We start from the raw sequence: 94,980 nt of genomic DNA on the forward strand, positions 1-94,980 counted from the left end.
TCCTTGTTCCCGTGCAAAAAGATAATTATGGCTAAAGTAGTTCAATTTATAAAAGAATCATACGAGGAAATGACCCATAAGGTTACCTGGCCTACATGGGGTGAATTGCAAAATTCGGCAGTATTGGTTTTAGTAGCTTCATTAATCATTGCATGTGTAGTATTTGCAATGGATAAGGGATCTACTTTTGTTTTAGATACTTTTTATAAATCACTTTCTAATTAATATAGCTCAATGGAAGATCAGTTGAAATGGTATGTGGTTAGAGCTGTTAGCGGTAAAGAAAAAAAAGTAAAACAGTATATCGATTCAGAAATTAGTCGTTTAGGATTTTCTCATTTGGTACCTCAGGTATTGATACCAATGGAGAAATACTATCAGATGAAGGATGGTAAAAAGATTGCAAAAGAGCGCAATTATTATCCTGGCTACGTTTTGATCGAAGCTACTTTAGATGGAGAATTAGAACACATTATTAAGAATATTAATAGTGTGATTGGTTTTTTAGGGGATAAGGGTGGAAATCCAGTTCCTATGCGTCAAGCAGAAGTTAACCGTATTTTAGGTAAAGTTGATGAGATGAGCCAGCAAGGCGAAACCATGAACGTTGCTTATTATGTAGGCGAGAACGTTAAAGTTATGGATGGACCATTTAATGGTTTCACTGGCGTTATTGAAGAGGTTAACGAAGAGAAAAAGAAATTAAAAGTTATGGTTAAGATTTTCGGAAGAAAAACTCCATTGGAGCTTAACTATATGCAAGTAGAAAAAGAATAGTTTTAAGTGATTAAAACAATATAAGATCTTAATTGTTACATGCTTCCAACATAATAACATTGAGTATTACAAATTAACAAAACAGAAAATGGCAAAAGAAGTCAGTGCGCTTGTTAAGTTACAAATCAAGGGTGGAGCCGCAAATCCATCACCACCAGTAGGACCTGCATTGGGTGCTAAAGGGGTGAACATTATGGAATTTTGCAAGCAATTCAATGCTCGTACCCAAGATAAGCCCGGTAAAGTATTACCAGTCGTAATTACTGTTTATGCTGACAAGTCTTTCGAATTTATCATCAAAACCCCTCCTGTTGCTATCCAGTTAAAGGATGCTACTAAATTAACGAGTGGTTCTGCTGAGCCCAACCGTAAGAAAGTTGGTTCGGTGACTTGGGATCAGGTTAAGTCAATTGCTGAAGATAAAATGACTGATTTAAATGCATTTACTATCGAATCTGCAATGAGTATGGTTGCAGGTACAGCACGCAGTATGGGAATCACCGTTAGCGGTGATGCACCTTGGACAAATTAATTAACAAAAAACAGTTTACAACAGTGGCTAAATTAACAAAAAATCAAAAAAAGGCACATGCTAAACTAGAATCTGGTAAAACGTATTCTTTAAAGGATGCGGCTGCTTTGGTAAAAGAGATTACTACAACTAAATTTGATGCATCGGTTGATATCGACGTATCTTTAGGCGTAGATCCACGTAAGGCCAATCAAATGGTACGTGGTATTGCTACTTTACCACACGGTACAGGTAAAACTGTACGTGTATTAGTTCTTTGTACTCCTGATAAGGAAGAAGAGGCTAAAGCGGCAGGTGCAGATTTTGTAGGTTTAGACGAATATGTAGCCAAGATTGAAGGTGGATGGACTGATGTTGACATTATTATCACTACTCCTGCTTGTATGGCAAAAGTAGGTAAACTGGGCCGCGTTTTAGGTCCACGTAACCTTATGCCAAACCCTAAGTCAGGTACTGTAACTAACGAAGTTGGTAAAGCAGTAACTGATGTAAAAGGCGGTAAGATTGATTTTAAAGTTGACAAAAGTGGTATTATACACGCTTCAATAGGAAAAGTATCATTCCCAGCAGATAAAATATATGAAAATGCTTTAGAAGTTCTACAAGTAATTTCAAAATTAAAACCATCAGCTGCAAAAGGAACTTATTTTAAGAGCATTCATGTTTCTTCAACTATGAGTCCTGGAATCGCAATCGAAGCTAAATCAGTAACGGGTATTTAATATGAACAGAGAAGAAAAACACGAAGTCGTTTCGGCTCTTCAAGTGAAGATGCAGGAATACGGTAATTTTTACATTGCCGATACATCAAGCTTATCTGTTGAGAAAATAAACGGTATCCGTCGTAAATGTTTCGAAAGCGGGATTGAAATGCAAGTTGCTAAAAATACTTTAATCAGAAAAGCGATTGAAGGATTAGAAGGCGATGCATCAGAAATCTTTGTTGCACTTAAAGGTCAATCAGCATTATTATTCTCAACAGTAGGTAATGGTCCAGCTAAGCTGATCAAAGCCTTGAGAAAAGGAACTGATAAACCTCAGCTTAAAGCTGCATATATCGATTCAACAGTATTTGTTGGTGATAACCAATTAGATACTTTAGTAAGCTTGAAATCAAGAGAAGAGCTTATTGGAGACATCATTGGATTATTACAATCACCAGCTAAAAACGTTATTTCGGCATTACAGTCAGGTGGTAACAAAATTGCAGGAATTGTTAAAACTCTTCAAGAGAGAGAAGGTTAAGGACACCTTAAAAGTTCATATTAAACAAATTATTTTTACGTAAAATTTTTAAAATCTATAAAAATGGCAGATTTAAAATCGTTTGCTGAGCAATTGGTAAACTTAACAGTTAAAGAAGTTAACGAATTAGCTCAAATCTTAAAAGACGAGTATGGTATCGAACCAGCTGCTGCTGCAGTTGCTGTTGCAGGTCCTGCTGGTGCTGATGCTCCTGCAGCTGAAGAAAAATCAACTTTTGATGTAATCTTAAAAGAAGCTGGTGGTTCTAAATTAGCAGTAGTTAAATTGGTAAAAGACTTAACTGGTTTAGGTTTGAAAGAAGCTAAAGACTTAGTTGACGGTGCACCAAAAGAATTAAAAGCTGGTGTTTCTAAAGACGAAGCTAATGCTTTGAAAACTCAATTAGAAGAAGCTGGAGCTGTAGTTGAAATTAAGTAATCACTTAATTTTAATATAAATTAAACGTAGACTCCGACTGTATAGTCGGAGTCTATACCTGTTTATAAACATTTCATTTAGTTTGGTTGATGAAATTGTTTAGCGGCAAACCAAACAAATAGTTTATTCTTAAACTAAATTAACTTTAGTCCATTGGCAAATAAAGTCGACCAAAGAGTAAATTTTGCACGTAGTAAGCATATCATAGATTACCCAGATTTTCTTGATGTGCAGTTGCAATCATTCAGAGAATTTTTTCAGATCGAAACTACTTCAGATAACCGTCATACAGAAGGTTTGTTTAAGGTGTTCGCTGAGAATTTCCCAATCACAGATTCGAGAAACATTTTTGTTTTAGAATTCCTGGATTATTTTATTGACCCACCACGTTATGATATACCTGAGTGTATTGACCGTGGGTTAACTTATAGTGTTCCATTGAAAGCTAAATTAAAGCTTTCGTGTAATGATGCAGAACACGAAGATTTTGAAACCATCATTCAAGATGTATATTTAGGAACCATACCTTATATGACTCCTAAAGGTACGTTTGTGATTAATGGTGCAGAACGTGTAATTGTTTCACAACTACACAGGTCTCCTGGAGTGTTCTTCGGCCAAAGCCGTCACACTAACGGAACTAAATTATATTCTGCCCGTGTAATCCCTTTCAAAGGTTCTTGGATTGAATTTGCTACTGACGTGAATAACGTGATGTATGCTTATATCGATCGTAAGAAAAAATTCCCTGTTACCACGTTATTGCGTGCAATTGGTTATGATTCTGATAAAGACATTCTTGAATTGTTTGATCTTGCTGATGAGGTTAAGGTTAGCAAATCAGGCTTGAAGAAATATATCGGCCGTAAGCTTGCTGCAAGAGTATTGAGGAAATGGGTTGAAGATTTTGTGGATGAGGATACTGGCGAGGTAGTTTCTATTGATCGTAATGAAGTAATCTTGGACAGGGATACTGTTTTAGAAGATGACCATATTGATATGATCATTGATGCTGGTGTTAAAACGATCATCTTGTCTAAAGATGATGGTGCAAGCCAGGCTGATTATACCATTATATATAATACTTTACAAAAGGATACTTCGAACTCTGAAAAAGAGGCTGTTGAAAACATCTATCGTGCTTTGCGTAACGCAGAACCACCTGATGAGGAAACTGCAAGAGGTATTATCGAGCGTTTATTCTTCTCGGATAAACGTTATGACTTAGGTGATGTGGGTAGATACCGTATCAACCGTAAGTTGAAGATGGATACTCCTGATCATGTAAAGGTTTTAACAAAAGCAGATATTATTGCGATTGTTAAATATTTGATTAAACTGATCAACTCTAAAGAAGAGGTGGATGATATTGATCACTTGTCGAATCGTCGTGTTCGTACAGTAGGTGAGCAATTATACGCTCAATTTGGTGTTGGTTTAGCGCGTATGGCTCGTACCATTCGTGAGCGTATGAACATTCGTGACAACGAGGTTTTCACCCCAACTGATTTGATTAATGCCCGTACTTTATCGTCGGTAATTAATTCATTCTTTGGAACAAACCAGTTATCACAGTTCATGGACCAGACGAATCCTTTGGCAGAGATTACGCACAAGCGTCGTTTGTCAGCCTTAGGCCCAGGTGGTCTGTCACGTGAGCGTGCAGGTTTCGAGGTTCGTGACGTTCACTATACGCACTACGGTCGTTTGTGTACGATTGAAACTCCAGAGGGACCAAACATTGGTTTGATTTCATCTCTGTGTGTTCATGCGAAGATCAACAGTTTAGGTTTCATTGAAACACCATATAAAAAAGTTGAGAATGGTATTGTAGCCATGGACGAACCGGTTATCTATTTATCTGCTGAAGATGAAGATGGTAAAACGATTGCTCAGGCAAATGCCTCTTACGATGATAAAGGTAATTTCACTACCTCACGTGTAAAAGCGCGTTATGAGGGTGACTTCCCGGTTATTGAGCCTGAGAAATTAGACTTAATGGACGTGGCACCTAATCAGATTACTTCGATCGCTGCATCGTTGATTCCTTTCCTTGAGCATGATGATGCGAACAGGGCTTTGATGGGATCGAACATGCAACGTCAGGCCGTACCTTTGTTGCGTCCTGAGGCTCCGATTGTTGGTACAGGTTTGGAAGGTCGCGTAGCCCGCGATTCAAGAACACTGATCAATGCTGAAGGCGAAGGTGTAGTTGAATATGTAGATGCAAATGAGATCACTATTAAGTATGTAAGAAACGACGGCGATCGTTTAGTTTCTTTCGAAGGTGATAGCAAAACTTATAAATTAATCAAATTCAAGAAAACTAACCAGAATACTTGTATCAACTTGAAACCGATCGTTAAGAAAGGTCAGAAAGTTGTTAAAGGGCAAGTACTTTGTGAAGGTTACGCTACTGAAAATGGTGAATTGGCATTAGGAAGAAACTTAAAAGTTGCTTTCATGCCTTGGCAAGGGTATAACTTTGAGGATGCGATCGTAATTAGCGAGCGTATTGTTCGTGAAGATATCTTTACTTCATTACACATTGAAGAGTTTGAATTGGAAGTGCGTGATACAAAACGTGGGGAAGAGGAATTAACACCAGATATCCCTAACGTTTCTGAAGAAGCTACTAAAGATTTAGATGAGAACGGTATTATCCGTATCGGTGCTGAGGTTAAAGAAGGTGACATCCTTATTGGTAAGATCACTCCTAAAGGAGAATCTGATCCTTCGCCAGAGGAGAAATTATTACGTGCGATATTTGGTGATAAAGCAGGAGATGTGAAAGATGCATCTTTGAAAACTCCACCATCTATCAGAGGTGTAGTAATTGACACTAAGTTATTCTCAAGAGCTAAGAAAACTACTAAAGCTGAAGAGAAATCGGCAATAGAGAAATTAGACAAGAGATATGATCTTGCTGTTTTAAATCTGAAAAATGAATTGGTAGACAAACTATTCCAAATTGTGAATGGTAAAACATCTCAAGGTGTATTCAACGTTTATAAAGAATTGTTGTTCCCTAAAGGTGCTAAGTTTACTCAGAAAAGTTTAACAGATCTAGAATATGCGCACATCAATCCATACAAATGGACTACTGATGATGACAAAAATGATCAAATCAAGTTGTTGCTTCATAACTATGGTATTCGTGTAAACGAAGAGCTAGGTGCTTACAAACGTGATAAATTCGCCATCAGTGTTGGTGATGAATTGCCATCAGGTATTGTACAAATGGCTAAAGTTTATGTAGCTAAAAAACGTAAGTTAAAAGTAGGTGATAAGATGGCTGGTCGTCACGGTAATAAGGGTATTGTAGCCCGTATCGTTCGTGATGAAGATATGCCATTCCTTGAAGATGGAACTCCTGTTGATATCGTGTTGAACCCACTGGGTGTACCTTCACGTATGAACTTGGGCCAGATCTATGAAACTGTATTGGCATGGGCCGGTAAAGAATTGGGTGTTAAATTTGCAACTCCAATCTTTGATGGTGCTAAACATGACGAGGTAGAAGATTGGATCGCTAAAGCGGGTGTACCTGCTTCAGGTAGAACTTACTTACATAACGGTTTAACGGGTGAGAAATTTGACCAACCAACAACTGTAGGTATTATCTACATGTTGAAATTAGGACACATGGTTGATGATAAGATGCACGCTCGTTCAATCGGACCATACTCATTGATTACACAACAACCATTGGGTGGTAAAGCCCAGTTCGGTGGTCAGCGTTTTGGTGAGATGGAGGTTTGGGCATTGGAGGCATTTGGTGCTGCCAATATCCTACAAGAGATATTAACTGTTAAGTCGGATGATGTTATCGGTAGGGCCAAAACTTATGAGGCGATTGTAAAAGGCGAGAACCTTCCTACTCCAGGTGTACCGGAATCGTTTAACGTATTGGTGCATGAGTTACGTGGATTAGGTTTAGATATTACGTTAGACTAATGTTGAAAGTTATTTTGTTGGGATGTATAGGGCTTTTCTGAAAGCATCCCAACTTTTTAAATTTTTCAACTTTCAAACAAAAGAGCTATGTCTTACAAAAAGGATAATAAATTAAAAAGCAATTTCACCTCGATTACCATTAGTTTGGCATCGCCGGAGGCTATTTTAGAGCGCTCTAGTGGTGAGGTGTTAAAACCTGAGACTATCAATTATCGTACTTACAAACCTGAGCGTGATGGTTTGTTTTGCGAGCGTATTTTTGGTCCGGTTAAAGATTACGAATGTCATTGCGGTAAATATAAACGTATCCGTTATAAAGGTATTGTTTGTGACCGTTGTGGTGTTGAGGTAACGGAAAAGAAAGTTCGTAGAGAACGTATGGGACACATTAATTTGGTAGTTCCTGTTGCGCATATCTGGTACTTCCGTTCATTACCAAATAAAATTGGATACTTATTAGGCTTACCAACAAAAAGACTTGACCTGATCATTTACTACGAGCGTTATGTAGTAATTCAGCCAGGTTTTATGGCCGAAGAAGGTATTCAATACATGGATTTCTTAACTGAAGAGGAGTATTTAGATATTCTTGATAAGTTGCCTAAAGAAAACCAATACCTGGATGATAAAGATCCTAACAAATTCATCGCCAAAATGGGTGCTGAAGCATTAGAAGATTTATTAAAACGTATTGATTTAGATACTTTATCTTATAACTTACGCCACCAGGCTGCAAACGAGACTTCACAACAACGTAAAAATGAGGCTTTAAAACGCTTACAAGTTGTTGAGGCTTTCCGTGGTTCGAGATCGCGTATTGAGAATAATCCTGAGTGGATGATCATTAAGATCGTTCCGGTTATTCCACCAGAATTACGTCCTTTAGTACCATTAGAAGGTGGTCGTTTTGCAACTTCAGATCTAAATGATTTGTATCGTCGTGTGATTATCCGTAACAACCGTTTGAAGCGTTTGATCGAGATCAAAGCTCCAGAGGTAATTTTGCGTAACGAAAAACGTATGTTACAGGAAGCTGTAGATTCGTTATTTGATAACTCACGTAAAGTAAATGCTGTAAAAACTGAAGGTAACCGCGCTTTGAAATCCCTTTCTGATATCTTGAAAGGTAAACAAGGTCGTTTCCGTCAGAACTTATTAGGTAAACGTGTGGATTATTCTGCTCGTTCGGTCATTGTTGTAGGTCCAAACCTTAAATTACACGAGTGCGGTTTACCTAAGGATATGGCTGCTGAGCTATTCAAACCATTTATCATCCGTAAGATGATAGAAAGAGGTATTGTTAAAACAGTAAAATCTGCAAAGAAAATTGTAGACAGGAAAGATCCATTAGTTTGGGATATTCTTGAGAATGTTTTAAAAGGACACCCTGTATTACTGAATCGTGCGCCTACGTTGCACAGATTGGGTATCCAGTCGTTCCAGCCTAAATTGGTTGAAGGTAAAGCAATTCAATTACACCCTTTAGTGTGTACAGCTTTTAACGCGGATTTTGACGGTGACCAGATGGCAGTACATTTACCATTAGGGCACGCCGCAATCCTTGAAGCGCAAGTATTAATGCTTGCAGCACACAACATCTTGAACCCTGCAAACGGTACGCCTATTACTGTACCTTCTCAGGATATGGTTTTGGGTCTTTATTACATTACTAAAGGCCGTAGAACAGATGAAGGACGTGTAGTTAAAGGACAAGATTTCTCTTTCTATTCTCCAGAAGAAGTTATCATTGCTTACAATGAGAAAATGATTGATCTTCATGCATTTATCAAGGTTAAGGTAAATGTTAAATTAGAAGATGGTACGATCGTTAATAAATTGATGGAAACTACTGTTGGTCGTGTATTGTTTAACCAAATGGTACCGGTAGAAGTAGGTTATATCAACGAATTGCTAACCAAGAAATCTTTAAGAGATATTATTGGTGAGATTGTTAAAATCACAGGTATGGCACGTGCAGCAAGGTTCCTTGACGACATTAAGGAATTAGGTTTCCAAATGGCCTTCCGCGGTGGTTTATCATTTAACTTGCAGGATGTAAACATCCCTGTTGAGAAGCAAGCGCTATTAGAGCAAGCATCTGCAGAAGTTGATGAGGTAAGAAACAACTATAACATGGGTTTCATTACCAACAACGAGCGTTACAACCAAATTATCGATATCTGGACTCGTATCAATAACAGATTAACATCATTCGTGATGAATCAGTTATCGAGCGATAACCAAGGTTTCAACTCAGTATATATGATGTTGGACTCTGGAGCCCGTGGTTCGAAAGAGCAGATTCGTCAGCTATGCGGTATGCGTGGTTTGATGGCTAAGCCTCAGAAATCAGGTTCAGGTGGTGAGATTATTGAAAACCCGATCTTATCAAACTTTAAAGAAGGTCTGTCGGTATTAGAGTACTTTATCTCTACCCACGGTGCTCGTAAAGGTTTGGCGGATACGGCGTTAAAAACGGCTGATGCTGGTTACTTGACACGTCGTTTACATGATGTGGCACAGGATATGATCGTTAATTCTGCGGATTGCGGTACATTGAGAGGTATGTTTACCACTGCATTGAAAGATAATGAAGACATCGTTGAGCCATTATATGACAGAATTTTGGGTCGTATTTCTCTACATGATGTATTCAATCCTTTAGATGGAAAGCTATTGGTTGGTGCTGGAGAGGATGTAACTGAAGAGATTGCTAAAACAATTGAAGAGTCTCCTTTAGAAGGTATTGAAATTCGTTCGGTATTAACCTGCGAAAATAAAAGAGGCGTTTGTGCACTTTGCTACGGACGTAACTTAGCAACTGGTAAGCGTGTTCAAAAAGGTGAGGCTGTTGGTGTAATTGCTGCACAGTCAATCGGTGAGCCGGGTACACAGTTAACATTACGTACGTTCCACGTTGGGGGTACTGCATCGAACATCGCTGCAGAATCTCAGATCATGGCTAAATTTGATGGTGTCATCGAATTTGAAAACGTTCGTACTGTTGAAACAAAAACTGAAGATGGCTTAACTAATATCGTATTGGGTCGTTCAGGTGAGTTCAAGATCGTTGAAGCTGTAACAGGCAAAGTGATCATGACGAATAACATTCCTTATGGTTCATTCTTATACGTTCAGGATGGTGCTACCATCACTAAAGGTGATAGGATTTGTTCTTGGGATCCGTACAACGCGGTTATTATCTCGGAGTTTGCCGGTAAAATCGAATTTGACGCTATTATTGAGGGTGTAACCTTCCGTGAAGAGTCAGATGAGCAAACTGGTCACCGTGAGAAAGTAATTATCGATACCCGTGATAAAACTAAAAATCCTTCAGTAAGAGTTGTTGATAAGAAAGGTGAATTGATCCGTGGATATAACATCCCTGTTGGTGCACACATCGCAATTGATGAAGGTGATATGGTTCAAACTGGTCAGATTTTAGTTAAGATACCTCGTACGACTGGAAAAACAAGGGATATTACGGGTGGTTTACCACGTGTAACTGAGCTTTTCGAAGCACGTAATCCATCTAACCCTGCTGTAGTAACAGAGATTGATGGTGTGGTAACGCTAGGTGGCGTGAAACGTGGTAATCGTGAGATGACTATCGAATCTAAAGATGGTGAAGTTAAAAAATACCTTGTTCCATTGTCTAAACACATCCTGGTTCAGGATAATGACTTTGTAAAAGCAGGTATGCCTTTATCTGATGGTTCGATCTCTCCTGCAGATATCCTGGCTATTAAAGGCCCGGCAGCTGTACAAGAGTACTTAGTAAATGGTATCCAAGAGGTTTACCGTTTACAAGGTGTGAAAATCAACGATAAGCACTTTGAGGTAATTGTTCACCAAATGATGCAAAAGGTTCATATCGAAGATCCAGGAGATACTACTTTCTTAGAGAACAACTCTGCAGATCGTTGGGACTTCATGATTGAGAATGATGATATCTACGACAAAAAAGTTGTAGTTGAGGCTGGTGATTCAAACACTGTTAAACCTGGTCAGATAATTTCATTACGTAAATTAAGAGATGAAAATTCTCAATTGAGACGTAAAGACTTGAAACAAATTGAAGTTCGTGATGCAAGACCTGCAACTGCAAGCTCAATGCTACAAGGTATTACACGTGCTTCATTAGGTACGAAATCGTTCATCTCGGCGGCATCGTTCCAGGAAACTACAAAAGTGTTAAACGAGGCAGCTATTGCTGGTAAACGTGATAACATGCTTGGATTGAAAGAAAACGTTATTGTTGGACACTTAATCCCTTCAGGTACTGGTGTACGTGGATACGAGCGTATCATTGTAGGTTCTCAGGAAGAATACGATAAATTATTAGCTTCGAAACAAGAAGAAGTAGATGCTTAATATTTAAATACATTTTTCTAAAATCCCCCTTCTTTTAAGTTGGGGGATTTTTTTTTGCCAGTCAATACTAAAAATTATCTAAGTTTGTCTTATGGAAGAACAAAACAACGAGAACCAATTAAATATTGAGCTTTCTGAAGAAATCGCAGAAGGGATATTTTCTAATCTGGCTATTATCACACACTCGAATACGGAGTTTGTATTGGATTTTATCAGGGTTATGCCTGGTGTACCTAAAGCAAGAGTAAAATCAAGGATTATATTGACACCTGAGCATGCTAAAAGATTAGTAGCTGCAATGCAGGATAATATTGAAAAATATGAAGCTGTAAATGGACGTATAAAGACTCAAGAGGAGCCTCCAGGTTTTCCGATGAACTTTGGTGGCCCTACGGCGCAGGCTTAGTCTGCTTTTTGACCGATATAATTGATGACGGCATTATCTTGGCCAGGTTCAAACCAGGCGGTGCTGTCATCTCTTCTAAACCATGTAAGCTGGCGTTTTGCAAAACGTCTGGTGTTCTGCTTAATTTGATCTACGGCGTCTTTCAACGCGATTTCGCCATCTAAATAAGCGAATAATTCTGAATACCCCACTGTATTGAGTGCATTGTATTTTCTGAAGGGTTGTAGACCCTTTACTTCATCTAATAAACCCGCTTCCATCATTTTATCTACACGTTGGTTTATCCGGTTGTAGAGCTCCGAACGGTCCATATTCAGACCTATTTTGATGATATTGAATGGTCTGATTTTTTTGCTGTTGGTAAGATGGGCAGATAGTTTTGTACCTGTAGATAGGTAAAATTCCAGACCTCTGATCATGCGTTGTGGATTGGACTGATCCACTTTGTTATAGTATTCGGGATCATACTCGCTGAGCTGCTTTTTGATAGCTTCCAGGCCCTCGTTTGCTAGCTGTTGATTAAGTTTTTCGCGGATGTTCATATCTGTTTCCGGAAGATCATCTAATCCATTACATACGGCATCTATATACAAACCGGAGCCGCCAACCATGATCAACAGGTTATGCTTTTCAAACAATTGAGTAATTCGATCAATGGCTTGTATTTCGAAATCACCAGTACTAAATAAGTTTTCTATGCTATGGGAGTTGATAAAGTGATGGGGTGCAGCAGCCAGTTCTTCGGCTGAAGGTTTTGCTGTTCCAATTTCCATCTCCTTAAAAAATTGCCTGGAGTCGGCTGATATGATTTCAGTAGAAAAATGCCTGGCCAAAGCAATGGCCAGTGCAGTTTTTCCTATTCCGGTTGGACCAACAATTACAATTAATGTTTTATTTAATGCCATATCTGGCATTAATAGTCCTCTTTACTATTGTATTCTTCGTCTTCGTAGTCATCATTGTCTGCAAATTCATCTGCATCATCAGTTTCTTCTTCATCAGCGTCGTCAGATTTTTCTTCTGCATTGATGCCTCGGCCACCCATCGCTTCGATTTCTTCTGTGTCTTCAGGTACAAAATCCATTTCATTTAAGAAATCAAATTCTGTAGATGCTGGAGCCGCAGATACTGTAACAGCGCCAAAGTTATCCTTTTCGATAATTTTAGGGGCTTCTCCTGTACTTTTTACCAAGAATGGATACTCTATGTTCGGATCTGGATCAAGGATGATCTTGATGAGTTCTACGTGAAAATCAAATGGACGGTCGAAGTTATAGATGTAATAAAATTTCTGGTGTGGGTCTTCGATGAATCTGTTTAATTTAGAAGTTTCCATCAAGGCTACCCCTCTATCTGTTTTACGTTGCGTTGGCAGATAGGCAATTTCATCACCTTTTATCCAGTTGTCAGTACTTACAAAAAATGATGATGATTTCTCCGCAGAGTACCCAGTTGAACGGTGTACTGCTTTATGCAAATCTTCAAATGTTTGGGTGGACTTGATATCTATTTCCCGTACTACTTCATCGAAATCTTCGAAACTTATTCTAAATCTATAAATTGCCATTTTAGCCTCTTTTCTAGGTATAAAATTAAAAAATAAAATATACTTTATATAATTGTGTTAACGCTTTATTGGCTGAAGCCCGAATTCTTTAGCTTTTTCAAGCATAAATTGTAACGCGTTATCGTATGTGTTTGTTATTTCTCCTTCCAGAATTGCTTCTCGGATGGCATTTTTAAGTAGGCCGACTTCTTTTCCAGCACTTAAACCAAAAATCTCCATGATGTCATTACCGGAGATAGGGGGTTGCCAATTTCTGATCTTGTCGCGTTCTTCTACATCTTTGAGTTTTTGTTTTACCAGTTCAAAGTTATTGCGGTATTTTTTTACCTTATACTCATTTTTGGTAGTCACATCGGCATTGCAGAGCAACATTAAGCTCTCTATGTCTTCGCCGGCATCAAATAATAGTCTTCTTACTGCCGAGTCTGTGACCACTTCTTGTGCCAATACAATGGGGCGAAGGTGTAGTTGCACCAGTTTTTGCACAAACTTCATCTTTTCATTTAGGGGAAGTTTAAGCTGAGCAAATATCTTAGGAACCATTCGTGCGCCTTTATCTTCGTGACCGTGAAAGGTCCAGCCATGTCCTTCTTCAAAACGTTTGGTGGCGGGTTTAGCAATGTCATGCAAGATTGCTGCCCAGCGTAGCCAAAGGTCTTTGGTAGTCTCGCAGATGTTATCGAGTACTTGTAGGGTGTGGTAAAAATTATCTTTGTGCCCTTTTCCATTAATGATGTCAACCCCATACAGGCCGGCCATTTGTGGAAATATGAGCTGAAGTAGTCCGGTATCAAATAAGTATTTAAAACCTATTGACGGAACATCCGACATTATAATCTTGTTCAGCTCGTCAGTGATGCGCTCTTTAGAAAGGATGCTAATGCGTTCTTTCTGCTTCTTTATTGCATTTAAAGCTTGTTCGTCGATACTGAAATTAAGCTGCGAAGCAAAACGAATTGCGCGCATCATGCGCAAAGGGTCATCTGAAAAGGTAAGCTCAGGTTCCAGTGGTGTCCGGATCAACTTGTTATTGAGATCGATTATCCCGTTAAAAGGATCAACCAGCTGCCCGTAATTTGCTTTGTTTAAAGATATGGCCAGTGCATTAATGGTAAAATCTCTTCTCAGTTGATCATCTTCAATTGTACCATTCTCTACAATGGGTTTACGTGAATCTGAACGATAGGATTCTTTCCTGGCACCTACAAATTCTATTTCCAGATCCTGGTATTTAAGCATTGCAGTACCGAAGTTTTTAAAAACAGCGACTTTACTTTTCAGGTGTTTACCTGCAAGCTCCGCAAATTCGATTCCGTTGCCTAGTACTACAATATCAATGTCTTTAGAGGGTCTGTTTAGGAAAATATCCCTTACATAACCGCCAATAATATAGGCTTCGATATGGTGTGTGTCAGCTATGCCGGCAAGCGCTTTAAAAATAGGATGTTGTAAATGTTGTTCCATCGATGAGATTGCAAAAGTAGTAAAACTTACCTTCTAATAAAGGAAAATTGACCTCCGGGCGCTAATTTCATTATGGTTGATGGCTTTTTATTGGTTTTGAGTTCTTGCTCCAAGTCAACAATATAGTCTACTGCTTCTTTTATTTCGTCACTAATCTCGTCAAAAAAGAGTGGAGTTGGGGCACCAGATACATTTGCAGATGTTGAGGTAATGGGTTTGCGAAACCTTTGAATAAGTTGTTGGCAGAAATCATGTTTAGCAATCCTTATTCCAATGCTTCCATCGGCATTGATTACATTTTTTGCTAGATTTTTAGCACCGGGAAATACTAAGGTAAGTGGGTTTTCTGCGTATTCTATCAGGTCGTATGCCACATCAGGTACTTCATTTACATAGCTTTGTAGTTTGTTATCGGTATCTAAAAGAATGATGAAGCTTTTGTCGGCTGCACGGCCCTTAATTTCATTGATTTTTGCGACTGCCTGTTCATTGGTGGCATCGCAACCAAGTCCCCACACTGTATCTGTAGGATAAAGGATGACTCCTCCGTCTTTTAAAACAGCAAGGGCTTTTTCAATTTCTGTTCTTAGCATAGGGTAAAATTACAATTTTATCCTTACTGCATCAAAGACGATTTTTATAGATGATTTATTTAAAAGTTTTGATGTACAACTGCATCATCTGATTGCTGATGTGTTCGTTATTAAATTTCTGAACGTAAGCTATGCCTTTTTCTTTCATTTCGGCTTGTAGGTCAGGATTGGCCAATATCTTATTTATGGCATTCGCCAAAGCGGTATGATCAGTAGGATGAACGTAAATGCTGTTGGGGCCGCCGGCCTCTTCAAGGCAAGAACCTGTTGCAGCCACTACAGGAACATGAGTGTACAAGGCCTCAATGATGGGGATTCCGAAACCTTCATATACGGAAGGGTATGCAAAAACAGTGGCCATTTGGTAAATGACTGGGAGATCGGTAAAGGGGACATTTTGAAGAAAAAGAACCCGGTCGATTAAGCCCTGTTCTTGAATCTCTTTTTCTACCAATTTATAATAACCCGTCTTTTTTCCTATTACGACCAGCTTATATGCTTCGTTTACATTTTTCAATGCTTTTATTAAGGTAAGCAGGTTTTTCCTGGTCTCTATGGTACCTACATTTAAAATGTACTGATCCGGTAGGTTGTATTTTTCATGAACAAGCTTTTTTGTTTCGGCTGTTGCTTGCAATTTGAAACTGTCATCGCAACTTTGATAAATGACTTCAATTTTATCGGGAGCAATTTTAAAAAACTGGATAATGTCTTGTTTGGTTTGTTCACTTATGGCAATGATACCATCCGCATGTTTGCAGGCATACCTGGTTTTTAGGTTATAGATAAATCGATCAATGACACCGAAGTTTTTAGGGAACTTAATGAAGATCAGATCATGTATAGTTACTATAGAAGGGATGCCAGTTTTATGGATGCCAATTGGAATTTCATGGCTTAGGCCATGGTAAAGATCTATTCTATCTTTTAACAGTTGTTTTTTTATCCCTAAGCTTCTCCACAATAAACCTTTTGTTTCGGGCAGTTTCAGGTGTATCGCTTTGGTGTTGATAAAAGCGTTAACCTGTGGGATGTCTTTTACTTTGGGGCTGTAAACAAAATATTGGTTTTGAGGGAAATATTTGGCCAGGTGGCCAATTAATGAGCGGCTGTAGTTACCTAAACCTGTAAGATTATTTGCTGCTCTTTTTCCGTCAAAACCAATATTCATTATATTATACTGCTACATTGTTTTCTCTCAATGCATCATTAAGGGAAGTTTTTTTATCTGTTGATTCTTTACGTTTGCCAATGATCAGGGCACATGGTACGTGGTATTCTCCAGCAGGGAATTTCTTAGCGTAGCTACCAGGAATTACAACCGAGCGTGCAGGAACGATACCTTTATACTCAACAGGAGTTGAGCCAGTTATATCAATGATTTTTGTAGATGCGGTTAATACTACGTTTGCACCTAGTACAGCTTCTTTTTCTACGCGTACACCTTCGACAACGATCGCTCTTGATCCAAGGAAACAGTTGTCTTCGATAATTACTGGAGCAGCCTGGATAGGTTCTAAAACACCACCAATACCAACACCACCGCTTAAGTGTACATGTTTTCCAATTTGAGCACATGAGCCAACTGTAGCCCAGGTATCTACCATCGTACCTTCATCAACATAAGCACCTATGTTTACATAAGAAGGCATCATAATTACACCTTTAGCTAAGTATGCGCCATAACGGGCACTTGCACCAGGAACAACTCTTACACCTATCTCTTTGTAATTGGTTTTTAATTTCATTTTATCATGAAAAACAAAAGGGCCCATTTCAATTTCCTTCATTTGTCTGATCGGGAAATAAAGTATTACTGCTTTTTTTATCCATTCATTAATACCCCAAGAGTTAAGGACTGGTTCTGCAACGCGTAATTCGCCTTTGTCTAACTGCATAACTACAGTTTCAATTGCTTCGCAATGTTCGCTATATTCTAATAAAGTTCTGTCTTCCCAAGCGGCTTCTACCAACTTTTTTAATTCTGCTATCATGATCGTTTGTTATTTTTTGACAAAATAAATCAATTTTATGTATTGACGATGTGTTTTCTTAATGTATTTTTGATTTTTATGGCTGAACAAGAGAAATTACGGATAGATAAATACTTATGGGCAATAAGATTATTTAAAACCAGGAGCTTGGCAACTGAAGCTTGCAAGGCTGGGCGTGTGAAGTTTAATGGTCAAAATCTTAAAGCTTCGGCAATTGTAAAGCCCGGAGATGTTTATCAGGTATCTAAAGGAATTGAAAAGAAATTAATTGAGGTGGTAGAGCTTTTGTACAACAGGGTTGAGGCTAAAATTGCTGTTACAAAATATAAAGATATTACTCCTATAGAGGAAACACATGGATTTAAGTCCATGTTTCATGCACCGGCGCTTAAGCGGGATCGAGGTACAGGAAGGCCAACTAAAAAAGACAGACGCGAAACTGACGATTTAATAGGGGGTATGTTTGAAGAGGATTAACTTAACAGTTTTGGATTTTCAATTAATCGTAACCTATAAGCTTGCATAGCTGTTTTTCCTAATTTTTTAATCAATTGGTAATTGGCAACGGCACCCACTGCTGCACCAACAACTGGGAGTAGCTGGGCTAGTTTAGCCAGGTCTATATAATCGCGGTATTCTTGCTGAAAAGTCAACCAGTCAAAATCATTAGGGTCTTCTGGAAGTGTTGACAATTGTTTTTCCCAGTCTTGGATATGCATAAACACTTTTGTTGTGCCCTGTTTGCTCGAAAATGCCAATTGAAATATGTATAAGATGTAAAGTCGCTCCCGGTAATCTTTCACCTCAAAGCCGTATAAAGCCGCGATTTCAAAAAGCAATTTCATTTTAATGGCAATTAGAATTGGGAAATCCGCCATACTTGTTAAAAAACCACCTGCTCCTGTAATCCCACCTTCTGCAGCTCCAGTTTTGCAGTAATTATCTATTTTTTGTAAGATCAGAGATTCGCGGTGTATCATACTCATCTCTTTTGGGGCCATAGCTGATGTTGTATAAGTAGAGCCATAGAGCACTGTTTTTACCATTGCTTTCATTGCTGTGGTAATGGTTTTGTGAACTTTATCTGGAATATAGCTATTGAGTTTTTTCTGGATATTATTGGTCATCCTATTTAGAAAAGATGGTTTGCGCAGCATCTCTCTTTTCCAGAACTCCAGTTCGATGTGTATTTTTTGGTTATAGCTATTCATTGTTTGTGGTGCTTAATAGGCTATTCGTAAAGGACTTTTTTTTCCACAGTTTAAAGGCCTGTTGAGCTTCGTCTCTCATCATTTGTTGGATTGGGAGTTTGCGTTGGTCCATCGGTTTGTTCAATTCGTCATAAATAAATTTATCACTAAAGCCGATGTATTCAGCATCCTGTTTGGTGTTGGCATAATAAATAGTATCAATTTTTGCCCAATAGACTGCGCTTAAACACATAGGACAGGGCTCGCAACTTGTGTAAATTACACAACCACTTAAATCAAACGTTTTTAACTTTTTACAGGCAATTCGTATTGCGGATACCTCCGCGTGGGCCGTTGGGTCGTTTGTTGAGGTTACTTTATTTGCACTTTTGGCGATCATTTTTCCGTCTTTCACTATTACTGCACCAAAAGGTTCGCCCACATTATTCAGGACATTTTCTTCCGAAAGCTGTATGGCCATTTTCATGAATTTTTCGTGTTGGTTCATCTTTGTCATAATTAAAATATTGCACAAAAAAAATGCCCCGATTGGTCGGGGCATTTGAATGTCATTTATTAATGATTATTTTTTGTAAGCATCATTTAAACCAACAATCACTTCGCTGGTTACATCTAAGCTTTCATCAGCAAATAAAATTGTACCGTTTCCTTTTGAGTAACCTAATACCATTTTATAACCTTTTTTCTTTGCGTATTCTTTTAAATAGTCAGCAACTTTATCGTATAATTTTTCGTTTTCAGCAGCTTGCTCATTTTGAATTGCAGCACCAGCGTTTTGACTGTATGCTTGTAATTCTTGTTGTTTACGAGCTAATCTTTCTTCTGTTGAAGCTCTTTGGTCAGCAGGTAGCGTGTTAGCTTGTTGTTGATACTGTGCAACTTCACGTTTAAATGCTTGCTCTTTTGAAGCAAGGTCAGTTTGTGCGGTTTTAGATTTTGCTTCTAATTTCTCTTTCAGATCTTTGAAATAATGATATTTTGTAAGTAGAGAATCAGAGTTTACGTAAACAATTTTCTCATTGTTTGAAACTGTGGTTGAATCAGATTTTTTAACCGTAGCGCCTTTATCATCTTTATTTTGGCATGATGCCATCACAGAAACTAGTGCAACTGCAGTAGCAATACCGCTTAATTTTAATGTTGTCTTCATTTATATTAATTGTTCTTTTTTGTCAAAAATTAGGTTTTTTACCTTGTTTTTTAAGCCTAATGAAGCGTAATTTAAGCTCGTTTGGTTTATTTTTTATGGGTAAATTTCAACAAATATAAAATTTCAAAATCAGTATCCTAAGGAAGTGTGTTTTTTAGAATGTTTTTAGGGCATTATTTGGTCAAATAGTTATCCACATTTGCCTTAAATTGACCATAATTGGTTAAATTTGAATCTTATTGTTTTATAAAAAAATATGAGCGAAGAAAAAGATCCAAAGTCAAATTATTCGGCAGATAATATACAGGTATTAGAAGGATTGGAAGCGGTGCGTAAGCGCCCTTCGATGTATATAGGCGATACTGGAATTAAAGGTTTACATCACCTTGTGTATGAGGTAGTAGACAACTCAATCGATGAGGCATTGGCAGGACATGCTGATACTATTTATGTAAATATTTTAAAAGACAACTCTATCAGGGTTGAGGATAACGGTCGTGGTATTCCTACAGGGATCATGCAAAAGGAGCAAAAATCGGCTCTTGAAATTGTAATGACTGTACTACACGCTGGAGGTAAATTTGATAAGGATACTTATAAAGTTTCTGGTGGTTTACACGGTGTGGGTGTGAGTTGTGTTAACGCGTTGTCAACACACCTTAAGGCCGAAGTTTACGGTCAAGGTAAGATCTGGGCGCAGGAATATGAAAAAGGAAAGCCGCAATATGATGTTAAAATCGTTGGCGAATCTGATAAAAGAGGTACAGTAATTACGTTTACACCAGATCCTACTATTTTTACGCAAACCACGGAGTATCGTTTTGATACTTTAGCTTCTAGGTTAAGAGAGCTTTCGTTCCTGAATAAAGGAATCAAGCTAACGCTGACTGATGAACGCGAAGAAATGGAAGACGGTAAATTCTTGACTGAACTATTCCACTCAGAAGGTGGATTGAAAGAGTTTGTTCAATTCCTTGATGGAACTCGTCCTTCATTAATTCCTGAACCTATCTATGTTGAAGGTATTAAAAATGGAATTCCTGTAGAGCTTGCTTTACAATATAACGATAGTTATTCTGAGAATGTTCACTCTTATGTGAACAATATTAATACCCATGAAGGAGGTACTCATATTGCCGGTTTTAGAAGAGGTTTAACAAGAACATTGAAAGCTTATGCTGATAAATCAGGTTTGCTTAAAAATGTAAAATTTGAGATTACTGGTGATGACTTTAGGGAAGGCTTAACCGCTGTAATTTCTGTTAAAGTTCAGGAACCTCAGTTTGAAGGTCAGACCAAAACTAAATTGGGTAACTCTGAGGTAATGGGTGCGGTAGATATTGCTGTAGGTGAAGCCTTAGGGATTTATCTTGAGGAATATCCGAAAGAAGCCAGAATGATCGTTAACAAGGTTATTCTAGCGGCAACAGCTCGTGCAGCAGCACGTAAAGCTCGAGAAATGGTTCAACGTAAGAGTGTTATGGGCGGTTCAGGTTTACCTGGTAAGCTTGCCGATTGTTCTGATAGTGATCCGGAAAAATGCGAGTTATACCTGGTGGAGGGAGACTCTGCGGGTGGTACTGCTAAGCAGGGCCGCGACCGTAACTTCCAGGCTATTCTTCCATTGAAAGGTAAGATCCTGAATGTGGAGAAAGCAATGGAGCATAAGATCTATGAAAATGATGAGATCAAGAATATGTTTACTGCTCTTGGCGTAAGTATCGGAACTCCAGAAGATGATAAAGCTTTAAATATTACTAAGCTACGTTACCACAAGGTTGTGATCATGACGGATGCGGATATTGATGGTTCACACATTACCACACTTATTTTAACCTTCTTCTTTAGATATATGAAGGCGCTTATTGAAGCTGGTTATGTGTACATCGCTGCTCCGCCTTTGTACCAGGTTAAAAAAGGTAAAGAGTTTGAATATTGCTGGAATGATAATCAACGTGATGCTGCTGTACAACGTCTAAAAGGTGCTGGTAAAGAAGAAAGTGTACATATTCAACGTTATAAAGGTTTGGGTGAGATGAACGCAGAGCAGCTTTGGGATACAACCTTAAATCCTGCTACGCGTACTTTGATGCAAGCTACTATTGAAAATGCTGCTGAGTGTGATCATACTTTCTCTATGTTGATGGGTGATGAGGTTGCTCCACGTAGAGAATTTATTGAGCGTAACGCGAAGTATGCGAAGATTGATGCTTAGTATTAAAAATATATTATAGTAAAAAATGGGCTGGATCATGAAAATGATTCAGCCCATTTTTATTCCTTATATAAGAACATTTTCATTTTCTTGTAGTTGATAATTGCATGGAATTTCAACAACAGATCGCCACCAATAATGGCACTAATTGGTGGATGTCCCAATCCTTCATACGCCTGATTAACGGCTTCCAGATCAAGGGCAACAGTCTCATAATCTCTTAAAATCAAACTCCCTATCTTTAATTTAGGGATGCTTGCCTGTAAAGTGCTTGAAGTAGTGAAAAGTGTAGTCGCATGCGCTTCTTCGGTGTGTTCCAGTTCTTTAACATGCGTTTGAATAAACGTTTTATCAAACACAGATCTTGAAGCACCGGTATCCACAACAGCGAATAACTTTTGCCCAAAAACAACAATTTCCACCAAAAGGTGGAAACCGTCGTCTTGTAAGTTTATTAAAGTTAGGGGAACAGCAATTGTTCTCATCAAATTAAACCAGTTTCATATCAGTTAACACTGCGTTCATGCTGCGCACTGCATCAGCGCTTTTAGCAAAGGCAGCTTGCTCTTCATCAGTCAGTTTAAAATCAAGGATTTTCTCAACCCCGTTTTTGCCAATGATGACAGGAACAACTAATGAAATATCTTTTTGACCATATTCGCCATCCAGGTAAACACCTGAAGAGATTAATTTTTTCTCATCGCGTACAATACTTTCAACCATGGCAGCGGTTCCAGCTCCAGGAGCATACCAGGCAGATGTACCAATTAGTCCGGTTAATGTAGCACCACCTACCATTGTTGCTTTTACAACTTTATCCTGTTGTTCTTTACTCAATAATTGAGTAACTGGGATACTGTTCCAGGTTGCATGATTAATCAATGGAATCATAGTTGTATCACCGTGACCGCCAATAACTACGGCATTCAAATCAGCAGGAGAACAGCCCAATTCCAGACTTAAGTAATATTTAAACCTCGACGAATCCAATGCACCACCCATACCAAGAATACGGTTTTTAGGTAGTCCAGAAGTTTTTAAGGTAAGGTAGTTCATGGTATCCATTGGGTTTGATACCACAATGATGATGGTGTTCGGTGAGTATTTTAAAATATTCTCAGTAACTCCTTTTACGATATTAGCATTAGTTCCGATCAGCTCTTCACGAGTCATTCCCGGTTTACGAGGTAGTCCCGAAGTAATCACTACAACTTCAGAATCCGCAGTACTTGCATAATCGTTGGTAACACCTTTAATTTTAGTGTCAAAGCCGAGTAAAGCGGCAGTTTGCATCATGTCAATCGATTTTCCTTCAGCAAAACCTTCCTTGATGTCTAATAAAATAAGTTCTTCAGCTAATTCTTTTCTGGCAATGTTATCTGCACAGGTGGCACCTACAGCGCCGGCACCTACAACTGTTATCTTCATAATATTTGTTTTATGTATGTTACCTTCTGTCGAAGTTATAAAATTACATGAGTTTAAAAAATGCTTTTGAAAACTTTCTTCTTCGTTAGGGGTTTTATGAGAAAGAATTTACATTTGCCTAATACTAAACGACCGGAGAACTTATGGATAACCAACCAGTAAAACGAGTAGATATTATGGCTTATGCAGGGAAGTGGTATTCGCTGTACTCCATTCCTACTTTTATGGATAAACACTGGCGCAGAAAGGTGGAGACTTATGTGATTCACCCAGATGGTTATTACGCCGTATTTACAACCTATAATGTTGTGGCTGAACAAAAACGAAAATACATCCGGTCTAAATTGTTTGTAGTGCGTGGCACGGGGAATGCTGTTTTCAAAGCACAATTGGTTTGGCCATTTAAGAATGATTATTGGGTGATTGAGCTCGCTGAGGATTATTCTTACGTAGTAGTTGGACATCCTAAACACAAAACCCTCGCTATTCTTTCTCGTAAACCAGAATTGCCAAAAGACTTGTTAAAAGAGATTGTAGACCGTTGCCGCCAAAAAGGATATGACACCTCAAAACTTGTATTTCAGGAACATAAGGCTGTACATCCGGAGCCTGAAAAGGAACATGCTTAAAATTACAATTGCTTTAATCAAGGGCAGCTAAAATTCCGTATTTTTGTCCCTTCATTTTGATTTCAGGAAACGAGAATAATTACCAGCTATGTATTTAATATTTGATACCGAAACCACCGGTTTACCACGCAATTGGAATGCTCCAATTACTGACACTGACAATTGGCCCAGGTGTATTCAGATTGCATGGCAACTACATGATGAATTAGGTAACCTGATAGAAAATCAGGATTATCTGGTAAGGCCTGATGGATTTAATATTCCGTATGATGCCGAGCGTATACATGGTATCTCAACTGAGCTAGCTGCCGAACAAGGTATTGGGCTAGACGAAGTATTAGAGAAATTTAATGTAGCCTTATCTAAAGCTAAATTTGTTGTAGGGCAGAACGTAGGCTTTGATGTGAACATCATGGGTTGTGAGTTTCACCGATTGGGTGTAGACAGTCCTATGGCCCAAATGCCGGTGTTAGATACCTGTACTGAAACCACTGCCGAGTTGTTAAAACTTCCGGGCGGACGTGGAGGTAAATTCAAACTACCTACACTAACAGAACTTCACCAGTATCTTTTTGGCGAACCATTTTCTGAAGCGCACAATGCGACTGCCGATGTTGAGGCTACTACCCGTTGTTTTTTACAACTAATCAAGTTAGAGGTTTTCAGACTCGACCAGTTACAGGCTGATCAGGCTTACATAAACCGATTTAAACAAAGTACACCACAAGTATTTGAACGCGTTGGTTTAAATCATATTAACCTTAAGTCTGCTTCTGAGGAAATCAGAAAGCGGCTACAACAGGCCGAAGGTCCTAAGGTTTCTAAAACTGAACTTGCAGAGAATAAAAAGGAGCTGGAAGCAGCAACTTATGTTCATTTGCACAACCATACACAGTTCTCCGTTCTGCAATCTACCATCAATATCCCTTCACTGATAAAAGCGGCCGCAGGTTATAAAATGCCCGCAGTGGCGATGACCGATCATGCAAACATGATGGGGGCTTTTCACTTTGTGGCTCAGGTACTGAACCATAACAAAGGTGTTGAGGCCAGAAATGAAGCTGCTGTAGCAGAAGGAAAAACGCCTGAAGAACAAATTATCAAGCCAATTATTGGTTGCGAATTCTTTGTGTGCGATAACCACCTGGACAAATCCAGAAAAGACAATGGTTATCAGGTAGTTTTATTGGCAAAGAATAAGACGGGCTACCATAACCTGGCTAAAATGTCGTCCATTGCCTATACCAAAGGTTTTTATTACATCCCAAGGATTGATAAGGCCGTTATAGAGCAATATAAGGAGGATATCCTGGTGCTCTCGGGTAACTTGTATGGAGAGATTTCAAGTAAGTTATTGAACCTTGGCGAAAAACAAGCCGAAGAAGCATTGCTGTGGTGGAAAGAACAGTTTGGCGACGATTTCTATATCGAACTGATGCGCCATAGTCAGGAAGACGAAGATATTGTTAATGGTATGCTAGTAGGACTGGCAAAGAAACATGAGGTAAAACTGATCGCCACCAATAACACCTATTACATCAATAAAAAAGATGCCAATGCCCACGATATTTTATTGTGTGTAAAGGACGGTGAAAAACAAGCAACACCAATTGGCCGTGGTCGTGGATTTAGGTTTGGTTTGCCCAATCAGGAATACTATTTCAAATCACCTGATGAAATGAAAAAGCTGTTCACAGATTTGCCAGAGGCAATTGTGAACATTCAGGAGATTGTAGATAAGATCGAGATTTATAAACTGGCACGTGAGGTGCTTTTACCTAAATTCGACATCTCTGACGAATTCTTGGTGAAAGAAGATGAAACCGATGGAGGTAAAAGGGGGGAGAATAAATATCTCCGCCATTTGACTTACGTAGGTGCTAAAAAACGATACGGCGAAATTACCCCTGAAATAGAGGAGCGACTAGATTTTGAGCTGCAAACCATTGAGAAAACCGGATACCCGGGATATTTCTTGATTGTACAGGATTTTATTGCTGAGGCTAGAAATCTGGATGTTTCGGTTGGACCGGGCCGGGGATCTGCTGCAGGATCTGCTGTAGCTTACTGTTTGGGGATTACCAATATTGACCCGATCAAGTATGATCTCCTTTTTGAGCGTTTCTTGAACCCGGATCGTGTATCCATGCCCGATATCGATATCGATTTTGATGACGAGGGTCGTGGTAGGGTTATGGACTACGTAATCAAAAAGTATGGTGCTAATCAGGTAGCTCAGATCATCACCTACGGTACGATGGCTGCCAAATCTTCCATAAAGGATACGGCGCGGGTATTGGATCTACCTCTGTTTGAGGCAGAGAAAATTGCTAAGCTGATTCCTAACATGAAGTTGGCCAAGATTTTCACCCTCGATGAAAAAAGCTTAAAAGAGGCACTTCGCCCAGATGAGTACGAGAAGGTGCTGGAGCTTAAAAATCTTGCTGAGGCTAAAGATTTAGGTGCTAAAACATTAGAGCAGGCTCAGATTTTAGAGGGCTCTTTAAGAAACACAGGTATTCACGCTTGTGGGGTAATTATTACGCCAAGCGACATTACCAACTTCGTTCCGGTAGCTACAGCAAAAGATTCGGACCTGTATGTTACGCAGTTCGATAACTCGGTGGTAGAGAGTGCCGGTTTGTTGAAAATGGACTTTTTGGGGTTAAAAACATTAACCCTGATCAAGGATACCGTTAAGCTGGTTAAGTTTAGGCACGATATAGATCTTGATCCTGATAGCTTCCCAATTGACGATGTCAAAACATACGAGCTTTTCCAAAGAGGTGAAACCATCGGCATTTTCCAGTATGAGAGTACCGGGATGCAGAAGTACATGAAGGAGTTAAAGCCTACCGTATTTGGTGACTTGATTGCCATGAACGCTTTGTATCGTCCTGGGCCCTTGGAGTATATTCCAAGTTTCGTACGTAGAAAGAACGGTGAGGAAGAGATTAAGTACGATTTGGATGCCTGTGAGGAGTATTTGAAAGAAACTTACGGGATTACAGTATACCAGGAGCAGGTGATGCTTTTATCGCAAAAGCTTGCCGGATTTACCAAAGGTGAGGCCGACGTTTTGCGTAAGGCGATGGGTAAAAAGCAAAAAGAGGTATTGGATAAGATGAAGCCTAAGTTTGTGAAACAGGCGGCAGAGAAAGGCCATGACCCAGCAACACTAGAGAAGATCTGGAAAGATTGGGAAGCCTTTGCATCTTATGCCTTCAACAAATCACACTCTACCTGTTATGCTTGGATTGCTTACCAGACCGCTTATTTAAAAGCACACTTCCCTGCAGAATATATGGCTGCAGTACTGTCCAACAACATGAGTGACATTAAGCAAGTTGCCTTCTTTATGGAAGAGTGCAAGCAAATGGGTGTTCGCGTATTGGGCCCAGATGTAAATGAATCTGGTACTAAATTCTCTGTAAATATAGCAGGAGAAGTCCGCTTCGGATTATCTGGTATTAAAGGAGTAGGAGATAAGGCGGTAGAGAGCATTATCGAAGACCGCAAAGAAAACGGAATGTATAAGGATTTGTACGATTTTGCCAGAAGATCAAATACGCGTACCGTAAATAAAAAGGCTTACGAGAGTTTTGTTTACAGTGGAGCTTTTGATGGTTTTGGGAATCATCGTGCGCAGTATTTTTTTGTAGGGATCAACGACAAGCTGAATGGTATTGAAAAGGTGATTAAATATGCCAATGATTTCCAGAACAATGAATCATCTTCACAATCCTCTTTATTTGGGGGCTCTATTGCCGATCTGATTCTGGAGCCTTCTTTACCAGTTGCACCTGAATGGAGCTTGATAGACCGACTTAAATTTGAAAAGGATGCGATTGGTATCTTTTTATCTGGTCACCCCTTAGATAACTATAAGTTAGAGCTAAAGGAGTTTTGCCAACATAAGGTAAGACACTTGGCTTTGGTAAATAAAATAAGAACTGGTGATACCAACGAAGAGGTGCTTGCTGAGTTTGAAACGATAAAGAATAGAGAGCTTGTAGTAGGAGGCTTGGTTGTTTTGTCAGCACAACGTATGACAAAAACCGGAAAACCTTTTGGTACCATGGTTTTTGAAGATTATGATGACACCAGCGAAATGGCTTTATTTGGTGATGATTTTATCAAATTTAAACAGTTTTTAACTGATGGATATTTTCTTCAGATTCGCGGAAGAGTTGGTGAGCGATTTAGAAAGGAAGGGGATTGGGAGTTTAAAATCACCTCTATCAATCTGTTATCTGAATTAAGAGACAAGCTGGCCAAGAGTGTAACTATCCAGGTACCCATAGAACGTGTGAATGATGATTTTATGAGTCAGATACTGGCTGTTCTGGAAAACAATAAGGCGAGTACTGACCAGCAAAACTGTCAATTGCTGTTTGATATATACGACAGGGAGCAAAATGTAGTGGTAAAAATGCCATCAAAATCATTTAAAATTAACCCTACAAACGATTTTCTTGACCAATTGGAGGCTTTAAACGTGGGGTCAAAGTTGAACTAATGTCATAATGGCATTAGCTGGCTTGATGGCATTACAATTGATTATATATTTGTAGTCTGCAAGCGGTATACATTAAGGAAGTAGAGAACGCTCAGGCAAAAACTAAGATAACTAATATAAAAAAATAGAATTATGGCTTTAGAAATCACAGATGCTAACTTCGAAGAATTAGTGTTAAAATCAGATAAACCCGTTTTAGTTGACTTTTGGGCGGAATGGTGTGGTCCATGTCGCATGGTAGGTCCTGTAGTAGATGAAATCTCAAAAGAATACGAAGGAAAAGCGATTGTAGGAAAGGTTAATGTTGATAACAATCCTCAAATCTCTACTCAGTTTGGTATCCGTAACATCCCTGCTTTATTGTTCTTCAAAAATGGTGAAGTAGTAGATAAACAAGTAGGTGCCGTGCCTAAATCAGTACTTGCACAGAAATTAGATAAACAGTTGTAATAAACTTAATATCATACAATAAAAAAGCGTTCATAACATTAATGAACGCTTTTTTTATATTTACACTATGCAGTCGCCAATTGATGAACAAAGTCTACATTTTAATGCCAATCTCGAATTGCTTGCCCGGCAAGTAGTCGAAGGTTTTATTACAGGTCTGCATAAAAGCCCTTTTCATGGTTTCTCTGTCGAGTTTGCCGAACACAGAATTTATAATGTTGGGGATAACGTTAAAAATATAGATTGGAAACTATATGCGCGTACCGACAAGCTGTTTAGCAAGCGTTACGAAGAAGAAACAAATCTGCGCTGCCAATTTATCATTGATGTTTCCTCATCGATGTATTTTCCGCTTAAAGAGTATAATAAACTCAATTTTTCAGTACAATCTGTCGCAGCACTGATTTATCTGCTAAAAAGGCAGCGTGACGCATTTGGATTGAGCTTGTTTACTGACCATCTGGTTTTAAATACACCTGCAAAGTCTACCACAACGCATCAGAAGTTTTTGTTGGCCAAGTTGGAAGAGGTGCTGAAAACAGATCAAATGAACATTAAAACTGATCTTGAACAAGCATTACACCAGATCGCAGAATTGATTCATAAACGCTCTTTGGTTGTTGTTTTTAGTGATATGCTAAATACGGTACACGATGAGCATCAAATTGAGGGCTTGTTTGCTGCGCTGCAGCACCTAAAGTTTAACAAGCATGAAGTGATTATTTTTAACGTAACCGATAAGGCTAAAGAAGTAGATTTTAAGTTTGAAAACCGTCCTTATGAGTTTTTAGATATGGAGACAGGCGCTGTATTGAAAACACACACTTCAAAAGTTAAGGATGCTTATCTTTCCCGAATGCAGGAATATCGGCAGGCTATCCAATTAAAATGTACACAGTACAAAATAGATATGATAGACGCCGACATTGCACAGGGCTTTCATCCTATACTACAGGCTTACCTGATTAAAAGACAAAAAATGAGTTAAATAACTCGTTATTCGGTCTTCATCCGCGCAAATACGCTATGCTAAAGCTTGAACATTCTTCAGGATAATCCCACAAGCCCATTCAATTTCTTCCTCAGTGATAATAAGCGGCGGTACTAAGCGCATCGAATTGCTGCAATGCAAAAACCAATCGCTAATTAGGCCATCTACGATACAGGCGTCTATGATTTTCTTATTGAGCTCAAAGTTTTCAAACTCTATAGCCATCATCAAACCGATACCACGAACCTCTTTAATAGCCGGATGTTGAAGTAGCTTTTTAAACAGTAAGCCTTTTTCTGTTACCCCATCCGTAATGTTTTCACTTAGGATGGTCTGTAGGGTTGCCAAACCGGCAGCGCAGCTTACAGGATGCCCACCAAAGGTAGTAATGTGACCAAGGATAGGGTTTGTAGCAAGAGCTATCATGATTTCGTGTGAGCTGATAAAAGCTCCGATAGGCATACCGCCACCAATGCCTTTAGCTAATAAAAGGATGTCTGGAACGATGCCAAAATGCTCAAAGCCAAATAGCTTACCTGTACGTCCAAAACCACATTGTATTTCATCAAATACCAATAAAGTACCAGTTTCAGTACACTTTGTTCTTAAGGCTTCAAAATAAGCCTTGTCGGCTACTCTTATGCCTGCCTCGCCCTGAACAGTCTCCATAAACACGGCCGCAGTATTGGTCGTAATCAGGTCCAGATCCGGTAACGACCCGTAATTGATAAATTTAATATTGGGTAAAAGAGGTCTGTAGGCTTGTTTAAATTCTTCGTTACCCATTAGGCTTAGCGCACCCTGAGTACTGCCATGATAAGAGTTGTGGCAGGCAATGATTTCAGCGCGATGTGTATATCTTTTGGCCAGTTTCATAGCGCCTTCCACAGCTTCAGCTCCTGAGTTTACGAAGTAGGTGCAATTTAAGTTGGCAGGTAATACATCTGCTAGTGCTTTTGCGAAGTTTACCTGTGGACTTTGTACAAACTCCCCATAAACCATAATATGCATATAACTTGCTGCTTGTTGCTGTACAGCACTTACAACTGCGGGGTGGCAGTGTCCAACATTGCTTACGCCAATGCCGGCAATTAAATCCATATATTTCCTGCCCTCTACATCATAAAGATACATTCCGCTGGCTTTAACAAATTCTAATAAAAGCGGTTCTAAAGTCGTTTGAGCGTTGTGTTGAAGAAATAACTGACGTTGTGTAAGCATACGCCAAAATTACAAATTAATTTGGCTGCTGCTTGGTGCTATTTCTATATTTTGACAGTAATTCTCTTTTAAAGGCTTCCTGTGCCCTATAAAACTTGCCAACGATTTTTATCGGTAGATTTTCCCTCAATTTCGAATAATAGCGTCTATCCAGGTTTAATTCTCTTTGTCTCATATTAAAATCATTTGTAATTAAAGTTTGTACTTGATTGTCAGACAATTCCTCGATTTCAGTGATTTTTCTAAAGCTGATCATTTTTTGACTACGTTCTTTGCGTAGCTCATCTTGTTCACGTTGCCAATCGGTATAAATTGGCCAAAAAACTTTAGCCTCTTCTGCAGAAAGATCTAGCTTTTGGGTTAAGTAAGCAATTTTATACGATTCAATTTCATTTTTGCGGTCCCCATATCCTTGAGCCGAAACTATGATAGGGAGGATGAATAGAAAAGCAATAAGTAACTGTTTCATTTGATATTGATTTATAGATTCGAAGCGATTTCATTTTGTGAATAATTGCTAAGAATATAGTTTTCCAAAGCTACATCTTTAGCTGCAGGCTTTGCTTGTTGCAAGTCATTGTCTTTTATATGGTCAATAATGACGTCCTCATCAATGTCATATAAAATTTGCTCAGTCGCCAATTCATTATAGGCCAATTTTTGAGCCGGTTTGTGTTGTTGGTAAAAATAAACTCCGGTAGCACTCATTATCATAAAACAAGCTGCTGAAGCGTATTTTAAGAGCTTTGAATGCCATAAACGAACCACCCTTGGTGATTGTGGTGTTTTGGCTTCATAAATCGTCTTACTCAAGATATTTGACTGTAGCTGCTCGAAGTAATTTGCTGGTACGGCATAGTCATGCCCTTCAGGCACAGCTGCTTTAATTTTTTCTTTCAGTAAGGCTGCATTGATGTCTTCCCTAAGCTCGTTAAAGTAGTTGATAGGCGTAGTAAAGCCGGATTCGGCCACTTTAGTCTTTATTTTTTCGAGATATACAGCGTTTGATATACGAAGCGGTAATTCCTCGAAATATCCTTCGGGAACAGAAAAAGGATGGTGTACAGATAAGCCAGCCAATATTGGCGCTTCCTTTTTCCAATCGTTATTTTCTTCTTGATTATCCATTACAAGTATATTGATGCATTATATCCCAAAAGGTTTAAAAGGTAATGTCTTCATTTAGCATAAAAGTTTCAATTTTTTTTACGGCAATGTGAAATGAGGCTTTTAATGCCCCTACACTGGTGCCAGTAATTTCAGAAATTTCCTCATACTTTAAATCGTCGAAGTACTTCATATTGAATATCAGACGTTGCTTTTCTGGGAGCGTAAGCACTGCTTGTTGAAGTTTTAACTGAACTTTATCGCCATTAAAATGAGAGGAGGCAATTAAAGTCTCAGACAATTCTGCTGATACTTCATCTAAAGGGGTATTGTTCCGTTGTTTCTTTTTATTTAAAAAAGTAATGGATTCATTGGTCGCAATGCGATAAATCCAGGTATACAGTTGAGCGTCGCTGCGGAATTTTTCAAGGTTCTTCCAAACCTTTACAAAGGTATCCTGCACCAGATCATCGGCGTCATCATGGTCAATAACCAATCGTCTGACGTGCCAATATATCTTTTGCTGGTATTTATGTAGAAGCAGGTTAAAGGCTTCATCACGAGTTTTTGTATTTAAGAATTTCTCTAAAATCTCTGAATCTTCAACCTGCTTCATTAATCGATCTTTTTATTATTATTTATTGGCTCTTTTCATTACTTTTTGAGCAGCCTCAATAATATTGATGCTGTCTAAGCCATACTTGGTCATCAACTGATCAGGAGTTCCACTTTCGCCAAAACTATCGTTTACAGCAACAAATTCCTGCGGTGTTGGTAATTCTGTTGAAAGCAATCTTGCAACACTTTCTCCAAGTCCACCAAATTTGTTATGCTCTTCGCAAGTAACCACACAACCAGTTTTCTTTACTGATTTCAATATAGCCTCTTCATCCAAAGGTTTAATCGTGTGGATATTTATGATCTCAGCGTCGATACCTAATTCAGCTAATTTTTCGCCAGCCTCAATTGCTTTCCAAACCATGTGGCCAGTAGCAATAATGGTTACATCAGTACCTTCATTTACCATCCATGCTTTTCCGATTTCGAATTTTTGATCAGGATCAGTAAATACAGGAATTACCGGACGGCCAAAACGTAGGTAAACAGGACCATGATGTTCGGCAATAGCAATCGTAGCAGCTTTAGTCTGGTTGTAATCGCAAGTATTGATTACAGTCATACCAGGAAGCATTTTCATTAAACCTATATCTTCAAGGATCTGGTGAGTTGCACCATCTTCACCTAAGGTTAAACCCGCGTGTGAAGCACAGATTTTAACATTTTTATCAGAATAGGCAACCGACTGACGAATCTGGTCGTATACCCTTCCGGTAGAGAAGTTAGCAAAAGTTCCTGTAAATGGAACCTTTCCCCCAATAGTTAAACCAGCAGCAATACCAATCATGTTGGCTTCAGCAATTCCGATTTGGAAAAAACGTTCTGGAAATTCCTTGATAAAGGCATCCATTTTTAAAGAACCGACTAAGTCCGCACAAAGTGCTACTACTTCAGGATTCTTTTTTCCTGCTTCAAGCAATCCAGCTCCAAAGCCAGAGCGTGTATCTTTTTTTTCAGTGTATGTATACTTCTTCATGCTTAATAATCTTTAAGGGTAGTACTTAATTGAGCTAAGGCAGCGGCAAGCTGCTCATCGTTAGGAGCTACGCCATGCCATTTGTGCGATCCCATCATGAAATCAACACCAGCACCCATTTGCGTACTCATTAAGTTTAAAATTGGTTTTCCTTTACCCGTTAATGATTTAGCATAGTGTAATGCCTTGGTAATTGCATCCATATCATTACCATCAGAGTTGATGACATGCCATCCAAAAGCTTCAAATTTAGCTTGAAGGTTTTCCAGAGATAATACTTTTTCTGTAGGACCATCTATTTGCTGACCGTTATAATCGATAGAAGCAATCAGGTTATCTACTTTATTATGGGGAGCATACATAATGGCTTCCCAGTTTTGACCTTCTTGTAATTCACCATCTCCAAGTAAAACAAATACAAGTGAATGATCTTTATTTAATTTTTTAGCCTGAGCTGCACCGATAGCAACAGACATACCCTGACCTAAAGAGCCAGATGCGATTCTGATACCAGGAAGTCCTTCATGAGTGGTTGGGTGACCCTGTAACCTTGAGTTTAACTTTCTGAAAGTAGCAAGTTCACTTATTTCAAAATAACCTGATCTGGCCAATACGCTGTAAAAAACTGGCGAAATGTGTCCGTTTGATAGAAAAAACAAATCTTCGCCTTTTCCATCCATCTTAAAATCAGTAGAGTGGTTCATGATTTCAAAATACAATGCAGTCATAAAATCTGCACATCCTAATGATCCGCCCGGATGACCCGATTGGCAGGCATGTACCATTCTAACAATATCCCTTCTTACTTGAGCAGCGATATCCTCTAATTCACTTATTTTATGTTTCATTAATTGGGGTTGTTGATTAATACGACAAATGTAATTAAAAATACATTGGGCTGTATCCAAAAGTACAGCCTTCCTGTTGTTAATCACGCCCCTTAGTTGAATTGGTACTTATAATAACCAGTAAATCTCCTTAACGGCTCAAAATGTAGGGTCTGTAGGTTCAGAATGTTAAAACAAACGTTTGTGCAGAAAAAATTAAGTCCTAATAGTTAATAATAAAGTTACATCAGCTGTAATTGTAATCAACTCAATTGTTTTCAGCCGCAATCTTCCATAAAAACAACCGTTTGCGCTGATAAATAGCATAACTATATTTTAATTAAGCATGGAATTCAATGAAAATTTATATTTTTAGAGCTTGAAGTTTTTAAAATTCTTAAAGAAGTAGGCCTTACACAAAATTAAAACATTAAACTTAATCATGACAAACCAAACAAAATCGTCAGTAATTTCTCCCATTGTAACGATTGGAGCTTTGTTCTTTATTTTTGGCTTTGTAACCTGGGCCAACAGTACGTTAATTCCCTTTCTGAAACTTGCTTGTGGTCTTAAAACCGATTTCGAGGCTTTTTTGGTTACTTTCGCATCATATATTGCTTATTTCTTTTTGGCATTACCATCTTCATGGATACTTAAAAAACTTGGATTTAAGAATGGATTGGTCATTGGTTTAATCATTTTGGGCGTAGGCTCTCTTGTTTTTATACCTGCGGCGAGTTCAAGAAGCTTTGGTTTGTTTTTAACCGGGATTTTTATCCAGGGCGCAGCCTTATCTTTATTACAGACAGCTTCTAATCCATATATCAGTATCATTGGTCCAATAGAAAGTGCTGCAAAACGCATGAGTATCATGGGCTTGTGTAATAAATTTGCGGGTATTATTGTACCAATTGTCATGGGTACCCTGTTTCTTAAAAATGCTTCTGGTATCGAAGCTAAGATTAATGATGTAACCACAACTGTTGCCGAGAAAGAAGTATTACTTGCTGAAGTTTTAGGTCGTGTATACATGCCATACATTGTTTTAGCTGTTGTTTTCGTTGCTTTTGCATTGTTCATTAAATATTCACATTTACCAGAGGTAGACGTAGATAAAGAAGAAGTGATTGAAGATGAAGACGCAAAAACTGCTAAAACATCTATCTTCCAGTTTCCACACTTGTTTTTAGGTGCATTCTGTATTTTCGTTTATGTGGCTGCAGAAGTAATGGCCGGTGATATTATTGGCGTTTATGGTAAAGAATTAGGCATTAGTCCTGATATTAGTAAATACTTCACCACGTTAACCTTAACCAGTATGTTGGTCGGTTATTTTATTGGTATTGCAACTATCCCTAAATACATTACACAACAGGCAGCCCTTAAAATCTGTGCAATTCTAGGCGTGATCTTTGTTTGTGCGGCTTACTTCACTGACGGTTATACCTCAGTAATATTTGTAGGACTTTTAGGATTGGCTAACTCATTAATGTGGCCAGCTATTTTCCCACTAGGTATCAAAGGATTGGGTAAATTTACTAAAACAGGTTCAGCGATCATGATTATGGGTATTGCAGGTGGCGCCATCTGGCCTTTAATTTATGGTTATTTGAAAGATTACACAGGTATGCATTTTCAATTAGCGTTTTTTGTTAGTGTATTACCTTGTTATTTATACATCTGGTTTTTTGCGGTATCCGGACATAAAATTGGAAAGAAAGCATAACTGATCATAAAAGTTTAAAAGGTGGGGCTGTATCATACAAATGACACGGCCCCTTTTTGTGTGTAAACGCTTCATAATAACCCACTTTTTGCACTTTTTTTTGAACAAAATGAACAGTCTGAATAGGCATGTGTTTGCCTATTTTTAAATTGTATTTAAAATACTAGGGGTCAAAAATATTTAACGCGTACCATTTATGGTTATTTCCACTCTATTAAGGAGGTTGAATGATATATCAATTTCAAGGAAATTGTATTTCATAATAAGCATCGTTGCTGTATTAGTTCTCATTGGGCTTTATGCCACCGGATTTGCTATAAATTCTCTTTCGTTGCTTTTATTGATTTTAGGGGCAATGGGTACGATTACTATAATTACAATTAACCGAAGCTTGATTCAAGACCTCAACGGCATTACCAAAGGTGCCGACCTGGTTACAAAAGGAAGTTTCAAAACCAGGGTTCAAGTTTATTCCAGAGATGAGGTGGGGATTTTAGCAATGGCCTTTAACGATATGGCCAATACATTTGAACAAAAGATTGTGGAACTTAAACTTACCGAAGAGAACCTGATTCGGGAGAAGGAGCGGGCTGAGCATTTCGAAAAGGCAAAAAAGCACTTCCTGGTAAATATGAGCCATGAAATCAGAACGCCTATGAATGCCATACTGGGCTTTGCAAGATATTTACAAGAGTCGTTAACAGACAAAGATCAACTGGAATCCATTAAAATGATTGTAAAATCCGGTGAGCATCTGTTGGCAACATTAAATGATATTCTCGACCTCTCCAATATTGAAACAGGTGAAGTTAGCTTTATGAAACTGCCATTTACTTTAAGGGATACTGTATCTTCTATTTATCAATTAATGGAGGGCAATGCTAAACAGAAAAAAATAGGGCTAAGCTACAGCCTGGATGACAATATTCCTGATTCCATTATATATGGGGATTCAGTTCGACTTTCTCAAATTCTGTTAAGTTTAACTTCTAATGCGCTAAAATTTACTGAATATGGTCATGTTTCTATAACTGCTAAGGCTGTATCGTGTGATGACGACGAGCGGATTGCAATTGAGTTTAGGGTTAAGGATACAGGAATAGGGATACCGATAGAAAAGCAGGACAAGATATTTGAGCTTTTTGAGCAGGGTACAAACCACATGACCCGCAAATTTGGAGGCACAGGAATTGGTCTAAGCATTGTAAAACATTTAATTACATTGCAACAAGGCGAAATTCGTGTGCATAGCGTGCTTAATCAAGGTTCAGAGTTTTGTTTTAGCCTGTCATTTTTCAAAACTAACCTCTGTAAGGATAACTGGGATAAGCATAGCAAAGACCTAACTTTGACTTCTGATGTAGTGTCAGGAAAGGGAGTAAAAGTATTGATTGTTGAGGATAATGCTATAAATCAGCTGCTGGTGATCAAACTGTTGCAAAGACATGGTTATGAAACTACAGTAGCCGAGAATGGTGAAATCGCCCTGCATAAGTATATTAATGATGATTTCGATATCATATTGATGGATTTGCAGATGCCTGAAATGGATGGATATGAAGCGACCGTTCAGATCCGTAATTTGAAATCATATAAAAAGGATGTGCCAATTGTGGCAATGACTGCCCATACCATTAAAGGAGAAATGGAAAAATGTCTTTCCATTGGCATGAATGATTATATCTCAAAACCCTTTCATGCCAATGAATTGTACGAAAAAATCAGCAGCTTAGTTAAGGAAGTAACTCCAATACCTGCGCAGTAGAATTTTTGGTGTCAACCTTTCTGATGATATGCGCAATCAGCCCATTTTCATCAATGATAAAAGTTGTTCTGTTCGTTCCCATATACTTCTTACCATATAGGTTCTTTTCGCCCCAAACGCCGTAATCCGTTACAATTTTTTTATCGGTATCCGCTAGTAGTGTGAACGGTAAACTGTGCTTGGTTATAAATCTTTGATGAGACTTCTCATCATCCACACTTACCCCTAAAACAACAATTCCCTTAGCCGTTAGCCCCTGGTAGTTGTCTCTGAAATCACAAGCTTCAGCCGTGCAGCCTGGAGTGTTATCCTTAGGGTAAAAAAACAGCACAACTGTTTTTCCGATAAACTGATCAAGAGATACCGTATTTCCATCCTGATCTTTTGCAGAAATAGCTGGTGCTTTTTGGCCTTCTTTTAATTCACTCATAATGTCTATTTGTAAAAAGTAATTGAATAGTTTTTATTATTGTCTTTCATGTCAGTAACAATGATCTCCAGCGTATGTTTTCCTGAGGTGGTACGTTCATCGAAGTTGTGCCATAAAGTGGCCGACTTAGTGTCGAACTCCATTAAAATCCATTTGCCATCAATGTAGCCATTAAAGCTTTTGATGCCCGAAAGGTTATCCCTGATTTTAAAAGACATTTTACTGATCCCTACCATACTTTTGCCATCCGCAATATTAATTGGTGTAACGGTAGGAGGTATCGTATCTACGGCTATAAAAAAGCTGCCAAAAGAGCGCGGTGTGGCTTTTACATATCCATTTTCAAAAGATCCACCTTGTGATGACCTGACCAGGTTTACGATAAGTGCCTTTTCTTTATATTTAGTTAAAGCGCTATCCGCTTTTATCCAAAGGTCAAAACCTGTATGTAATGGGCTAAGGTTGTTTTGGATCTGGTGTATGGCAGAGTAGGCATTACCTGCTGGCTTAGGGAGTTTTTTATAGACAAAGCTCAAATCATTGTATAAGCTTCCTTTAGGGATAACAACCTTTGCCTCTGCATTGTTAAATTCATTTATAGTGTTGTAAGCAAAGTTTAAAGTACCTGGGCTTTCTGCGGGTGTGTTGATTGTTGCTTTCGCATCAGCCTGTACATTAAAGGCCAGTACACTCTTGTTGCCCTTGCCATCAGTAATGGTATATTTTAACTGGTGCAGTTTTCCATCGCTGAATTCTATCCTTCCATTATTCACCAAGTTATAGTAAATTTTTAGTGGATTCCCCGGGTCCACAAAGCTCTTCTGGATGCTTTTCTTCGTATTGATGTAAGTAGGGTAATCAATATGTGAGTTGATGCCCTTACTGTTCTCAAAAGAAAATTTCTCTAATGCCGAGGTGTAAATGGTTTGACCATCTAATGCTAGTTCTATAGAATAGACGCCGTTGGTTCCAGATGCGCCATTGTGCTTATCTGTAGTAATAATGCCAAAACCTACTTCGCCACCCAAGTTAATGGTGTTTACTTTATTTAGATGGTAAGTGCCACCAGCTCCTATAACCTGAAAGTATTGTTTTGGAGTAAACTCATTAAAAGGTTTTTTGTTTAAGCGATACACATACATCGAATGAATCACTGGTGGGACGTTGTCCTGAACTTCAAGACCAAACAATAGCGGATTGATTGTCGCCTCAGTTTTGGTATCCCTGATCTCAAAATGAAGGTGAGGGCCACCCGAACTACCTGAATTCCCCGTGTAAGCTATAAGATCCCCTTTGCGTACTGGGAGAAATTGTGCATTAGGAAACTCATCAATCTCATAAGACTTTTTCTGATATTGAATCGCTTTAACCTGCTGCGCTATTTTAGGCGAAAATCGCTGTAAGTGCCCGTAAACAGAAGTATAGCCATTTGGGTGGTTTATATATAATGCCAAGCCAAAGCCGCTATTCTGAACACGCAAACGTGAAATGTAGCCATCAGCAATTGCGTAAACCGGATAACCTTCGCGCTGATTGGTACGGTAATCCATTCCTGAATGAAAGTGATTACCACGAAGTTCACCAAAAGAACCCGCTAAGGCAACAGGGACAATGTCTAAAGGCGATCTAAAGTCTACCAGAGGATATTTATTATTACTAAAAATTTGCTGGCTATAAGTATTTAATGAAAATAAGACTGTAAGACCCAGTAGTATATATTTTTTAATCATTAACGCTATTTTATATCAAAATTAAGTAGTTGCTTTCCTTGTAACCAGGCTTCTAGTTTATCGCCTTGGTGGACTTGTCCTACTCCTTCAGGTGTGCCCGTGAAAATCAGGTCTCCTTTTTTTAAGGTAATGTAATGCGATACGAAGGAGATGATCTTTTCAAACGAAAATATCATGTGCTTTGTATTCCCATTCTGTCTGCTGTTATTATTGATCTTTAATTCGAAGGGTAGATCGTAGATGTTTTCGAATTCTGTTTTAGGGACGAAGTTGCTAATTGCAGCCGAATGGTCAAATGCTTTTGCCAGCTCCCAGGGAAGCCCTTTTGCCTTATGAGCCGTTTGAATGTCGCGCGCTGTAAAATCTATACCTAAACCAAGTTCTTCGTAATATTTATGCGCAAACTTTTCTGATATATGCTTTCCCTCTTTATTTATTTTTAGCACAACCTCAAGCTCATAATGAATATCTGAGGAGAAGTCAGGAATGTAAAAAGGCTTGTTGTCTTTTAATGCAGCTGTATCTGGTTTTAAAAAGATGACCGGGCTATCGGGAATGGGATTGTTTAATTCTTTGGCGTGTTCGGCATAGTTGCGTCCTATGGCAATTATCTTCATGCTGTGCGGATGTATTTTAAATGATGTAGCTAACAAGGATTAAGCCACGATGTTTTCTGATATCAAAAATACGAAAGAAATAGGAGGATACAAGGTTTAGGCCTATTATAAAACGGAAATGCGTTTTACAATAGTTTCAGTGCCCGACATGATTTTAAGAAAATAAATGCCGCTATTTAAACGGTTAGGAATGGTGTAGCTCTTGGTCTGCTCACCTGCCGGCACACGCTCATTCGAGAGTGTAACGATCTCGTTGCCCAACAGATCCATTATTTTAACAGAAAGGTTAGACTCCCTATCTATACGTAAAATCAGGTTAATTTGATCATCAACAGGATTAGGATAGACTTTTAAAACAGTAAGAATTTTTTCTTGCTTAAGGTTGTTCGCATTTTTATTGGCAGAAATGATGTCGTTGTACTGAACATAACCAAAATTGTATTTTGGTTTGTAAGTAGTTACACTTCCTTTGATCTGAGGCGTTTTATTGATCTTTTTCGCCCTGATACCAACCGCCGAACTATCTGTTTTTTGACCGAAAACACTAACGCTGCACAAAACACTCATGCATAATATGCAGGAAATGTTCAAGAGACGAGCAGCTTTTCGTTGTATCTTCATGTTTGGTACTGCCAAAAATATAAATAATTAAATAAAAAAATCAATGATTTTGTTTACTATTTTCATATTTAACAATATTTAACATGTTTCTCCGTTGAATATCGTTTTTGATTCTTATGAAGCCAGGATTTCTTCTTAAACATTAATCGGTTAATTTTGTTTATTTACTGTACTTTTGCCCTCTGTTTTAATTAAATACTATCAATTTATATTATTAAATAGTGTCAAGTCATAAGAATTTTAATGCGCTTACTGCCGGCGGTTTACTAGTAAGTTTAGGCATTGTATACGGTGATATAGGTACTTCACCTCTTTATACCCTTAAGGCAATTTTTAATTCCGTAGTTGGAGGTGGACAGGTGGTCACACCCGACCTTGTTCTAGGTGCCCTTTCGTGTATCATCTGGACACTAACATTGCAAACTACAGTCAAATATGTAATCATTACCCTAAGAGCCGATAATAAAGGTGAAGGGGGGATATTCTCTCTATATTCTTTGGTGCGTAAAAAAGCCAAGTGGTTAGTTATTCCAGCCGTTGTAGGAGGCTGTGCATTATTGGCCGATGGGATCATTACCCCAAGTATTACCGTCACTTCAGCTATAGAAGGTTTGCAGTTAAAATTTCCTAATGTAAGTGTAATACCCATTGTAATAGCCATTATTACCGGATTATTCATCATACAACAATTCGGTACAAACCTTGTTGGTAAGCTGTTTGGGCCAATTATGTTTTTATGGTTTGGCGCTTTAGGTCTGTTGGGGATATTATTTGTAGTAAAAGATCCTACCATATTTGCAGCTTTAAACCCATATTACGCAGTTAAATTGCTGGTCAATAACCCTATGGCGCTGTTGATTTTGGGTGGAGTATTTTTATGTACAACTGGAGCCGAAGCCCTGTACTCAGATATGGGACATTGTGGGCGTTCTAACATCAGAGTGAGCTGGATCTTTGTTAAAATCATGCTGATCTTGAATTACCTGGGACAAGGCGTATGGATTCTACATCATGGCAATTACGACACCGGATTAAATCCTTTCTTTGAAATTGTGCCTGCTCCATACTTATTGTTTATGGTGGCCCTGGCAACTGTTGCTGCGGTAATTGCCAGTCAGGCTATGATTACAGGTTCTTTTACGTTGATCTCTGAAGCCGTAAGGTTAAACCTGTGGCCCAAAGTACGGATCAATTATCCGAGTAACCAGAAAGGACAAATTTATGTGCCATCAATCAACTGGATTCTTTGGGCAGGATGTATAGCAATTGTTTTAATATTTAAAAACTCTGGCGCAATGGAAGGCGCTTACGGTCTGGCCATTAACCTTACATTTTTGGCTACCACCATTCTGATTGCGGCCTATATGAAACGCAAGAAGATACCTGTATACATCATAGCGATATTCTTGATGGTCTATGTGATGATCGAGCTGACGTTTTTAGTGGGTAATATGTCTAAATTCTTCCATGGTGGCTGGGTGACCGTATTGATCGGTTCCGCACTGTTTACCGTAATGTGGAGTTGGTACATCGCCAGGAAAATCAAGAACAGATTTGTTAAATACGTTGAAATTGAAGATTATTATCAGATTATAAGTGAACTGAGTGAAGACATCTCTGTGCCAAAATACTCATCGCAGCTAGTGTATTTGACAAGTGCGAATTTTAAGACAGAAATTGAGTCGAAAATCATTTACTCGATTATTCAGAAAGAGCCAAAACGGGCTGATGTTTATTGGTTAGTTCACGTTGATGTAGTTGATGAACCGTATACCAGGGAGTACAAAGTAGAGTTTCTGATTCCAGGTAAATTAATCAGGATTGACTTTAAACTAGGTTTCAGAGTAGAGCAGCGGGTTAATTTATTGTACAGGAAGGTAATCGAAGAATTGGTTAAGAATGGTGAAGTAGATATTACCAGTCAGTATACTTCTTTGAACAAGCACAAAATTGCCGGAGATTTTAGGTTTGTATTGTTAGAAAAACATTTGTCTAAGTTCTCTAAGCTTAGCCTTTACGAACGGACCATTATGGATTATTATTTCATCCTTAAACGCTTGAGTCTTTCTGAAGAACGGAGTTTTGGATTGGATTCGAGTTATGTCGATGTGGAAAAAGTTCCGTTGATATTTGTAACGCCAGATGATATAGAATTGACTCGGTTGCCAGTTTAAAAAATAACCGTTCTCTTCAAGAGCTGCATTGCTTCGCTGAAAAAGCGAAGAACGCTGAGGCTCTTTCTGAGAAGGTGATTTTTTTCTAAAGCAAGGCGGCTATTAGGCTTGGCTACACTACATTTTGTCCATTTTACTTGCTTTTCCCTGTTTTAATTCAGTTACAATCAACTTTAGGGTGGTTTCTCCTATGTTTTTACCGGTGTGTGTTACCGCAGGCATAAACATAGCTTCACCGGCTTTAATTTCGGCAACCGTTGCGGCTTTGTCTTTTTCGGTAATCTCTAGCTTTCCATCTGTTAAAGCATATATGACATGGTCAGGGTGACTGTGCCATGGTACTACCTCACCAGGAGCAATTTCAATTTGCATTACCCGTACCTTTTCATTTTCAAGAAGAACTTTTTTGTACGCATTTGGCGCAGCGGTCATTGGGTCTTGAGCATACACATTTGTGCTTAGGGTTAGGAATAATCCTAACAGTAAGAGCATTGAAGTAATTTTCATCGTTTTCATTTTATTGGATTTTTAAGTGAAAAAATATGGGGGCGAACTTAGATCTTGAAGGCCAGAAGGTTATTGTGTCGGCTAGAACAATTAATAGCTGAGAATGTTTTTAGTACTTCTTTGGCTTTCATCTGGCCTACGAATTTGGGCCTTTTCAAAAAAATGTATAGCTTTCCCCCGCCTTATCTAACCAAACTTTGAAAAACCACACGGGCTATAACTTTTTAAGTGACAAAGATTTAATTGAACATCTCTCTGAAGGAGATGAGCGGGCTTTTGCTGAGATTTATACACGCTATAAAACTATCCTGTTTTTACACGCCCGCAGAATGCTAAATGAGGATGAGCAGGCTAGAGATGTGGTACAGGAGATATTTACTACCCTTTGGATCAAAAAAAAAGAACTCCAGGTGAGCACTTCTTTAAAATCTTATCTGTTCAGTTCGGTTAAACATAAAATTCTGAATTTGTTACTGCACCAGAAACACGTTGTAAAACACATGCAGCTGATGTTGACCGTTTATGACCTGGGGACTGCAAGTACTGATATTTTGATTCAGGAAAAAGAACTGAGCCAGCGGATTGAATCCGAGATCAAGGCCTTACCTGCCCGTATGCAAGAGGTGTTTGTTTTAAGCAGGAAAGAAGAACTTTCGAACCGTGAAATCGCACAAAGAATGAGCATTTCGGAAGAAACGGTTAAAAAGCAGATCGGCTATGCCTTAAAAATCCTAAGGTTAAAGATTAAACTGATATTATTCTTACTGGCGCTGTTTAGCCTGGTCCAAAAATAAATTTTCATTTCTTCTACCTCTTTCTGATTAATCAGATGTCTTAACATTATAAACATACCATTACATGTTGGAAAAGGAAATCTCTATACTGGTAGAAAAATATAAAAATGGAACACTGACGGATGAAGAAAGTGCTTTCCTGAATGCATGGTATATAAAATATGCGCAGGAGAAATCTTCGTCGTTTGATATAGAAAACTTAGATGAAAACCTGGATCAGCTCTGGGGTTCGGTTGAAGAAAATCTGGTCGCCCATGGTTTCCGCACAGAACGCTTAAAAACTGCTAAAGTTTCATTATGGCCACGTATTGCTGTTGCCGCCTCCGTACTTGTGGTTTTGGGTACAGCATTGTATTTCTTTAAGGCAAGTCCAGTTAAAGAAAAATCAATTGATCGGCTTGTAGCTGCGGATATCAAACCGGGTAGCAACAAAGCTTTTTTGACGCTTGCTGATGGTTCAAGGATTTCATTGAATGATGTCGCAAATGGAGAATTGGCTAGCCAGGCGGGTATAACCATTACCAAAACAAAGAATGGACAACTTATTTATACCATAGCTGATAAACAATTGGCCGGTTCTGAGGATAAATTTAATACCATTGAAACGCCCAGGGGAGGACAGTACCAGATCAATCTCCCTGACGGTTCAAGGGTTTGGCTAAACGCTGAAACAAAACTGAAGTTCCCGGTTAGCTTTGCGCACAAAAAGCAACGAAAAGTGCAGCTGACAGGAGAAGCATATTTTGAAGTGGCGAAAGTAATGCAGAAGGAGCAAGGATTAGACCGCAAGGATAAAGTAACCAGAATGCCTTTCATTGTAGCTAGTAAAGGACAGGAAGTAGAGGTGTTGGGGACACATTTTAATGTGAATGCCTATAGTGATAAAATCTTAACAAAAACTACGTTGCTTGAAGGTGCTGTTCGTGTTTCATCGTCGGGCCAAATTGTCAATCGTCACGCTAAACCTGTAAATCTTATCCCAGGTCAGCAGGCTAGCTTAAGCCCAGGAGGTCTTACGTTAAAAAATGTAGATACCGAAGAAGCCATAGCCTGGAAAAATGGTCAGTTTATGTTCAGCAATGAGCCATTGCCAGAGGTGATGAAAGAAATCTCAAGATGGTACGATGTAGATGTGGCATACAAAGGAGATTTTTCAGCAGTAGTAATTGGAGGAAGTGTGTCTAAGTTTACGAACATTAAGGAAGTATTGGACGTATTAGCACTGACAGGAAAAATAAGCTTTAAAATAGAAGGACAAAAGGTAATCGTAAGCCCCCTGGCCAATTAACGATTTAACCAATCAACAAATTTAAATTAACTAAATCAAACCATATGAATCGAAGGAACCAGCCCAGCAAAAAAAATTAAGAAAAAAAACCGGAATCAGCATGTTGCGCAGCCGACCCCGGTTATTAGAGTATTGTCTATTTAACAACTAACGTTTGTCCTCCAATCCTTGAAAATTATGGGACAATCGTTTAACCCTAACCAAATGTATGAACTTTTACGATCATTTTGTGCATCGGCTGAAAGGCTATGTACCCAAATTAATGCTGATTATGAAACTAACCCTTGTTTTAATGATCACCGCTTTTCTGCAATTCTCATTTGCTGCAAGCGCACAGAAAGTTACCCTTCAGGAAAAGAATACTCCTCTTGAAAAGGTATTTAAAAAAATCAGGCTGCAAACAGGCTATAACATTATATGGAATCAGGCTTTATTAAAAAAGACACAGCCAGTAAGTGTTAATATTAAAGATGTAGACCTGGAACAGGCGATGGATATGGTGCTGGAAGACCAGGATTTGAGTTTTGTCATTAAGAATAAAACCATTATTGTCCAGGAAAAAGAGGAGGTAATGCCCAAGCTTCCCGTTGTAGATGTAATAGAGATTAAAGGAAAAGTAACCGATGAGAAAGGACTGCCAATACCCGGCGTAACTGTTAAAGTTAAGTCGACAGGTAAAGTTGTGATTACAGATCCTAATGGTAATTATGTCCTGCAGACCGAACAACAGGCTGTATTGGTGTTTTCTTATATCGGCTTTAAATCAATTGAAGAGCAAGTTAACGACCGTAAGGTCATTAATATTGTATTGCTCGAAGATTTAGGTCAACTGAAGGAAGTGGTCGTTACTGCATTGGGGATTAGTAAAGACAGTAAAAAGATTGGTTACGCAGTAACCAGTGTAAAAGGAGATCTGCTAAACCAGGCTAAGGAACCTAACGTGGCGAATAGTTTAACCGGTAGAGTAGCCGGATTAAATGTAAGTGGAGTAAGTAGTGGGCCCGGTTCATCCGCAAGAATTTTGATTAGAGGAGTATCCAATTTTTCGTCTTCTTCAAGCCCTTTATTTGTGATTGATGGCGTGCCGATGGATAATACTCAAAAGGGTTCTCCAGGGGTGTATGGCGGTCAGGATATGGGGGATGGGATTTCGAGTATCAATCCAGACGATATTGAGACCGTAACGGTATTAAATGGATCTTCTGCTTCAGCACTATACGGTGCCAGAGCCGCCAATGGTGTGATACAGATTACCACCAAAAGTGGCAAAGGACAAAAGGGCATTGGTGTAGAATACAGTGGCAACTTTAGTCTAAACAGCATTGTTGATAATACAAACTATCAGAAAGCCTATGGTCAGGGATTGGATGGAAAAATACCCTTGACTAGTGCCGACCTTGTGGGGGCCAGTTTAAATAGTTGGGGTGGAAAACTGACTGGAGAATTAGCGCTTGGACAGGATGGAAAAATGCATCCTTATTTACCAGTAGAAAACCAGTTGGATAAATTTTACCGTGATGCACCCGCATTCTCAAACACACTGGCATTTTTAAATGGCGGAGAAAAAGGAAATATGCGGTTGTCGCTTTCACAAACAAACAACCAATCTGTTATTCCGAACAGCGGTTTGAAACGGTATTCAGGAAACCTGAACATCAATCAGGAACTCATCAGTAAGTTAAAGCTGACCGCTATGGTTAATTTTTTAAATGAAGATGTAAAACTGCGACCTAACCTGGGCGACATGAGTCGGAACCCCAATTTTACAATGGGATTGCTACCTCCTAATGTGAGTCCTGATTATCTAAAAGTAATTTATAATCCTGATGGAGATCTCGAAAACCACCTGGGTAACGGTGGTTATATTCCTAATCCATGGTTTGTGGTAGAAAAAGTAACGTCTAATACGCGTAGAAAACGTTTGATTTCTTCTACCGCATTGCGTTACGATTTTACCAGCGAATTGTATATCCAGACGCGTATGGGCTATGATTATATCGCCGACCATACATTAAAGATAGAACCTTTGGGAATTGGTTATAATCCGAAAGGAAAACTGGAAGATCTCTCTGACGCGACAACCACAGAGATGAACTTAGATGTTTTGGCTGGTTATAGCAAAAAACTCGTGACCGATTTAAGTATGGATGTGGCAGTAGGTGGAAACATCCGTAAATTTAATTATGAAAAGGTAGGTATCTCCGGTTCTCAATGGAAAAGTGCCGATTTCTATGTGCCCTCTAACTTAACTACTTTATTGGCACTATACCCATCGCCAAACCGATCACAAACTAATTCGGCTTATTATACATTAGATTTTAACTATAAAAATTACCTTACCTTAAGTAATACAGGTCGTTATGATAGGTTTAGTACCACTACTAAAGGGGTATTTACACCCTCAGTTAGTGCTAGTTTTGTGTTTACAAACCTGATTCAAATTCCTGCGCTAACTTTTGGAAAGCTAAGGTTGGCTTATGCCAAGACAAGCGGCGAGGCTTTACCTTTTAGAAATGCCAAATACTATGTGCCTGTTTCCGGAGAAGCCGATGGTAAACCCTATGCAAATCTAAACTTAGAAATTTTACCTGAAGACTTAAATCCATATACCATGCAGGAGCTGGAAGCTGGTTTAGAGTTAAAAGGACTGAAAGGGCGGTTTGGATTGGTAGCATCTTATTTTGCGCGTAAAACAAAGGATGAATTGGTTTCACAGCAAATCAGTCTGGCCTCTGGAGGATATAGATCGACTTATATTCCCCTGGGGTCCACACAAAACCGCGGATTGGAGTTAACCTTGAATGGTATGCCTATACAACAGCGTGATTTTAGCTGGGATGTTTCCTTTAACTTTACCTTGGTTAACAATAAACTCCTGAACATCGATGGGATAACTACAAGAATCCAAAATGCAGATGAAGGACAGTATAGGCCAACAGTTGGGCCATACGCTAACGGTGCAGGTGTATTTGGTGTAGTCGGTTTACCACTTGCCCAGATCATGACTTATGATTATAAATATGATGCCAATGGCAATATCATCGTTGGTAATACAGATGGTATACCTTTAAGGGGAACTGACTTAAAACCTATGGGCTCAGGCCTGCCTAAATATTACGGAGGTTTAAATAACAATTTCGTTTATAAGTCCTTTAATTTATCCTTCCTGATTGATTACCGTTTTGGAAATAAAGTGCTTTCGGCAACGGATTTCCTGAGTATGTATTACGGACTAAATAAAAAGACCCTTGAAGGAAGAGAAAATGGTATCGTGGTAAAAGGGGTAACAGAGGATGGAAAAGAGAATACAAAGGTGGTAAGTGCACAAGATTATTATCCTGGTCTGGTAAGAAACGTTTCGTCAGTTACTGTGTTTGATGGTAGCTTTATTAAGCTCCGTCAGATTACTATGGGTTATAATCTGCCATCAAGCTTCTTGAAAAACAGTCCACTAGCTTCGGTTAACATCAGCTTTGCGGCGCGTAACCTGCTTACTTTGATGAAGCATACTGAAAATTTTGATCCTGAAGATACCTTCTCATCATTAACAGGAAACGCAGGTTTAGAAGGTGCAGGCTTGCCACAAACACGTAATTATGGATTGAGTTTAAACATTAAGCTAAAATAGTTTAGTAGCTAAAAGTTAAAAAATAAAAGGATGAAAAATATAATTTTTTATTTATGCCTGATGGCAGTCCTAACCACTGGTTGTACTAAAGGGTTTCAGGAATTGAACCGTGATCCTACGAAGGCCAATGAGGACAATATGGACCCCAATAATCTGTTCACGGCAGGACAGTTGAATTATGGGAACATTACAGAATTTCAATTGTATGAACTGGCGCCAATGGTACAGGTACTGGCTTCTACCGCGATACAGACTTCATACAGTGCGGGAGATAAATACAGTTCACAACTGTTTTCGTACAACGACCGCTTTTTTGATGATGGACAAACTGCAGCAGGCTTGTTTGCCGAAGCTCAATCGCTTGCAGAAAAAAAGGATCCTGATAAATATGCTAACCTGATCCAGGTTAGTCGCATTATGCGTGTGATGGCTATGCAACGCATTACAGATGTTTACGGTGATATTCCCTATTTTCAGAAAAATGGCACCCTGTATCCAAAGTATGATTTGCAGGCAGATATTTACAAAGATATGCTGGCTACACTAGAGGATGCCGCGGAAAAACTGGATCCAAAAAAAGATAAAGTTGCTGGCGATATGTTTTATGATGGCGATACAGAGAAATGGAAAAGGTTAAGCTATTCGTTTATGTTGAGAGTGGCTATGCGTCTAACCAAGGCAGATCCGGCTACAGCACGTCTGTATGCGGAGAAGACAAAAGATAAAACCTTCAAGGATTTTACAGACAATGCCATTTTGAAATTTGATGGAAACGCCGATGAGCGTAAAAATAAATCTGCAAACTCCTGGTTTGGGGATGCAGTTACCTTTGGACAGGTAAGATGGTCTAAAACATTCATCGATTTCATGAAAAATAGCGACGACCCAAGGCTTTACCTGATTACCGAGAAAGCAGACACAGGTATGAGGTATAACAATGATTTAAGCAGACCTGCGCTTGGTTATACAAAAGTAAATCCGGCCCCTCCGGGAAAAATTAATGAAGTACCTATGGGGATGCCGAATGGTTATGATATAAATGGTGTGCGCAGCATAGAAACTGCAGCTGCTTATCCTGGTGCAACAGGGACTAAGGACAACGTTTCTCCTCTGGGTAATTATGCCAGACCTTTAGCCCGGGTATTTGCCCAGCCAAACTTTCCTTCATTTGTGATTACTTATGCTGAAACGGAATTGTTGCTGGCCGAAGCTAAGGTAAGAGGCTGGGATGTTGGGACGGTTTCGGCACAAGATCATTATAAAAATGGGCTTGTGTTTGCGATGAAATCATTAGAACAGTTAAATGGAATGTTAACTATGGGTGGAGAAGTGGAAACTTTTGCCAATGCACATCCACTGGATGAAAGTTCTCAGGCAAAGGCTTTGGAGATGATCAATTCGCAATATTGGGTGGCTACATTGTTCGATTTTGTGGAAACCTGGGCCAACTATCGCCGCAGTGGTTATCCAATACTTACACCGGTAAACTACCCGGGCAACCGAACAAATGGTGTGATACCACGCAGACTGAATTATCCGAATAGAGAAGCTGCCTACAACTCTGTGAATTATAATGACGCTGTAGGCCGTTTGGGTGGTAACGATCTGGATCTGACTAAAAGGGTTTGGTGGGATAAATAACAAGATTTGAACTTTTAAATGATATTAATCATGAAAAATATATATCTAATGGCTTTTTTATTGATGATCATGGTATCATCCTGCCGCAAAATAAAAACAGAACAGGCCTTTCCGGAAATCAAAGATCAGTTGGAAACCCAGCAAGATGTTTGGACAGCCGAGAGAATTGAGCAGATTGCGAAGCAAAAAAAGGATTCTATAGACCGGGCAAAGATTGACAAGCCCAATGAAGTAGATCCTAATTCGTTGATGAATAAAAAGAACATTTTAATCGCTTACGTGGAAGTAAATAACAGGGCTTTTAAAAATGTAACCTGCTTTTTAAATGATGAAGGAAAGCCGGTAATTGACTTGGCTTGGGTGTTTGCACCGAATATCAATATCAACTCCGGAACAAAGAAAGCATATATCACCTACAACAAGCAAGTACAGGGATTGATTAACAAAGGATATATCAGATATGTGCAGAGTAAGGGGATTAAAGTGGGAATGACACTATTGGGTAACCACGACAACGCAGGTTTCAGAAATTTTAAAAACCTGGAGGAGGCTACAGATTTTGCACAACACGTAGCCATAGAGGTACGCCGCTTAGGACTTGATGCAATAGACTTTGATGATGAATACTCAGAAAATCCATCATGGGCCAATAATGAATCTTTCGTGATGGTGGTTTCGGAAATTAAACGATTGTTGCCTGATAAGTTTGTACACTGCTATATTTTTGGTGGCGCTTCAGCTTCAAGTTATAAAGGAAAACGGATGGGGGATGTTGCAGATGCAGGTGCTTCTGCATTTTATCCGCAAACGCCTTCACCTGGATCAGCAGGATTTCCTATAGAGCGACTTTTTCCTAGTACCAAACCTTTTTCGGGTGGTGGATACCCTGAAGCAACACTCCGGTCGCTAATGGCACAAGGTTATAAAGGTATTATGATGTTCGATTTTAATATGTTCCCAAACAATTACCTGGATATATTAAAAGGCTATGTAAAAGGAGTTAAAGAACAAAATGTAATAGAGATACCAGGTTGCGTTGATCGTCGTGAAAGTGATGATGTAAACCTATAACCGCGCATTTACTAAAAGATATAAACACGTTTTTATACAGTTTAAACTAATTACTATGAATACAAAATTCATAAGGATATGCATTTTTATAGGCCTCTTTTTGCAAACTACTGCAATGATGGCACAAAGAAATGTATTCAGGGCGGCGAATGCAACGATCACCGCCTCCTTACCCCTCAGCTCTGGGGCAATTGCGAACCTTAATGATGGTAGCACTACAACTACAGCCTTTTTTAACAGGCCTGCCTCTAGTACCTTAGAGCTCACCATTGTTTGTGCTAAACCCGAAAGAGTAGAAGATTATACCATCAACTTTACTACTGCAACTTTTTCGGCAAGGGATATTACCTTTTTTGGCTCTCAGAATGGAACCACCTGGACCTTATTGGATACAAAAACGGGACCTCTGGTAACCATCAATTCCGTTTTTACCAATGTCAATAGTTATACTTATTACAAGTATGTATTTACCAACTTTAACACCACAACAATAAGGATTTCGGAAATATCGGGCTTTGGTACCGAAATTCTTGCGCCTATTCTAACCACAACGCCTGGGGCAACAGGAAACCTGGGGATGCTGAGTTGGACTCAGGAAATAAGAGGCACAGGAGAGTATGAAATTCAACGTTCATCACCGGGGAGTAGTCTTGCCTTGATCAAGACAGTCGCTCAATCGGTATTGTCGTTGCAAGAGGATACGCTGAAAAGAAATACTACTTATTTTTATAAGGTTAGGGTGAAAAAGGGTAGTGTATTTGGCCCATATTCAGAAATAAAGGAATTGATCACCACCGATGATAAGTTGGTTAATAAACCTACACTTACCGGTACGGCCTCTTTAACAACCAGCACAACAGCTAATTTAAACTGGAGCCTCCCTATGGGAGGTCCGGGAACCTTCACGCTGGAAAGATCGCTAAACGGGACTGATTTTACACTTTTGAAAACCCTGGATAAAGCTGTAAATACTTTTGCCGATACAACGCTAACCCACAACACCAGTTATTGGTATCGTGTGATTGGAAAAAATGACATCTCTTCTTCGCCTTATTCTGATGCGATTAAAATAACAACGATAAATGACGCGCTTTTAACTGCTCCTGTAATGCAGGCAACTGCCCCTACAGGGACCCAGGCCGTTTTATCATGGAACCTTGCTTTTAATACCAAGGGAGGCTTTGAAGTGGAAAAATCGACTGATGGAACCAACTTCACCTTGATGGGTAAGTTTGATAAAGCGGTTATTACGTACACAGAAGAATCTTTGAAACCCAATACTCCTTACTGGTACCGGGTAAGGGCTTTTAATTATATAGGTAAGTCACCGTATTCCACTCCAGTAAAGATAACTACCAATGGTATTAAAGGCTTGCCTGCAGATATTACCGATGACGGGGGCGCGCTGACAGTTACTGCGGATAATAGTGGCGGAGCAAATGCAGCTGAGGGATCTTCAAAATTTATTGATAACAATATTTCAACCAAATGGCTGGTATTCAATGCGCAGGTAGGACAAAGTTTATCGGCAGTATATGCACCAAAGGGAGCTTATATTGTAACCGGTTATACTTTAAGCACAGCTAATGATTCACCTGCTCGTGACCCCAAAGACTGGCGTTTTGAAGGCTCGGATGACAATGCCGCCTGGACAGTACTGGATACCCGCACAAATCAGCTTGGAGCAGCAGCAGAAAGAATAACAACTTACAGTTATTCTATTGCGAACCCTGGAACTAAAGCTTTTAAATTTTACCGTATAGCTTTTACATCGAACAACAACTCTACCGATATTGTGAGATACCAGATCGCAGAGTGGCAGATTCTGGGCCTCGACCCAGGCTCTCCGGATATTCCTACTAATTTAGCCGTTACTGCAAGTAGCACTAATACCATTAGCTTAAGTTGGGCGCAGGATAAAACGATACCTGTGAAAGGGTTTATCTTGCAACGTTCAGTAGATGGATTGTTTTTTGAAGCCATTGATACCCTGGAAAGTACAGCTACGAGTTTTATAGACCGTAATCTGTATGATGGAGCCAATTATTATTATCGTTTAAATGCAATAGGTGATAGACCTACAGCAGTATCGGCCTGGTCTAACGTGGCCATGGGCAAAACGACGGCTACGGATGGACTGCCTTTAACGCCGGCTTACCTGATGGCGATTGCGGTGGGCGAAAAAGAAATTAAATTACAATGGACTGATCGTTCGACAGATGAAACGGGTTTCCTACTAGAAAGATCACAGGATAATGTCTTATTTGAAGAACTTAAAACTTTAGCCCCTAACACCAGCACCTTTGTTGATGCTTCGGTATGGCCAGCAACTAACTATTATTATAGGATAAGTGCAATCAAAGAAAAAACCAAGTCTGTCTATTCTAATGTACTTAAAGTACTAACGATGGGTGCAAACTCTGCTCCTTTAAGACCAAATGCAGAGGCGCTGAGCATATGTACCGGAACTGGTGAATTTAAACTGGCCATTAACGCGATTTCGCCCGGACCTGGTAATGAAAGTACACAAAAGCTAAAAGTTACGGGGATAAAAGCCGGAGATGAACGAAGCGTCAAATTCTTTTCATCGTATTCATTTAATCCTGTAGTGGCGCCGAGTACAATTTTTGGGAAAGATGAAATCCCTACCATAGGTGGGATTGCTAATTTTAGCGTGACAACAACCGGGATCGCTGTTCCGGGTGATTCGGCACTGGTGATGCTTACTGTAAAAGATAACGGCGGAACCAATGGATTTGCTTCTGATAGTACTGAATTTCTGGTAAAGATTAAGTTTACAACATTAGCCCTAAAAGTAATTTCCGACCAAAAGAACGATACTGTCGCGAGATATGCGGTAGTTAATTTTACCGGTATCACTAATTTTCCTGATCAGACCCGTTTTCAATGGGCCGATGCTGAGGGGATTATTGGTAGTCGTAATGGAATTAAGCTGTCGGTAATTCCTAAACGGAAAACCACCTATACCTTAACTGCAACTACGCCAATGGGCTGTACCGCAACAGCCAGCATTACTGTTCTTCCTAAAGACTCGGTGCTACTGGTATCTAATGTCCTTACACCTAATCAGGATGGTAAAAACGATACCTGGATGGTATGGGGAATTGAAAAGATACCAAATAATGAAGTAAAGGTGATGGATCGCCAAGGGCGTCTGGTGTTTACCACAAGGAACTATAGAAACGATTGGGATGGTACACATAACGGTGTTGTTTTACCACAAGGTGGATATTATTATGTGATAGAAACAAATGATGGTAGGAAAGCTCAGACTGGTGTATTAACGATCATTAAATAAAGATGGAAATGAGAAAGCAAATTCAAATCATACTATTTCTGTTGACCATAGGTTTTGGCTTGCCGATTGGCGTTAATGCCCAGACTGGAAATTTTGGTACAGGATATTTTCAAAATCAATATGTGCTTAACCCTGCAATGGCGGGGTTAAATTCTAAAGAATTCAATATCAATACGGCATACAATAAGGAATCTACTGCTGTGAGTAACAGCGCCAAAACCATATACATAACTGCTGACTATGGATTGAGTAATGCGGTAGGACTTGGTGTCAATTTAATAATGGACAATATAGGCGCATTGAGCACCACCAGAATCATGGGTACTTATGCTTACCAGGTAAAACTGAACGAAGATAATCAGAGCCTGCATTTTGGTGTATCCGCTGGTGGGGTAAAGGAAAGGTTTAACGCAAATGACATTAGCGGAGATCCTTCTGACGTGTTCCTTTACAATTTTAATGATCGTAAAATGCAGTTTGAGGCCGATTTTGGTGTAGCTTACCTTCGTGATAGGCTTACGCTTCAAGCCACAGCACCAAACTTTGTTTCTACATTGCGAGATACAGAAAAAACAATATTGAGTCAGGGTACTTTTGTTGCTTCGGCAGCTTATAAAATAAGCATTGCCGATGGTGGAGATCCCATTAATTTAGAACCTAAAATTGCTTTTCGCAGTTTTAAAGGCTTAAAAAGTATTATAGATGCTGGCGCAAATGTTGATTTTGTACAAAATACAATCAACCTGTTTGCGTTATATCATTCCAATAAAAGCGTAACTGCCGGAATTGGTTTTAAGGTGTTAGGTGCCTTTCAGGTTTCTGGCGCTTACAATTCGGGGAGCGATAATTTTAGCGGTGGTACTATAGGAAACTCATTTGAATTAGGTTTACGTTTTTACACAAAAGGAAATAAATAAGAAAAGATAAAATTCTTGTTCATCATAAAGCCGGGATTCAGATGGAATATTCTGGCCCCGGTTTATTTAAACTTTTAACCCTAAATGTTATGCATTTTTTTTATAAGCGACTACCTACTATTTTATGGGTTTTCTCCATTGTTTTCTTTAGTTCCGTTCTAAATGCACAAACGACTATAAAAAGTAAACTTACCGGCAATGTCAATCCCTTTATTGGCTCAGCTAAACACGGCCATGTTTTTGTTGGCGCAAATGTTCCTCATGGAGCAGTACAGCTAGGCCCTTCGCAAATCATGCAAACCTGGGATAAATTTAATGGCTGGGATTGGTGCAGCGGATACAATTATGATAGCCCTGAAATTTTGGGCTTTACACATACCCATTTAAGTGGCACCGGTATAGGTGATCTGAATGATATTTTGTTACTGCCTGCAAATGGTAAAACGCAGATAGTAAGGGCTAAATTCAATGATATGGAAAGTGGCTATGGTTCTTTCTTTTCTAAGCAAAAGGAAGTAGCCAAACCCGGTTATTATGAGGTTTACCTGGATAAGTACAAAGTAAAGGCGCAGTTAACTGCTACTGAACGCGTAGGCTTTCATCAATATACTTATGAAAAAAAGGACAATGCTCATTTGCTGGTAGACCTTGGGTTTGGCATGGGCTGGGACGAACCTGTGGAAACCTATTTCAAGCAGATCAATGCCACTACCTTTGAGGGCTATCGCTTTTCAAAAGGTTGGGCTGTAGATCAGCGTATTTATTTTGCCATTCAACTTTCTGTTCCTGTAACCAAAGCTGAACTCTACAATGTTTCAGCATTGCAGCAAGGTACACAGGCCACTGGCAAAGAGATAAAGGCAGCGTTGTTTTTTGATGCAGAAAAAAACGCACAGCTAAAAGTAAAAGTTGCGATATCGCCAGTAAGTGCAAGCAATGCGTTACTCAATTTAAAAACGGAGCTGCCAGGTTGGGATTTTAATGCGGCAGTTCAGCAAGCTGATGCCAAATGGGAAAAAGCTTTATCCAGCGTAAGAATTGAGGCCTCCCCAATTCAAAAAACAAAGTTTTATACCGCTTTATACCATACCATGATTGCGCCTTCCCTGTTTAATGACGTGAATGGAGATTACCGTGGTGCAGATAAAAAGGTTTATAAAAATGCGACCTTTAACAATTATACCACCTTTTCTTTATGGGATACTTACCGAGGCCTCAACCCGCTAATGACCATTTTACAACCCGAACGTGTAAACGATATCGTAAACACCATGCTGGCTATCTATCAGCAGCAAGGGAAATTACCAGTATGGCACCTACATGGCAATGAAACCAATTGTATGATCGGTTATCCGGCCGTACCGGTTATTGTCGATGCCTATTTAAAAGGGTTTAGAAATTATGATATTGAATTAGCCTACAAAGCCATTCGTCAATCAGCAATGCAAGATACCAATGGCATTCAATATATACAGAAACTGAAATTTATTCCTGCCGATGGGGAAGAGGAATCTGTTGCAAAAGCAATGGAATATGCAATTTCAGACGCTAGCATTGCTCAGATGGCTAAAGCATTAGGGAAAAAGGACGACTTCAAATATTTTACAGATAGGAGCAAGCTATACCAACAATATTTCGATAAAAGTACAGGTCATTTCCGTGGACGAATGGCAGATGACTCATGGCGAACGCCTTTCAATCCTTATAACGCAGTGCACAGGCAAAATGATTACTGCGAAGGCAATGCCTGGCAGTACACCTGGTTGGTACCTCAGGATGTGAAGGGATTAATTAACTGCTTTGGCGGTACGCAGCCTTTCCTGACCAAATTAGATTCTTTATTTACCATTTCATCAAAGTTGGATGCAGAGACTTCCCCAGATATCTCGGGCCTGATTGGCCAGTATGCACATGGTAACGAACCCAATCATCATATTCCCTATTTGTACAGTATGGCTGGACAACCCTGGAAAACTGCCGAAATCATTAGACAAATAGATCAGCAATTTTATACCGACAAACCGGATGGCTTATGTGGCAACGATGATGCTGGAGAAATGAGTGCCTGGTATGTGTTTTCTGCATTAGGTTTTTACCCTGTTCACCCCACGAGCGGAGAATATGTATTTGGTTCTCCTTTGATTGATCAGGCGACCATAAAATTGCCGGGAAATAAAACCTTCCGCATCACCGTTATGGGGAATAGCAAGGACAATCCCTATATCCGTAAAATTGAACTGAACCATAAACCTTATACCAAATCATTTGTTACGCATCATACCATTGTAGCCGGTGGGGAAATGAAAATTTACATGGGTAATAAACCTTTAGCCTATTAATAAATACTATGAAAAAAATACTGTTCTTAGTTTATTGCGTATTTACTTTTTCAACTTTGTCGGCGCAGCAGCGGTACGAGTTAACTGATGGATGGCGCTGTGCAAATATTAAAGAAGTACAGGTTGGCGGCAGTCAAATCTCTACAGTAGGATATTCTTTAAACAATTGGATGCCAGCAACAGTTCCCGGAACAGTACTGACTACCTTACTGAACAATAAAAAAGTTCCCGATCCTTTTTATGGGATGAATAACCTGCAGATCAAAGATGTGTATGATACCGGCAATGCTTATTATACCTACTGGTTTGTAAAATCTTTTACCCAAACTGCTGTGGGTGATGAACAAATTTGGTTAAAACTAAGAGGCGTAAATTACAAATGTGAAGTTTTCTTGAATGGCAAAAAGGTAAATGCTATCACACATGAAGGAATGCACCTTCGCCAGCAATACAACATTACCAAGCTTTTGGCCGCAAATGGAGAGAACAGACTGGCCATATTGGTTTATCCACCAGATTTCCCCGGTGCACCAAACGGTGGGCAGGGAGGTGATGGTACCATCGCTAAAGGTTTAACTACCGCCTATACTGCGGGTTGGGATTGGATTCAGCCTGTTCGTGACCGCAATACAGGAATCTGGGATAAAGTCTTCATCGAAAAAACTAAAGGTATAAACCTTGAAAATCCGCATGTGGTGACCCTGGTGCCAGGCATCCGTTTACCAGAAGGTATCCAACAGCCTGCCATGATCCGTACTTCATGCGAAATAGAAAATCCTTTAAACCGGACCGTTAGCGGATTCATCCAATACACCCTGGATGGTAAGGTTATTAAAACAGCTGTAGCTTTAAAATCGGGAGAAAAGAAAACCGTAAAGCTGCCTGATTTCGAATTGAAAAATCCGAAGCTCTGGTGGCCAAGTGGCTATGGTAAACAACCATTGTACAAAATCAGTTTTAGCTTTGTTGATGCTGCGGGCAAAACCGCAGACCTGGAAAATGTTCAGTTTGGGGTTAGAGAAATCTCTACCCGCTGGAACGAACAAACCCGTAGTAGGGAAAACCTGGTAAACGGACAAAAGATATTTATAAAAGGCGGCAACTGGATCATCTCTGATGCGATGCTCCGCTTTTCTAATGAACGTTATGATGCCGAGGTGCGGTTCCATAGGGATATGAACCTTAACCTGATTCGGATCTGGGGTGGTGCAATTATCGAAAGACCGGAGTTTTATGAGGCTTGTGATAAATATGGTATGTTGGTGTTTCAGGATTTCTGGTTCAGTGGCGATTGCAATGGCAAATGGCAGGATCCTTTGAAAAAGGACGACCAGTGGATCCGCAGGCAATACCCAGATGATCATGGGCTGGTATTGACCGCTGCTGCTGATCAGATCAAGATGATCCGGAACCATGCTTCCCTGGCCTTTTGGTGCGGTGGCAATGAAATTACCCCGCCGGATGATATTCTGCTCCCACTGAAGGAGAGGATTCTTCCTGAACTAGATGGCACACGTTATTTCTTTGATTATTCCAATACCAACGACATGTCCTACAATTCCATTGGTGGAAATGGCGATGGGCCATATAACATCCAGGACCCTAAAACTTTTTGGTCTTACAAAACTTATCCTTACAATTCTGAGGTCGGCTCAGTAGGCGTTGGCGACTATGCTTCATTGGAGCGCTTTATTCCGAAGCAAAATATGATTGCACCGCAAAACGGGCAGGAGCCAGATTCGGTATGGGCTTACCACAAATATATTCCCTACGATCATCACATTGATCCTTACGGGAAAGCGAAAGATGCGAGAGATTTTGCGATGAAAGCGCAGCTGGTAAATTATGACCAATACCGCGCATTGATGGAAGGTTTTTCGGCCCACATGTGGGATTGGTATACTGGAACGATCATCTGGAAAACCCAAAACCCATGGACATCTATGCGTGGACAGATGTACGATTATTACCTGGATGTAAATGCCTGTTTATACGGTACCCGGAAAGGTGCGGAACCCCTGCACATTATGATGAACCCATTGGATAGTATGCTTACTGTAGTCAATAATGGTTTTGCTACACAGCGTAACATCATGGTGCAGGCCAGTATATATGACCTGGACGGGAAACTACAGGATCAGGTGCAGGCATTTGCCGAAATCGCACCTTCGACAGTACAGCGTATGTTTCCGATCCAGACGCAGTTAAAGAAAATGAAGGGCAAGGATGGTGCTTTTGTGTTATTGAAATTGCTAAATCCCCAGCAACAGGTATTGAGCGAAAATTTCTACTGGCTGCCGGGGTCGGACGGAAAGTATACCGGCCTGCAGCAGATGAAATCGGCTGAATTAAAAGTTACAGCTACGAAGACAACAAAAGGGGAAATTGAAGTCAGGTTAAAAAATGATGCAACCAACACCCTGGCCTTTTTTAATCGGGTGGCCCTGGTCAACACCACAACAGGCGAACGGATTCTTCCTGCTTTCTATTCCGATAATTATTTCAGTGTATTGCCTGGCGAAGAAAAAATGATAGTTGTGGGGGCTTCTGAACAAGGAAACACGTCTTTAAGTGTAGCGGTTTATGGCTGGAATGTTAAAAGGCAGCTGTTCCCAATAAAAAAATAACCCGGTTAAAATAGCTATAGCTAGAACCACAATGGATAAATAAAATATTTATATATTCGACAACCAAAACTATAAACGAATGCAGACTGCTGATCAAAAAGAAAATTCCCCTGTAGGGCAAAATTATACTACACCTCTGGTTTCCCTTACTTTCCTTTTTTTTATGTGGGGATTTATCACCTGCATGAACGATATCCTGATCCCTCACTTGAAGGGACTGTTTGTCTTGAATTACCTGGAAGCCATGCTGGTTCAGTTTTGCTTTTTTGGGGCCTATTTCATTGGCTCATTGGTGTATTTCCTGATCTCCCATTTTAAAGGGGATCCTATTAATAAAATCGGGTATAAAAATGGTTTATTGCTAGGCTTAGTGGTTTCGGCGCTGGGCTGTCTGATGTTCTATCCGGCGGCAACGCTGTCTGTGTATGGTTTATTCCTGGCCGCATTTTTTATTTTAGGACTGGGTTTTACCTTACTACAGATTACGGCAAATCCTTATGTTTCCTTATTGGGAAAAGAAAGCACCGCATCCGGCAGACTCAACCTGGTACAAGCCTTTAACTCGTTTGGTACCACCATCGCTCCAATTTTTGGTGGTTATCTGATCTTTCATTTTTTCGCCACAAATGGGCATCTTTCTGCTGGCGCTACTAAAATGCCTTACCTTATATTTTCGGGCATATTCGTGTTACTAACCCTTTTCATTTATAAAGTAAAGTTACCTGATTTTAAAAGTGATCACTCGGCGCTGGATGGTCTGGGGGCACTACGATTCCCGCAGTTAAAAGGTGGGATTTTTGCTATTTTCTTTTATGTAGGTGCCGAAGTAACCATTGGTAGTTTCATGATCAGTTTCCTGGAACATGGCGATATCATGGGATTAAAAGAAACGGTAGCTAAAAATTATCTGTCTCTATACTGGGGCGGTGCCATGATTGGCAGATTTTTAGGGGCCATCAGCATGAATGATGTGCTGAGTAACAGTAAAAAAATGTTGTACATGGTATTGGTTTGTGTAGGTCTATTTGTATTGCTTTACACGATTGTAGATCTTGATTTTGCACAGATGCAGTGGTTCATCATCTTTATTGTCATTAACCTTGTAGGCTTCAGCATCGGCAAATCTGCTCCAGCTTTGATGCTTGCCATTTTTGCGGTAATTAATATTGCACTACTACTCATTACGGTATTTACAGGAGGTGCGCTTTCTATGTGGTGTCTTTTGGGGATAGGCCTTTTCAACTCGATTATGTGGTCTAATATCTTTACCCTTTCTATTTCAGGACTGGGCGAATATAAAAGTCAGGGTTCTTCTCTGTTGGTGATGGCCATACTGGGCGGAGCCGTAATTCCATTGATACAAGGTAGTTTGGCCGATGCGATTGGTATTCAGAATTCCTTCCTGTTACCTGCCGTATGTTACTTGTATGTAGCCTGGTTCGGTATGTTCTGCTTCAAGAAATTCAAATCTACCATATTAGAAAAGCCAGCAAGGTCAGGTCATTGATAAAAATACAGTGATTTGTCTAGAGGCATATGATTTGGGTTATGGAGCTAAAAAGCTACATAACCCAATTTTTTGTATAAATTGACCGCTATGGGCAGGGGTCACAAATGGCCATAGCACATAGTACAATCAGAAATCAACAATAGATGATAAAATTTGTCCGGGTATTTTTCTTTATTACCATTACGTTTTTGGGATTCATGCTTTCTTTCTGTAATGCACAGCAGACTGTTAAAATTGATGATCAAGTACCACATCATATATTTGGGTATGGGGAGATTGAGCAATTCGAAGATACGAGTGGTACTTTGAAATTTGAAGACATCCTAAAAGGAAGAACAGATATTCACTTCGCAAAAAGTAAGGTTTATACCCCCAAAAGTCCTAATCCTAAATCTGCTTATTGGTTTAAAATAAGAATTGCGTTTGTTCCACAATCAAAAGAACATTGGGTGCTTGAATTTTTTGATCAGACCATTGATGACATCAATTTGTATGCGCCCGAGGGAAACAATACCTACAAGAAATACACATTTGGTGCGCAGTACAATTTTAGCCTAAGAGAATATGCCCATAAGAACTTTTTATTCAATCTGGACAATTCCAACGCAAGGGAAGAAACCTATTACATAAGGGTAAAATCTTCGCAAACGGCCAGCGTGATTGTCGTACTCAGAAACCTTCGCTGGATTGTTCATTACGCGACTGAGGAATATCTTTTTTTCGGTGTCTTTTATGGAATGATAGTAGTGTTTAGCTTTTATAACCTTTTGATGTTTTTGGCCGTTCGGCAAAAGCAATACCTATATTATGTAGCGTACAACCTTAGTATTGGTTTGTATGAAATGTGTGTTGATGGAGTTGCATTTCAGTATTTATGGCCCAATCATCCTGAATGGAACCAATATGCTTACGGTGTGTTTTTGTATTCCAGCAGTATATTTGGCTTGCTTTTTACCCTGAATTTTTTGTACGTAAAAAGCAAGGCCCCCCGACTTTACTGGAGTATAATTGCGGTTATCGTTCTTCGAACGGTCTTTTTTATCTGCTGCCTGTTCGATCGTCATTTGTTTACTTATAAAATGATTGAAGTGATTCCTCTGGCCCTTGCTCTAGGCTCAGGGATCTATATCTGGAAAAGAGGGTATAAGCCGGGCCGTTTTTTTGTGGTAGGCTATTCATTTCTATTTCTTGGACTGGTTATTAAAGCATTGGTACTTTTAAATGTGCCTTGGCTTCCTTATGGGCCGATCACTCATTATAGCTTAAGCTTCTGCTTTGTCGTTGAAATGATTTTGGTTTCCTTTGCTATTGGCGATAGCGTTCGGGGGCTAAGAAAAAAGAAGGATAAAGCACAGCGGAGAATGATTCAACAGTTGCAGATCAATGAAAGATTGAAAGATACATTGAATAAAGAGCTCACTGTATTGGTTGATGAACGAACAAAAGAGGTGAGTGATAAAGCCGCCACTATCGAGAAGCAGAATGAAGAAATCTCGCTGATGAATGCAATGCTGGAAAAGGACAACCAGGAGCTGCATTTGAATATTGAAAAGGTAACGCGTGCACGTGTAATGTCAGATGAAGTTGATTTTGCTGAGTTCAGTAAAATATATCCAGACAGGGAGACCTGCTTTAAATACCTGTCCGAATTAAAGTGGGCAAACGGCTATGCCTGTAGGAAGTGCCAGAATACACAATATCTTTCAGGTTTTTTACCTTTTAGCCGCAGATGTACAAAATGTGGATACGACGAGTCTGTTATTGCTTATACCATTTTTCAGAACAGTAGGATTCCAATCAATAAAGCCTTCTACATGCTTTTTCTTGTTTACTCTACCAAAGGTAAAATATCCTCTCATAAACTGTCCCAGTTACTCTTGATCCGGCAAGGAACCTGCTGGGCATACAACAGTAAAATGCAAAAGATACTGGAAGAAAGAAAAAAAGAGTTGAAAAATGCGGGCGAAGGGGGATGGAGTAAGCTAATTTTTGAGTCTTAAGTAATGAAATCGCCTCTTAGTTGACTGTTAATAGCATTTTTTTTACTTTTTTTTAATGTTTTTTTAGCGTATCGTCACAAAAGGGCGAATACATGTTAAAGCCATCATGATTAAAGAAAATCCCTATTCATGCTTGTAAATGAAGTGTATTGCTTTTTATTTAAGTTATTATTTATCAATGTGTTATGATTTATTTTTCTTGCACTTGTCATATGATTGGAATAGCTTTACGTTATTAAACCTCATTCTAACCAAATAAACGATGAAAAGAATTACTGCTCCTGTGAATCGACAGACCTGTCGTGTTCAATTTCTACAAAACAATTTATTACCACAATTAACAATCGGAACTGCCTAAAACTTTCCGCTTTTGCTAACTAACCAATTGTAAACCTAAACCAAACCACATGAACAAACTTAGACTCACACTTCCTTAACCACAGGCAATTTATCGTATTTCCATTTTAACTAAGGCAGATTCCTAAAATCTGTCAGTGGAATCCTATGGCCTAAAATTTAATTAACAATACCTAAACCATTACAAATATGTATTATGAAGTATAAATTATGCGATTTTTTAATCTTTCTTTTGCTGATTTTAATATCTGGGAGTGGCATAGCCCAAGACATGGTAAAAGTAAGAGGATCTGTAAAAGATAGTGTTGGCGCTTTACCTGGGGTTGGTGTTTTAGTATCAGGAACTAAAATATCGACATCAACAGATGTAGCCGGAAATTATAAAATTGAAGCACCCAAAACTGGTGTTTTATCGATCTCGTTTATTGGTTATGTAACCCAAAGATTTGATATAAAAAGCCTTAAGGCTTCCGCTACGGGCGACTATGTACTGAATGTCGTGATGAAAGCCGATGACAATTCATTGAATGAAGTGGCCGTAGTGGGTTTTGGTACGCAAAAGAAGATGACAATGGTCGGTTCGGTTACCACAATCAATCCTAAAGAACTGAAGGGCCCTACCAGTAACCTTACCCAAATGCTTGCCGGCCGGTTGGCTGGGGTAATTGGCTATCAAAGTGGGGGAGAGCCGGGATCCGACAACGCGTCGTTCTTTGTCAGAGGGCTTGGTTCTTTTGGTGCAGGTAAAGTAGACCCCCTGATTTTGATTGATGGGGTCGAATCGACACAAAATGATCTTGCCCGTTTACAACCGGATGATATTGCCAGTTTCTCTGTGTTAAAAGATGCTACTGCTGCGGCTGTTTATGGTGCCAGAGGTGCAAATGGGGTAATTTTAGTTAAAACAAAGGAGGGTGAACCGGGGAAAACCAAATTTGCTTTCCGTACGGATCATACCATATCTGGTAATACAGAAAATCTTAAATACACAGATAATATTACCTATATGAATTTGGCGAATGAAGCTGCATTAACCAGGAATCCGCTAAATCCCATCCCTTATTCTCAGACCAAGATTGACCGGACTGCGTCTGGTACGGCCAACCCTTATTTGTACCCAAGCAATGACTGGATAAAACAGACCATAAAGGATTATACTTACAATCAGCGTTTCAATACGAGTGTAACTGGTGGTGCTGATAAGGCCAGCTACTATGTTGCCGGGACTTTGAATATAGATAACGGTATCTACAAAGTTGATCAATTAAATAATTTTAACAGTAACGTTAAGCTGATCAATTATTCAATAAGATCTAATGTGACCTTAAATTTAACAAAAACCACAAGAGCCGACATCAGGGTATATGGCCAATTTGATGATTACAACGGCCCACTTGGCAGCGGGAAGGACGTTTTTCAAAGGGCTATGTTTTCAAATCCGGTTAATTTCCCTATGACTTTCCCTTCATCTTATGCGCCACGTGTAAAACATGTTTTATTCGGTAATGCTGTGGTAGAGAATGTCCCAGGATCTATCATTGGTGGGAACCTATATATTAATCCGTATGCCGACCTTGTTAGAGGGTATAAGCAATCTAATAACTCTAATCTTCAACCCCAGATTGAAGTGAACCAGGATTTAGCTGCTATACTTCCGGGCTTGAAAGCACGCTTTATGGGCTATGTGCAACGTAACAATAGTTATGCAGTTTCACGTGCTTATAGCCCGTTTTATTACAATGCCAGTTCAATCGACGGGAATGATATTACTTTAACTGAACTAAACAATGGAGGTCCAACCAATGTCGGCCAGGTGGGTAGTGATTACTTAAGTTATGGTGAAGGAACTAAAGATATCAAGTCTTCGCTGTACACTGAGGCGGCCATTAATTATAATCAGGTATTTAAAAAAAATACGGTGGGTGGAATGCTCGTTGGAATTTTACGGAACTCTCTTTCTGGTAATGCGGGGAGCTTGCAAAATTCATTGCCAAAACGAAATGTTGGCCTCTCAGGTAGATTTACTTATGGATATGACGATAAGTACCTGACCGAATTTAACTTTGGATACAATGGAACAGAACGGTTTGCAGAAAAGAATCGCTTTGGTTTTTTCCCCTCTATAGGTGTTGGTTATGTTTTATCTAATGAGCAGTTTTTTAAACCTTTAAGTAGGGTGGTAAGCTTATTTAAAATCAGAACTTCCTACGGATTTAATGGCAATGACCAGATTGGAAACGATACGGATAGGTTCTTTTATTTATCGAATATAGATCTGACCAATGGTAATGGAGCCTCATTTGGTGAGGATCCTACTACACTATATTACCGAAATGGAGTGAGTATTTTAAGATATGCCAATCCCGCAATTACATGGGAGGAATCGCGGCAGCTTAACATAGGTTTGGATCTTTCCTTTTTCAATGCTGTAAATTTCACTATAGATGCCTATCAGAAAAGGACCTCTAATATTTTGCAAGTACGAAGTGGCATCCCAACAACAATGGGTTTAGTCGCAAATGCAAGTGCTAATGTGGGTGTTCAGGATAGTAAAGGTGTTGATTTTCAAACCGATTATAGCAAGTCCTTTAGAGGAGGATTTGTTCAGGTAAGGGGCACATTTACATTTGCAACAAATAAAATTGTAAAATATGATGAACCGGTTTATCCGGCAAGTCTGGCTCATTTGTACAGAGTAGGTCACTCTTCTGGAGAAATGATGGGTTTTATTGCGGAGCGTTTATTTACAGATGATATAGAGGTGGCCAACTCACCAAGCCAGAAAGCGATAGCCGGAAATATGGAAGTAAGAGGCGGGGATATCAAATACAGAGATGTGAATCGAGATGGCGTTATTAATGATGACGATAGGGTTTTTATGGGGCTACCTAATACCCCGGAAATTACTTACGGCTTTGGATTTTCTGCTGCCTACGGAAACTTTGACCTGAGCGCACAAATGCAGGGGAATGCCCGTATTGCTTTCTTTGTGAATAGTGGTGGATTTGATACCGAAAATTTGAGTAAAAGTGGTATAGCTCCCTTTCTCCAAATCGGCGGATATCAAACCCGGGTATTGCAAGCCGTCGCTGATGACCATTGGTCTGAAGACAGTCGAAATTCTTACGCATTTTTCCCGCGTTTAAGCAGTGTTGCAACGCCCAATAATTACGTTAATTCGAGTTGGTGGTTGCGTAATGGTGCTTTTTTAAGGCTTCAGCAAGTGGAAATTGGTTATACGCCAAAAGGCAATTTCAAAAAAAGAGTTGGTTTAAGCTCATTCCGGATTTATGCAAGCGCAAGGAATCTTTTTGTGATAAGCAAGTTCAAATTATGGGACCCGGAAGTGCGTGGGAATGGCCTGGACTATCCGCTTCAAAGGATATATAATCTGGGTGTTAATATTGGCTTTTGACCTTAGTTCTTGATTTAATATAGATTATTAAAATAAATTCTGATGAAAAATATAATGCAATCAAAAAAGATTTGGCCAATATTAGCTTTATTAATATTTGCGAATTTTTCCTGTAAAAAATACCTGGATGTAGTTCCAGATAATGTGCCTACGATCGACAACGCCTTTACCAGTAAAAGCGAGGCAGAAAAGTTTTTGTTCAGTTGCTATTCTTACTTGCCTAATGATGGAAATCCAACTAGTAATCCTGGTTTTCTTGGAGGCGATGAAATATGGATACCCAGTAGCCGCAGGGGCACATTTGATACCAGAGGTGCGTTGATGATGTGGGATATAGCCCTGGGGCGCCAAACTGCTGCAAGTCCAATCTCGAATGTTTGGAATGGAAGATATCAAGCGATCAGACAATGTAATATATTCATAGAAAATGTGAGTGATGAAGAAAAGGTCTACGACCTGACATCCGATATGAGGTCGCGCTGGTTGGCAGAAGCAAAAATTCTCAAAGCATTTAATAATTACCAACTTTTAAGAGCTTACGGCCCCATTCCGCTTATTGACAAAAACATTGACATCGATGCGCCTACTTCAGACATGATGGTAACCAGAGCGCCTTTTGATGACTGTGTGAATTATGTGGTTAACCTAATTGACGAGGCTGTTCCTTACCTTCCTGTTGTGATAGGTGAGCGGGCCACAGAACTTGGTCGGATGACGCAGCCGATCGCCTTGGCTATAAAAGCGAAATTATTGATTTTGGCCGCGAGTCCATTGTTTAATGGTAATCCGGATTACGCATCCCTTAAAAATAAAGACGGAACTCAATTGGTAAACCCAATCTTTGATAAAACCAAATGGGATCGTGCAGCATTAGCCACAAAAGCTGCCATTGATATTTGTGAGCAAGCGGGAATTAAACTGTATACAGCGGTACCATCATCGGTATTGTCACCATTTACCAATCAGCAAATGACATTGAGAAATGTGATTTCAGAGAGATGGAACACAGAGCGGGTATGGGGCTTGTCCAATAGTTACGCGGGGCAGCTTCAACGGGTTGCTATGGGATGTCTGGCCGCTAGTTTCACACCGAATAACTCAAATGGACAGCTCTCTGCTCCTCTGAAGATCACAGATTTGTTTTATACCAAGAACGGAGTGCCGATGAATGAAGATAGTGAGCTTGATTTCTCTATAAAAAACCAATTGCGTACGGCAACAAATGAAGAACGTTTTGCAATTAGTCAAGGCTACCAAACGGCGCGGGTTAACTTTGATCGTGAACCTCGTTTTTATGCCGATCTTGGATTTGATGGGGGTGTGTGGTATATGGTCGCTAATAATCCGGGAGCAGGTGGTGGTGATGAAGGAACCTTCTATATGCAGGCAAAATATACTCAACCCGGTAATTCTGGGGCTGAAGGCTATTATAACGAAACCGGATATTTTATTAAAAAATTAGTGGAAGCTAACCTGACTAATTCCTCAAATTCTAATACAGTTAAGCCCTATGACTGGCCGGAAATTCGATTGGCTGATTTGTACTTGATGTATGCCGAGGCTTTAAATGAAGCGAATGGTCCAACAGATCCGGATATCTTTAAATACCTGGATTTGATTCGGGTAAGAGCTGGACTATTAGGCGTTCGGGAATCCTGGACACAGTTTACAAAAGATAGAGGTGCAAGATTAGGTAATCAGGATTACATGAGGAAACTGATTAGACGAGAAAGAGGTATCGAACTGGCATTTGAGGGAAGTCGTTTTTGGGATCTTAGAAGATGGAAGACGGCTGCTGAAGAATTAAATGCAGCAATTACGGGTTGGACAATCAGTCAAAGTTCTGCTATAGGTTATTATCAGCCAAGAGTAATTTACAACCAGACATTTATTGCTCCGAGAGACTATTTATGGCCAATTCAAACCGGAGCTTTCAGAGTAAACACAAATTTAGTTCAGAATCCAGGATGGTAGTCACCTTAAATTAATAGAAATGAAATTATTTAAATCAATTTTAATGATAGCGCTGATATTCATCGTGCTATACGGATGCCAAAAGGACATCATTGGCCCTTTAGGCAATAATATGACTCCACCGGGGACTGTATCCAATGTCAAAGTACTCAACCAATCTGGGCAAGCTACCCTAACTTATACTTTGCCTACGGATGATGACATCGCTTATGTAAAAGCAGAATATACTTTGTTATCTGGTGCTAAACGTGAGGTTCGGGCTTCTTTTTATACCAGTCAGATGGTGGTTGATGGATTTGGTGATACAGAAGTACATACGGTAACCTTGAGGGTAGTTAATAAAAGTGAAGTTCCCTCTGCTCCAATAACCGTTCAGATTAAGCCCTTGGAAAATGCAATACAAATTGCTTTTAGAACCATGAAGGTTGTGGCGGCTTTTGGAGGGATTAATGTTTCTTTAACGAACACCGCCAAAGCAAATTTGTCGATTATTCCGATGAGACAACAAGGCTATAAAGGTTGGGTTCCGTTTGATGGTATTTATACGGCTGCCGAGGTGGTTAGTAAAAATATAAGAGGATTAGAGACTGTTCCTATTAAAATAGCAGTGGTTATCCGCGATCGGTTTTTGAACCAAACAGATACGCTATTTGCCGAAGTTACCCCGCTATTTGAAATGCCACTCGCTAAATCTTTGTATAAAGAAATGCCAGGGGTAATATGGCCTGGAGATCAGAAAGCTAATTTTTCGAATAATGGAATAGATGCAACGGGGATAAAAAGGATGTGGGATGGGGAGACAGTGGCTTGGCCAAGTTGTGCTTATACACCGCCAACCGTAACAGATCAAGGGCCACATTCAATTACATTTGATCTCGGTCAGACCGCTCAACTTAGTCGCCTTGTGATCTGGGATTACCCTGAAACGATTAGTGCAAGAAAGACATACTTTTATAGGGGGAACATGAAAAACTTTGAAATATGGGGTTCCGCAAATCCTAATCCTGATGGATCATATGACAGCTGGTACAAATTGGGCACCTATCAATCTGTGAAACCTTCCGGGTTACCATATGGAGAAGTCAGCGATGAGGATTTAACCACCGCACAGGCAGGATTTAGCTGGGATCTTGATATCAATGTTCCTAAACTACGCTATCTGAGAATAAAAAATCTAAGTAACTGGCAGGGGACGAATTTCCTATTGATTACGGAAGTTCAGGCATACGGAAATCCTAAATAATTAATGATTAATTGAATGGAAATGAAGAATATTCTAAATATCAGATCTCTATTGTTCCTGCTTGCGATATGCATGGCAGGTATAGCATCCTGCACAAAGATGGATGATTTTAAAAAGTATGTTAAGGACGGTGAAATATCTTATACCGGCAGAGTGGATTCCTTGATCATACGATCAGGACGGAATCGCGTGCTGGTTCAAGGGCTATTTATTTCTGATCGTAAAATCACCCTCTGTAAAATCTATTGGAACAGTCGACAGGATTCTTTAATAGTGCCTGTTACGCGTAAACTAGCCGTAGATACACTTAAGCAATATGTAAGTAATTTGTTCGAAGGGTCTTATAACTTTGAAGTCATTACCTACGATTCACAAATGCATGCCTCTATACCGGTTGTTAAGAGTGGTGTAAAGGTGTATGGTAATAATTATGCAGCATCATTGGTTAATATGCCTGTGTCAGATGTTTCTCTTGAAAATTCGACAGCTACCATTTCCTGGGGAGGGCTTGATAAAACGAGTGGAGCGCTTTACATGGATATTTTGTATACCAACACATCCAATGCGGCGGCAAGAGCGAAAAGGTTGACCAACTCAGCAACTGCTCAGTTGTTGAATTATAAATACCGAACTACTTTTGATTACAGGACTGTATATCTTCCGGATAGTTTAGCGATAGATACATTCTATACGGACTACCGTAGAGGGATAAATGCAAGAACTGATGTTACAGCCAGTTTTATTGATAATCCTGGAAAAATGGACCCGAAAAGTACAACCGGTCAACAATTCTTACCTGTTAGTTTAACGCAAGGCGCTGTGGTTGCAGGAAATGCTGCAACCTGGAGGAGATTGGCAGGCTGGACTTCTAATGCTCAGGCAAACAATTGGGGGACTGCTTTTGATACCTATGGAACATGGGTGGAAAGAACTGCAGAAACAGTCGTTAATTTTGCCACAATGTCTCTCGAAGCTGGAAAAAACGGGACCACCCCAACCTTGAATACGATGAGCAATGGTAAGATCTATCAATCTAAGTTATTACCGGCAGGGGAATATAGTCTTGAAGCCCGGGTGGGTAATGCAAGTGCGAATTCCGCTATCTACTTTGTCGCAAAGGCTGGTACGGATATTCCAGACATTTCAGAGCTGATAAAGCGTCCATCAATAATTAATTTTACGGGCCTTAGTACAGATGCAAGTTATATGCAGATAACGACTGCGGCACAGGGATATACCATTGCGATTAATTTTACCATAGAAAGAGAGACCAGGGTTTCATTTGGTTTTGTTGCTAACCTTAATGGGACTGGCACAGCCAATCAATACGTGAAAATATCTGGTGTAAGAATGAAATCTTTGGCTTTTTAAGTACATGGTGTCCAAAAATATCAATATGATAATGGCAGTTGTGCTGGTACTGATGGGAATGACAATTGTGTCAATCCCATCTTCCGGCGCAGCAACAGTAGAACCGATTCATATATTGGTTAATCAGGTTGCGTATAATCTTAAGGGCCCCAAACAGGCCGTAGTTAAAAGTGACCACCCCTTGCCAGATAACCTGGAATTTCAGGTGGTTCAGCAAGGGGATGCGGTTGTTTTGTTCTCCGGAAAAGTAGGTAGATCAGAACGTGTACTGGACTGGGGGATGGATGTTTGGTATAGCAAGGTTAATTTTTCTGGACTTTCGGTCATTGGAACTTATTATGTCCGGCTTTCGGTGGAAGGGAGAACCTACAATTCCTACAGTTTTAAAATTGAAGAGCAGGGGATTGGCAAAATTGCTATTCCCGCAATTGTGAGTTTCTTCAACCATCAAAGGGCAAACTCGCCTGAGGAGCAGGAAGCTGACAAAAACGTCCAGCTATATGGAAGTCAAAAGACGGTTAATTTGAGCGGTGGATGGTGTGATGCTTCTGGCGATGTAAGTAAGTATTTTTCCCATTTAGCTTATACCAATTTTATGCTGCCCCAACAAATTCCCATGGTTACCTGGTCTATGACCAATACGGTAGAAACCATTCCTTCCTTTCTGGATCAGATCGGAAGTAAGGAGGCACTTACTAAAGAAGCACTTTATGGGGCGGATTACCTGATGCGGTCGCTTTCTGCCGAGGGATATTTTTACATGACTGTTTTTAGCTATTTTGATAAGAACGCCAATGCCAGGAGAGTAGTTGGTTTGCTGGCAGATAGCAAGACAACAGCAGATTACCAATGTGCCTACAGGGAAGGTGGTGGGATGGCCATCGCAGCGCTTGCACGGGTATCAAGATGGAAGATGCATGGTGAATTTTCTTCAAAACAATATCTGGATGCTGCGGAAGTCGCCTTTGTGCATTTGCAGAAATTTAGTACACAATATGCAGATGACCATAATGATAACATCATTGATGATTATTGTGCCCTGATGGCCGCCGTAGAACTTTGGAAGGTTACAGGTAAAACATTATACCGCAATGAGGCCCGTTTACGGTCAAACAACCTTAGTAAGCGTCTCTCTCCAGCGGGTTACTTCATCGCTAATGACAAAGATCGCCCGTTTTGGCATGCCGCAGATGCTGGTTTACCTGTTATAGCGCTTGCCCGGTACCTTGATGTAGAAAGGGACAAGGAATTTAGAGATCTAGCTTTGTTAACCATCAAAAAGGCGCTTGATTATAATCTTAAAGTAACCAGCGAAACCACAAACCCTTTTGGCTATCCCAGACAGAGTTTTCTTTACAAAGGGAAAGTGCAAAATGGTTTTTTTATTCCCCATGAAAATGAAAGTGGTTGGTGGTGGCAGGGTGAAAATGCACGATTAGGTTCGCTGGCTGCTGCCGCAATTGTTGGTGGCCGTTTGGTTTATCCCGGTCAAGGACCATTTGGACTGAAACCGGAGCTTTCAGAATTTGCTGGTAATCTGGTCTCCTGGATTTTGGGCTGTAACCCATATAATATGTGTATGATGTACGGGTATGGAGAAAAAAATGTCCCTCACATGAGTGCTATGTATGGTCACGGTACCGGAAAGGGCGGGATATCAAATGGAATTACGGGGAAAGACGGAAATGGGGATGGAACAGGTATTGATTTTAAAATCGAGGATAATGGAAATGAATGGCGCTGGACTGAACAGTGGATTCCTCACACTGGCTGGTTTTTACAGGCCGTAGCAGGGATGTCAGTCAATTGAAACGTATAAAGTATATGAAGAATAGAATTATTAACCAGATTGTATTGCTGATATTGGTTTTTACGGTGTTTACAGCCAATGTTAATGCTAAGCCGCCTAAATTTAAAGCGCTGGTACTTACAGAGCGGGGAGGAGGGCATGAAGGTTTTGTAGTCGCAGCCTTGGCTTGGCTTAATGATTTTTCGGTAAATCATAATTTCGAAATTACAATCATCAATAATCTTAAAGATGTAGATGCAGATTATCTTTCCAATTATAAGTTGTTTATTCAATTGAATTATCCGCCTTATGCATGGACGGATCAGTCTAAAGCAGCTTTTGAGCGATATATTGAAAAGGGACGTGGCGGCTGGGTTGGTTTTCATCATGCCACCTTGCTTGGTGAGTTTGATGGCTTCCCAATGTGGAATTGGTTCTCGGGTTTTATGGGCGGCATACGTTTCAAAAGTTACATCGCTGCCCGTGCTTCGGGTACCGTACATATTGAAGATAAAAAGCATCCGATAATGAAAGGCTTGCCCGCTTCATTTGTTATTCCCGACGACGAGTGGTATACTTTTGATAAAAACCCGAGATCAAATGCTAAGGTACTGGCCAATGTAGATGAAGCGAGCTATCAACCTGCGTCTTCCATTAAAATGGGTGATCACCCAGTGATCTGGATCAATGAAAAAATGAAGGCCAGAAATGTTTATTTCCTGATGGGACATCATGCCAATTTACTGAAGTCTGAAGAATTTAAAACCATGTTTGGAAATGCCATTTTATGGGCAGCCGGCAAATAAAGAACACACCATGACCAAAGCTATTCCAGAAAAAATCCAAAGGATTTTATCGATTGACATCATGAGAGGATTGACCCTTTTTCTCATGCTTTTTGTAAATGATCTGTATGAGCGGGGTGTTCCTCGTTGGTTGCTGCATACAGAGGGTGAGGTGGATGGGATGGGCTTGGCCGACTGGGTTTTTCCAGGTTTTTTGTTTATGGTTGGGATGTCCATTCCATATGCAATTACATCCCGTAAAAAGAAAGGGGATTCAGATCTGTATATTTTCTCGCACATTATCATTAGAACATTGAGCCTTTTGCTTATAGGTGTATTAATGCTCAACTCCGGGCGTTTAAATTCCGCGCTCACGGGTATGGACAATAACCTCTGGGCAATACTACTTTATGTTTCTATTTTTCTGATCTGGAATAATTATCCGGAAAAAGAGAGTCGTAAATATTGGTTTAGTGGATTAAGAATATTAGGCTTTATTGGGCTGATTGTGCTTGTGGCCATATTCAAGTCAGGTAAACCCGAACATCCTTCCTGGTTGAAAATTGAATGGTGGGGGATTTTGGGATTGATTGGCTGGGGTTATCTTGTAGCTGCACTAGGTTGTTTGTTTTTAAAGTCAAAACTGTTGCCGATTGCCGCTTTATGGATATTTTTCATTGGATTGAATGTCCTCTCCCAGCTTGGAATGTTGGGGTGGCTTGACTTTTTAAATCCAGTGTTCGGGGTTATAATAGATGGAAACGTACCTTCAATTGTTTTGGCTGGTTTAACGGTGGGACTGTTGCTTGGACAGAAAGAAATGAGTTCAAAAAGAATAGCTTTAATCATTGCCTGTTTAGGGGTAATTTGCCTTGGACTTGGTTTTTTTCTTCGCAACTGGTTTATCCTTTCCAAAATATTTGGTACGCCGAGCTGGGCAATGGTTTGTAACGGTATCAGCATGCTGATCTATGCACTTTTGTTTTTCCTGGTGGATATAAAAGGTAAAAGCAGTTGGGGCTGGATGTTTGGGGCTGCCGGTAAAAATTCTTTAACAACTTACCTGGCACCCGATGTGATTTACTTTATGAGTTGGGGTATGGGATTGCATATTTTTATCTATAAACAAGATGCAAATCAGCTTCTAGCGGTTGTAGGCTCACTGGTCTGGGCATTGGCGATGATTGTATTTTCTATTTTGCTTTCAAAAATTAACATTCGTTTAAAACTCTAAATTGTATAAACCTTAAATAGAAATATAGCTACTACATTTAAAACTTAATAAACATGATAAAATTAACTCCATCTCTGGTATTGATCTGGCTTATAGGCTGTACTTGCGTTGTTCAGGGACAACAGAAGGCACAACAACAAACAAATGTTTCGAAAAAGGTAACTGTAGCTTACGTTACTTCCTGGACCAGTGTAATGCCTGATCCGGCATACATCACACACATAAATTATGCCTTTGGGCATGTAAATAACGATTTTAATGGGATTCGTATTGACAATGAAAGCCGACTTAAAAGCTTGACCGATTTGAAGGCTAAATATCCCAAGTTAAAGGTTTTAATTTCTATTGGTGGATGGGGCAGCGGAAGGTTTAGTGAAATGGCTGCACTTGAAGACAATAGAAATAAGTTTGCTGAAGATTGTCTAAGGGTAATAAATGAATTTAAGCTTGATGGGATTGACATTGACTGGGAGTATCCTACAAGTGCTGCGGCTAAAATATCATCCGCTCCAGAAGACACGCAAAATTATAGCTTAATGATGAAGGCCATCAGAAACAAGATTGGGACAAGCAAATTATTAACACTGGCCTCTGTTGCTGATGCAAAGTATGTCGATTTTAAGACCATCGAGCCACTTGTCGATTTTGTGAACATTATGACTTATGATATGGGCAATCCCCCTAATCACAATGCAGGTTTATACCGTTCCAAATATACCGGCTGGATTAGCGTGGATGAAGGGGTAACTGCGCATGTAAAAGCAGGAATGCCTTTAAATAAATTAGTTTTGGGCATTCCTTTTTATGGACATGGAAAAAACGGTGTTGCTAATTTTATTGATTATAAGGAAGTGGTAAAATTAAATGGTTTTAAAAATCAATGGGATGATGAGGCTAAAGTACCTTTTTTGGAAAATGACAAGGGCGAATTTGTATGCTCTTATGAAAGTCCTGAATCCATAGCAATAAAATGCAGTTACATCCTGAGTCGCGGGATGCTCGGTGCTATGTATTGGGAGTATGGCGGAGATACTGAAGATGGGGTTTTAAGAAAAGCCGTCTATTCAGGCGTTAATAAATAAAACTCAGCCGCGTTTTTTATCCGCGCCAAGCCACAACAAGCCATTGATGATCATTTTATTCTGAACTTCATTGTCGAAAGTCAGAGAAAGCGTTTTATTGGTTTTATGTTCATAATCAATGTCGTTGTGGCCCATGTTTACATACATCATTTTATATTTTTTATTGCTCCACACTACCGGATAATAACCACTATGCCAAATTTCGTAGTCCTTTGGGCCGGTACCTAAAGGGAAGCTGCTACTGTCTATAGCGAGCAAAATATCGATATCGGGGTTCTTTCGTAAATCATTTTGCCAACGGTACCATTCATTTGGTGAAGATTTAAAAGTTACAGGAAGCTGCTTTGTCACTGGGTGCTTTTGATCCTCTACTCTTAAAATGGCCGATGTTGGTCTCCATGTATTACTGCCGTAGGCACCAGAGCCCAAAAATTCATGATGGTACCAATCCCAATTATCCGGGTATGTCGATTTTGCCAGTGCGAAGGCTGCGAAATGAAAGCCCATCCACCCCCCACCGTTTTTCATGTACGCTTCAAAAGCAGCTCTTTGTTCAGGTGTCTCTGGTCTGGTATCCAGAAATAAAACAACTTGGTATTGTGATAGAAATTTTGGATTCATATTACTCCAGTTAGAGGTAGTGTCATAACTGAATTGATACTGTTTGGCCATTTTAGGGAACCATTCATTAGCCTCATGAACATAACTGATATGGGCCTGGTCATTTTTTGCTGTATAAAAGGCAATGACTTTGAACACAGGTTTTTGGATGTTTGCTAGGGCATGGAAACCTGAAAAAAGCAAAATGCAGAGCAAGGTAACCCGAATGGTTAAATGTGAAAATATCATGTTTTTGGGAATTTTAGTTGTTCTTAACCTAATATATAAGTTTTTAGGATAAAAACATAAGGCCCGGATTCTTAAAAGCTTATTTAAAGAAGGTATGGGCCTGTTTTTGAGCCTTATTTCATTTTTTTTGAACTTTTTTTTGATGTTTTTATAGTGTATCACCATCAAAAATAGAAAGTCGCTTTACAGTATGATAATCAGTGGAAAACCTTATTTATTCTTGCGATTTAAGTGTATTGTATTTTGTTATATCTATTTGTTTTTCAATTAGTTATGAAATATTTTTCTTGTTCTTATGCTTTTAATCGAATAGTTTTACCTCACCATTTATAATTCTAACCAAGCAAAAAGATGAAAAAAAGAATTACACTACTAATTGTGTTCTTTCTATCTGCTTATGTATTGTCCTTTGGTCAGGGGCGAGACATAACAGGGACTGTGAAAGAAAAAGATGGATCACCATTACCTGGTGCATCCGTAAAACTTAAAAATTCTAAAATTGGTGCATCCACCGGCGCAGATGGGCGGTATAGTATTTCTGTTTCTGGAAATGCGGTATTGATTTTCTCAGCGGTGGGTTTTACTACACAGGAAGTTACTGTAAACAATCGCAACCAGATCAATATAACTTTGGTTGAAGAATCACAAGGTCTCTCTGAAGTAGTCGTGATCGGTTATGGAACAGCACAGAAAAAGGATGTAACCGGCGCCATTTCAAGTGTGAAAGCGGTGCAGCTGGAAAATGAAAACCCGCAAAGTGTTGCAGATATACTAAAGGGAAATATTGCGGGCCTTTCCGTGAGTATGAATACGAGTGCCAAAGGTGGTGGTGACCTATTGGTAAGGGGCAAGACAACGTTAAGTGCGGGTACTGCGCCATTGATTGTATTGGACGGTGTAATTTACAACGGACAGCTTTCAGACATTAATCCGAATGACATTGAATCAGTGGATGTATTAAAAGACGCTAGCTCATTAGCCGTTTTTGGTGCAAAGGCTGCTACAGGTGTAGTTGCAATTACCACCAAAAAGGGAAAAGGTGATACACCAACAATAAACCTCAATTCAAACTTTGGAATTGCTACGCTATCTCAGAATATGGACGTTTATGATGGACCTGGTTTCATCAATTGGCGTGGAGATGTGATGAGAAGTGGTGCCGTTACGGCTCCCTATCTTTATAATGATCCAAGGAATCTACCTGAAGGGGTAACGATGACCCAATGGTTGAATGGGCAAACGGGCGATCCAGTAGATCTATGGCTCAATAGATTGGGACTGGTAGCCAATGAAAAGAAGAACTACCTGGATGGCAAAACGATAAACTGGTATGATGAAATTTTCCGGACTGGGCTCCGTCAGGATCATACTCTGAGTATGAGCGGTAAAAAAGAGGAGATCAGTTATTACATGTCTTTAGGTTATCAGAAAAATGAAAATGTAATCAAAGGCGCAGAATTCAATACATTCCGGTCCAGGGTTAATCTGGAAGGGCAAGCTGCAAAATTCCTGACTGTAGGTTTAAATCTACAGTTTGCCGCAAGAGATGAAGGTTCTATTGCAGCAGACTGGACCCAGTTGACCAATCTTTCTCCTTATGGTGATATGTATAATGCAAATGGTACGTTGCGCAGGATCCCAACCGACGACAATGGATTAAATGCCAGGAATCCATTCCTTAACATGACCTATAATGATCGTTTAGATAAGCAGAATACGCTATTTGCAAGTCTTTTTGCGAGAGCAAAACTGCCTTTTGGAATTACCTATCAGATTAACTTTAGTCCAGGACTTGATTCTTATCGTACATTCAACTACAGCTCGTCTAGAAATCCAAACGTGACTACCCCAGGCGGGGTTGTGACAAGGGCTAATGAAACCAGGTATAACTGGCAGGTAGATAATCTGTTGAAATGGAACAAGACCGTTGGTGTTCATAGTTTTGATGTTACTTTATTGGCTAATGCAGAAAAATACCAGACCTGGTGGACTGAGGCAGGGAATCAGGGACTTATTCCCGATGATCTTCTGGGCTTTCATAACGTATCAAGTGGCATTAAAGCGAGTGTCAATAGTGAGGACAAGGTGTATACTGGAGATGCTTTGATGGCCAGGCTAAACTATAGCCTGATGCAGCGGTACAACCTAACCTTGTCTGTTCGCCGAGATGGTTATTCTGTTTTTGGTATCAATTCAAAAAGAGCAACTTTTCCGGCAGCAGCCTTCGCATGGAACTTTACGGAAGAATCATTCCTTGAATCCGTTAAATGGTTGAATTATGGAAAACTGCGCGTGTCTTATGGTATCAATGGCAACAGAGATCTTCGTAATCCTGATAACGGGACTGTTGATCCATATGCGGCCTTATCGCAGTTAAACATAGGGAAATATCAAACGGTAAACAGTTCTGGAGCAGCTTCAGAAGTAAATACGGTAGTCATTGGTACACGTTTAAGTAATCCTGATCTTAAATGGGAAGAAACAACTTCTCTAAATGTAGGACTTGATTTTGGTATATTGGATAGCCGGATTAGTGGTTCAGTAGATGTGTATGATAAAAAAACGACTGATTTGCTGGTAAGGCCCGCTCTTCCACCGGTTTCAGGGTATCTAAATTACTATTCTAACCTTGCGGAGGTAAACAATAAAGGATTAGAGATCAGTCTAAACTCTAGAAACATTACAGAAGGTAATCTGACCTGGAACACCAGCTTTAACTTTTCTTTGAACAGAAATAAAATCGTCAGGTTGACAACTAGTGCCAATGAACCTGCAAATGGGTGGTTCATCGGGAAGGACATTGACGTGATCTGGGATTACAAGATTCTTGGTGTATGGCAGGAAAGTGAAATGGCCGAAGCCAACAAGTTTACTAAGGGCGCAATTAAAGCCGGAGATTTTAAGTTGGAGGATGTAGACGGGAATTATCTTTATGATGATGCCGATAAACAATATCTTGGTTACAAGACACCGAGGTTTATGTGGGCGATGAGAAATGAGTTTAATTTATTCAAAAAATTCGATTTCTCCTTCCAGTTGGTTTCAAACTGGGGACAACAAAGACAATACAACCAAGCTAAGAACCAACCGGGTAGCGTAGGTTTTGCCCGTATGTCTTCCTATGTTCAGCCTTATTGGACGCCACAAAATCCAATTAATGACTTCTCACGCCTAAATTCAGGCACGAGCGGAACGAGTTTCAATGTGTTTCGCAAAAGTTCATTCGTTCGGTTAAATACCATTGCATTAGCCTATTCCTTACCACAAAGCATTTTAAGTAAGGTGAGGATAAAAAATGCAAAGGTTTATGTGAATGCCAACAATGCAGCTGTCTTTACGGATTGGAAATACTGGGATCCTCAAAATGATCCCGATGATGGTCCTACGCCAACATTCTATACCCTAGGTCTTAATATCTCATTATAATGATCTTAACGAACATGAATAAGCTCAATAAAAAAATCGTCATATTAATTACATCCGCAGCCCTGATTACTTCCGGGGGATGTAAAAAAAGCTTTCTGGATTCAGACCAGCTTTCTCAATACTCTCCTGAAACGTCTTTAAATAATGTCGCGGCTTTAAAAGGGGCGCTAAATGCACTGGGTGCAAATGTGCGGCAGGAATTTTTCGGAGATGCTGCCCCAATGCTTACCGAATCTATTTTTTCTGATGTCGCTGTCGAAGGTACAACCGATAAAAGTACGCCTGCACAGGATCTGGTCTCGAGGATAACACCTGATGCGAATTTGAACAGCGATGATTTTAACAAGGTTGGTTGGTACTGGGAACAGGAATTTCGCGGAGTAAGGTTTGCCAACACCATCATTTCAAACATAGATAGGCCGACCTATGCAAGCACAGCTGAGAAGAATGCAATTCTGGGTGCTGCCTATTTTTATCGTGCCTATCATTATTATAGATTGGTTCATCAGTTTGGTGACGTGCCCCTTAATTTAAAGGATATTGATGCTCCAAAAGATGATTACTTCTCTACCAAACGAGAGGTAATTCTTACAAAGATGAAATCGGATCTTGAATTTGCGCAGGCATCAGTTTCTGATAATGTAAACAAAGGTGAGGTTACAAAGGGTGCAATAGGTCATTTGCTCACTAAAGTTAACCTTGCTCTTGGTAAATTTGATGATGCCATTGCTTCGGCAACCAGTGTGATTAGCGGCCCTTATGCTTTAATGACTTCTCGTTTTGGTAGTACAGCTGCCGACGCGACGAAAAATGTAATCTGGGATCTGCATAGGATGGACAATAAAGCCCTTCCTACCAATAGGGAAGCTTTATTTCTTGTGATAGATAGGGAGACTTTACAGGGCTTTACGGCCAATGGTTCGCAATTAATGCGGAATACTGTTCCTGCATGGCATTTTGCTAACGTAAAAACCCCATCTGGCGCAACTGCGTTAACGGATGCCGTAAATGCAGAATTTCCTTTAACCAGAATGTATGGACGTGGAATTGGACGTTACAGAGGAACACCTTACAGTACTAAATACATTTGGACGGATAATACTGACTACAGGCATGCTAAAGGAATGTGGATGGATATGACCGATCTGGTTTATAATAATCCCGCACTAAAAAATTCAAATAATGCTGCAGACAAGGCGCTATATGGCAAACCCTTGTTGCAATTTGACAATACCAATGTTGCTGCACGATTCCAGAACGGTGCTTTAGATACGATCCGTCACTGGTTTGGTTGGCCGCATTATAAAGTGTTTATCAACTCTACAAATGCATTGGCTATTGATCCTTATTGGTCGCCGCCACGTGGTACCAATACTGATTGGTATGTATTCAGATTAGCTGAAACCTTTCTTTTAAGAGCCGAAGCTTACTATTGGAGAGGAGATCTGGGACTGGCTATGCAGGACATCAATGCAGTGCGGATTCGTGCCAATGCAACACCGCTTACTGATCCGAGCAAAGTCACTATAGGAACAATTCTGGATGAGCGTGCGCGGGAGTTGTATTGGGAAGAACCTCGTAAAACTGAACTGACGCGAATTGCTTATATTTTTGCGCAAACGGGAAAAACGGCCTATAATGGTAAATCATATAATCTCGCTTCTTTTTCAGATAACAATTTCTTCTATGACCGCATTATAGAGAAAAATGATTTTTACAAAAATGAAGTGTCTACGCTGCAGGGCGTAAAGTACAGGATTGCTCCTTATCACGTGTTGTGGCCAGTGCCAGCAAGTTCTCAACGATTTAACGTAAATGGACGAATCAATCAGAATAAAGGTTACAGTGGTTATGAAAATAACGTTCCGGCACTGGATAAAATTCCTGATTAAATGAAGAAATACAATTTGTTTACAGGCAGGTTGGTTAAACACATTCTGGCAATATATGGCCAGAATGTGTTTATACTTTTTACCTTATTGATATGTCCCTTTTTTTTGCAAGGCCAACCAATCTTCAGCGGTAGACAAATGATTGGCTTTAACGACCAGTGGTCTTTTAGTAAGGATAACCAAAGCTGGGAAAGTGTTACCATACCTCATACCTGGAATGCAAAGGATGTCATGGATGATACGCCCGGTTATTACCGTGAAACAAGCTGGTACAAACGAATTTTAAAGGGAAACCCGGCTTTGATAGGGAAATCGCTTTTTCTTTGTTTTGATGGCCTGAATCAGGAAGCCGAAGTGTATGTTAATGGTAAATTGGCTGGTACACATGCTGGTGGTTATACGAGATTTATAGTTCCGGTGACGGCATTGGTAAATCATAAGGCCAATTTTAAAAACGAAGTGCTGGTTAAGGTAACCAATCGTTTTAATGAAGATATTGCACCATTGACTGCCGATTTTACTTTTTTCGGTGGGATTTATAGAAAAGTTAACTTATTGGTCACAGAGCCAGTCCATTTTTACAATGGAGACTATGGTGCTGATGGTGTTTATATCCAGACGCCTACGGTATCTGCCGAGCAAGCCAGTGTAAGGATAAATAGTTCATTGGAGAACTCCGGTACTACAGCGAGCGCATTTCAGCTGAAAACGACAGTTTATAATCAGCAGGGGAAAGCGGTCTCAACTCATACCTTAAATGTAAATTTAAAACCGGGGGAGAAAAGAGTAGTCACACAAGACCTGCCTGTCATAAAGAAACCAGAATTATGGTCAACCAAAAATCCAGTGCTGCATAGGGCAGTTAGCCGAATTATTGATGCTAAAAGTTCATCTGTTTTAGATCAGGTTGCCAATTCTATAGGGTTTCGATGGTATAAGTTTGATGCAAAGAAAGGCTTCTTTTTAAATGGCGAACCACTAAAATTAATGGGCTCAAGCCGTCACCAGGATTATGAAGGTTTAGGAAATGCAGTTCCTGATGAATTGCAAATAAGGGATGTAACTCTTCTGAAAGCAATGGGGGGTAATTTCTTAAGAGTAGCCCATTATCCACAAGATCCTGTGATCCTCGAAGCCTGTGATCGTTTAGGGATTCTCGCTTCGGTAGAAATTCCGATTGTAAATGCAATTACAGAAAGCGAAGGTTTTACCGAAAACTGTAAGCACATGCAAATTGAAATGATCCGTCAAAATTTTAATCATCCCAGTGTGATCATCTGGGCTTATATGAATGAAGTACTATTGCGGCCTAAATTTGAGACTGACAAGCCCCGACAGGAACAATATTTTAACAATGTGCGAGCGCTGGCTCAGCAATTGGAGAACCTGACACGCAGAGAAGATCCTTCAAGATACACAATGATGGCGCTTCATGGTGATTTTGATCGGTATCATAAAGTAGGGTTAACTAAAATTCCAATGATTATTGGTTGGAACTTGTATCAGGGCTGGTATGGCGGAGAGCTGAAAGGATTCGGGCAATTTTTAGATAAGCACCATCGGGAATTACCGGATGTGCCTTTACTGATTACCGAATTTGGCGCCGACGCAGATCCAAGGATCAGGTCTTTTTCGCCACTGCGCTTTGATAAAAGTGTGGAATATGCGATCAGCTTCAGTCAGGTCTATTTAAATGATATTTTAAGCAGACCTTTTGTAAGTGGCGCAATGGTATGGAATCTGGCCGACTTTAGCTCAGAAACTAGAGCCGAAACAATGCCACACATTAACAATAAGGGACTGCTAACGCTCGGGCGAAAAGAAAAAGATACTTACTATCTGTATCAAGCTTACCTAATGGATCAGCCATTTATCAAAATCGCATCCCGAAATTGGAAGGAAAGAACCGGAATAGCTGACTCGGCTAGTCTGTTTTGCACACAGCCTGTTCAGGTGGCTACCAATCTGGATGTGGTCGAGCTATTCCTGAATGGGAAAAGTCTTGGATTGCAATCGAGTAAAAACCGTATCTGCGAATGGCAGGTTCCATTTACCGCCGGCCTTAATCAGCTTCGGGCCGTAGATCCGCAAAAACCAATGCTTAGCGATCAGACATCAATTGATTTTACGCTCTTACCCTATCTTTTTTCTGATGCAAGGGACTTTACAACCATGCATATTTTACTGGGGGCAAACCGTTATTTTATGGATGGGGAGCAGCAGGTATTGTGGATTCCTGATCAGCCATATCGAAAAGGATCTTTTGGTCATATCGGTGGAGCGGCCTTTAAAGGCGGAAATAGCCGTATTTCTTATGGCTCTGACAAAAATATCCTGAATACGGATCTTGATCCTATTTATCAAACACAACAGGTGGACCTGAAGGCTTATAGAATGGATGTACCAGATGGGGAATATGAGCTGAGCTTGTATTTTGCTGAACTAGTTGGAGGGACACCCAAAGAAATGTTGGTTTATAATTTGGACAATCAAATTGTGAAAGAAATAGGGGGACAGCGAATATTTACCCTTAATCTGAATGGAAAGAAATTTCTGGATAACTTCAATATTGCTGAAGAATATGGATACGCAACTGCAGTTAAGAAGACAATTAGAATTGATGTTGCTAATGGACAGGGACTGCTTCTGGATTTTATTCCAGTAAAGGGGGCGCCGGTTTTAAATGCCATTTCAGTTAGAAAGCTGAATTGATATTAATATTTGATATGAAGAAATTTAAAAAAATACATACCGGAGGATTACTTTTGCTACTTCTTACTGTGTCGACTGCTTTTACAACTTCGCCACCTGTAGACTTAAAAAAGGAGGTTACAGCCTTACTGAGAAAACAGGTGTTAAAAGAAGCGCAATGGGCTTTGGAACAGCAGCCGATTACAGTGACATCGGATTCATCCATTAGAAGTTCAGGTGGTAGACATGATTTTTTTTCTGAAGCTGATTACTTCTGGCCCGATCCAAACAATCCGGAAGGCCCTTATATTGAACGTGATGGTTTAACTAACCCCGATAATTTTGTAGCACATAGAAAGTCAATGATCCGTTTCAACAATATTATTGGAGCATTGGCTTCTGCTTATCAATTAACAGGTGAAGAGAAATATGTAAAACATGCATTGTTGCATTTGAAAGCCTGGTTCATCGATCCTCAGACATTGATGAACCCTAACCTATTGTATGCCCAAGCCGTAAAAGGGAAACACAAAGGCCGCAATTATGGAATAATTGACACCATTCACTTAATGGAAGTTGCCCAAGGTATATTGCTGTTAGAAAAATCAAAGGCATTTAAAAAAGAGACTGCAAAGGAAATTAAAAAATGGTTCTCCGAATACACGGAGTGGTTAAATACCAGTAAGCCTGGACTACAAGAAAAAGCAATCAAAAACAATCATTCTACCTGTTGGGCTATGCAGGTGGCTTCTTTTGCAAAACTATGCGGGGACAACGAAATGTTGGATGCCATGCGGTTAAGGTACAAGACGGTATTGCTGCCAACACAGATGGCTGCCAATGGCAGTTTTCCTTTAGAGCTATCGAGAACCAAACCTTATGGTTATTCCATTTTTAATTTAGACGCGATGGTTATGCTGTGTCAGATCCTCTCCACACCGGAAGATAACCTATGGACGTATAAAGCGGAAGAAGGGCAGTCTATAAAGACAGGCATAGCTTATTTGTTCCCCTTTGTAAAGCATAAAAATGAATGGCCCTTTAAGCAAGATGTAATGTATTGGAACAACTGGCCCGTGGCACAACCTTTCTTGTTGTTTGGTGCCAATGTTTTTAAACAAAATAGCTGGTATTTAACATGGAAAAGTCTGGATCACGATCCTAAGGTGGAAGAGGTAATCAGAAATTTACCAATTCGTCATCCCCTGATATGGCTGTGACCTGACCAATTTAAACGCAACACACACAACACACAAATGATATGAAAACAAAACTGATATTGAGCCTGTATATGGCCTTGGGGATTTGTACAGTAAAGGCGCAGACAGTAAACGTTTCAAAAGCCTTTGCTGATGCAGCAAAACAAACTGAAGTTTTATTGAAGGAAGTGAGAAATGATACCGCTGCTTTAAGAAAAAATCAGGTGTCACCCAGAACAGTTGAAAAAGGTAAACTGGTGATGGTGAAATCGAGCGATTGGACCAGTGGTTTTTTTGCCGGCGAACTTTGGTATCTCTATGAATATACCAAGGATCCTAAATGGATGGACTTGGCAAAGCTGTATACTGAGAAAATAAAAAAGGAACAGTTTAATATAGGTACCCATGATCTGGGTTTTATGATGTATTGTAGCTTTGGTAATGGCTATCGATTAACAGGTGATACCGCCTACCGGTCGGTCATCATTCAATCTGCCAAATCGCTGAGTAAAAGATTCAATCCGGTGGCGGGAGTCATTAAATCATGGGACCACCAAAAGGCCAAGTGGAAATACCCGGTAATTATTGACAACATGATGAACCTGGAGTTGCTGTTTGAAGCGACTAAGTTAACAGGTGATTCAACTTTCTATAAAATTGCGGTAAGTCATGCCGATCAAACCCTTCGCAATCATTTCAGACCTGATTACAGCTCATGGCATGTGCTAGATTATGATACCTCAACAGGCAAGGTAACTCAAAAGTTAACCGCCCAGGGTTATAGTAATGAATCCGCATGGGCAAGGGGACAAGCCTGGGCTTTGTACGGTTTTATCATGTGTTATAGGGAAACGCATAATGAAACTTACCTGAATCAAGCAAAAGGCATTGCGAAATTTATATTGAACAACAAAACTACACCAGCAGATGGCATTCCTTATTGGGATGATCACGATCCAAAGATTCCCAACACTTCAAAGGATGCTTCGGCAGCGGCTATTACAGCAGCAGCGCTTTATGAGCTAGATGCCTATGTGCCAAATGGAGGTTATAAAAAATCCGCTGATCATCTGCTATACAGCTTAAACAAATTTTATACAAGTAAGGTCGGTAGCAATAAGGGCTTTATCCTGGAGCACAGCACCGGGCATAGGCCAGCAAACTCAGAAATTGATGTGCCGATTAACTACGCAGATTATTATTATCTGGAATCCTTACTAAGATTGAAAAACAAATAAAACCCAATCCATGAACATCATACAATGCTTGTCGAAGCTTAAACCAATTGGTCTTTTGCCAATCCTGCTGTCGACTATAGGGACAATGCCAATTTACGCCCAGACTTCGGTTATTTATACAACTGCCGATCACACAGATTTAAGACTCACGGCCTCTGGATCACTTACTTTTAAAGAGCTGAAACAGCCCCTGGAAACTCAGATCTGCGTGTTTGTAGATCCGCAAACCAAATTCCAATCCGTTACAGGGATCGGTGGAACCATCACCGATGCAGCGGCCGAAACCTATGCAACTTTATCTAACGATGTTCAAAAAGAGTTTTTAAAAGCTTATTATGATAGAGACAATGGGATAGGCTATACCTTGGCCAGAACAACAATCCACAGCAGTGACTTCTCAAGTGGAAGCTATACTTATGTAAAGGAGAATGACGCAGCTCTTCAGTCCTTTAATTTGGAGCACGATCAGAAATACAGGATCCCACTCCTTAAGCAATGTATTGTCGCTGCGGGCGGAAAGCTTCCACTTTTTGTAAGTCCATGGAGCCCGCCTGCATTCATGAAAAGTAACCATGATATGTTGCGTGGTGGTAAACTATTACCGGCGTTTAGATCAGCTTGGGCCAATTATTTTGTCAAATTTATTAAAGGCTACGAAAAGGAGGGGATTCCGGTATGGGGCTTAACCGTTCAGAATGAGCCGATGGCTACACAGAAATGGGAGTCTTGTATTTTTACAGCCGAAGAAGAGCGGGATTTTATCAAGGAATATTTAGGGCCAATTCTCCATAAAAATGGCCTGGCTGATAAAAAACTGATTGCCTGGGATCATAATAGGGATCAGATTTACCAAAGGGCAAGCGTTATCCTTAAAGATCCAGAAGCATCAAAATACGTGTGGGGTATAGGATACCATTGGTATGAAACCTGGACCGGAAGTGACATGCTTTTTAACAATGTGAAACTGGTTCATGAAGCATTTCCAGATAAGCAGTTGTTACTTACTGAAGGCTGTGTAGAAAAGTTTAACCTGGATAGCATTTCCAGGTGGGACCTTGGAGAACGCTATGGGTACTCCATGATCAACGATTTTAACAGCGGAGTGACTGCATGGACAGACTGGAATATGTTGCTGGATGATAAAGGTGGTCCCAATCATGTAGGTAATTTTTGCTTTGCCCCAGTTCATGCGGATACGAAGACCGGCAAATTGATCTATACCAATTCTTACTACTACTTGGGGCACTTTTCGAAATTCGTAAGGCCTGGTGCTCGTAGGGTGGCCAGTTCATCAAACAGAGATAAGTTGATCACTACGGCCTTTATGAATACAGATGGGAAACTGGCTGTCATCGTGATGAATAAGAGCAACGATAAGATCCCATACTATTTATGGATGGATGGCAAAGCTGCCGAAACGACTAGTCTGCCGCATTCCATTTCCACATTTATTATTCAATAAGCCAAGATGAGATTAAACCTAAATATATTTTTATCCGGCATGCTACTGATCTCTGCTCTGCATGTTAATGCCCAACAGGCAAGTTACTGGCTTACCAAGTCCGACCGTTCTGTGTTGTTTGCTAAACAGCAAGGAAGTCTGGTGTTTAATAAACAGGAGTCGGTTAAGCCTACGATTATAGTTAATGATAAAGAAACCTTTCAATCCATTGATGGATTCGGCTTTGCTTTAACAGGTGGGAGTGCTCAACATTTGCTAAAAATGAGTGCTAAAGCCAGAACCGCTTTATTAAAAGAACTATTCGCAACGAACAAAAATGACATTGGTATCAGTTACATACGCTTAACTATAGGTGCGTCAGACTTAAACGAAAAAGTGTTTTCGTACAATGATTTGCCCGAAGGGGAAACCGATTTGGAACAGGATAAGTTCGAACTTGGTCCGGATCGTGTAGATGTGATACCTATAATGAAGGAAATTTTGGCGATTAATCCCAATATCAAAATAATGAGTTCTCCCTGGTCTCCGCCACTTTGGATGAAAACGACTTATGATGCGCGAGGTGGAATGTTAAAGCCTGAATTTTACGAAGCTTATGCAAAATACTTTGTTCGTTATATCAAGGATATGAAAACCGAGGGTATTCCTATTGATGCGGTCACTATTCAAAATGAACCGTTACATCCTGGTAACAATCCTAGTTTATTGATGGTTGCACCGGATCAGGCAATTTTTATTAAAAATAACCTTGGACCTGCATTTAAAAAAGCTGGTTTAGCAACAAAGATTATCATTTATGACCACAATGCCGATCGTCCGGATTACCCAATTACCGTGCTTAATGATCCGGAAGCGCGTAAATATATTGACGGATCTGCTTTTCATCTTTACGGGGGTAAAATTGAAGCTTTAACCGATGTGCATGAGGCCCATCCAGATAAAAATATTTATTTTACTGAGCAAATGGTCATTGAGGGTGCTGAAGATGATAAAATCAATATCATATCGCCCGTTAAGAGGCTCATTATCGGCGCCAGCAGAAACTGGAGCAAGACTGTATTGGAATGGAATTTAACTTCAAATTCTGAAAATAAGCCTTTCACTGATAGGGGTGGATGTTCGATGTGTCAGGGAGCGGTAACAATTGATGGGGATCATGTTAAAAGAAATGTGGCCTATTATTCTGTTGCCCATGCGGCTAAATTTGTGCGCCCGGGTTCCGTCCGGATTGCATCCAATGAGCCAAAGGATCTTTCTAATGTGGCCTTTAAAACTCCCGATGGAAAAAACGTGCTAATCGTTGCCAATAGTGCTGCGGATAGCCAGGCGTTTAGCATTAGTTTTAATGGTAAATTGCTAAACTGTACAATCGGTAAGGGAGATGTTGCTACCTATATTTGGTAAGTTATTTCCATTTAAATAATGTTAACATTCATCAAAATATACTTTATATGTTTCAAAAATTAAGTCTCTTATTGCTAATATGGCTATCTGTTTTTTGTTCTTCGCGTAGTTTGGCGCAAGGATTTTTGCGGGCGGATGGTAAGAAAATTGTAAATGAAAAAGGGGAGAATGTCTTGTTAAGGGGCGTTGGACTTGGGGGCTGGATGTTGCAGGAAGGATACATGTTAAAAATAAATAAAGAGGGTCAGCAATACCGTATTCGCGAGAGACTAGAAGAGCTGATGGGGGCGAAACAGACCGGCGAATTTTATGACCTGTGGTTGGCCAATCATACGCGTAAGATTGATATCGATTCAATGAAAGCATGGGGATTTAATTCTGTGCGGTTACCTATGCATTATAATTTATACACATTGCCTGTAGAAAAGGAATCTGTAAACGGACAAAATACATGGCTCGAAAAAGGTTTTGCCATGACTGATTCCTTGTTGGCCTGGTGTAAGGCAAACCAAATGTATTTGATACTCGATCTTCATGCGGCCCCTGGTGGACAGGGTAATGATGTAAATATCTCAGACCGTGATCCATCAAAACCCTCGTTGTGGGATAGTGAAGCCAACCAGCAAAAAACAATTGCCCTTTGGAGAAAGTTAGCAGAGCGTTATGTAAATGAGCCCTGGATTGGTGGATATGACTTGATTAATGAGCCCAACTGGGGTTTTGATGATCCAGTAAATGATAAAAACGGTACAAAAGAAAAAAATAATGCCCCTTTAAAAAAGCTGATGATCGACATTACCAAAGCGATTAGGGAGGTCGATAAAAAGCACATGATTATCATTGAAGGGAATGGTTGGGGTAATAACTACAACGGAATCCTGCCCCAATGGGATAATAACATGGTGTTGAGCTTTCACAAGTATTGGAGTTACAATGATCAGGCATCTGCAGGTCATATGATTAAAGCAAGGGATAAGTATAATATTCCTGTTTGGGTTGGAGAGACTGGAGAAAATTCAAATGTATGGTTCACAGAAGCGATTCGTTTATTTGAAACGAACAACATTGGCTGGGCCTGGTGGCCATTAAAGAAAATAGGAGTCAATAATCCTGTGGAAATAAAATCAAACTTAAATTACGATAGCGTAGTTGGCTATTTAAATGGAGGTGGAAACAAGCCAAAAGAAAGTAATGTCTATAGCGGATTAATGGAACTTGCTGTCCACACCAGACTTGAAAATACAACCATTCATCGTGATGTAATTGATGCGATGATACGCCAGCCATTTTCTGCTGAAACCAAACCTTTTAAAAAGCATATAGTGCAGAACCGTATTGTGATAAACGCGGTAGATTATGATTTAGGTCGTAATGGGGTTGCTTATTTCGACAAGGATACGGCTGATTATCATGTTTCGAATGCAAAACACAAAGGAGGTAATAAAGGTCGGATGTATAGAAATGACGGTGTGGATATTATAAAAGATCCGACCGCATACGAGGCTTATTACATCTACAACATTGAGTCCGGCGAATGGCTGAACTATACTATGGAGGTTAAAAAGAAGGGGAATTATACAATTAAATTAAAAGTTGCCGCTGATAATGATAATGGGAGGATTTCAATCCTATCTAACGGAAAATTAGTCTCGAAGGATATTCTTGTTCCTAATACGGGAGGTTTAAGTGATTTTCAATTTATAGAAATAAAGAATGTCCCTCTAAATGCAGGGAAACAGACCCTAACAGTTTTAGCTGATGTTGGATTCTTTAATTTTAGCCAGCTTCAGTTTAATAAATAGTCCCGAGGCTTTTATAGGCCTTCGGTAAGGCTTCGGGCGCGCGTTTACAATGATAGGATTGTTAAAGGAATATCAAATGTCGATTCCTAAAAAAGCTATACACTAAAAACAGTGTATGGAAACAAAAGAAACGGAATTTCTTTATTCCTCTCGTAGGAATAATAAACAGCGCTTTGATAAGCGTTTAATAGCGCATATTGTTGATCTGGCGGAACAAGGCGTTCCTCGCAGAGATCTGGTAAATGATTATGGTATGAGCCCCGGTACGCTCATTGATTGGATAGCCAAATATGGTTCAGGCATAGCCAAGCACAAGCGTTATACCGCCGGAGAAAAGCGGTCGGTCATCCGGGCTATAAAAGCAGGAATGAGCG

69 protein-coding genes and 1 tRNA gene (1 of these 70 running past the window's edge) are annotated in these 94,980 nt (G+C 39.7%); 47 read left to right on the top strand and 23 right to left on the bottom strand.

The window, feature by feature from the left end:
- The 10 genes from EZ444_RS14440 to EZ444_RS14485 form a co-directional block, all read left to right on the top strand.
- Positions 1 to 14 (top strand) — tRNA-Trp (locus EZ444_RS14440); it begins 57 nt to the left of the window's first position.
- A 13-nt stretch (positions 15 to 27) separates the two neighbouring features.
- Complete coding sequence (gene secE, locus EZ444_RS14445; RefSeq protein WP_090785115.1) at positions 28 to 225, top strand: preprotein translocase subunit SecE; 198 nt, start codon at positions 28 to 30, stop codon at positions 223 to 225.
- Between the two features lie 9 nt (positions 226 to 234).
- Positions 235 to 777: a transcription termination/antitermination protein NusG gene (nusG, locus tag EZ444_RS14450; protein WP_090785117.1), complete on the top strand. Its 543-nt coding sequence runs from the start codon at positions 235 to 237 to the stop codon at positions 775 to 777.
- 88 nt (positions 778 to 865) lie between these two features.
- Complete coding sequence (gene rplK / locus EZ444_RS14455) at positions 866 to 1,309, top strand: 50S ribosomal protein L11 (protein ID WP_073232496.1); 444 nt, start codon at positions 866 to 868, stop codon at positions 1,307 to 1,309.
- Positions 1,310 to 1,332: 23 nt separating this feature from the next.
- Entirely contained in the window at positions 1,333 to 2,031 is a 699-nt protein-coding gene (gene rplA, locus EZ444_RS14460; RefSeq protein ID WP_090785203.1) for a 50S ribosomal protein L1, read from the top strand.
- Position 2,032: 1 nt separating this feature from the next.
- Complete coding sequence (gene rplJ / locus EZ444_RS14465) at positions 2,033 to 2,554, top strand: 50S ribosomal protein L10 (protein WP_131609879.1); 522 nt, start codon at positions 2,033 to 2,035, stop codon at positions 2,552 to 2,554.
- Between the two features lie 63 nt (positions 2,555 to 2,617).
- A complete protein-coding gene (rplL, locus tag EZ444_RS14470) occupies positions 2,618 to 2,992 on the top strand; it encodes a 50S ribosomal protein L7/L12 (protein ID WP_131609880.1) in 375 nt (124 codons plus the stop codon).
- Positions 2,993 to 3,145: 153 nt separating this feature from the next.
- On the top strand, positions 3,146 to 6,949 hold the full coding sequence (rpoB, locus tag EZ444_RS14475; protein ID WP_131609881.1) for a DNA-directed RNA polymerase subunit beta: 3,804 nt from the start codon (positions 3,146 to 3,148) through the stop codon (positions 6,947 to 6,949).
- Positions 6,950 to 7,036: 87 nt separating this feature from the next.
- Positions 7,037 to 11,323, top strand: coding sequence for a DNA-directed RNA polymerase subunit beta' (rpoC, locus tag EZ444_RS14480; protein ID WP_131609882.1), 4,287 nt, complete (start codon positions 7,037 to 7,039; stop codon positions 11,321 to 11,323).
- A gap of 91 nt (positions 11,324 to 11,414) precedes the next feature.
- The gene (locus tag EZ444_RS14485) at positions 11,415 to 11,729 is read left to right on the top strand and encodes a DUF3467 domain-containing protein (RefSeq protein WP_090785128.1); all 315 of its coding nucleotides are present in this window, start codon (positions 11,415 to 11,417) and stop codon (positions 11,727 to 11,729) included.
- Here the strand turns inward: EZ444_RS14485 and miaA are convergent.
- Genes miaA through EZ444_RS14515 form a run of 6 tightly spaced genes read right to left on the bottom strand, consistent with a single transcriptional unit; the run spans position 11,726 to position 17,347 of the window.
- The gene (gene miaA, locus EZ444_RS14490) at positions 11,726 to 12,643 is read right to left on the bottom strand and encodes a tRNA (adenosine(37)-N6)-dimethylallyltransferase MiaA (RefSeq protein ID WP_131609883.1); all 918 of its coding nucleotides are present in this window, start codon (positions 12,641 to 12,643) and stop codon (positions 11,726 to 11,728) included. The genes EZ444_RS14485 and miaA overlap by 4 nt on opposite strands.
- Entirely contained in the window at positions 12,643 to 13,296 is a 654-nt protein-coding gene (locus EZ444_RS14495; RefSeq protein ID WP_131609884.1) for an IS1096 element passenger TnpR family protein, read from the bottom strand. Before EZ444_RS14495 ends, miaA begins: the two co-directional genes overlap by 1 nt.
- A gap of 57 nt (positions 13,297 to 13,353) precedes the next feature.
- Entirely contained in the window at positions 13,354 to 14,760 is a 1,407-nt protein-coding gene (locus tag EZ444_RS14500; protein WP_131609885.1) for a CCA tRNA nucleotidyltransferase, read from the bottom strand.
- A 26-nt stretch (positions 14,761 to 14,786) separates the two neighbouring features.
- Positions 14,787 to 15,353 (bottom strand): L-threonylcarbamoyladenylate synthase, encoded by a 567-nt coding sequence (locus tag EZ444_RS14505; RefSeq protein ID WP_131609886.1) that lies wholly within the window; start codon positions 15,351 to 15,353, stop codon positions 14,787 to 14,789.
- Between the two features lie 55 nt (positions 15,354 to 15,408).
- Entirely contained in the window at positions 15,409 to 16,524 is a 1,116-nt protein-coding gene (locus EZ444_RS14510; protein WP_131609887.1) for a glycosyltransferase family 4 protein, read from the bottom strand.
- A 4-nt stretch (positions 16,525 to 16,528) separates the two neighbouring features.
- On the bottom strand, positions 16,529 to 17,347 hold the full coding sequence (locus EZ444_RS14515) for a 2,3,4,5-tetrahydropyridine-2,6-dicarboxylate N-succinyltransferase (protein ID WP_169472289.1): 819 nt from the start codon (positions 17,345 to 17,347) through the stop codon (positions 16,529 to 16,531).
- A 78-nt stretch (positions 17,348 to 17,425) separates the two neighbouring features.
- Here EZ444_RS14515 and EZ444_RS14520 point away from each other — a divergent pair, with 78 nt between their 5' ends.
- Complete coding sequence (locus EZ444_RS14520; RefSeq protein WP_131609889.1) at positions 17,426 to 17,824, top strand: RNA-binding S4 domain-containing protein; 399 nt, start codon at positions 17,426 to 17,428, stop codon at positions 17,822 to 17,824.
- On the opposite strand, the gene EZ444_RS14525 is transcribed toward EZ444_RS14520, so the two are convergent.
- The 3 genes from EZ444_RS14525 to EZ444_RS14535 form a co-directional block, all read right to left on the bottom strand.
- Positions 17,821 to 18,558 (bottom strand): EcsC family protein, encoded by a 738-nt coding sequence (locus EZ444_RS14525; RefSeq protein WP_131609890.1) that lies wholly within the window; start codon positions 18,556 to 18,558, stop codon positions 17,821 to 17,823. The genes EZ444_RS14520 and EZ444_RS14525 overlap by 4 nt on opposite strands.
- Positions 18,551 to 19,054, bottom strand: a complete 504-nt coding sequence (locus tag EZ444_RS14530; RefSeq protein WP_131609891.1) for a nucleoside deaminase — start codon at positions 19,052 to 19,054, stop codon at positions 18,551 to 18,553. The genes EZ444_RS14525 and EZ444_RS14530 overlap by 8 nt, the downstream gene beginning before the upstream one ends.
- 66 nt (positions 19,055 to 19,120) lie before the next feature.
- Complete coding sequence (locus EZ444_RS14535) at positions 19,121 to 19,708, bottom strand: OmpH family outer membrane protein (RefSeq protein ID WP_131609892.1); 588 nt, start codon at positions 19,706 to 19,708, stop codon at positions 19,121 to 19,123.
- Positions 19,709 to 19,964: 256 nt separating this feature from the next.
- On the opposite strand from EZ444_RS14535, the gene gyrB reads away from it, so the two are divergent.
- On the top strand, positions 19,965 to 21,923 hold the full coding sequence (gene gyrB, locus EZ444_RS14540) for a DNA topoisomerase (ATP-hydrolyzing) subunit B (protein ID WP_131609893.1): 1,959 nt from the start codon (positions 19,965 to 19,967) through the stop codon (positions 21,921 to 21,923).
- A gap of 59 nt (positions 21,924 to 21,982) precedes the next feature.
- Here the strand turns inward: gyrB and EZ444_RS14545 are convergent, their stop codons facing one another.
- Positions 21,983 to 22,408 (bottom strand): aspartyl protease family protein, encoded by a 426-nt coding sequence (locus EZ444_RS14545; RefSeq protein ID WP_131609894.1) that lies wholly within the window; start codon positions 22,406 to 22,408, stop codon positions 21,983 to 21,985.
- Positions 22,409 to 22,412: 4 nt separating this feature from the next.
- Complete coding sequence (gene mdh, locus EZ444_RS14550; protein WP_131609895.1) at positions 22,413 to 23,351, bottom strand: malate dehydrogenase; 939 nt, start codon at positions 23,349 to 23,351, stop codon at positions 22,413 to 22,415.
- 143 nt (positions 23,352 to 23,494) lie between these two features.
- Between mdh and EZ444_RS14555 the strand changes: the two genes are divergently transcribed.
- The 4 genes from EZ444_RS14555 (at position 23,495) to EZ444_RS14570 (ending at position 29,937) form a co-directional block, all read left to right on the top strand.
- On the top strand, positions 23,495 to 23,980 hold the full coding sequence (locus EZ444_RS14555) for a lipocalin family protein (RefSeq protein ID WP_131609896.1): 486 nt from the start codon (positions 23,495 to 23,497) through the stop codon (positions 23,978 to 23,980).
- Positions 23,981 to 24,068: 88 nt separating this feature from the next.
- Positions 24,069 to 28,499: a DNA polymerase III subunit alpha gene (gene dnaE, locus EZ444_RS14560; protein ID WP_131609897.1), complete on the top strand. Its 4,431-nt coding sequence runs from the start codon at positions 24,069 to 24,071 to the stop codon at positions 28,497 to 28,499.
- Between the two features lie 132 nt (positions 28,500 to 28,631).
- Positions 28,632 to 28,949: a thioredoxin gene (gene trxA / locus EZ444_RS14565; RefSeq protein WP_090785159.1), complete on the top strand. Its 318-nt coding sequence runs from the start codon at positions 28,632 to 28,634 to the stop codon at positions 28,947 to 28,949.
- A gap of 67 nt (positions 28,950 to 29,016) precedes the next feature.
- Positions 29,017 to 29,937 carry a DUF58 domain-containing protein gene (locus EZ444_RS14570; protein WP_131609898.1) on the top strand — a complete coding sequence of 307 codons (921 nt, stop codon included), beginning with the start codon at positions 29,017 to 29,019 and terminating at the stop codon, positions 29,935 to 29,937.
- A 36-nt stretch (positions 29,938 to 29,973) separates the two neighbouring features.
- Here EZ444_RS14570 and EZ444_RS14575 read toward each other — a convergent pair whose 3' ends face one another.
- The 6 genes from EZ444_RS14575 to EZ444_RS14600 are packed head-to-tail and all read right to left on the bottom strand — an operon-like array spanning position 29,974 to position 34,731.
- Entirely contained in the window at positions 29,974 to 31,161 is a 1,188-nt protein-coding gene (locus tag EZ444_RS14575) for an aspartate aminotransferase family protein (RefSeq protein ID WP_131609899.1), read from the bottom strand.
- Positions 31,162 to 31,177: 16 nt separating this feature from the next.
- A complete protein-coding gene (locus EZ444_RS14580; protein WP_131609900.1) occupies positions 31,178 to 31,630 on the bottom strand; it encodes a hypothetical protein in 453 nt (150 codons plus the stop codon).
- 11 nt (positions 31,631 to 31,641) lie between these two features.
- Positions 31,642 to 32,289, bottom strand: coding sequence for a hypothetical protein (locus EZ444_RS14585; RefSeq protein ID WP_131609901.1), 648 nt, complete (start codon positions 32,287 to 32,289; stop codon positions 31,642 to 31,644).
- Between the two features lie 34 nt (positions 32,290 to 32,323).
- A complete protein-coding gene (locus EZ444_RS14590; protein ID WP_131609902.1) occupies positions 32,324 to 32,884 on the bottom strand; it encodes an RNA polymerase sigma factor in 561 nt (186 codons plus the stop codon).
- An 18-nt stretch (positions 32,885 to 32,902) separates the two neighbouring features.
- Positions 32,903 to 33,862 (bottom strand): transketolase family protein, encoded by a 960-nt coding sequence (locus EZ444_RS14595; RefSeq protein WP_131609903.1) that lies wholly within the window; start codon positions 33,860 to 33,862, stop codon positions 32,903 to 32,905.
- Between the two features lie 2 nt (positions 33,863 to 33,864).
- Positions 33,865 to 34,731 (bottom strand): transketolase, encoded by an 867-nt coding sequence (locus EZ444_RS14600; protein WP_262711261.1) that lies wholly within the window; start codon positions 34,729 to 34,731, stop codon positions 33,865 to 33,867.
- Positions 34,732 to 35,131: 400 nt separating this feature from the next.
- On the opposite strand from EZ444_RS14600, the gene EZ444_RS14605 reads away from it, so the two are divergent.
- Together EZ444_RS14605 and EZ444_RS14610 are read left to right on the top strand one after the other, a co-directional pair.
- Entirely contained in the window at positions 35,132 to 36,415 is a 1,284-nt protein-coding gene (locus EZ444_RS14605; RefSeq protein ID WP_131609905.1) for a sugar MFS transporter, read from the top strand.
- A gap of 250 nt (positions 36,416 to 36,665) precedes the next feature.
- Positions 36,666 to 38,180: a response regulator gene (locus EZ444_RS14610; protein ID WP_205945273.1), complete on the top strand. Its 1,515-nt coding sequence runs from the start codon at positions 36,666 to 36,668 to the stop codon at positions 38,178 to 38,180.
- Here the strand turns inward: EZ444_RS14610 and bcp are convergent.
- From bcp to EZ444_RS14630, 4 genes are all read right to left on the bottom strand, one after another.
- Positions 38,149 to 38,610 (bottom strand): thioredoxin-dependent thiol peroxidase, encoded by a 462-nt coding sequence (gene bcp / locus EZ444_RS14615; RefSeq protein ID WP_131609907.1) that lies wholly within the window; start codon positions 38,608 to 38,610, stop codon positions 38,149 to 38,151. The genes EZ444_RS14610 and bcp overlap by 32 nt on opposite strands.
- Before the next feature lie 5 nt (positions 38,611 to 38,615).
- Entirely contained in the window at positions 38,616 to 40,340 is a 1,725-nt protein-coding gene (locus tag EZ444_RS14620; RefSeq protein ID WP_131609908.1) for a M23 family metallopeptidase, read from the bottom strand.
- Between the two features lie 5 nt (positions 40,341 to 40,345).
- Positions 40,346 to 40,957, bottom strand: coding sequence for a fumarylacetoacetate hydrolase family protein (locus EZ444_RS14625; protein WP_131609909.1), 612 nt, complete (start codon positions 40,955 to 40,957; stop codon positions 40,346 to 40,348).
- A gap of 105 nt (positions 40,958 to 41,062) precedes the next feature.
- A complete protein-coding gene (locus EZ444_RS14630) occupies positions 41,063 to 41,578 on the bottom strand; it encodes a T9SS type A sorting domain-containing protein (RefSeq protein ID WP_225874738.1) in 516 nt (171 codons plus the stop codon).
- Positions 41,579 to 41,799: 221 nt separating this feature from the next.
- Between EZ444_RS14630 and EZ444_RS14635 the strand changes: the two genes are divergently transcribed.
- The gene (locus tag EZ444_RS14635) at positions 41,800 to 43,752 is read left to right on the top strand and encodes a KUP/HAK/KT family potassium transporter (protein WP_131609910.1); all 1,953 of its coding nucleotides are present in this window, start codon (positions 41,800 to 41,802) and stop codon (positions 43,750 to 43,752) included.
- Positions 43,753 to 43,869: 117 nt separating this feature from the next.
- On the opposite strand, the gene EZ444_RS14640 is transcribed toward EZ444_RS14635, so the two are convergent.
- Positions 43,870 to 44,268 (bottom strand): cupin domain-containing protein, encoded by a 399-nt coding sequence (locus EZ444_RS14640; RefSeq protein WP_131609911.1) that lies wholly within the window; start codon positions 44,266 to 44,268, stop codon positions 43,870 to 43,872.
- A gap of 188 nt (positions 44,269 to 44,456) precedes the next feature.
- On the opposite strand from EZ444_RS14640, the gene EZ444_RS14645 reads away from it, so the two are divergent.
- The 19 genes from EZ444_RS14645 (at position 44,457) to EZ444_RS14735 (ending at position 78,643) form a co-directional block, all read left to right on the top strand.
- The gene (locus EZ444_RS14645) at positions 44,457 to 45,053 is read left to right on the top strand and encodes an RNA polymerase sigma factor (protein ID WP_131609912.1); all 597 of its coding nucleotides are present in this window, start codon (positions 44,457 to 44,459) and stop codon (positions 45,051 to 45,053) included.
- 64 nt (positions 45,054 to 45,117) lie between these two features.
- Positions 45,118 to 46,341: a FecR family protein gene (locus EZ444_RS14650; protein ID WP_131609913.1), complete on the top strand. Its 1,224-nt coding sequence runs from the start codon at positions 45,118 to 45,120 to the stop codon at positions 46,339 to 46,341.
- A 208-nt stretch (positions 46,342 to 46,549) separates the two neighbouring features.
- On the top strand, positions 46,550 to 49,969 hold the full coding sequence (locus EZ444_RS14655) for a SusC/RagA family TonB-linked outer membrane protein (RefSeq protein WP_131609914.1): 3,420 nt from the start codon (positions 46,550 to 46,552) through the stop codon (positions 49,967 to 49,969).
- Positions 49,970 to 49,999: 30 nt separating this feature from the next.
- On the top strand, positions 50,000 to 51,610 hold the full coding sequence (locus EZ444_RS14660) for a SusD/RagB family nutrient-binding outer membrane lipoprotein (RefSeq protein ID WP_131609915.1): 1,611 nt from the start codon (positions 50,000 to 50,002) through the stop codon (positions 51,608 to 51,610).
- 30 nt (positions 51,611 to 51,640) lie between these two features.
- Positions 51,641 to 52,681 carry a glycoside hydrolase family 18 protein gene (locus EZ444_RS14665; protein ID WP_165503620.1) on the top strand — a complete coding sequence of 347 codons (1,041 nt, stop codon included), beginning with the start codon at positions 51,641 to 51,643 and terminating at the stop codon, positions 52,679 to 52,681.
- A gap of 55 nt (positions 52,682 to 52,736) precedes the next feature.
- Complete coding sequence (locus EZ444_RS14670) at positions 52,737 to 56,000, top strand: T9SS type B sorting domain-containing protein (protein WP_131609917.1); 3,264 nt, start codon at positions 52,737 to 52,739, stop codon at positions 55,998 to 56,000.
- A gap of 8 nt (positions 56,001 to 56,008) precedes the next feature.
- Positions 56,009 to 56,917, top strand: a complete 909-nt coding sequence (locus tag EZ444_RS14675; protein WP_165503621.1) for a PorP/SprF family type IX secretion system membrane protein — start codon at positions 56,009 to 56,011, stop codon at positions 56,915 to 56,917.
- 89 nt (positions 56,918 to 57,006) lie between these two features.
- Entirely contained in the window at positions 57,007 to 59,256 is a 2,250-nt protein-coding gene (locus EZ444_RS14680) for a GH92 family glycosyl hydrolase (RefSeq protein WP_131609919.1), read from the top strand.
- Between the two features lie 8 nt (positions 59,257 to 59,264).
- Positions 59,265 to 61,883: a glycoside hydrolase family 2 protein gene (locus EZ444_RS14685; RefSeq protein WP_131609920.1), complete on the top strand. Its 2,619-nt coding sequence runs from the start codon at positions 59,265 to 59,267 to the stop codon at positions 61,881 to 61,883.
- Between the two features lie 79 nt (positions 61,884 to 61,962).
- On the top strand, positions 61,963 to 63,390 hold the full coding sequence (locus EZ444_RS14690; RefSeq protein ID WP_131609921.1) for a sugar MFS transporter: 1,428 nt from the start codon (positions 61,963 to 61,965) through the stop codon (positions 63,388 to 63,390).
- Positions 63,391 to 63,536: 146 nt separating this feature from the next.
- On the top strand, positions 63,537 to 65,393 hold the full coding sequence (locus tag EZ444_RS14695; protein ID WP_131609922.1) for a 7TM diverse intracellular signaling domain-containing protein: 1,857 nt from the start codon (positions 63,537 to 63,539) through the stop codon (positions 65,391 to 65,393).
- Positions 65,394 to 65,946: 553 nt separating this feature from the next.
- Positions 65,947 to 69,165, top strand: a complete 3,219-nt coding sequence (locus EZ444_RS14700; protein WP_205945274.1) for a SusC/RagA family TonB-linked outer membrane protein — start codon at positions 65,947 to 65,949, stop codon at positions 69,163 to 69,165.
- A 42-nt stretch (positions 69,166 to 69,207) separates the two neighbouring features.
- The gene (locus EZ444_RS14705; protein WP_225874739.1) at positions 69,208 to 71,139 is read left to right on the top strand and encodes a RagB/SusD family nutrient uptake outer membrane protein; all 1,932 of its coding nucleotides are present in this window, start codon (positions 69,208 to 69,210) and stop codon (positions 71,137 to 71,139) included.
- A 19-nt stretch (positions 71,140 to 71,158) separates the two neighbouring features.
- Positions 71,159 to 72,382: a DUF5000 domain-containing lipoprotein gene (locus EZ444_RS14710; RefSeq protein ID WP_131609923.1), complete on the top strand. Its 1,224-nt coding sequence runs from the start codon at positions 71,159 to 71,161 to the stop codon at positions 72,380 to 72,382.
- 21 nt (positions 72,383 to 72,403) lie between these two features.
- Entirely contained in the window at positions 72,404 to 73,753 is a 1,350-nt protein-coding gene (locus tag EZ444_RS14715; protein ID WP_165503622.1) for a DUF4998 domain-containing protein, read from the top strand.
- A gap of 25 nt (positions 73,754 to 73,778) precedes the next feature.
- Positions 73,779 to 75,563, top strand: a complete 1,785-nt coding sequence (locus tag EZ444_RS14720; protein WP_205945275.1) for a glycoside hydrolase family 9 protein — start codon at positions 73,779 to 73,781, stop codon at positions 75,561 to 75,563.
- Between the two features lie 14 nt (positions 75,564 to 75,577).
- Positions 75,578 to 76,348, top strand: coding sequence for a ThuA domain-containing protein (locus tag EZ444_RS14725; protein WP_131609925.1), 771 nt, complete (start codon positions 75,578 to 75,580; stop codon positions 76,346 to 76,348).
- Positions 76,320 to 77,561 (top strand): DUF5009 domain-containing protein, encoded by a 1,242-nt coding sequence (locus EZ444_RS14730; protein ID WP_225874740.1) that lies wholly within the window; start codon positions 76,320 to 76,322, stop codon positions 77,559 to 77,561. Before EZ444_RS14725 ends, EZ444_RS14730 begins: the two co-directional genes overlap by 29 nt.
- Before the next feature lie 53 nt (positions 77,562 to 77,614).
- Positions 77,615 to 78,643, top strand: a complete 1,029-nt coding sequence (locus EZ444_RS14735) for a glycoside hydrolase family 18 protein (protein ID WP_131609926.1) — start codon at positions 77,615 to 77,617, stop codon at positions 78,641 to 78,643.
- A 3-nt stretch (positions 78,644 to 78,646) separates the two neighbouring features.
- Here EZ444_RS14735 and EZ444_RS14740 read toward each other — a convergent pair whose 3' ends face one another.
- Positions 78,647 to 79,492 carry a ThuA domain-containing protein gene (locus EZ444_RS14740; protein WP_131609927.1) on the bottom strand — a complete coding sequence of 282 codons (846 nt, stop codon included), beginning with the start codon at positions 79,490 to 79,492 and terminating at the stop codon, positions 78,647 to 78,649.
- Between the two features lie 351 nt (positions 79,493 to 79,843).
- On the opposite strand from EZ444_RS14740, the gene EZ444_RS14745 reads away from it, so the two are divergent.
- The 9 genes from EZ444_RS14745 to EZ444_RS14785 form a co-directional block, all read left to right on the top strand.
- Positions 79,844 to 82,918, top strand: a complete 3,075-nt coding sequence (locus EZ444_RS14745; protein ID WP_131609928.1) for a SusC/RagA family TonB-linked outer membrane protein — start codon at positions 79,844 to 79,846, stop codon at positions 82,916 to 82,918.
- A 14-nt stretch (positions 82,919 to 82,932) separates the two neighbouring features.
- On the top strand, positions 82,933 to 84,810 hold the full coding sequence (locus tag EZ444_RS14750) for a RagB/SusD family nutrient uptake outer membrane protein (protein ID WP_131609929.1): 1,878 nt from the start codon (positions 82,933 to 82,935) through the stop codon (positions 84,808 to 84,810).
- The gene (locus EZ444_RS14755; RefSeq protein WP_131609930.1) at positions 84,811 to 87,522 is read left to right on the top strand and encodes a glycoside hydrolase family 2 TIM barrel-domain containing protein; all 2,712 of its coding nucleotides are present in this window, start codon (positions 84,811 to 84,813) and stop codon (positions 87,520 to 87,522) included.
- A gap of 14 nt (positions 87,523 to 87,536) precedes the next feature.
- Positions 87,537 to 88,721 carry an alginate lyase family protein gene (locus EZ444_RS14760; protein WP_131609931.1) on the top strand — a complete coding sequence of 395 codons (1,185 nt, stop codon included), beginning with the start codon at positions 87,537 to 87,539 and terminating at the stop codon, positions 88,719 to 88,721.
- Positions 88,722 to 88,762: 41 nt separating this feature from the next.
- Entirely contained in the window at positions 88,763 to 89,938 is a 1,176-nt protein-coding gene (locus tag EZ444_RS14765; RefSeq protein WP_131609932.1) for a glycoside hydrolase family 88 protein, read from the top strand.
- Between the two features lie 10 nt (positions 89,939 to 89,948).
- On the top strand, positions 89,949 to 91,400 hold the full coding sequence (locus EZ444_RS14770) for a glycoside hydrolase family 30 protein (protein WP_131609933.1): 1,452 nt from the start codon (positions 89,949 to 89,951) through the stop codon (positions 91,398 to 91,400).
- A gap of 6 nt (positions 91,401 to 91,406) precedes the next feature.
- Positions 91,407 to 92,804, top strand: a complete 1,398-nt coding sequence (locus EZ444_RS14775; RefSeq protein ID WP_131609934.1) for a glycoside hydrolase family 30 protein — start codon at positions 91,407 to 91,409, stop codon at positions 92,802 to 92,804.
- A gap of 47 nt (positions 92,805 to 92,851) precedes the next feature.
- Positions 92,852 to 94,606 (top strand): cellulase family glycosylhydrolase, encoded by a 1,755-nt coding sequence (locus tag EZ444_RS14780; RefSeq protein WP_131609935.1) that lies wholly within the window; start codon positions 92,852 to 92,854, stop codon positions 94,604 to 94,606.
- A 115-nt stretch (positions 94,607 to 94,721) separates the two neighbouring features.
- Positions 94,722 to 94,980, top strand: a 259-nt coding sequence (locus EZ444_RS14785; protein WP_165503623.1) for a transposase, incomplete at its 3' end; no start/stop codon positions are given.

The sequence above is a fragment of the Pedobacter hiemivivus genome (assembly GCF_004331685.1).
Classification (GTDB): Bacteria; Bacteroidota; Bacteroidia; order Sphingobacteriales; family Sphingobacteriaceae; genus Pedobacter; species Pedobacter hiemivivus.

Excerpts from the sequence above, each read along its gene's own strand:
- EZ444_RS14765 (WP_131609932.1), top strand. The coding sequence starts at position 88,763 with ATGAAAACAAAACTGATATTGAGCCTGTATATGGCCTTGGGGATTTGT.
- EZ444_RS14505 (WP_131609886.1), bottom strand. The coding sequence starts at position 15,353 with ATGCTAAGAACAGAAATTGAAAAAGCCCTTGCTGTTTTAAAAGACGGA.
- gyrB (WP_131609893.1), top strand. The coding sequence starts at position 19,965 with ATGAGCGAAGAAAAAGATCCAAAGTCAAATTATTCGGCAGATAATATA.
- EZ444_RS14760 (WP_131609931.1), top strand. The coding sequence starts at position 87,537 with ATGAAGAAATTTAAAAAAATACATACCGGAGGATTACTTTTGCTACTT.
- trxA (WP_090785159.1), top strand. The coding sequence starts at position 28,632 with ATGGCTTTAGAAATCACAGATGCTAACTTCGAAGAATTAGTGTTAAAA.
- EZ444_RS14500 (WP_131609885.1), bottom strand. The coding sequence starts at position 14,760 with ATGGAACAACATTTACAACATCCTATTTTTAAAGCGCTTGCCGGCATA.
- EZ444_RS14590 (WP_131609902.1), bottom strand. The coding sequence starts at position 32,884 with ATGAAGCAGGTTGAAGATTCAGAGATTTTAGAGAAATTCTTAAATACA.
- EZ444_RS14525 (WP_131609890.1), bottom strand. The coding sequence starts at position 18,558 with ATGAATAGCTATAACCAAAAAATACACATCGAACTGGAGTTCTGGAAA.
- EZ444_RS14780 (WP_131609935.1), top strand. The coding sequence starts at position 92,852 with ATGTTTCAAAAATTAAGTCTCTTATTGCTAATATGGCTATCTGTTTTT.
- EZ444_RS14700 (WP_205945274.1), top strand. The coding sequence starts at position 65,947 with ATGAAGTATAAATTATGCGATTTTTTAATCTTTCTTTTGCTGATTTTA.
- EZ444_RS14605 (WP_131609905.1), top strand. The coding sequence starts at position 35,132 with ATGACAAACCAAACAAAATCGTCAGTAATTTCTCCCATTGTAACGATT.
- EZ444_RS14510 (WP_131609887.1), bottom strand. The coding sequence starts at position 16,524 with ATGAATATTGGTTTTGACGGAAAAAGAGCAGCAAATAATCTTACAGGT.
- rplL (WP_131609880.1), top strand. The coding sequence starts at position 2,618 with ATGGCAGATTTAAAATCGTTTGCTGAGCAATTGGTAAACTTAACAGTT.
- EZ444_RS14775 (WP_131609934.1), top strand. The coding sequence starts at position 91,407 with ATGAGATTAAACCTAAATATATTTTTATCCGGCATGCTACTGATCTCT.
- EZ444_RS14660 (WP_131609915.1), top strand. The coding sequence starts at position 50,000 with ATGAAAAATATAATTTTTTATTTATGCCTGATGGCAGTCCTAACCACT.
- EZ444_RS14595 (WP_131609903.1), bottom strand. The coding sequence starts at position 33,862 with ATGAAGAAGTATACATACACTGAAAAAAAAGATACACGCTCTGGCTTT.
- EZ444_RS14735 (WP_131609926.1), top strand. The coding sequence starts at position 77,615 with ATGATAAAATTAACTCCATCTCTGGTATTGATCTGGCTTATAGGCTGT.
- EZ444_RS14640 (WP_131609911.1), bottom strand. The coding sequence starts at position 44,268 with ATGAAAACGATGAAAATTACTTCAATGCTCTTACTGTTAGGATTATTC.
- EZ444_RS14690 (WP_131609921.1), top strand. The coding sequence starts at position 61,963 with ATGCAGACTGCTGATCAAAAAGAAAATTCCCCTGTAGGGCAAAATTAT.
- bcp (WP_131609907.1), bottom strand. The coding sequence starts at position 38,610 with ATGAGTGAATTAAAAGAAGGCCAAAAAGCACCAGCTATTTCTGCAAAA.
- EZ444_RS14695 (WP_131609922.1), top strand. The coding sequence starts at position 63,537 with ATGATAAAATTTGTCCGGGTATTTTTCTTTATTACCATTACGTTTTTG.
- EZ444_RS14670 (WP_131609917.1), top strand. The coding sequence starts at position 52,737 with ATGAATACAAAATTCATAAGGATATGCATTTTTATAGGCCTCTTTTTG.
- EZ444_RS14715 (WP_165503622.1), top strand. The coding sequence starts at position 72,404 with ATGAAGAATATTCTAAATATCAGATCTCTATTGTTCCTGCTTGCGATA.
- EZ444_RS14545 (WP_131609894.1), bottom strand. The coding sequence starts at position 22,408 with ATGAGAACAATTGCTGTTCCCCTAACTTTAATAAACTTACAAGACGAC.
- rpoC (WP_131609882.1), top strand. The coding sequence starts at position 7,037 with ATGTCTTACAAAAAGGATAATAAATTAAAAAGCAATTTCACCTCGATT.
- secE (WP_090785115.1), top strand. The coding sequence starts at position 28 with ATGGCTAAAGTAGTTCAATTTATAAAAGAATCATACGAGGAAATGACC.
- EZ444_RS14710 (WP_131609923.1), top strand. The coding sequence starts at position 71,159 with ATGAAATTATTTAAATCAATTTTAATGATAGCGCTGATATTCATCGTG.
- rplK (WP_073232496.1), top strand. The coding sequence starts at position 866 with ATGGCAAAAGAAGTCAGTGCGCTTGTTAAGTTACAAATCAAGGGTGGA.
- EZ444_RS14630 (WP_225874738.1), bottom strand. The coding sequence starts at position 41,578 with ATGAAGATACAACGAAAAGCTGCTCGTCTCTTGAACATTTCCTGCATA.
- EZ444_RS14655 (WP_131609914.1), top strand. The coding sequence starts at position 46,550 with ATGAACTTTTACGATCATTTTGTGCATCGGCTGAAAGGCTATGTACCC.
- mdh (WP_131609895.1), bottom strand. The coding sequence starts at position 23,351 with ATGAAGATAACAGTTGTAGGTGCCGGCGCTGTAGGTGCCACCTGTGCA.
- EZ444_RS14725 (WP_131609925.1), top strand. The coding sequence starts at position 75,578 with ATGAAGAATAGAATTATTAACCAGATTGTATTGCTGATATTGGTTTTT.
- EZ444_RS14665 (WP_165503620.1), top strand. The coding sequence starts at position 51,641 with ATGAAAAATATATATCTAATGGCTTTTTTATTGATGATCATGGTATCA.
- EZ444_RS14575 (WP_131609899.1), bottom strand. The coding sequence starts at position 31,161 with ATGCTTACACAACGTCAGTTATTTCTTCAACACAACGCTCAAACGACT.
- EZ444_RS14650 (WP_131609913.1), top strand. The coding sequence starts at position 45,118 with ATGTTGGAAAAGGAAATCTCTATACTGGTAGAAAAATATAAAAATGGA.
- EZ444_RS14745 (WP_131609928.1), top strand. The coding sequence starts at position 79,844 with ATGAAAAAAAGAATTACACTACTAATTGTGTTCTTTCTATCTGCTTAT.
- EZ444_RS14770 (WP_131609933.1), top strand. The coding sequence starts at position 89,949 with ATGAACATCATACAATGCTTGTCGAAGCTTAAACCAATTGGTCTTTTG.
- EZ444_RS14755 (WP_131609930.1), top strand. The coding sequence starts at position 84,811 with ATGAAGAAATACAATTTGTTTACAGGCAGGTTGGTTAAACACATTCTG.
- EZ444_RS14675 (WP_165503621.1), top strand. The coding sequence starts at position 56,009 with ATGAGAAAGCAAATTCAAATCATACTATTTCTGTTGACCATAGGTTTT.
- EZ444_RS14495 (WP_131609884.1), bottom strand. The coding sequence starts at position 13,296 with ATGGCAATTTATAGATTTAGAATAAGTTTCGAAGATTTCGATGAAGTA.
- dnaE (WP_131609897.1), top strand. The coding sequence starts at position 24,069 with ATGTATTTAATATTTGATACCGAAACCACCGGTTTACCACGCAATTGG.
- EZ444_RS14555 (WP_131609896.1), top strand. The coding sequence starts at position 23,495 with ATGGATAACCAACCAGTAAAACGAGTAGATATTATGGCTTATGCAGGG.
- EZ444_RS14585 (WP_131609901.1), bottom strand. The coding sequence starts at position 32,289 with ATGGATAATCAAGAAGAAAATAACGATTGGAAAAAGGAAGCGCCAATA.
- EZ444_RS14625 (WP_131609909.1), bottom strand. The coding sequence starts at position 40,957 with ATGAAGATAATTGCCATAGGACGCAACTATGCCGAACACGCCAAAGAA.
- EZ444_RS14730 (WP_225874740.1), top strand. The coding sequence starts at position 76,320 with ATGCCATTTTATGGGCAGCCGGCAAATAAAGAACACACCATGACCAAA.
- EZ444_RS14485 (WP_090785128.1), top strand. The coding sequence starts at position 11,415 with ATGGAAGAACAAAACAACGAGAACCAATTAAATATTGAGCTTTCTGAA.
- EZ444_RS14515 (WP_169472289.1), bottom strand. The coding sequence starts at position 17,347 with ATGATAGCAGAATTAAAAAAGTTGGTAGAAGCCGCTTGGGAAGACAGA.
- EZ444_RS14580 (WP_131609900.1), bottom strand. The coding sequence starts at position 31,630 with ATGAAACAGTTACTTATTGCTTTTCTATTCATCCTCCCTATCATAGTT.
- EZ444_RS14740 (WP_131609927.1), bottom strand. The coding sequence starts at position 79,492 with ATGATATTTTCACATTTAACCATTCGGGTTACCTTGCTCTGCATTTTG.
- EZ444_RS14535 (WP_131609892.1), bottom strand. The coding sequence starts at position 19,708 with ATGAAGACAACATTAAAATTAAGCGGTATTGCTACTGCAGTTGCACTA.
- nusG (WP_090785117.1), top strand. The coding sequence starts at position 235 with ATGGAAGATCAGTTGAAATGGTATGTGGTTAGAGCTGTTAGCGGTAAA.
- EZ444_RS14685 (WP_131609920.1), top strand. The coding sequence starts at position 59,265 with ATGAAAAAAATACTGTTCTTAGTTTATTGCGTATTTACTTTTTCAACT.
- EZ444_RS14705 (WP_225874739.1), top strand. The coding sequence starts at position 69,208 with ATGAAAAATATAATGCAATCAAAAAAGATTTGGCCAATATTAGCTTTA.
- EZ444_RS14750 (WP_131609929.1), top strand. The coding sequence starts at position 82,933 with ATGAATAAGCTCAATAAAAAAATCGTCATATTAATTACATCCGCAGCC.
- EZ444_RS14570 (WP_131609898.1), top strand. The coding sequence starts at position 29,017 with ATGCAGTCGCCAATTGATGAACAAAGTCTACATTTTAATGCCAATCTC.
- EZ444_RS14620 (WP_131609908.1), bottom strand. The coding sequence starts at position 40,340 with ATGATTAAAAAATATATACTACTGGGTCTTACAGTCTTATTTTCATTA.
- EZ444_RS14520 (WP_131609889.1), top strand. The coding sequence starts at position 17,426 with ATGGCTGAACAAGAGAAATTACGGATAGATAAATACTTATGGGCAATA.
- miaA (WP_131609883.1), bottom strand. The coding sequence starts at position 12,643 with ATGCCAGATATGGCATTAAATAAAACATTAATTGTAATTGTTGGTCCA.
- EZ444_RS14720 (WP_205945275.1), top strand. The coding sequence starts at position 73,779 with ATGATAATGGCAGTTGTGCTGGTACTGATGGGAATGACAATTGTGTCA.
- rplJ (WP_131609879.1), top strand. The coding sequence starts at position 2,033 with ATGAACAGAGAAGAAAAACACGAAGTCGTTTCGGCTCTTCAAGTGAAG.
- EZ444_RS14530 (WP_131609891.1), bottom strand. The coding sequence starts at position 19,054 with ATGACAAAGATGAACCAACACGAAAAATTCATGAAAATGGCCATACAG.
- EZ444_RS14680 (WP_131609919.1), top strand. The coding sequence starts at position 57,007 with ATGCATTTTTTTTATAAGCGACTACCTACTATTTTATGGGTTTTCTCC.